The organism is Pilosibacter fragilis (assembly GCF_032490495.1).
Taxonomy (GTDB): domain Bacteria; phylum Bacillota; class Clostridia; order Lachnospirales; family Lachnospiraceae; genus Pilosibacter; species Pilosibacter fragilis.
This window is the reverse complement of the sequence record NZ_JAVYJB010000006.1, coordinates 57,672-173,014: the sequence shown is the minus strand read 5'-3', so window position 1 is coordinate 173,014 and position 115,343 is coordinate 57,672. Positions and strand designations below refer to the sequence as shown.

At 49.2% G+C, this 115,343-nt stretch carries 101 protein-coding genes, 2 tRNA genes, 1 other RNA gene and 1 pseudogene (1 of these 105 only partly in view); 83 read left to right on the top strand and 22 right to left on the bottom strand.

The window, feature by feature from the left end; genetic code table 11:
- Window positions 1-182: 182 nt before the first annotated feature.
- The gene (locus ABCW45_RS07780; protein WP_021904553.1) at window positions 183-1,097 is read left to right on the top strand and encodes an AEC family transporter; all 915 of its coding nucleotides are present in this window, start codon (window positions 183-185) and stop codon (window positions 1,095-1,097) included.
- Here the strand turns inward: ABCW45_RS07780 and ABCW45_RS07775 are convergent.
- Window positions 1,087-1,761 carry a TetR/AcrR family transcriptional regulator gene (locus tag ABCW45_RS07775; protein WP_021904554.1) on the bottom strand — a complete coding sequence of 225 codons (675 nt, stop codon included), beginning with the start codon at window positions 1,759-1,761 and terminating at the stop codon, window positions 1,087-1,089. The two genes, ABCW45_RS07780 and ABCW45_RS07775, sit on opposite strands and share 11 nt — an antisense overlap.
- A 322-nt stretch (window positions 1,762-2,083) precedes the next feature.
- Between ABCW45_RS07775 and ABCW45_RS07770 the strand changes: the two genes are divergently transcribed.
- Together ABCW45_RS07770 and ABCW45_RS07765 are read left to right on the top strand one after the other, a co-directional pair.
- On the top strand, window positions 2,084-3,193 hold the full coding sequence (locus ABCW45_RS07770) for an aldo/keto reductase (RefSeq protein ID WP_343220597.1): 1,110 nt from the start codon (window positions 2,084-2,086) through the stop codon (window positions 3,191-3,193).
- A gap of 21 nt (window positions 3,194-3,214) precedes the next feature.
- Window positions 3,215-3,745 (top strand): DUF3877 family protein, encoded by a 531-nt coding sequence (locus tag ABCW45_RS07765; protein WP_343220596.1) that lies wholly within the window; start codon window positions 3,215-3,217, stop codon window positions 3,743-3,745.
- A gap of 217 nt (window positions 3,746-3,962) precedes the next feature.
- Here the strand turns inward: ABCW45_RS07765 and ABCW45_RS07760 are convergent, their stop codons facing one another.
- From ABCW45_RS07760 to ABCW45_RS07750, 3 genes are all read right to left on the bottom strand, one after another.
- Window positions 3,963-4,931: an L-lactate dehydrogenase gene (locus ABCW45_RS07760; RefSeq protein ID WP_343220595.1), complete on the bottom strand. Its 969-nt coding sequence runs from the start codon at window positions 4,929-4,931 to the stop codon at window positions 3,963-3,965.
- A 286-nt stretch (window positions 4,932-5,217) separates the two neighbouring features.
- Window positions 5,218-6,732 (bottom strand): hypothetical protein, encoded by a 1,515-nt coding sequence (locus tag ABCW45_RS07755; RefSeq protein WP_343220594.1) that lies wholly within the window; start codon window positions 6,730-6,732, stop codon window positions 5,218-5,220.
- 235 nt (window positions 6,733-6,967) lie between these two features.
- A complete protein-coding gene (locus tag ABCW45_RS07750; RefSeq protein WP_343220593.1) occupies window positions 6,968-7,801 on the bottom strand; it encodes a TrmH family RNA methyltransferase in 834 nt (277 codons plus the stop codon).
- A gap of 182 nt (window positions 7,802-7,983) precedes the next feature.
- Here ABCW45_RS07750 and ABCW45_RS07745 point away from each other — a divergent pair, with 182 nt between their 5' ends.
- Window positions 7,984-9,354: an MATE family efflux transporter gene (locus ABCW45_RS07745; RefSeq protein ID WP_117484674.1), complete on the top strand. Its 1,371-nt coding sequence runs from the start codon at window positions 7,984-7,986 to the stop codon at window positions 9,352-9,354.
- On the opposite strand, the gene ABCW45_RS07740 is transcribed toward ABCW45_RS07745, so the two are convergent.
- From ABCW45_RS07740 to ABCW45_RS07705, 8 genes are all read right to left on the bottom strand, one after another.
- Window positions 9,351-9,707, bottom strand: coding sequence for a cupin domain-containing protein (locus ABCW45_RS07740; RefSeq protein ID WP_117469330.1), 357 nt, complete (start codon window positions 9,705-9,707; stop codon window positions 9,351-9,353). The two genes, ABCW45_RS07745 and ABCW45_RS07740, sit on opposite strands and share 4 nt — an antisense overlap.
- A gap of 129 nt (window positions 9,708-9,836) precedes the next feature.
- Window positions 9,837-10,847: a 3-deoxy-7-phosphoheptulonate synthase gene (aroF, locus tag ABCW45_RS07735; protein ID WP_118600027.1), complete on the bottom strand. Its 1,011-nt coding sequence runs from the start codon at window positions 10,845-10,847 to the stop codon at window positions 9,837-9,839.
- A gap of 475 nt (window positions 10,848-11,322) precedes the next feature.
- Window positions 11,323-11,925, bottom strand: coding sequence for a cytidylate kinase-like family protein (locus ABCW45_RS07730; protein ID WP_021903917.1), 603 nt, complete (start codon window positions 11,923-11,925; stop codon window positions 11,323-11,325).
- 315 nt (window positions 11,926-12,240) lie between these two features.
- Window positions 12,241-12,951 (bottom strand): ABC transporter ATP-binding protein, encoded by a 711-nt coding sequence (locus tag ABCW45_RS07725; protein ID WP_117513918.1) that lies wholly within the window; start codon window positions 12,949-12,951, stop codon window positions 12,241-12,243.
- 13 nt (window positions 12,952-12,964) lie between these two features.
- Window positions 12,965-13,726: an ABC transporter ATP-binding protein gene (locus tag ABCW45_RS07720; protein WP_343220592.1), complete on the bottom strand. Its 762-nt coding sequence runs from the start codon at window positions 13,724-13,726 to the stop codon at window positions 12,965-12,967.
- A gap of 1 nt (window position 13,727) precedes the next feature.
- Window positions 13,728-14,804, bottom strand: a complete 1,077-nt coding sequence (locus ABCW45_RS07715; RefSeq protein ID WP_117484677.1) for a branched-chain amino acid ABC transporter permease — start codon at window positions 14,802-14,804, stop codon at window positions 13,728-13,730.
- A gap of 9 nt (window positions 14,805-14,813) precedes the next feature.
- Window positions 14,814-15,698, bottom strand: coding sequence for a branched-chain amino acid ABC transporter permease (locus ABCW45_RS07710; protein WP_021904194.1), 885 nt, complete (start codon window positions 15,696-15,698; stop codon window positions 14,814-14,816).
- 148 nt (window positions 15,699-15,846) lie between these two features.
- Window positions 15,847-17,064: an ABC transporter substrate-binding protein gene (locus tag ABCW45_RS07705; RefSeq protein WP_117567600.1), complete on the bottom strand. Its 1,218-nt coding sequence runs from the start codon at window positions 17,062-17,064 to the stop codon at window positions 15,847-15,849.
- Between the two features lie 309 nt (window positions 17,065-17,373).
- Between ABCW45_RS07705 and ABCW45_RS07700 the strand changes: the two genes are divergently transcribed.
- From ABCW45_RS07700 to ABCW45_RS07635, 14 genes are all read left to right on the top strand, one after another.
- Window positions 17,374-18,276 carry a LysR family transcriptional regulator gene (locus tag ABCW45_RS07700; protein ID WP_015554102.1) on the top strand — a complete coding sequence of 301 codons (903 nt, stop codon included), beginning with the start codon at window positions 17,374-17,376 and terminating at the stop codon, window positions 18,274-18,276.
- A 211-nt stretch (window positions 18,277-18,487) separates the two neighbouring features.
- Window positions 18,488-19,129 (top strand): vitamin B12 dependent-methionine synthase activation domain-containing protein, encoded by a 642-nt coding sequence (locus ABCW45_RS07695; RefSeq protein WP_117504687.1) that lies wholly within the window; start codon window positions 18,488-18,490, stop codon window positions 19,127-19,129.
- A 23-nt stretch (window positions 19,130-19,152) separates the two neighbouring features.
- Window positions 19,153-21,645: a homocysteine S-methyltransferase family protein gene (locus ABCW45_RS07690; RefSeq protein ID WP_343220590.1), complete on the top strand. Its 2,493-nt coding sequence runs from the start codon at window positions 19,153-19,155 to the stop codon at window positions 21,643-21,645.
- 396 nt (window positions 21,646-22,041) lie between these two features.
- On the top strand, window positions 22,042-23,808 hold the full coding sequence (gene argS, locus ABCW45_RS07685; protein WP_343220589.1) for an arginine--tRNA ligase: 1,767 nt from the start codon (window positions 22,042-22,044) through the stop codon (window positions 23,806-23,808).
- A gap of 199 nt (window positions 23,809-24,007) precedes the next feature.
- A complete protein-coding gene (locus ABCW45_RS07680; protein ID WP_343220588.1) occupies window positions 24,008-27,214 on the top strand; it encodes an SNF2 helicase associated domain-containing protein in 3,207 nt (1,068 codons plus the stop codon).
- A gap of 165 nt (window positions 27,215-27,379) precedes the next feature.
- Complete coding sequence (locus ABCW45_RS07675; protein WP_117504679.1) at window positions 27,380-28,759, top strand: serine hydrolase; 1,380 nt, start codon at window positions 27,380-27,382, stop codon at window positions 28,757-28,759.
- A gap of 21 nt (window positions 28,760-28,780) precedes the next feature.
- Entirely contained in the window at window positions 28,781-28,984 is a 204-nt protein-coding gene (locus ABCW45_RS07670) for a hypothetical protein (RefSeq protein ID WP_015554108.1), read from the top strand.
- A gap of 6 nt (window positions 28,985-28,990) precedes the next feature.
- On the top strand, window positions 28,991-29,878 hold the full coding sequence (locus ABCW45_RS07665; protein WP_343220587.1) for a metallophosphoesterase: 888 nt from the start codon (window positions 28,991-28,993) through the stop codon (window positions 29,876-29,878).
- Window positions 29,879-30,002: 124 nt separating this feature from the next.
- Complete coding sequence (locus ABCW45_RS07660; protein ID WP_343220586.1) at window positions 30,003-30,794, top strand: segregation and condensation protein A; 792 nt, start codon at window positions 30,003-30,005, stop codon at window positions 30,792-30,794.
- 88 nt (window positions 30,795-30,882) lie between these two features.
- Window positions 30,883-31,644, top strand: a complete 762-nt coding sequence (gene scpB, locus ABCW45_RS07655) for an SMC-Scp complex subunit ScpB (RefSeq protein ID WP_343220585.1) — start codon at window positions 30,883-30,885, stop codon at window positions 31,642-31,644.
- Entirely contained in the window at window positions 31,641-33,773 is a 2,133-nt protein-coding gene (nrdD, locus tag ABCW45_RS07650) for an anaerobic ribonucleoside-triphosphate reductase (RefSeq protein ID WP_015554111.1), read from the top strand. Before scpB ends, nrdD begins: the two co-directional genes overlap by 4 nt.
- 580 nt (window positions 33,774-34,353) lie before the next feature.
- Window positions 34,354-34,848 (top strand): anaerobic ribonucleoside-triphosphate reductase activating protein, encoded by a 495-nt coding sequence (gene nrdG / locus ABCW45_RS07645; protein WP_015554112.1) that lies wholly within the window; start codon window positions 34,354-34,356, stop codon window positions 34,846-34,848.
- 26 nt (window positions 34,849-34,874) lie between these two features.
- Window positions 34,875-35,189 carry a hypothetical protein gene (locus ABCW45_RS07640; RefSeq protein ID WP_015554113.1) on the top strand — a complete coding sequence of 105 codons (315 nt, stop codon included), beginning with the start codon at window positions 34,875-34,877 and terminating at the stop codon, window positions 35,187-35,189.
- A 208-nt stretch (window positions 35,190-35,397) separates the two neighbouring features.
- A complete protein-coding gene (locus ABCW45_RS07635) occupies window positions 35,398-36,213 on the top strand; it encodes an Rpn family recombination-promoting nuclease/putative transposase (RefSeq protein WP_343220584.1) in 816 nt (271 codons plus the stop codon).
- Window positions 36,214-36,412: 199 nt separating this feature from the next.
- On the opposite strand, the gene ABCW45_RS07630 is transcribed toward ABCW45_RS07635, so the two are convergent.
- Window positions 36,413-40,819 (bottom strand): acyl-CoA dehydratase activase, encoded by a 4,407-nt coding sequence (locus tag ABCW45_RS07630; protein ID WP_343220583.1) that lies wholly within the window; start codon window positions 40,817-40,819, stop codon window positions 36,413-36,415.
- A gap of 717 nt (window positions 40,820-41,536) precedes the next feature.
- Here ABCW45_RS07630 and ABCW45_RS07625 point away from each other — a divergent pair.
- The 9 genes and pseudogenes from ABCW45_RS07625 (at window position 41,537) to ABCW45_RS07585 (ending at window position 49,528) form a co-directional block, all read left to right on the top strand.
- Complete coding sequence (locus ABCW45_RS07625) at window positions 41,537-42,895, top strand: MATE family efflux transporter (RefSeq protein ID WP_118532905.1); 1,359 nt, start codon at window positions 41,537-41,539, stop codon at window positions 42,893-42,895.
- Between the two features lie 99 nt (window positions 42,896-42,994).
- Window positions 42,995-43,399 (top strand): LptM family lipoprotein, encoded by a 405-nt coding sequence (locus ABCW45_RS07620; protein ID WP_343220582.1) that lies wholly within the window; start codon window positions 42,995-42,997, stop codon window positions 43,397-43,399.
- 31 nt (window positions 43,400-43,430) lie between these two features.
- Window positions 43,431-44,159 carry a class I SAM-dependent methyltransferase gene (locus ABCW45_RS07615; RefSeq protein ID WP_343220580.1) on the top strand — a complete coding sequence of 243 codons (729 nt, stop codon included), beginning with the start codon at window positions 43,431-43,433 and terminating at the stop codon, window positions 44,157-44,159.
- 150 nt (window positions 44,160-44,309) lie between these two features.
- A complete protein-coding gene (locus tag ABCW45_RS07610) occupies window positions 44,310-44,705 on the top strand; it encodes a pyridoxamine 5'-phosphate oxidase family protein (RefSeq protein ID WP_343220579.1) in 396 nt (131 codons plus the stop codon).
- 80 nt (window positions 44,706-44,785) lie between these two features.
- Window positions 44,786-45,169, top strand: a complete 384-nt coding sequence (locus ABCW45_RS07605) for a winged helix-turn-helix transcriptional regulator (protein ID WP_343220578.1) — start codon at window positions 44,786-44,788, stop codon at window positions 45,167-45,169.
- Window positions 45,170-45,181: 12 nt separating this feature from the next.
- The gene (locus tag ABCW45_RS07600; RefSeq protein ID WP_343220577.1) at window positions 45,182-45,586 is read left to right on the top strand and encodes a GNAT family N-acetyltransferase; all 405 of its coding nucleotides are present in this window, start codon (window positions 45,182-45,184) and stop codon (window positions 45,584-45,586) included.
- 13 nt (window positions 45,587-45,599) lie between these two features.
- Window positions 45,600-46,604 (top strand): annotated as a pseudogene (locus ABCW45_RS07595) (ABC transporter ATP-binding protein); the annotation flags it as partial.
- A gap of 126 nt (window positions 46,605-46,730) precedes the next feature.
- Window positions 46,731-49,184 (top strand): FAD-dependent oxidoreductase, encoded by a 2,454-nt coding sequence (locus tag ABCW45_RS07590; protein WP_343220576.1) that lies wholly within the window; start codon window positions 46,731-46,733, stop codon window positions 49,182-49,184.
- On the top strand, window positions 49,181-49,528 hold the full coding sequence (locus tag ABCW45_RS07585) for a NusG domain II-containing protein (protein ID WP_343220575.1): 348 nt from the start codon (window positions 49,181-49,183) through the stop codon (window positions 49,526-49,528). The genes ABCW45_RS07590 and ABCW45_RS07585 overlap by 4 nt, the downstream gene beginning before the upstream one ends.
- 209 nt (window positions 49,529-49,737) lie before the next feature.
- Here the strand turns inward: ABCW45_RS07585 and ABCW45_RS07580 are convergent, their stop codons facing one another.
- Window positions 49,738-50,298, bottom strand: a complete 561-nt coding sequence (locus ABCW45_RS07580; RefSeq protein ID WP_343220574.1) for a TetR/AcrR family transcriptional regulator — start codon at window positions 50,296-50,298, stop codon at window positions 49,738-49,740.
- Between the two features lie 241 nt (window positions 50,299-50,539).
- Here ABCW45_RS07580 and ABCW45_RS07575 point away from each other — a divergent pair, with 241 nt between their 5' ends.
- Window positions 50,540-51,904, top strand: coding sequence for an MATE family efflux transporter (locus ABCW45_RS07575; protein WP_343220636.1), 1,365 nt, complete (start codon window positions 50,540-50,542; stop codon window positions 51,902-51,904).
- A gap of 279 nt (window positions 51,905-52,183) precedes the next feature.
- Here ABCW45_RS07575 and ABCW45_RS07570 read toward each other — a convergent pair whose 3' ends face one another.
- Window positions 52,184-52,690 carry a flavin reductase family protein gene (locus ABCW45_RS07570; protein ID WP_343220573.1) on the bottom strand — a complete coding sequence of 169 codons (507 nt, stop codon included), beginning with the start codon at window positions 52,688-52,690 and terminating at the stop codon, window positions 52,184-52,186.
- A 262-nt stretch (window positions 52,691-52,952) separates the two neighbouring features.
- On the opposite strand from ABCW45_RS07570, the gene ABCW45_RS07565 reads away from it, so the two are divergent.
- The 8 genes from ABCW45_RS07565 (at window position 52,953) to ABCW45_RS07530 (ending at window position 61,318) form a co-directional block, all read left to right on the top strand.
- Entirely contained in the window at window positions 52,953-54,476 is a 1,524-nt protein-coding gene (locus ABCW45_RS07565) for a 4Fe-4S dicluster domain-containing protein (protein WP_117469604.1), read from the top strand.
- A 180-nt stretch (window positions 54,477-54,656) separates the two neighbouring features.
- A complete protein-coding gene (locus tag ABCW45_RS07560; protein WP_343220572.1) occupies window positions 54,657-55,550 on the top strand; it encodes a patatin-like phospholipase family protein in 894 nt (297 codons plus the stop codon).
- A gap of 115 nt (window positions 55,551-55,665) precedes the next feature.
- Entirely contained in the window at window positions 55,666-56,391 is a 726-nt protein-coding gene (gene tsaA / locus ABCW45_RS07555) for a tRNA (N6-threonylcarbamoyladenosine(37)-N6)-methyltransferase TrmO (protein ID WP_015554121.1), read from the top strand.
- Window positions 56,392-56,441: 50 nt separating this feature from the next.
- The gene (locus tag ABCW45_RS07550) at window positions 56,442-56,744 is read left to right on the top strand and encodes a cation:dicarboxylate symporter family transporter (protein WP_242990602.1); all 303 of its coding nucleotides are present in this window, start codon (window positions 56,442-56,444) and stop codon (window positions 56,742-56,744) included.
- Between the two features lie 273 nt (window positions 56,745-57,017).
- The gene (locus tag ABCW45_RS07545; protein ID WP_343220571.1) at window positions 57,018-58,760 is read left to right on the top strand and encodes a SulP family inorganic anion transporter; all 1,743 of its coding nucleotides are present in this window, start codon (window positions 57,018-57,020) and stop codon (window positions 58,758-58,760) included.
- 436 nt (window positions 58,761-59,196) lie between these two features.
- Window positions 59,197-59,343, top strand: coding sequence for a hypothetical protein (locus ABCW45_RS07540; RefSeq protein WP_015554124.1), 147 nt, complete (start codon window positions 59,197-59,199; stop codon window positions 59,341-59,343).
- A 207-nt stretch (window positions 59,344-59,550) separates the two neighbouring features.
- The gene (locus tag ABCW45_RS07535; protein ID WP_117469347.1) at window positions 59,551-60,621 is read left to right on the top strand and encodes a sensor histidine kinase; all 1,071 of its coding nucleotides are present in this window, start codon (window positions 59,551-59,553) and stop codon (window positions 60,619-60,621) included.
- Window positions 60,611-61,318 (top strand): response regulator transcription factor, encoded by a 708-nt coding sequence (locus ABCW45_RS07530; RefSeq protein WP_015554126.1) that lies wholly within the window; start codon window positions 60,611-60,613, stop codon window positions 61,316-61,318. The genes ABCW45_RS07535 and ABCW45_RS07530 overlap by 11 nt, the downstream gene beginning before the upstream one ends.
- A 350-nt stretch (window positions 61,319-61,668) precedes the next feature.
- Here the strand turns inward: ABCW45_RS07530 and ABCW45_RS07525 are convergent, their stop codons facing one another.
- Window positions 61,669-62,538: a polysaccharide deacetylase family protein gene (locus tag ABCW45_RS07525; protein WP_343220570.1), complete on the bottom strand. Its 870-nt coding sequence runs from the start codon at window positions 62,536-62,538 to the stop codon at window positions 61,669-61,671.
- A 165-nt stretch (window positions 62,539-62,703) separates the two neighbouring features.
- On the opposite strand from ABCW45_RS07525, the gene ABCW45_RS07520 reads away from it, so the two are divergent.
- The 6 genes from ABCW45_RS07520 to ABCW45_RS07495 all read left to right on the top strand — a co-directional run bounded on the left by ABCW45_RS07520 (window position 62,704) and on the right by ABCW45_RS07495 (window position 69,601).
- Window positions 62,704-63,321, top strand: a complete 618-nt coding sequence (locus ABCW45_RS07520; protein ID WP_343220569.1) for a CPBP family intramembrane glutamic endopeptidase — start codon at window positions 62,704-62,706, stop codon at window positions 63,319-63,321.
- Between the two features lie 214 nt (window positions 63,322-63,535).
- Window positions 63,536-63,946, top strand: a complete 411-nt coding sequence (gene tnpA / locus ABCW45_RS07515; protein WP_425518596.1) for an IS200/IS605 family transposase — start codon at window positions 63,536-63,538, stop codon at window positions 63,944-63,946.
- 13 nt (window positions 63,947-63,959) lie between these two features.
- Entirely contained in the window at window positions 63,960-65,216 is a 1,257-nt protein-coding gene (locus ABCW45_RS07510) for an RNA-guided endonuclease InsQ/TnpB family protein (RefSeq protein ID WP_343220568.1), read from the top strand.
- A gap of 282 nt (window positions 65,217-65,498) precedes the next feature.
- Window positions 65,499-67,160, top strand: a complete 1,662-nt coding sequence (locus tag ABCW45_RS07505; protein WP_343220567.1) for a DUF5722 domain-containing protein — start codon at window positions 65,499-65,501, stop codon at window positions 67,158-67,160.
- Window positions 67,161-67,375: 215 nt separating this feature from the next.
- Entirely contained in the window at window positions 67,376-67,789 is a 414-nt protein-coding gene (locus ABCW45_RS07500; RefSeq protein ID WP_242998060.1) for a DUF6465 family protein, read from the top strand.
- A gap of 321 nt (window positions 67,790-68,110) precedes the next feature.
- A complete protein-coding gene (locus ABCW45_RS07495) occupies window positions 68,111-69,601 on the top strand; it encodes an RsmB/NOP family class I SAM-dependent RNA methyltransferase (RefSeq protein ID WP_343220566.1) in 1,491 nt (496 codons plus the stop codon).
- A gap of 196 nt (window positions 69,602-69,797) precedes the next feature.
- Here the strand turns inward: ABCW45_RS07495 and ABCW45_RS07490 are convergent, their stop codons facing one another.
- On the bottom strand, window positions 69,798-70,721 hold the full coding sequence (locus ABCW45_RS07490) for an RluA family pseudouridine synthase (protein ID WP_343220565.1): 924 nt from the start codon (window positions 70,719-70,721) through the stop codon (window positions 69,798-69,800).
- Window positions 70,722-70,924: 203 nt separating this feature from the next.
- Here ABCW45_RS07490 and ABCW45_RS07485 point away from each other — a divergent pair, with 203 nt between their 5' ends.
- Complete coding sequence (locus ABCW45_RS07485) at window positions 70,925-72,310, top strand: D-alanyl-D-alanine carboxypeptidase family protein (protein WP_117566350.1); 1,386 nt, start codon at window positions 70,925-70,927, stop codon at window positions 72,308-72,310.
- 175 nt (window positions 72,311-72,485) lie between these two features.
- A complete protein-coding gene (locus ABCW45_RS07480) occupies window positions 72,486-73,088 on the top strand; it encodes a hydrolase (protein ID WP_117469353.1) in 603 nt (200 codons plus the stop codon).
- 182 nt (window positions 73,089-73,270) lie between these two features.
- On the opposite strand, the gene ABCW45_RS07475 is transcribed toward ABCW45_RS07480, so the two are convergent.
- A complete protein-coding gene (locus ABCW45_RS07475; RefSeq protein WP_343220564.1) occupies window positions 73,271-73,645 on the bottom strand; it encodes a NusG domain II-containing protein in 375 nt (124 codons plus the stop codon).
- A gap of 90 nt (window positions 73,646-73,735) precedes the next feature.
- The gene (locus ABCW45_RS07470) at window positions 73,736-74,764 is read right to left on the bottom strand and encodes an FAD:protein FMN transferase (protein ID WP_343220563.1); all 1,029 of its coding nucleotides are present in this window, start codon (window positions 74,762-74,764) and stop codon (window positions 73,736-73,738) included.
- 193 nt (window positions 74,765-74,957) lie between these two features.
- On the opposite strand from ABCW45_RS07470, the gene ABCW45_RS07465 reads away from it, so the two are divergent.
- From ABCW45_RS07465 to ABCW45_RS07370, 20 genes are all read left to right on the top strand, one after another.
- Complete coding sequence (locus tag ABCW45_RS07465; RefSeq protein ID WP_117469355.1) at window positions 74,958-75,476, top strand: Gx transporter family protein; 519 nt, start codon at window positions 74,958-74,960, stop codon at window positions 75,474-75,476.
- 236 nt (window positions 75,477-75,712) lie between these two features.
- Window positions 75,713-77,212 (top strand): UDP-glucose--hexose-1-phosphate uridylyltransferase, encoded by a 1,500-nt coding sequence (gene galT / locus ABCW45_RS07460; RefSeq protein WP_117504635.1) that lies wholly within the window; start codon window positions 75,713-75,715, stop codon window positions 77,210-77,212.
- 268 nt (window positions 77,213-77,480) lie between these two features.
- Complete coding sequence (locus tag ABCW45_RS07455) at window positions 77,481-77,867, top strand: hypothetical protein (RefSeq protein WP_015554136.1); 387 nt, start codon at window positions 77,481-77,483, stop codon at window positions 77,865-77,867.
- Window positions 77,868-77,899: 32 nt separating this feature from the next.
- The gene (locus ABCW45_RS07450) at window positions 77,900-78,862 is read left to right on the top strand and encodes an ABC transporter permease (RefSeq protein WP_343220561.1); all 963 of its coding nucleotides are present in this window, start codon (window positions 77,900-77,902) and stop codon (window positions 78,860-78,862) included.
- Between the two features lie 18 nt (window positions 78,863-78,880).
- Window positions 78,881-79,750 carry a diadenylate cyclase CdaA gene (gene cdaA / locus ABCW45_RS07445; protein WP_117566353.1) on the top strand — a complete coding sequence of 290 codons (870 nt, stop codon included), beginning with the start codon at window positions 78,881-78,883 and terminating at the stop codon, window positions 79,748-79,750.
- Window positions 79,731-81,170, top strand: coding sequence for a CdaR family protein (locus ABCW45_RS07440; RefSeq protein ID WP_117469360.1), 1,440 nt, complete (start codon window positions 79,731-79,733; stop codon window positions 81,168-81,170). Before cdaA ends, ABCW45_RS07440 begins: the two co-directional genes overlap by 20 nt.
- Before the next feature lie 15 nt (window positions 81,171-81,185).
- Complete coding sequence (locus ABCW45_RS07435; protein ID WP_015554140.1) at window positions 81,186-81,449, top strand: HPr family phosphocarrier protein; 264 nt, start codon at window positions 81,186-81,188, stop codon at window positions 81,447-81,449.
- A gap of 6 nt (window positions 81,450-81,455) precedes the next feature.
- On the top strand, window positions 81,456-82,778 hold the full coding sequence (locus ABCW45_RS07430; protein WP_117469361.1) for an O-antigen polymerase: 1,323 nt from the start codon (window positions 81,456-81,458) through the stop codon (window positions 82,776-82,778).
- On the top strand, window positions 82,775-83,971 hold the full coding sequence (locus ABCW45_RS07425) for a pyridoxal phosphate-dependent aminotransferase (RefSeq protein WP_343220560.1): 1,197 nt from the start codon (window positions 82,775-82,777) through the stop codon (window positions 83,969-83,971). Before ABCW45_RS07430 ends, ABCW45_RS07425 begins: the two co-directional genes overlap by 4 nt.
- A 168-nt stretch (window positions 83,972-84,139) precedes the next feature.
- Window positions 84,140-85,249, top strand: coding sequence for a sporulation integral membrane protein YtvI (ytvI, locus tag ABCW45_RS07420; protein ID WP_343220559.1), 1,110 nt, complete (start codon window positions 84,140-84,142; stop codon window positions 85,247-85,249).
- Between the two features lie 296 nt (window positions 85,250-85,545).
- Window positions 85,546-86,784 carry a peptidoglycan-binding protein gene (locus tag ABCW45_RS07415; RefSeq protein ID WP_425518595.1) on the top strand — a complete coding sequence of 413 codons (1,239 nt, stop codon included), beginning with the start codon at window positions 85,546-85,548 and terminating at the stop codon, window positions 86,782-86,784.
- Between the two features lie 275 nt (window positions 86,785-87,059).
- Window positions 87,060-87,130: transfer RNA gene (locus ABCW45_RS07410), tRNA-Gly, on the top strand.
- A gap of 312 nt (window positions 87,131-87,442) precedes the next feature.
- Window positions 87,443-87,522, top strand: a tRNA-OTHER gene (locus tag ABCW45_RS07405).
- Window positions 87,523-87,720: 198 nt separating this feature from the next.
- The gene (locus ABCW45_RS07400; protein WP_117566355.1) at window positions 87,721-87,996 is read left to right on the top strand and encodes a hypothetical protein; all 276 of its coding nucleotides are present in this window, start codon (window positions 87,721-87,723) and stop codon (window positions 87,994-87,996) included.
- A 129-nt stretch (window positions 87,997-88,125) separates the two neighbouring features.
- On the top strand, window positions 88,126-88,674 hold the full coding sequence (locus ABCW45_RS07395) for an RNA-guided endonuclease InsQ/TnpB family protein (RefSeq protein ID WP_181968282.1): 549 nt from the start codon (window positions 88,126-88,128) through the stop codon (window positions 88,672-88,674).
- Between the two features lie 251 nt (window positions 88,675-88,925).
- Window positions 88,926-89,105 carry a hypothetical protein gene (locus ABCW45_RS07390; protein WP_117483275.1) on the top strand — a complete coding sequence of 60 codons (180 nt, stop codon included), beginning with the start codon at window positions 88,926-88,928 and terminating at the stop codon, window positions 89,103-89,105.
- 264 nt (window positions 89,106-89,369) lie between these two features.
- Window positions 89,370-89,591 (top strand): hypothetical protein, encoded by a 222-nt coding sequence (locus tag ABCW45_RS07385; RefSeq protein WP_117566357.1) that lies wholly within the window; start codon window positions 89,370-89,372, stop codon window positions 89,589-89,591.
- An 88-nt stretch (window positions 89,592-89,679) separates the two neighbouring features.
- Complete coding sequence (locus tag ABCW45_RS07380; protein WP_117483273.1) at window positions 89,680-90,279, top strand: DUF3990 domain-containing protein; 600 nt, start codon at window positions 89,680-89,682, stop codon at window positions 90,277-90,279.
- A gap of 21 nt (window positions 90,280-90,300) precedes the next feature.
- Window positions 90,301-90,519 (top strand): hypothetical protein, encoded by a 219-nt coding sequence (locus ABCW45_RS07375; protein ID WP_117483272.1) that lies wholly within the window; start codon window positions 90,301-90,303, stop codon window positions 90,517-90,519.
- Window positions 90,520-90,778: 259 nt separating this feature from the next.
- Window positions 90,779-91,198 carry a zinc ribbon domain-containing protein gene (locus ABCW45_RS07370; RefSeq protein WP_343220558.1) on the top strand — a complete coding sequence of 140 codons (420 nt, stop codon included), beginning with the start codon at window positions 90,779-90,781 and terminating at the stop codon, window positions 91,196-91,198.
- 132 nt (window positions 91,199-91,330) lie between these two features.
- Here the strand turns inward: ABCW45_RS07370 and ABCW45_RS07365 are convergent, their stop codons facing one another.
- Both ABCW45_RS07365 and udp read right to left on the bottom strand, forming a co-directional pair.
- Window positions 91,331-91,765 carry a hypothetical protein gene (locus ABCW45_RS07365; protein ID WP_343220557.1) on the bottom strand — a complete coding sequence of 145 codons (435 nt, stop codon included), beginning with the start codon at window positions 91,763-91,765 and terminating at the stop codon, window positions 91,331-91,333.
- Window positions 91,766-91,868: 103 nt separating this feature from the next.
- Complete coding sequence (gene udp / locus ABCW45_RS07360; protein ID WP_117515238.1) at window positions 91,869-92,660, bottom strand: uridine phosphorylase; 792 nt, start codon at window positions 92,658-92,660, stop codon at window positions 91,869-91,871.
- Window positions 92,661-93,180: 520 nt separating this feature from the next.
- Here udp and ABCW45_RS07355 point away from each other — a divergent pair.
- From ABCW45_RS07355 to ABCW45_RS07275, 17 genes are all read left to right on the top strand, one after another.
- Window positions 93,181-94,254: a carbamoyl phosphate synthase small subunit gene (locus ABCW45_RS07355; RefSeq protein WP_117483268.1), complete on the top strand. Its 1,074-nt coding sequence runs from the start codon at window positions 93,181-93,183 to the stop codon at window positions 94,252-94,254.
- Entirely contained in the window at window positions 94,254-97,454 is a 3,201-nt protein-coding gene (gene carB / locus ABCW45_RS07350) for a carbamoyl-phosphate synthase large subunit (protein ID WP_117483267.1), read from the top strand. Before ABCW45_RS07355 ends, carB begins: the two co-directional genes overlap by 1 nt.
- Window positions 97,455-97,816: 362 nt before the next feature.
- The gene (locus ABCW45_RS07345; RefSeq protein WP_117483266.1) at window positions 97,817-98,788 is read left to right on the top strand and encodes a transporter substrate-binding domain-containing protein; all 972 of its coding nucleotides are present in this window, start codon (window positions 97,817-97,819) and stop codon (window positions 98,786-98,788) included.
- A 160-nt stretch (window positions 98,789-98,948) separates the two neighbouring features.
- Complete coding sequence (locus ABCW45_RS07340) at window positions 98,949-99,638, top strand: amino acid ABC transporter permease (protein WP_015554150.1); 690 nt, start codon at window positions 98,949-98,951, stop codon at window positions 99,636-99,638.
- 10 nt (window positions 99,639-99,648) lie between these two features.
- On the top strand, window positions 99,649-100,374 hold the full coding sequence (locus ABCW45_RS07335; protein ID WP_117483286.1) for an amino acid ABC transporter ATP-binding protein: 726 nt from the start codon (window positions 99,649-99,651) through the stop codon (window positions 100,372-100,374).
- A 100-nt stretch (window positions 100,375-100,474) separates the two neighbouring features.
- The gene (locus tag ABCW45_RS07330) at window positions 100,475-101,938 is read left to right on the top strand and encodes a M20 family metallopeptidase (protein WP_117483265.1); all 1,464 of its coding nucleotides are present in this window, start codon (window positions 100,475-100,477) and stop codon (window positions 101,936-101,938) included.
- Between the two features lie 292 nt (window positions 101,939-102,230).
- Entirely contained in the window at window positions 102,231-103,238 is a 1,008-nt protein-coding gene (locus ABCW45_RS07325) for a deoxyguanosinetriphosphate triphosphohydrolase (RefSeq protein WP_117483264.1), read from the top strand.
- Between the two features lie 87 nt (window positions 103,239-103,325).
- Complete coding sequence (gene dnaG, locus ABCW45_RS07320) at window positions 103,326-105,092, top strand: DNA primase (protein ID WP_117483263.1); 1,767 nt, start codon at window positions 103,326-103,328, stop codon at window positions 105,090-105,092.
- Window positions 105,093-105,151: 59 nt separating this feature from the next.
- Window positions 105,152-106,276, top strand: a complete 1,125-nt coding sequence (rpoD, locus tag ABCW45_RS07315) for an RNA polymerase sigma factor RpoD (protein ID WP_343220556.1) — start codon at window positions 105,152-105,154, stop codon at window positions 106,274-106,276.
- Between the two features lie 154 nt (window positions 106,277-106,430).
- Window positions 106,431-107,177: a tRNA (adenine(22)-N(1))-methyltransferase gene (locus ABCW45_RS07310; RefSeq protein WP_117483261.1), complete on the top strand. Its 747-nt coding sequence runs from the start codon at window positions 106,431-106,433 to the stop codon at window positions 107,175-107,177.
- Entirely contained in the window at window positions 107,155-107,955 is an 801-nt protein-coding gene (locus ABCW45_RS07305) for a Nif3-like dinuclear metal center hexameric protein (RefSeq protein ID WP_117483260.1), read from the top strand. Before ABCW45_RS07310 ends, ABCW45_RS07305 begins: the two co-directional genes overlap by 23 nt.
- Window positions 107,956-108,251: 296 nt before the next feature.
- Complete coding sequence (locus ABCW45_RS07300; RefSeq protein WP_117483259.1) at window positions 108,252-109,907, top strand: nucleoside kinase; 1,656 nt, start codon at window positions 108,252-108,254, stop codon at window positions 109,905-109,907.
- 275 nt (window positions 109,908-110,182) lie between these two features.
- Window positions 110,183-110,527: RNase P RNA component class A (gene rnpB, locus ABCW45_RS07295), an RNA gene on the top strand.
- A 198-nt stretch (window positions 110,528-110,725) separates the two neighbouring features.
- Window positions 110,726-111,070 carry a COG3415 family protein gene (locus ABCW45_RS07290; protein WP_242990604.1) on the top strand — a complete coding sequence of 115 codons (345 nt, stop codon included), beginning with the start codon at window positions 110,726-110,728 and terminating at the stop codon, window positions 111,068-111,070.
- 6 nt (window positions 111,071-111,076) lie between these two features.
- Window positions 111,077-111,574 (top strand): hypothetical protein, encoded by a 498-nt coding sequence (locus ABCW45_RS07285; protein ID WP_343220555.1) that lies wholly within the window; start codon window positions 111,077-111,079, stop codon window positions 111,572-111,574.
- 311 nt (window positions 111,575-111,885) lie between these two features.
- Window positions 111,886-112,461 (top strand): hypothetical protein, encoded by a 576-nt coding sequence (locus tag ABCW45_RS07280; RefSeq protein ID WP_117469377.1) that lies wholly within the window; start codon window positions 111,886-111,888, stop codon window positions 112,459-112,461.
- Window positions 112,462-112,993: 532 nt separating this feature from the next.
- Window positions 112,994-113,188, top strand: a complete 195-nt coding sequence (locus ABCW45_RS07275; RefSeq protein WP_117469378.1) for a hypothetical protein — start codon at window positions 112,994-112,996, stop codon at window positions 113,186-113,188.
- 64 nt (window positions 113,189-113,252) lie between these two features.
- Here the strand turns inward: ABCW45_RS07275 and ABCW45_RS07270 are convergent, their stop codons facing one another.
- Window positions 113,253-114,173, bottom strand: a complete 921-nt coding sequence (locus ABCW45_RS07270; RefSeq protein ID WP_117566365.1) for a LysR family transcriptional regulator — start codon at window positions 114,171-114,173, stop codon at window positions 113,253-113,255.
- Between the two features lie 225 nt (window positions 114,174-114,398).
- Here ABCW45_RS07270 and ABCW45_RS07265 point away from each other — a divergent pair, with 225 nt between their 5' ends.
- Both ABCW45_RS07265 and ABCW45_RS07260 read left to right on the top strand, forming a co-directional pair.
- The gene (locus tag ABCW45_RS07265) at window positions 114,399-115,256 is read left to right on the top strand and encodes a DUF6282 family protein (RefSeq protein WP_117483256.1); all 858 of its coding nucleotides are present in this window, start codon (window positions 114,399-114,401) and stop codon (window positions 115,254-115,256) included.
- Window positions 115,257-115,276: 20 nt separating this feature from the next.
- On the top strand, window positions 115,277-115,343 hold the beginning of the coding sequence (locus tag ABCW45_RS07260) for an isocitrate/isopropylmalate dehydrogenase family protein (RefSeq protein ID WP_015554165.1). Its footprint extends 932 nt past the window's final position; 67 of the gene's 999 nt are visible here — the first part of the coding sequence; the start codon lies at window positions 115,277-115,279; the stop codon falls past the right edge of the window.

The window sequence follows — 115,343 nt, the reverse complement described above, 5'->3', positions numbered from 1 at the left end:
AAAATTCCGTACAATACAGTGGTAGTAGTGGATTTTGCCGATTTGGAATGCGAAGCATCGGCAAAATCAGTTACTGTTTGCGCAAGGCGTGAACAGTAACATGGGTTGATGAAAGTGAGGAGATTGACAAGATCAGAGGGGGAGAGGTACAATAACGTCAGTCTGTAATAAAGGAGTACGTGATGGATTTTACAAGTTTATTTAATATGCAGGGAATGATGTTCTGCATCCTTGCGCTGGGATGGTACCTCAGGAAGAGCGGGATGATCGATAAGAGCGGAAAGGCGCTGCTCAGCAGTCTCGTGATGAATGTGACGCTTCCCGCGAGCATTGTGAAATCGTTCCAGATGGAGTTCAGTATGAATATTCTGAAGCTGACGCTGGAAGTGATCGTGATCTCGTTTCTGATCCAGATCTTTTCGAATCTTTTAAGCCGTGTGCTGTATCCAGGCTGGAGCGAGGAGAGCAAAAAGGTTTTGCAGTACGCGACGATCGTCTCAAATGCCGGTATCCTCGGAAACGCCATCGCTGAGGGAATCTTCGGAGATCTGGGAATCATGTATGCGGCGGTCTACACGATCCCGACGAGAATCTTTATGTGGTCGGTGGGACTCACTTATTTTACGGAGGCGCCGACGAAGAAAGAGCTTTTAAAGAAGGTTGTGACACATCCATGTATCATCGGAATCTTTACCGGCATGGTACTTCTGGTATCCCAGTTCCAACTTCCCGGATTTGTAAACCAGACAGTCCGGACGGTCGCCGGGGCGAACACGTTCTGCGCGATGCTTCTGATCGGGTGTACGCTCGCGGAAATCCCGTTTAAAGAGGTGTTCACGAGAGAAGTTTATTACTACACGTTTATCAGGCTGTTCCTGATTCCTGTCATCGTTCTGGCGGGCTGCCGCCTGTTTCACATTGATCAGCTGATCACAGCGGTCTGTGTGATCCTGTCCGCGATGCCGGCAGCGAGCACGAGCGTTGTTCTCGCAGTCAAATATGGAAAAGACGACCGCCTTGCAACGAAGATCGTTGTCTTTTCGACGGTCGTCTCACTGATCACACTTCCGGTCTGGTGCTATATTCTTACGGTGTGACGCAGGAATTTTCTCCGGCAGGACCGGAGAGATAGTACCAGAGGTTCATTCGGATAAATTCATACATGTTGAGCCGGAAATCACGTTTTTTATATGGGATTCCGGCTATTTTCATAGCCTCCAGCATAACCGGATTGGAGTGGCAGCTTCCACATAGACCGGCAGCGTGGTACAGGACGGAGAGGAAGACTTCGCTGGCATCATGGGAGCTAAGGCCGAGGCGGACTTCCATGAGCCTGACAAAGGCATCACGGTGTGCATGGTAGCTTGTTTTGAAGCTGGCAAGGCGGCATGCTGTGACATGGACCTCGATGATCGTACAGAGGATATCGCTGTAGCGGAGATAGTCACGGTGCGCGTTCAGGACATCTGCCCAGGCAGCAGCCCATTGATCCGGGGTAAATGGTTTCTCATCGGGAAATGCTGCGAACAGATCGTCAAAATAGGACTGCATTTTATCGGAACAGATCTCAAGGTAGATCTCTTCCTTCGTTGTTACATATTTATAGAGGTTTGCCCGCGTCCAGGACAGCTTTCCGGCAATGGTGGAGAGTGTGATCTCCTGGTAGGGGACAGAGCAGAAGAGCTCGTCCGCCGCGGCCTTGATTTCTGCCATTCTGGCCTGTTTCTGTTCTTCACTTCGCGCTCGTACGAAATCTGTCATGGAATTCACCTCCTGAAGGTCTGATGTAGTTCCCGGCGATCAATAGGATCCGGTCGGTCGGTAGAAATCTGAAAGTTAGTTTAAACTGACCGCAGATAGTATGCTATCATCATTATAATTGATTTTCATTCGCTTGACAAGGGAGTGGGCGTATGCTATCATCAAAATAAGTTACAAGATGTTACTTAATGCAGCAGCGGCCGTTGCCGGACCGTGAAAAGTGGACGACGGATCAGCCGGAGAGAACGCGGGAGTATGATCGGGATGCAACGGTGAAGACGTTCACCGCCCGTGCCGGATCTATTCAGAAAAGGAGAGCAGCATGGATAAGATTAAAAAGAATTTTGGTTTCGGATGTATGCGTTTCCCTATGATTGGGGAAGAAATCGATGAGGCGCAGGTTTCCCAGATGGTGGATTATTTTCTGGATCAGGGATTCAACTACTTTGATACGGCTCACGGCTACATCGGTGAGAGAAGTGAGCTTGCGGTCAAAAACTGCCTGACGAGCCGTTATCCGAGGGAGAGCTACATTCTTACAAATAAGCTGACGGCCGCTTATTTTGAGAAGGAAGAGGACATCCGCCCGTTTTTTGAGTCACAGCTGGAGCGCTGCGGTGTAGACTATTTTGATTTCTATCTGATGCATGCCCAGGGAATGGGAAACTATCCGAAGTTTAAGGAATGCCATGCGTATGAGACGGCTTTAACCTTTAAGGAAGAGGGGAAGATCCGCCACTTTGGAATTTCTTTCCATGACCGCGCGGAGGTCCTTGAGCAGATCTTAACGGAGTATCCGCAGATCGAAGTCGTCCAGATCCAGTTTAACTATGCAGATTTCGATGATCCGGCAGTTCAGGCCGGGAAATGCTATGAGATCTGCAGAAAGCATGGAAAACAGGTGATCGTTATGGAACCGGTCCGCGGCGGAAGTCTTGCAAATCTTCCGGATGATGCGAAGGCAGTCTTTGAGGAGCTTCACGGCGGCAGTCCGGCTACCTACGCGATCCGTTACGCGGCGGGATTCCCGGGTATCATGATGGTCCTTTCCGGAATGAGCAGTCTGGAGCAGATGAAGGAAAATGTGAGTTTCATGAAAGACTTCAGGCCCCTTGACGAGAGGGAGATGAAGGCGGTCGAGAAGGTGCGCGAGATCTTCCGCGGAAAGAACCTGATCCCGTGTACCGGATGCCGCTATTGTGTCGACGGATGTCCGAAGAAGATCTCGATCCCGGATCTGTTTGCGTGCATGAACGCGAAGAAGACCTACCAGAATACGAATTCCAATTTTTATTATGGAATCCACACACGGAACAACGGAAAAGCGTCGGATTGTATCAAGTGCGGAAAGTGCGAGAAGGTATGTCCGCAGCATCTTGAGATCCGCAAGCTGCTCTGTGATGTTGCTGATGTATTTGATGTGAAGGCGTAAAAAGAAGGAGAATTTGGCAGGATGGGATTTCGAAGACTGGAAGAGAATCTGATCGATCTGGTGAAGGAGCAGCAGGCGAAGCTGGGATTCCGGCCGGAAGTGATACGACTTTATTATCCGGTGTCCACGCTGAACCATTTTTTCGGGAGTGAGGACACAGCGGAGGAGATGAAGGTGCGTCTGAACGGTCTTGGGGCGCATATGAAAGAGACATTGGGAGAAGTCCGCGTGACGGCGAAGGGAGACCGGTTCTGCTTTCTGATTCCGGAGACCGGAAGTGTCTATGTGCATGAGCAGGTGAAAGGGCGGGAATTTATTCAGGATCTGGTGGATCTCGTTGGAACACATGGATGCACTATGGAGAAGATCAGAGAACTTTTCTGTCAGTGGTCCGCAAAGCCGGTGTTTGAGAAGATCGAAGATGGAGATTTCGAATGGGTCTTCCACTTTGCGGATGGGATTCCGGACCGGTATTATTACTGCTTTAAGGATGAGGGCTGTCATCTGATCTACCACCGGTTTTTGCCGGAGGATTACGCGGAATTACAGTAGATGTAAAAAAGCTCGCGACAACCTGCATTTTCGCGCGTGTGCATATCATTGGCGCCGGAGACCTCTCCGGCGCTTTGTTTACGCGAACAACGAGCCAAAGTCCGCGCTTGCGCGAGACCTTGGCGACTGTCGCGATAACAAGGGGAAACTCGCGAAGCGTGTTTCCCCTTGTTAGGTTAAAAATCTGCCGTTGCTGCGTTCGGCTGATGATATAAGGTTAGTTGGTGGCTGCGGAGAGATCAAGCTCTGCAGCTATTTTTTTCAGGGTCTCGGCGGATTCCCGGAGTTTTTCTGCCTCCTCCGCGTCCAGTGAGATCGGAACGTGGGTTTCGATCCCATTGAGTCCTACGATCGCCGGCATGCTGAGGGAGATGTCGCTGATCCCGTATTCTCCATGCATCATGGAGGAGATTGGGAGAATGGAGCGTTCGTTTCGGATGATGCATTCGCAGATCCGTTTGACACTCATGGCGATTCCGTAGTAGGTGGCCTGTTTTTTGGAGATAATGTCGTAGGCGCTGTTTTTTACCTCTTCAGCGATGCGGTCCATGGCGGCATCATGGTTATAGTGGCCGCGCATCTCACAGAAGGTGTTTAACGGGATTCCGGATACGTTGGTACTGCTCCACGCGGCGATCTCGCTGTCACCATGTTCACCGATGATGAAGGAGTGGACGCTGCGGCTGTCGACACCTAAATGTTCACTTAAGGCATATTTTAAGCGGGCAGTGTCTAAGACCGTGCCGGAACCGATGACACGGTTTTCAGGGAAGCCGGAGAGCTTCAGGGCCGTGTAGGTCAGGATGTCTACCGGGTTGGAGACGATGAGGAGAATGCCCTGAAAGTCCCGTCTGGAGATCTCCGGAATGATGCTTTTATAGATGGCTACGTTTTTATGGACGAGATCCAATCTTGTTTCGCCTGGTTTCTGATTGGCACCGGCGGTGATGATAATGATGGCGGAGTCGGCGATGTCATCGTAGGTTCCGGCATAGATCTTCATCTGACCGGCGAAGGGGATCCCGTGGGCGATATCCTTTGCCTCGCCGTCGGCTTTTGCTTCGTTGGCGTCTAAAAGGACGAGCTCGGAGAAAAGGCGGCTCTGCATAAGAGTGAAGGCAGTGGCGGAGCCAACGAAGCCGCAGCCGATGATCGCTGCTTTTCTTGGGTTGATGGTCTGAGTCATATGGGGTACCTCCTGTATTTGCAAAATGGTGTTGGTTTGGTAGCTGTTCAGTAGGTCTGCGCACTCGCTGCGCTGACCGTAATAAAACACAGGCTTGAAGGCAAAAATCCCATCGGCGAAGCCGATTTGGAATGGATTTTTGCATGTAACTGTGAGGCACTGAACAGTTACTTGGTTTGCTATGCGATGGGCTTAGTATAGCATAACCAAAATATAATGTATGTTGTGTATACAACGAAAATGGAAGAAATTGTTAAAAAAATAACAGAAGGTCAAAGTTTAAAATTTACTCGTTGTAGGAACCGGTCGTGATCGTATATTTGCTGGTGCCCTGCACAAATACAGTGCCGTCTGTGCCGGCGATCGTCACGCTTTTGCCGTCATCGCCTGTGATGGAGCCGTTACAGGTGAGGGAGGTGACGGTGCTGTTTCCGGTTACGGTCCAGGCGGAGAGGGCGTCTATGGTGACGTCGCAGGTTCCGTCTCCGCCGTCACCGGCGTTTGTCTCATCCTGAAGGATGGCGCCTGTTAAGATGGTGCCGCTTGTGAGCTTCAGATCGAGATTGCTGATGCTGTCCCAGAGGATATCGCCGCTCATTTCCTGGGAATCTGCGGTAAAGGTGCAGTCAGCACCATTTTTTCCGGACTGGCCCCAGCCGCGTTTGTTGGCATTTCCGGTGCATTTTAAGAAAAAGTCATTGGACTGGGAGTAGGTGATATCCACGTCTTTCAGGTAGAAGGCGCTCTCCGTATTCGTCGTGTAGAAGAGGCCGCCGTTTAAGGAGGTCAGGCTGCTGCCGTCCATGGAAAATTTGCTTTCGCCGACTTCTGAGTCACCGGACATGCTCTGATAGAGGATGACGGTCCAGTCGCAGTCATTCTGTTCATTTTCCGGAATGTTTCCGGAGAGAGAACAGTTTGTGAGAGAAAGGGAGTTCAGACCCTCTATGCAGACAGCCTCAGAGTTTTCAGCAGTGAGCGCCGCGTTATTGACGGTAATGTCGGCGGTACAGTAGACTGCCGGGGAGCCGGTTCCCCGGGAGGTGTAGGTTCCGCCATCGACGGTCATGGTACCGCCGCCGCGGTCGCTCCGGATCGCCGCGGAGGATTCACCGTTTGTCTCAACGGTGAGGTTGGAGGCAGTGAGTGTGCCGCCGCCTGCCACATGGATACCGCCGGAGGTATCCTGTTTTGTGGTGATGGTGGTGTCGGATACGGTGACTTTGCCGTCTCCGTAGCTGAAGACACCTGCACCGCCTTTTGCATCGGTGGTGATGGTGCCGCCGGTCAGTGTCAGGCTGCCGTTGGCGGCAAGTGCCGCGGCACCGGTTCCGTAAAAGCTGGAGTTATCGCCTCCGGTGCTGTCAGCGGAGTTGCGGTCCATCGTGAAATTTTTTAAGGTGACCTTCGCGCCGTCGGTGATGAGAACTGCGCTCTCATCAGCTCCTGTGGAAGTGTAGGTCTTCCCATCCTCCTCAGTATCGGTGGAGTAGCTTGAGACTGCCTTGTAGGATGTCGGAGCAGCACTCTGTCCCCCCGGGCCTCCGGGACCTCCCGGACCTCCGTTCCCGCCGTCCGGCGGTGCCTGCTTTCCGTCCATGCTTCCCGGAGCCCCGTCCGGCGGATTTCCGGGTTTATCGGAGTTATCGCCCGGAGCGCCGTCCGGTTTGTCAGCCGGAGCGGAGTCGGACGTTTCGGTCACCTGCGCGGTGCCAGCGGTGGAGTCAGCAGCTTTTTGACCGCATCCACCGACCATAAGAGTACCTGCAAGAACCATGCAGAATAATGCCTGTTTTTTCATGATACCAGATCCTTTCTGTTTTTTCGCCTGCGCCCGGGTATTTCCTTTTGACACGTGGCTGTGTATTAGCCGTCATGTATTCGGGAGAAGCTGCCGTTGACAGGTTCTGTAGGGGAGAACTGTAAAGGATTGAAGTGCTCTGCCCCGTGAAATATTGTTATGGATAGGAGTATACGAGCAAAATTTGATGAAAGTGTGAAATACACAAATTATTCATAAAGGGACGTAAACACAGTTAAATCCTGCGAAATTTCGCCAGCTCCCAGAATGCCACCGCGCTGGCTGCCGCAACATTCAGCGAATCTACCCCATGGGCCATCGGGATCATGACCGTATGATCACACCCGCCGATGGTTGCGGAGGCGAGGCCGTCCCCTTCTGTGCCTAAGATCACGGCGAGTTTTTCGGCACCAAGAAGCTTCGGCTCATCAATGGAAACGGAATCTTCTTTCAGCGCCATGGCAGCCGTCTGAAATCCCAAAGATCGGAGTGTTTCAAGTCCGCCGCAGGAGAGATCCGCGTTTTTCGGAAAACAGGTCCACGGAATCTGGAAGACAGTTCCCATACTGACTCTGGCGGCTCTCCGGTAGAGGGGATCGCTGCAGCCGGAGGTCAGGAGCACCGCGTCCATTCCAAGGGCCGCGGCGGAGCGGAAGATCGCCCCGATATTTGTGGGGTTCATGACATTCTCAAGGACAGCGATCCGGTGTTTTCCCTCACAGATTTCCGCCACAGACGGCAGGATCTTTCGCTTCATGGCGCAGAGCAGGCCGCGGGTTAAGGCAAAGCCGGTGAGATTTGTCAGTAGATCGAATTTTGCGGTGTACACAGGAAGCTCCGGGTAAGCAAAAAAGAGCTTCGGGATCAGGCCGTCGGCCTGTTTTTCTTCGATGAGGACAGCGAGCGGTTCATACCCGGCATTGAGGGCGCGCTCGATCACATTCGGGCTTTCTGCGATGAAGATCCCCGGTTTCGGTTCGTTGATATGGAAAAGCTGGGACTCGGAATATCTGGAAAAAAGATCGAGTTCCGGCGCTGTGAGATCAGTGATTTTTTTGATCTGCGGCATAAGAAAAATCTCCTTTGGTTTTCATAAGATCAGGGACCGTTCCGTCACTTGACATCCCTGGTCATACATGATACGATTATTTTAGTTACAATGTGTCACTTAAACGACAAAAGTCCGTACTATGCGGACAATACCTGAAGCATATGAAGGACGAATGGTCTGATACGGAGGGAGGAAATGGCATGGGATTAGTCCGGAAAAGGGCAGGAGCCGGTAGTGGGAAGAAGGATGGGAATCTGACAGAAGGTCCGATCGGACGAGGACTTTTCAGGTTTATGATCCCGATCTTTTTAGGACAGCTTTTACAGCAGCTTTACAATATGGCGGATGCCTGGGTCGTCGGAAATTTCGCGAGCAATGATGCCTTCGCGGCGGTGAGCTTATCATCGAATGTGAATATGTCGGTGATCACGTTTTTTGCCGGGATCGCTGTGGGCGGCGGTGTCGTGATCTCGAAATATTTCGGGGCACAGGATGAGGAAAAATTACGGTGCGCGGTACACACAAACTTTCTTCTGGGAATTGTGTTCTCGGTTTTCGCGACGCTCATCGGTTTGTTTTTTGTTCCGATCCTTCTCGGCTGGCTCAACACGCCGGACAGCGTGATGGTGGAGGCGAGACTGTACTTCGGAATCTATTTTGCCGGTGTCTCCACCGTCATCATGTACAATATCTGCATGAACATCATGAGGGCAGTGGGGGACAGTGTCCATCCCCTGTATTATCTGATCTTTTCTTCTGTAGTGAATATGATCCTGGATCTGATCTTTGTGGCGGGATTTCAGTGGAGTGCCGCAGGCGCTGCTGTTGCCACGGTGATCGCCCAGGGATTGAGTGTTTTATTATGCATGATCCGCATGGTGAAGGATGGAGGAGCTGCGACGATCCATTTTAAGGAGCTTCGCTTCAACGGCTCCATGATCCGTCAGGTGATCACACAGGGACTTCCGACGGGACTCCAGAACTCCGTGATCAGTGTCGGAAATCTTGTGGTCCAGTCAAACATCAATACCTTCGGAGCTTTTGCAATCTCCGGACAGGGGGCCTTCGCGAAGCTTGAGGGGATTGCCTTTCTTCCGATCATGAGCATGTCCATGGCGCTGACAACCTTTGTGAGCCAGAATCTCGGTGCCGGGAAAGCGGACCGCGCGAAGAAAGGTTCCGTGATGGGTGTGGCGTTCGGAATGGCGATGGCGGAGCTTGTAGGAATCTGTCTTTTTATCTGGGTTCCGATCCTGCTTCGGATCTTTGTGGATGTGCCGGAAGCGATCGAATTCGGAACGATCCACGGAAGAACGGTTGCCTTGTTTTTCTTTCTGCTGGCGTTTTCCAACTGCGCGACGGGAGTACTCCGCGGCGTGGGAAAATCCATTGTCCCGATGTTCACGATGCTGATCTGCTGGTGCGGTATCCGCGTGCTCTACGTGACGATCGCGATCCGGATCATTCCCGTCTTCCGGACGATCTCCTCAGCGTACCCGCTGACGTGGACGCTGAGTTCGATCATCTTTATCGTGTTCCTGCTTCGGATGGACTGGGACGCGCGGGTTTAGATCTCTTTTCCACGCTCATTGATCACAAGTGCCATGATCTCAAGCGGCTCATCAAAAGGATTTTTGATCGCGTGGCTCTGGCCAACCTCGATGACACAGACATCGCCCGGGTGGATCTCGGTCTCGGTGTGATCGTTGTCCTCGAAGATTCCCTTTCCCTTGAGAACGTAGTACGGCTCGGTGTTTTCCACATGCTGGTGGAATCCGATGCTGGCGTGGGCCGGGATGATCACGTGGGCGTACATGGACGCGTGTCCCATGAGCTCATCCTTGTTTAAGATATGACGGATCTCGATCGTTCCGTCGCCTCCGCGCAGATTTGGAACAAAAGCAGTTTCAGTGTTTCTGACCATCGTGTGAACCTCCATGAATCTTAATAGTCTGCAACCGTCCGGCAGGCCGGCGCATTTTCAGCGCCGACCTGCCGTTTCATTGCGGTGTGATTTAAATATTATACTGCATATTCAGGAAAAGAACAACGATTAACCGAGAGAGTGGAAGAAATCCGCAGCTTTATCGACTTTTTTCATCAGATGGTCGAACATTTCCGGTGTCAGGGACTGGGCACCGTCGCAGAGGGCTTTCTCAGGGTTATTGTGGACCTCGATCATGAGACCATCGGCTCCGGCTGCGATAGCTGCCATGGCAAGGGGCTCCACCATGAAGCGGATGCCTGCCGCATGGCTCGGGTCGACGATGACCGGAAGATGGGTCTTTTTCTTTAACATCGGGATCGCGGAGATATCCAGCGTATTTCTGTAGGAAGTCTCAAAGGTGCGGATGCCGCGCTCGCAGAGGATCACCTTCTCATTTCCACCTGCCATGATGTACTCCGCACTCATCAGAAGCTCGTCTAAGGTGTTTGCAAGACCGCGTTTTAAGAGGATCGGCTTGTCGATCTTTCCAAGGACCTTTAAGAGCTCGAAGTTCTGCATGTTTCTTGCGCCGACCTGTATGATGTCAACGTCGTCAAAGAGCGGAAGATGCTCCGCGCTCATGATCTCTGTGACTACCGGGAGACCGGTGGCTTTCTTTGCCTCTAAGAGAAGGTCAAGACCCTGCTCGTGAAGACCCTGAAACGCGTACGGGGAAGTTCTCGGCTTGAAGGCACCGCCGCGGAGGAAGGCTGCGCCGGAACGCTTTACGTCCGAAGCGACCTCTGTGATCTGTTCCTTTGTCTCGATGGAGCAGGGACCTGCGATGACCTGAAAGCTGCCGCCGCCGATCTTTCTGCCGCAGACATCAATGACCGTGTCCTCTGGGTGCATGGAGCGGTTTGCCTTCTTATACGGCTCACGGATCCTGCGGACGTCCTCAACGACATCGTTGGCTTTTAACCAGTCTTCATGGATCTGGCTTGTGTCACCGATGAGACCGATGAGGGAGGCCTCGGTTCCTTCGGAGAGATGGAGCTTAAATCCCTGATTTACAAGCTCTGTCTTTAAGTTCTCTACTTTCTCTTTGTTGGCATTTCTTTTTAAAATAATGATCATAATCTTATTCTCCTTTATATGACAAGTTTCGGTTTGGTCTGCTTATAAAAACGCTCTGGAAAACGGATATTCCTGTATTCAGCTGGTACCGTAGCCGAAAAAAAGGAACTGCTTCATGCATACGTTTGTGGGTATCCGGAAACAAAAAAGCCGGTGTTTGCTGCAATCGCAAACACCGGCTCCGCATTTTCCTTTACGTTTCCTGAAGTCCTAAAGACCTTCGGTCGGAGAGGGTTGTTTTTTGCAGCAGAAACAGTCCGCGCAGTAATAATAGCCCGGAAAATAATAAAAAGAATAGGATGCAAAAAGATTCATCATCTGGTTCTTCATATCTGCTGTTCTCCTCTCTGAAGATTACCGCCGGATCCATTCTCTCCGGCTGCTGAAGCTATCATAGCGCTGTCGGGCGGATTTGTCAACAGAAAAATTCAATAAGTTGAAGTTTTACGCTTTTATGCAATAAAGAAAATTCCTGCTATTCCAAAGTGACTGAATTCGCAATGATCTCCACACACCGCTCGATCCCGAGCGTGCCGCTGTTTAAGCAGAGGTCATAGTTCTTCGGTTTGCCCCACTCATTTCCGCTGTAATACTGGTAGTAATCCCGGCGCTTCGCATCCACAGCGCGGATGCGGCTTTCAAGCTTTTTAAGATCCTCCGGCTCCTTCTCAAGCCCCTGGATCCGCTCCACACGCTTTTTGAAGCTGGAGCAGATAAAGATGCGGAAAGCGTCCTCGACGATCACATCGGAGCATCTGCCAATGATCACGCAGGGACCGTTTGCGGCAAGCCGCTGGATGATCTTCGACTGGATCACGAAGAGCTGGTCGGAGACCGGGACTTCGTATACAGGTGAGAAAGGATCCACAGTGGCATAATCATCGTAGTTGATCCGTTTCTGACCGGCGATCACTTCATCGTTCGCATGAAAAAGATCTTCCGAGATATTGCTGTCCTCGGCCGCCATGGCGATGAGTTCTTTATCGTAAAAAGGAATGCCGAGTTTTTTTGCGAGACGAAGACCGACCTCGCGGCCTCCGCTGCCGAGCTCGCGGCTGACTGTAATGACTTTGCTCATAATATCTTCCTCCCCTGTACATGATTTTTCTTCTTTATTCTGCACAGTTTCAGTGCTGTCTGCTAAGAGTATACCATAAAATTCGTCAAAACGTTACATAATTTTCATGGATTCGCATATTTGTAAAAAAAATGTTACTTTTCATGGGTAGGAATTTTCTGAACTGAAAATTCCGTATGATACCGTTATGACCGCGGATTTTGCCGATTCGGAATGCGAAGCATCGGCAAAATCCTGTTACAGTGCGCGGGCATGGAGTGCCCGTGTACTGTAACAAAAATACGGTCCGTGCCAGGCACAGACCGTAACTTCTGATTATTCACTCAAATAAGCCTTCTTAACCTTATTATCATTCATGAGCTGCTTCGCGTCGCCGCTCAAAACGATCTTACCGGTCTCCAGTACATACGCCTGATTTGCGATGGAGAGAGCTTTTTTCGCGTTCTGCTCGACTAAGAGAACCGTCACGCCGTCGCGGTTGATGCTCTGGATGATGTCGAAGACTTCATTTACATAGATCGGGGACAGACCCATGGACGGCTCGTCGAGAACGATGAGCTTCGGATGGCTCATGAGGGCGCGTCCCATGGCGAGCATCTGCTGCTCACCGCCGGAGAGGGTACCGGCCGGCTGGTTCACACGCTCCTTTAAACGCGGGAAACGCTGATAGATCATATTGAGCGTCGCATCCATCTCTGCCTTATCTTTTCTTGTGTAGGCACCGAGCTTCAGATTCTGGAGAACGGTGAGGGTGGAGAATACACGGCGTCCCTCCGGAACATGGGCAATTCCCATGCTGACGAGCTTGTAGCCGGGGATCTTTGTGATATCGGTTCCTTCGTACATGATATGTCCGGAACGGGCGCTCAAAAGACCCGTCACGGTGTGCAGTGTTGTCGTCTTTCCGGCACCGTTGGCACCGATCAGAGCGACGATCTCTCCCTGATTTACATCGAAGGAGATTCCTTTCAACGCCTGGATCACGCCGTAGTAGACTTCCAGATCTCTTACTTCTAACATTGCCATGATTGTTCTCCTCCTATTCACCGAGATAAGCTTTGATAACTTCCGGATTGCTTAAGACTTCCTGAGTAGGACCTGTGCAGAGGACCTGACCAAAGTTTAAGACGGTAAGACGCTCACAGATACCGCTGACGAGCTTCATGTCGTGCTCGATTAAGAGGATCGTCATTCCGAAATGGTCGCGGACGAAGCGGATCGTCTCCATCAGCTCCGCGGTCTCGTTGGGGTTCATGCCGGCAGCCGGCTCATCGAGAAGAAGAAGCTTCGGCTCCGTCGCAAGGGCGCGGGCGATCTCAAGCTTTCTCTGTTTTCCGTAAGGAAGGTTGGAGGCCTTGAAATCACATTCTCCGTCAAGTCCGAATACCTTTAAGAGTTCCATGGCCTCCTCGTCCATCTCTTTTTCCACCTTGTAGTACCTCGGAAGGCGGAGAATTCCCTCAAGAGTGGAGTAGGTGTGGTGGTTGTGGAGTCCGGCCTTTACGTTGTCGAGAACGGAGAGGTCCTTAAAAAGGCGGATGTTCTGGAACGTACGGGCGATACCGGCTTTGTTGATGTCGGTAGTGGACTTTCCTGTAAGGTTCTGGCCATCTAGGAGGATCGTTCCTGTATCCGGCTTGTAAACGCCTGTCAGGAGGTTAAAGATCGTGGTCTTGCCGGCACCGTTCGGTCCGATGAGACCGTAGAGCTGGCCTTTTTCAATGTTGATGGCAAAATTATTGACAGCCTTTAAGCCTCCGAAGGAGATGCTTAATCCTTTTACACTTAACATGTCTGACATTTTAAGCTTCCTCCTTTCCGGAATGGGCAGCATGCTGCGGTTTTAAGCCGCCAAAAATCCGCTTGCGGAGCGTGATGAACTGCGGCGCAGAGTTGAAGAGCATCGCGAGGATCAGGACGATGGCGTAGATCAGCATACGGTAGTTGTTTAAACCTCTTAAAAGCTCCGGAAGCAGGTAGAGGATGACGGTTGAGATCACAGATCCACGGATGCTTCCGATTCCGCCGAGAACCACGTATACAAGGATCATGATGGACATGTTGTAGCCGAAGTTCTTCGGGAGAGCAGTAAGTGTCGTAAGGTTGTGGGCATAGAGAACGCCTGCAACGCCTGCCAGAGCAGCGGAGATGCTGAACGCCAGCAGCTTGTATTTTGTGATGTTGATTCCGATGGACTCAGCGGCGATGCGGTTGTCACGGATGGACATGATCGCGCGGCCGGTTCTGGAATTTACAAGGTTCATGACAATGATCAGTGTGATCAGGACCAGAATGATGCCGATCGTGAAGGTGGCTGCCTGCGGGGTCCCTGTGATCCCCTGAGGACCCTTGATGAGGACTTCGCCGCCATCCTTTAAGCCTAAGGACATGGAGTCCTTGAAGGAGATGTGGAAGCCGTCAGCGTCGCGTCCGAGGAATACGGCGTTTACAAGGTTCTTGATGATCTCGCCGAAGGCAAGAGTCACGATGGCGAGATAGTCACCGCGCAGACGCAGGACCGGGATGCCGATCAGAATGCCGAAAACGGCAGCAACGGCAGCGCCGACAAAGATGGCGATCACAAGGCTTACGGTCGGATCGATCGCGCCCTTCATGCATTTGGAGAAGAGGGCGCCGGAGAAGGCGCCGACACACATGAAGCCTGCGTGTCCGAGGCTCAGCTCACCGAGGATTCCGACGGTCAGGTTTAAGGAAACCGCCATGATCACGTAGATACAGAAAGGAACGAGGAGTCCCTTTAAAAGGCTGGATACATGTCCGGTGCCCATGAGCACTTCCATGATGATCCAGGCAGCAACGACCATGCCGAGCGTGATCATATTGTTGATAAAGAGTTTCTTTTTTGCTGTACTTTTCATGGGAATCACCTACACTTTCTCGTTCAGTTTTTTGCCCAGGATTCCGGTCGGACGTACTAAGAGGACGATGATCAGGACGGAGAATACGATCGCGTCGGAGAGCTGGGAAGAAATATATGCTTTTGACAGGATCTCAATGATTCCCAGAAGGATTCCGCCGATCAACGCGCCGGGGATGGAACCGATTCCGCCGAATACGGCTGCCACGAAGGCCTTGATGCCGGGCATGGATCCTGTGTAAGGAGTCAGGGACGGATAGGCGGAGCAGAGTAAGACACCGGCCACGGCAGCGAGGGCGGAGCCGATCGCGAATGTGAGCGCGATGGTTCCGTTTACGTTTACCCCCATCAGGGTGGCGGCACCGCGGTCTTCCGATACGGCGAGCATGGCCTGTCCGGCCTTCGTCTTGTTGATAAAGGTGGTAAGTCCGATCATGATCACGATACAGGAAACGATCGTCACGAGAGTCTCACCGGTCACTGTGATGGCACCGTCCGCGAACTTCAGAGCCGGGATCGTTACGACAGAGGTAAAGGACTTTGTGTCGGCTCCGAATAAGAGGAGAGCGACGTTCTGTAATAAGTAGCTGACGCCGATAGCCGTGATCAGGACGGACAGCGGAGAAGCGTCACGCAGCGGTTTGTAGGCGACACGCTCAATGACGATACCGAGCACGGTACACACGATGACAGAAAGGAGAACGCTTAAGAAGACCGGCATTCCCATACTGTGTGTCGTGATAAAGACCACGTAGCTTCCGACCATGATGATATCGCCATGGGCGAAGTTTAACATTTTCGCGATTCCATAGACCATGGTGTATCCAAGCGCGATGATCGCGTAGACACTGCCAAGGCTGATTCCATTGATTAAGTAGTTGATAAAACCCGTCATAAATTTTACACCTCGGTATGCTTTCATTAGCTGTGGGCCAGTTTTTCGGGGAACAGTTCAGGCACATCACAACGCAGGGCCGTGAAAGAAACAAGAGGATTGCCGAAGCGACAATCCTCTTAACATGATGCCATTCTTAAATGATCGATTACATCGCCTGATATGCGCCGTCTACGACTTTGACAGCCTTCGGTGCCTTGTGCGGTTCGCCATCCTCTGTCCATGTCATGTCTTCACCGGTAAGACCATTGACTTTGATCTTTAACATAGCCTCTTTCATCTTATCGCAGGTATCGCTTACAGATGTATCCGGTGTGATGTCAGCCTCTTCCATGGCAGCTTTGATCGCGTAGATCGCGTCATATGCGTCAGCAGCGAACTGGATCGGAGTCTCGCCATAGTTCTCTTTGTAAGAAGTTACAAATTTCTGGGTAAGCTCATCCTGAGCGTCAGCAGCAAACGGAGTTAAGAGCATTAAACCTTCAGCAAGCTTTGTATCAAAGTTTTCAACCTGAAGGATACCGTCCATACCGTCGCAGCCGAAGAATTTCGGAGCGTAGCCCATGGTGTCAGCCTGCTTGAGGATCAGGGATGCCTCTGTGTAGTAGATCGGAAGGAATACGAGGTCAGCGCCTGCGTCCTTTGCCTTCTGGAGCTGTGTGGAGAAGTCCTTGTTGGAATCTGCAGTGAATGCCTCGGCGTCCACGATCTCAAGACCCTGGTTTGCAGCCTCAGCAGCGAATTTCTCGTAGATACCGCTGGAGTATACATCGGAGCTGTCGTAGATCACTGCGATCTTTTCCGCAAGCTTGTTCTCAGCAATGTAAGTTGCGGATGCAGCACCCTGATCCGGATCGGAGAAGCATACACGGAACACGTTCGGGTTCTGCGCACACTCAACAGAGGAGCCGGACGGTGTGATCTGGAACATATTGTCAGCATTCGTCTTATCTGCAACAGCTACACACGGAGCGGAGGTTACAGTTCCCATGAGGACCTGCATGCCCCAGTCTTTTAATGTGTTGTAGGCATTGACGGATTTCTCGGCGTCGTGCTCGTCATCCTGGAAATTAAACTCGATCTGGTATCCGTTGATACCGCCGTCAGCGTTGATCTCATCAACAGCGATCTGTGCGCCGTTCTTAACTGCGAGACCATATACAGCAGCCGCGCCTGTGACCGGGCCGATACCGCCGATCTTGAATACTTTGCCGGAAGATGCTTCACTGGAAGCGCCAGCAGCGGCTGTTGTTGCGTCAGCTGCTGCAGCGGCAGTTGTCTCGGTTGTGGAAGATGAGCTTCCGCAGGCAGTTAAAGAAGCCGCCATTGCAAGTGCAAGGCTTAAACTTAAAACTCTTTTTTTCATAATTGATTCCTCCTCTGGAACTTGTTATCATGATAACCGTTCAACGCTCTGTCGAGTTGCAGTGAAGCGGTTAAAGATTATTTTGAATTATAGGGAGTTTGTTTCAAAATGTCAAGCAAATTTATTTTTTAACGAAAAAATTGTTGCAGTTTGGCTCTGCAGCGCACGGACCGCAACGACCAGAGCCGGTGTGCCTTTGCGGAATGGCGGTTCGGATTGACAAAATGACTCACAGTGGATAAAATTTGACATATCAGGAGCCGGGAAGGGAAAACAACAGGCCCGGATCCACCCGAAAGGAGACGTGTTATGACGCTGACGCAGTTAAAGTATGTGATCACCATCGCGGACACCGGTTCCATGAATGAAGCGGCGAAGCTTCTTTTCATATCCCAGCCCAGCCTTTCGTTGGCGCTCAAGGAGCTGGAAAATGAGATCGGGACAGAGCTTTTTAAGAGAAGCAACCGCGGCGTTGTCCTGACACCGGAAGGACAGGAGTTCTTAGGCTACGCGAGACAGGTAACGGAACAGTATAAGCTGATGGAATCCAGATATATTGAGAAAAAGAACGTGAAGAAGAAATTCGGCGTTTCCATGCAGCATTACACCTTCGCGGTAAACGCGTTTATCGAGATGGTAAAGCAGTTCGGTATGGATGAGTACGAGTTCGCGGTCCGGGAAGAGAAGACCTATGAGGTCATTGAGGATGTGAAGACGTTCAGGAGTGAGATCGGGATTCTGTATCTGAACGATTTCAACCGGAAAGTGCTCACAAAGCTTTTCGATGAGTCCGACCTGGAATTCTGCCCGCTTATGGACTGCGGGATCTATGTATATCTCTGGAAAGGCCATCCGTTAGCGAACCAGAAGGAGATCACCATCGAGGAGCTTCAGGAGTATCCGTGTCTTTCCTTTGAACAGGGAAATTACAACTCCTTCTATTTTGCGGAGGAGGTGCTGAGCACCTACAGCTATAAACAGCTGATCAAGGCCAATGACCGGGCAACCTTGTTAAATCTGATGGTAGGCCTTAACGGATATACCCTCTGTTCCGGCATCCTCTGTGATAATTTAAACGGTTCCGATTACTGGGCGGTGAAATTAAAGTCCGACGAGGTCATGACTATCGGATACTTAAAGAGAAAAGGGATCGCCCTGAGCCCGTTGGGACAGAAATATCTGGAGGAGATCCGGAAATTTGAAGGCATGTAGCATGCTGAATGGCAATAAGAAAAAACTATAACCAGACACATGGCGGATATATTGGACGATGGCGGATCGGACGTGATATGCTGATAAAGATCTGTCAGGGAAAGAATATGCGGACAGATCATAGGAAGAGAAATAGTTTAACCTCTGGTTATGGGAAGCTTAACTGCCGGTTATACGATCTATTATAATAAGGAAGGAACTCGTTCAAATCATGCAGACGGACAGAAAAGAAGCGCTCCGATATCTGGGGCTTGGAAAACATGAACCGGATCCGGAGACGGAACGGCTTTTGGAGGAATGCATCCGGGAAGCAGAACGCGCGGCGGAGTTCAGACACCTCGTGCGGGAGTATCCGCTCTCTGTGGAAGAGGACGGAACCATCGATGGCGGCTGCTTCCGGGTAAAGAGCGCAAACTTAAAAAAGAACCTGTCCGGCTGTGAGTCTGTGCTTGTGATGGCGGCCACCGTGGGGGCGGAGGTAGACAGACTTCTCGCCCGGTACGGAAAGCTTTCGGTCGCAAAAGCAGTGGTCATGCAGGCAGCGGCGGCAGCGATGGTGGAGGCTTACTGCAATGAGCTGAATGCCGGGTGGAAAAAGGAATATCTGGAAAAAGGTCTTTATCTGAGACCAAGATTTTCACCGGGTTACGGGGATTTCCCATTATCGGTCCAGAAACAGATCCTTGACGGACTGGAGGCAGGAAAGAGGATCGGGATCACACTGACAGAGGGATTTCTGATGCTGCCCTCGAAATCGGTGACAGCGGTGATCGGGGTGAGCCGGACACCGGCAGCCTGTGTGATCGAGGGGTGCGAGGCGTGCGGAAAGAAAGACTGCGCCTTCAGAAGATAAGTTGAAGAAGATAGGAGAGAGCCATGGGAATTCTGGAACTGATGAGGGAGAGACGGATTTATTTTGACGGAGGTATGGGAAGTCTTTTACAGGCCCGGGGTCTGAAGCCGGGCGAACTCCCGGAGACATGGAATCTTTCCAGACCGGAGATCATTACTGAGATCCACAGGGAGTACCTCGATGCGGGATCTGACGTGGTGACGACGAATACCTTCGGCGCAAACCATTTTAAATTTAAAGCGGAGGATGGATATTCCGTAAAAGAGATCGTGACGGCGGCGGTTCGAAATGCAAAAAACGCCATCGCGGCGGCCGGACATGGTTACGCGGCTCTGGACATGGGACCGACGGGAAAACTCTTAAAGCCATACGGTGATCTGGAGTTTGAGGACGCCTATGAGGCATATAAAGAGGTAGTCCTCATCGGAAAAGCGGCTGGCGCGGATCTTGTGATCATCGAGACCATGGGCGACGGATATGAGCTTAAAGCAGCAGTCCTGGCGGCGAAGGAGAACAGTGATCTGCCGGTATTTGCGACCGTCACGCTGGATGAAAAGGGAAAAATGCTGACCGGGGGCAACGTGGAGTCTGTGACGGCACTCTTAGAGGGACTGGGAGCCGATGTGATCGGTTTAAACTGTGGTCTCGGGCCGATCCAGCTGCTGCCGTTTATGAGAGATATGGCGAAGGTGTCCTCCATCCCGATCCTCGTCAACCCAAATGCGGGACTGCCGAGAAGCGAGGGTGGAAAGACCGTTTACGATATCGATGCCGATGAGTTTGCCACGGCGATGCAGGAGATGGCGAGAAACGGGGCGACGGTACTCGGCGGCTGCTGCGGAACGACACCGGAACACATCCATAAGACAAAGCTTGCCTGCGATGATATTCCTGTCTGTGAAATTACGGACAAAAACCGCACGGTGATCTCCTCCTACTCCCACGCGGTGACATTCGGCGGCAGACCGATCCTGATCGGGGAGCGGATCAACCCGACGGGAAAGCCGAAATTCAAGCAGGCGTTGAAGGATAAGGATCTGACCTATATTTTATCCATGGGTGTTGCCCAGCAGGAGAGCCGCGCCGATGTTCTGGATGTCAACGTGGGACTTCCGGGGATCGATGAACCCCAGATGATGGTGGATGTGGTGAAGGAACTTCAGGGTGTTCTGGATCTGCCTCTTCAGATCGACACCTCCGACCCGGTGGCCATGGAGCGGGCGCTCAGGATCTACAACGGAAAACCGCTGATCAACTCGGTAAACGGAAAGAAAGAGGTCATGGAGCAGATCTTCCCGCTGGTAAAGCATTATGGCGGCGTGGTGGTTGCCCTGGCTCTCGATGAGGATGGAATTCCGGAGACCGCGGACGGAAGGATCGCTGTTGCAAAGAAAATCTACGAGACTGCGGCATCCTACGGGATCCCGAAAAAGGATATTCTCGTGGACTGTCTCTGCATGGCGGTGAGCTCCGATAAGAACGGGGCGCTCACAACGCTGGAGACCGTGAGAAGAGTGCGGGACGAGCTTGGAGGAAAGACAGTCCTCGGTGTTTCCAACGTGTCCTTCGGCCTTCCGATGCGTGAGAATATCAATGCCTCCTTCTTCCTTCTCGCGATGCAGAACGGACTTTCCGCGGGGATCGTGAATCCGAATCTGGAAGCTATGATGCAGGCCTATGACAGCTTCCTTGTGCTGTCAGCTCAGGATGAGAACTGCGCGGGATATGTGGGAATCTATGGTCCGAAGGAAGCGGAGAAGAAGAGACAGAAAGAGATCTTAAAGGCGGCGGCGGTGAACCAGGCAGCCGGGGTGAGTGGAGCGGCAGGCGCAGGAAACAGCAATGGAGCCGGAAATACGTCCGGCACAGGCACAGGAGCGGCAGATACCGGATCTGCGTTAAAAAAGAGCATTGTAAAGGGAATGTCTCAGGCGGCAGCCGATGCAGCGAAACTCGCCTTGAAGGACACGGATGCCTTAGAGCTCATCAATACGGATATGATCCCGGCCCTCGACGAGGTAGGAAAAGGCTTTGAAGCCGGAACCGTGTTCCTCCCGCAGCTTTTGATGAGTGCGGAGGCGGCGAAGGCAGCGTTCGCCGTCGTGAAAGAGTCCATGGAGGCCAGCGGTGAGGTTCAGGAGAAAAAGGGAAAAGTGATCCTCGCCACAGTTAAAGGCGATATTCACGATATCGGAAAGAATATCGTGAAGGTTCTTCTGGAGAACTACAGTTTTGACGTGATGGATCTCGGACGCGATGTGCCGCCAGAGACCATCGTGGAAGCGGCGGTGAAGGAGCACGTGCCGGTGGTGGGACTCAGTGCCCTCATGACGACAACGGTTCCGGCAATGGAGGACACCATCAAGGCGCTCCGGAAGGATACACCATGGGTGAAGGTCATGGTTGGCGGTGCAGTCCTGACACAGGAGTATGCAGATGCCATCGGGGCGGATGCCTATTGTAAGGACGCTATGGCTTCGGTGAATTTCGCGACGAGCGTGATCGGGGAAGCGTAAAAGATAAGATGATATTTTCAACTGCCAGGTCTTTCCTTGAAACCTGGCAGTTCGCTGTTCCTCCCCAATATGCCTGCCCATGACGTGTTCAGACCATAACCGAAAACAGCTCCTATTTCTTTCTGCACACGGGCAGGAGGTTTCTGGAGTGAAAATGCCGTACAATCCAGTGACAGTCGTGGGTTTTGTCGCGTTGAAATTCGAACTATCGGCAGGATCGGTTCCTGTTTATGTCATGCGTGGACGATAACAAAAATATCAACAGAACTATGGATTTTTCTACCGCGATACGGTATAATGATAGTTACTGTATAAGTCTGTGTCTGCAATTGCCATGTTTTTGGTATGGCGCGGGAAAATGATGCAGACTGGCACGCTAAAAAAGGAGAAAATCAGATGAAAAAAATTCTGGATATCATCACGGATGAGATGAAAAAAGCTTTTGCGGCGAACGGTTACGATGAGAACTTTGCAAAAGTGACTCTGTCCAACCGCCCGGATCTCTGCGAATACCAGTGCAACGGCGCGATGGCAGCCGCAAAGACATATAAAAAGAAACCGATCGATATCGCGAACGGTGTAGTAGAACAGTTAAAAGACAGCGAAGTATTTGAAGAAGTGAATGCCGTTATGCCGGGATTCATCAACTTGAAATTAGACCCGGCTTTCCTTTCCGGCTACATGAACGGAATGAAGGGTGCAAAGAAGCTCGGAATGGACGAGGTCGAGAAGCCGGAGACAATCGTTATCGACTACGGCGGAGCAAACGTCGCAAAGCCGCTCCACGTCGGACATCTCCGTTCCGCGGTGATCGGTGAGGCGTTAAAGCGCATGGGACGCTTTGTGGGCCACAAGGTCATCGGAGACGTTCATCTCGGTGACTGGGGACTCCAGATGGGCCTTATCATCGAGGAATTAAAGGACAGAAAGCCGGAACTTCCGTACTTTGACGAGAGCTTTACCGGAGAGTATCCGGAGGAAGCGCCGTTTACGATCTCTGAGCTTGAGGAAATCTACCCGGCAGCCAGCGGAAAATCCAAGGTTGACGAGGCATTCAAGGAGCGCGCCCAGGAGGCGACCTTCAAGCTTCAGAGCGGATACGCGCCGTACCGCGCGATCTGGAAGCATATCATGAATGTTTCCTTAAAAGATTTAAAGAGAAACTACGCAAACCTTGACGTGGATTTCGACCTGTGGAAAGGTGAGAGCGACGCGCAGCCGTATATCCCGGGCCTGATCAAGGACCTCCAGGATAAAGGACTTGCATATGAGAGCCAGGGGGCCCTCGTTGTAGATATCGCAGAGCCGACTGATACAAAGGAACTTCCGCCGTGTATCGTAAGAAAATCCGATGGTGCGGCCCTCTACGCGACTTCCGACCTTGCGACCATCGTTGAGAGAGAAGAAGATTTCAAGCCGGATCACTATATCTACGTAGTGGACAAGCGTCAGGAACTCCACTTTACACAGGTCTTCCGTGTCGCAAAGAAGGCAGGGATCGTTCCGGCAGACCGGAAGATGGATTTTGTCGGCTTCGGTACTATGAATGGAAAGGACGGAAAGCCGTTTAAGACGAGAGAAGGCGGCGTTATGCGTCTTGAGAACCTGATCGCGGATATCGATGAGGCGGCTTACAACCGTATCATGGAGAACCGTACCGTTTCTGAGGATGAGGCAAAGAAGACAGCAGAGATCGTAGGCCTCGCCGCCTTAAAATACGGTGATCTTTCAAACCAGGCCACAAAGGACTATGTCTTCGATATCGACAGATTTACTTCCTTCGAGGGAAATACAGGTCCGTATGTTCTCTACACGATCGCGAGGATCAACTCCATCTTAAAGAAATACAGCGACACCTGTGAAAATACAGAGAATGGCGATGTTCTTCCACCGTCCGCAGAGCCGGAGAAGACCTTAATGCTCGCCCTCTCCCGGTACAGCGATGTGATGCTTACCTGCTTCGAGGAGCTTGCGCCGCATAAGATCTGTGCTTACATTTACGAGCTCTCCAACGCGTTAAACCACTTCTACCATGAGACGAAGATCATCGCTGAGGAAGACAAGAAGAAACAGGCGGGTTACATCAGCCTTGTTACGTTAACACGTGATGTGTTAATGACATGCATTAACGTTCTGGGATTCAGCGCACCGGAACGGATGTGATGAAACAGCCTGTCATGCGGCTATGCAGAAGGGCAGGCTTGCCTGCACAGATGCATAGACATATGACAGGCAAAACTTCATGAGCAAGTAAGCCGACAGGCTGGATTGCGAATGAAGTCAGGATCGTGGGAGCACGAAGTGCGGAACGATCCGTTTCAGGGCTGGAAAGCAATAAAACAAACCGGGGGGACGGAATGATATGGAAGTAACGGAACTTACTGCCGAAACCTTCTGGAAAGGCGAGACAGAGATCAGGGGAACCGTCATGGACGGGGAAGATGAATACCGTGTCCGTATCCTGCGCAAGGGTAGTCAGAATTTTGACTACTCTTGTTCGCATATCAGTAAAACGGGAAGAAATCTCGGCTTTTGCGGAGTATCCTGCACACAGGGACCCGACGGGATCCCCATGTGCCCGCATGCCCATGCCCTGCTTGCGGAATGGCTCCGGAGAGAGAGCAGGGAGTCGAAACATCCGGTCTCCACATCCCAGAAAGTCCGGTTTATGGTCCGGGAGTACACGAACCGCGAGGTGAGCCGGATCATGGGGGCCTCCGAGGAGGGACATTACCGTCTGATCCCTATCGTTACGATCTCAAGAGACCAGGTGCGGGTCCGCTTCACGGTGGGCCGTGAAAAACAGTACCCGGTGAAGGATCTGACAGCCTTCGCGAAGGCGATGGAAACCATGAGCCTTGTCCAGTACGGAAAAGGGCTGGCGTTCCATCACAGTCTTCAGGCTTTCGATGAGGAGAGCCGGGCGCTGGCGCTTCTCATCATGGAACGTGTCGGCTTTTTTAGGGAACAATACCGCGGAAACGGCCGGTTTTCCATGGAAGCGGAACCGGCGTTAAAAGAACTGATCCTGGGAAAAGCCGGACGAGAGCGGTTCTTTGCCATCATGGACGGTCAGACCATCGAGTGTGAGGATTACCGGAAGAAAAAGAGAATGCTGACGGTAAAACGGGAAAATCCTACATTTACCGCTGTTGTAAAGAAAGAGGGACGGGACGGGATCAAGGTCACTGTTGATAAGGACATTATGGCCTTTTCCGGCGAAAAGTCCTTATTTATCGCGGACCAGGAATCGATCTGCCGCTGCGATCCAGACTACACGGAGTGCCTGACCGTATTCATTGAATACATGGTCATGGGGCTTGATGCGGAGAATGAAGTCTCCGTCAATGACCGGGACATGCCGCTCTTTTATGAGAGAGTTTTGAGAAAGCTGGAGCCTTTCGGACTGATCCGCTCCGAGGGCGTGGATCTCGAGAGCTACCGCCCGAAGGAATTGAAGGCCTCCTTCTATTTTGACAGCGATGCCGCTGGAACCGTCACCCTGCGTCCGGAGCTCGCCTACGGCGATTTCTCCTTTCACCCGCTGGCGGACGAGAATGTCCCGAAAGAGATCTGCCGGGATGTCCCGGGAGAATTCAAGGTGAGCCAGCTGATCACCACCTACTTTAAGTATACGGAAGACGGATCCGGAAACCTCGTGATCAAGAATGACGATGAGGCGGTATATCGTCTGATCTCCGAGGGCATGAAGAAATTCATGGATACCGGGGATGTGTTCGTGTCCGAGTCCTTCAAGAAGATCCGCGTCCTGCCGCCGGTGAGCACATCGGTCCAGGTACGGACGCTGGGAAGATGGCTGGAACTTGAGGTAGACACTGGGGCGCTTCCGCGGGAAGAACTCGCTGCGGTGCTGGCGGCTTACGGAAAGAAAAAGAGCTTTTACCGGATGAAGAACGGCGATTTCCTGACTCTGGGGGATGGCGGACTTCTCACGGTCGCAAAGATCGCGGAACAGCTCGGTGTCGCGAAGGAACTTGTGGGTTCCGACACGATAAAGCTCCCTGCATACCGCGCTATGTTCCTGGACGCGGCGTTAAAAGAGGATAAGAGCGTCAGCGTGTACCGCGACCAGCTGTTCAAGGCTGTGGTCCGTGGCATGAAGGACGTGGAGGACAGCGATTATGAGATACCGAAACGCCTTGCATCGACGCTTCGAAGCTACCAGAAGGTGGGCTACCGGTGGTTAAAGAGCCTGGATGCCTACGGCTTCGGCGGAATCCTTGCGGACGAGATGGGTCTGGGAAAGACGATCCAGGTCATCGCCCTTTTGCTGGATGAAAAGGCAGAGAACGGCGGCACGTCTCTCGTGGTGTGTCCGGCATCCCTGGTATACAACTGGGAGAACGAGTTTGCCCAGTTCGCCCCGGAGCTTAAGATCATGACGGCGGCGGGGAACCAGGCAGAGCGCGAGGAGATGTTCGCAGCTTATGAGAAGGAGCGCCCGGATGTGATCATTACGTCCTACGACCTCTTAAAGCGCGATATTCTCTGGTACCATGAAAAGGAATTCCGCTTCGAGATCATTGACGAGGCCCAGTACATCAAGAATTCCTCCACACAGGCAGCGAAATCCGTGAAGGCTGTTCCGGCAAAGACGAGATTTGCCCTGACAGGAACACCCATCGAGAACCATCTTGGGGAACTCTGGAGTATCTTTGACTTCCTGATGCCGGGATTTTTATTCACGTCACAGAAGTTTAAGCGTGCGTTTGAGATGCCGATCGTGAGGGACCAGGATCCAAATGCCCTGGTTCAGTTAAAAAAGCTTACGGGACCGTTTATTTTGAGGCGTTTAAAGAAAGATGTCTTAAAGGAACTTCCGGATAAATTAGAGACGGTTCTCTACTCCAACATGGAGGGCGAGCAGAAAGACCTCTACACGGCGGCGGCAGCTTCCTTAAAGGAACAGCTCATGGAGGGAACTGACGGAGATTACGGAAAAGAGCGGATGCAGATCCTCGCGGAGCTCATGCGTCTGCGCCAGATCTGCTGCGAGCCGTCTCTATGCTTTGATGGCTACAAAGGTGGATCCGCGAAGCTCGATACCTGTATGGAGCTTCTCTTAAACGGAACATCTGCGGGACATAAGATCCTCCTGTTCTCCCAGTTTACATCGATGCTTGAGATCATCGCGAAGCGCTTAAAGAAGGAGAAGATCCCGTTCTACCTGCTCACCGGCTCCACGCCGAAGCGGGACCGCGTGCAGATGGCGTCTTCGTTCCAGAAGGACGATGTGATGGTGTTCTTAATCTCACTGAAGGCCGGCGGAACCGGATTAAACCTCACTGCGGCGGATGTGGTGATCCACTACGATCCGTGGTGGAACGTGGCGGCACAGAACCAGGCCACAGACCGCGCCCACAGGATCGGGCAGGAGAACCAGGTCTCCGTATTCAAACTCATCACGAAGCACACCATCGAGGAGAATATCCTGAAGCTTCAGGAGATGAAGCGGGATCTGGCGGATACCGTGGTGACGGAAGGAACAGGAGCGCTCAGCAGTATCACGAGAGAAGACCTCATTCGTATGCTGGACGAAGATATATAAGCGATATGCCCGTATCAGACGGACATACGGTTCCTGTCAGCGCGAGACGTAGACGGGAACGCTTGAAGCGACATAAGAAAATCGACAGAAAATTGCAAAGCTTTTTCGGTGGGTCTATGGTAGCATAGAGAAGGAAAATGAGGAAAGAAAAATGAGGAAAGAAAAATGAGAAAAATGAACAGATTTATCCCGGTCGCACTTGCATGTGCCATTTTTGCGGCACAGCCGGTGCAGGCGGCTACGATCATCCGGGACAGCGATAAACAGGCCACCAGCCAGAACAAACAGACGACAAACACGACCCAGAATCCCCAGGCTGGAAACGAGGGCGGTCCGGGATATGAGGACAGCAAGCCCAATACATCAAATAATACAACAAACACAGCCGGTCAGAGCCAGGTGAGCGCAGAGGCAAAAGCGGCAGCGGATGCCATCGCAAAGCCGACGATCTCCGCGGAGGCCGGAATCCTCTACGATGTGACGAACGGAAGAGTTCTCTTCGAGAAGAATGCCGATGAGAAGCTTGCTCCAGCCAGCACCACAAAGCTTATGACAGCGCTTCTCGTGCTGGAAAAAGCAAACCTGGACGACAAGGTGACATTCTCAAAGACAGCAGTCACAAACCTGGAGTCCGGAGCTGTGAAGATCGGACTCGTGGAGGGCGACCAGGTCTCCGTGAAGGACAGCCTCTATGCCCTGCTTTTAAAATCTGCCAATGAGGTCGCAAACGGACTCGCGGAGCATGTCTCCGGCAGTATTTCCGCCTTCGCGGAGCTCATGAACGCGAGAGCGGCGGAGCTCGGCTGCACGAACACACATTTCGTGAATCCAAACGGCTTAAATTCCGATCAGCAGTATACTACATGCCGCGATATGGCGAAGATCGCAGCTGCGGCCTTCGCAAATAAGACGCTCTGCGAGATCGACTCCACACTGAGCTACAAGTTCCCGGCGACAAAGGCAGCTGCGGCAAGAACCATCACTCCGGGCCACAAGATGCTCTACCCGAACGATTCCAGATATTATGCGGGAATCGTCGGCGGAAAGACGGGATATACTTCCAAGGCAGGAAATACTCTTGTGACCTGCGTGGAGAAAAACGGCGTCCGTATGGTTGCGGTGATCTTAAAATCCAAGAGCACCCACTATGAGGATACAAAGAAGATGCTGGACTATGGCTATCAGTATGTCAATACAGAGAAGTCCGGAAGCACATCCGCAGGAAAGCAGACAACTGCCGGACACTGGGTACAGGATAACGGCAGCTGGAGATACGAGTTTGCCGACGGAACAAAGGCAGTAGGAACGATCTACACGATCGATGCCGCTGATTTCGGTTTTGATACGGACGGAAAGATGGTAACCGGATGGAAGATGTTCGGCACCGAGTGGCACTATTTTGAGACAAACGGAAAGATGGTAAAGAGCGCATGGAGACAGGATTCCGGTAAGTGGTTCTATCTCGACGCGGAGGGAAAGATCGCGAAAAATACCACGATCGATAACAAGTATGTAGTCGGCGCAGACGGCGCATGGGTACAGTAAAAATAAAAAGGAGTATTGATCATGAAAGAAAGAGTAAAAGTAATGCAGGACGTGTACGAGAACCGTTCCACAAATAAGAAGGCAGCAGGATGCACCGTCATCATCAGCGGAGAGATGAAGGAAGTTATGGATAAGATCATCGCAAAGCATCCGGAGTACAAGAGCTATGCACAGGCATTCGCAGGCGTTGTTGAGCGCGGGATCCGCGTATTTGAGGAGGAGTAATCCGATTTGGGAACAGCAGTGTTTCTGGCAGCCAGTGTCATGGCTTTTGGGGCCGGCTGCCTGGCACGTTCCCGGTATGAGAGGGACTGCCTTGTAACGGAAAAGTACCGGATCGCCTCGGAGAAGATCCACGGACAGGGAAAGACCATCGTCTTCCTGACTGATCTCCACAATAAAGAATTCGGGGAAGAGAACAGCCGTCTGCTTGAGACCGTGCGGAAGGTGAAACCGGATGCCGTGCTTTTTGGCGGGGACGGAATGGTCGCAAAGAGGGGAAATTCTGATGTCAGGATCCCGCTGGCGCTTCTGACAGAGCTTGCGAAGGAGTTCCCGGTGTACTGCGGAAACGGAAATCATGAGAGCCGGATGGTCTGGAAGACAGATGTTTACGGGGAAACTTATGAACATTACCGGATGGCACTGGAAGATGCGGGAATCCGTTATCTCTCCAACAAGGCGGCGGATCTCGACCGCAATATCAGGATCTATGGACTGGATCTTCCAAAGAGCGCCTATCGGCCACGATCGGGAGAGATTCCTGAGGGCCTTTTGAAGGAGACCCTGGGAGAGCCGGACCCTGAAAAATTTCATCTTCTTCTCGCTCATTCTCCGCTGTTTTTTGAGGAGTATGCGGCATGGGGAGCGGATCTCACACTTTCCGGACATTTTCACGGCGGAACCATCCGGCTTCCGCTTGTAGGCGGAGTCATGACACCCCAGTACCAGTTTTTTTATCCGCGCTGCGCGGGATATTTTGAACTTCCGGGAAGAGGAAGAGAAAAGAGCCGGATGATCGTCGGGCGGGGACTTGGGACCCACTCGATCAATATCAGGCTGAATGATAAACCACAGGTGGTCGTTGTGAGACTCTGCGGGGCTGATACGCAGCAGTAGGGGCAAAAATGTGAACGGCGTGATGAAGAGTGTGCATACGCACATTCTTTTTTGCGGTTATATATCGAATTGTTGGACATGGACTTTCCGAAGGGAAGACTTTGAAAATATACTTGAGGTGCATATGGAATTATCGTACAAACTGGAAAAGTTTGAAGGTCCGCTGGATCTTCTTCTCCATCTGATTGAAAAGAACAAAGTGAATATCTATGATATTCCGATCGCCGAGATCACGGACCAGTATATGGAGTACGTGCGTCAGATGGATGAGGAAAATCTGGATGTGGTCAGCGAATTCCTTGTGATGGCGGCGACGCTTCTCGACATCAAGACGCGGATGCTGCTGCCGAAAGAAGTGAACGAGGAGGGTGGGGAGGAAGATCCGAGAGCGGAGCTTGTGATGCGTCTTCTGGAATATAAGAAATACCGTCTGATGTCGGAGGAACTTAAGGACATGGAGTCCGGGGCAGACCGGGTGTTCTACAAGAATCCGACAATCCCGGCTGAGGTCAAGGAATATGTGGAGCCGGTGGATCTCGATAAGCTCCTGGACGGGGTGACGCTCACGAAGCTTCAGAAGATCTTTGAGTCGGTGATGAAGCGGCAGCAGGATAAGATCGACCCGGTCCGCAGCACCTTCGGAACCATTAAAAAAGATCCGGTGAGTCTGGAGGACAAGATCACCTCTGTTCTGGGATATGCCAGAAAGCACCGGAAATTCAGCTTCCGGCAGATGCTGGAAAAGCAGAACGACAAGACAGAGGTCGTCGTGACGTTCCTGGCACTTTTAGAGCTCATGAAGGTGGGGAAGATCCATCTGACCCAGGAACATCTCTTTGACGACATGTGCATAGAATCTCTTGAGCCGGAAGGCGAAGAAGAGGATATTGCTATCGATGTCACAACTGCTCAGTAGGTTTGCGCATTTACTGCGCGGGACTGTAAAAAATCGGACAGTTCCGTTACCAGTATGAGTAGGAGAATACCACTGTGGAGGAAAATGAATGAGGGTGGAAAATCTGAAAAAGCAGGAGTCCGTTGTGGAGTCCGTGCTGTTTACCATGGGGCAGTCTGTGGAGATCCGACAGCTTGCGGCAGCGTTGGAATCGGATGAGGAGACGGCCATCCAGGCCGTGGAGCGCCTGAAGGAGAAATATGACAAGAGAAAGGCGGGCATGCAGATCGTGCGTCTCGATGACAGCTACCAGATGTGCAGCCGCGCCGACTATTATGAACATCTGATCCGCGTGGCGGCGACACCAAAGAAGCAGGTGCTGTCGGACGTGGTGATGGAGACGCTGGCGATCATCGCCTACAAGCAGCCGGTGACGAAGGCAGATATCGAGAAGATCCGGGGAGTAAAGTCGGATCACGCGGTGAACCGCCTTGTGGAGTATGACCTGGTGTATGAGGCGGGCCGTCTCGATGCGCCTGGAAGACCGGCACTTTTTGCCACGACGGAGGAATTTCTGCGCCGCTTCGGAGTCGGATCTACGGAACAGCTCCCGGAGATGAATGTGGAGCAGCGGGAGGAAATCCGGAGCGAGGTCGAGGAGGAGCTGAACCTTAAAATCGACGAGGAAGGTCATCTGATCGATGAGCCGGAAAAGGATGCGGGGACGGCAGAAGAACCGGTAGATTCGGAAACTGGAATGGAAAAAACAGAAGAGAATGAAAGTGGCGCAATCATAAGCAATACAGAGATAGAGAAAGAAATAGAAAGCGAAGACAACAGCGAAACCGATGAGGAGGATTCCATATCATGAAATGCAGTGAGATCAAAGTGATCAAGAAAGACGGGACAAAAGAAGAATTCAATGTCCAGAAAGTCCTGGCGGCGGTGAACAAGTCCGCAAACCGTGCGATGATAATCTTCTCAAAGGCTGAGAGCAAATTTATCTGTGAGTTCGTGGAGGAGAAGGCGGAGGAACTGGACCAGTCAGAGGTGCCGATCGCCCAGATGCACAATATCGTCGAGGGCGCCCTGGAGCGCGTCAATCCGGTGGTCGCAAAGAGTTACCGCGATTACCGCAACTACAAGCAGGATTTCGTCCAGATGTTGGACGAGGTCTACAAAAAGAGCCAGTCCATCATGTATATTGGCGACAAGGAAAACAGCAACACCGACAGCGCCCTGGTCTCCACGAAGCGGAGCCTGATCTTCAACGAGTTAAATAAATCCTTATACCAGAAGTTCTTTATGACCGTTGAAGAACTTCAGGCATGCCGCGACGGCTATATCTATATCCACGACATGTCCGCGCGCCGTGATACGATGAACTGCTGCCTCTTTGATGTCAATGAGGTCTTAAGCGGCGGATTTGAGATGGGAAATATCTGGTACAACGAGCCGAAGACCCTGGATGTGGCCTTTGACGTTATCGGCGATATTGTCCTGAGTGCCGCAAGCCAGCAGTATGGCGGTTTTACGGTGCCGAACGTGGAGAATATCCTGGCGCCTTACGCGGAGAAATCTTACGGAAAGTATATCACAAAGTATATTGACCTTGGCCTCGATGAGGAGAAGGCAAAAGAAGTGGCATGGAACGACGTTCAGCGCGAGATGGAACAGGGATTCCAGGGATGGGAGTACAAGTTTAACTCTGTTTCCTCCAGCCGCGGTGACTACCCGTTTATCACCATGACAGCGGGAACCGGAACAAGCCGCTTCGCGAAGATGGCCACTATCACGATGCTGAACGTCAGAAAGAAAGGTCAGGGAAAAGAAGGCCACAAGAAGCCGGTACTGTTCCCGAAGCTTGTATTTTTATATGATGAGAACCTCCACGGACCGGGAAAAGAGCTGGAGGACGTCTTCGAGGCAGGAATCGAGTGTTCCTCAAAGACGATGTATCCGGACTGGCTGTCATTGAGCGGTGAGGGATATATCGCCAGCATGTATAAAAAGTATGGAAAGATCATAAGCCCCATGGGATGCCGCGCCTTTCTTTCCCCGTGGTATGAGAGAGGCGGCATGGAACCGGCGGACGAGAATGACGTTCCGGTGTTTGTTGGCCGCTTCAATATCGGCGTTGTGAGCCTGCATCTTCCGATGATCCTCGCGAAGGCGAGACAGGAGAGCAGGGATTTCTATGTGGTCCTCGACTACTACCTGGAGCTGATCCGTAAGATCCATATCCGTACCTACGCGTACCTCGGCGAGATGCGTGCCTCCACGAACCCGCTTGCCTACTGCGAGGGCGGATTCTACGGCGGACATTTGGGGCTTCACGATAAGATCAAGCCGCTCTTAAAGACCGCGACGGCGTCCTTTGGAATCACGGCGTTCAACGAGCTCCAGAGACTTTATAACGGAAAATCCCTGGTGGAGGACGGCGCCTTTGCCATCGAGGTGTTAAAGCATATCAACGAGAAGGTGGAGCAGTTTAAGCATGAGGACGGAAACCTCTATGCGATCTACGCCACACCGGCGGAGAATCTCTGCGGTCTGCAGGTAAAGCAGTTCAGGAAGAAGTACGGAATCATTGAGAATGTCTCTGACCGCGAGTACGTCAGCAACGGCTTCCACTGCCATGTGACTGAGGACATCACCCCAATCCAGAAGCAGAATCTGGAACACCGGTTCTGGGAGCTCTCCAACGGCGGAAAGATCCAGTATGTGAAGTACCCGATCGACTACAACAAAGAGGCGATCCGCTCCCTGGTCCGCCGCGCCATGAAGATGGGATTCTACGAGGGAGTAAACCTGTCCCTGTCCTACTGCGATGACTGCGGGCACGAGGAACTGAATATGGATGTGTGCCCGGTCTGCGGAAGCAAAAACCTCACGAAGATCGACCGGATGAATGGATATCTGAGCTATTCCCGCGTAAAAGGCGATACGAGACTGAATGATGCGAAGATGGCCGAGATCGCTGAGAGAAAGAGCATGTGATAAAACCAGTTTGCAGTGCACGGATTCAGGCATAAAAATGTGTTGCAAGCTTGCTTGCATAAGCATTTTTCTGCCTGAATCCGTATAGGGCGAACGCCCGAGAGATTCTTGTTTTCATGTAAATGAAAACAAGAATATGAGCACTGCAAACGAGCGAGACAGAACTCGGAAAAATGTGTTGCAAGCTTGCTTGCATAAGCATTTTTCTGCCTGAATCCGTATAGGGCGAACGCCCGAGAGATTCTTGTTTTCATGTAAATGAAAACAAGAATATGAGCACTGCAAACGAGCGAGACAGAACTCGGAAAAATGTGTTGCAAGCTTGCTTGCATAAGCATTTTTCTGCCTGAATCCGTATAGGGCGAACGCCCGAGAGATTCTTGCTTTCATGTAAATGAAAACAAGAATATGAGCACTGCAAACGAGCGAGACAGAACTCATAAAAATGTGTTGCAAGCTTGCTTGCATAAGCATTTTTCTGCCTAAAGACGTATAGGGCGGACTTCCGAGAGATTCTTGTTTTTATGCCAATAAAAACAAGAATATGAACACTGAAGAATACAGATAAAGGATAAAGAAAATGCGATACCACAACATAACAAAAGAGGACATGTTAAACGGTGATGGCCTGCGCACAGTCTTATGGCTGGCAGGCTGCAGCCATGCTTGTCCGGGCTGCCAGAATCCGGTGACATGGGATGTGAAGGGCGGACTTCCGTTCGATGAGGCAGCGAAAGAGGAGCTTTTTGAGGCACTTTCCCCAGCCTGGATCTCCGGGGTGACCTTTTCCGGCGGTGACCCGCTCCACTGGCAGAACCGGAAGGAGACAGGAAATCTCATCGAGGAGATCCACAAAAAATTCCCGGAAAAGACCATCTGGCTGTATACAGGATTTCTCTGGGAAGACATCAAAGACCTCCCGTTCTTAAAATATGTGGATGTTCTCGTCGACGGCCCGTTCGTTGAAGCGGAAAAAGATGTGACCCTGCACTGGAAAGGCAGCGCGAACCAGAGAGTGATCGACGTGAAAAAGAGCCTGGCACAGGGAAGTGTAGTTCTTTACGAGTCAAAATAGAATAATGGAGTGAAGGAGGAAAGCACATGTTCACAAAGTATATACTCTGTATTTTAACGATTGAATGGGCCGTGATTGGTACCTGGCTGTTAAAGGGAAAAGGAAAGTCCTACGAGCGGATTCAGAAGAACGATAAGATCCATGAAAAAGACCGTTTCATCCGCTTTCAGGGAATGAACCTTTTGTATCTTGCCCTGACTTCTTTCCTCGCCCTGCTCACAACATTCGCAGGCTCCGACCGCCTCACACTCCTCTTTTTCGCCGCCGTCTGCCTGTGTCTGTTCGGCCGGCTTCTCTACGGAAACTGGAAATTCGGCGGAAAGATCTGGATCCGGTGGTAAAATAGAATAAAAAACTTATTTTTGGGGCTGTCGCATTAGCATATCAGTTAGTACGGCAGTCCCATTATTGATATCAGAGTCGTTTTTACACGAAATTAAAGTTTATATAAACTTTATAATTTTAAACGTTTGATAACTTGAGACTGGTCCGCAGCTGGTTTATAATGAAGAAAATCATACAAAAGGTTCCTGAAAAAGAAAGGAAAACATGAGAAAAACATATCAGGAACTTGAATTTAAGGATGCGTTTATGTTTGCGGCGGTCATGTCCGATGCGGAAAGCTGCAGGGGAGTGCTGGAGCGGATTCTGGGAATCCCGATAAGAAAAGTAATGGTTCATGCGGAACATGTTCTCTTTGTAAATCCGGAAACAAGAGGTGTCCGTCTTGATGTGTATGCGGATGATGAACATGGAACGGTCTATAATGTGGAGATGCAGACAACGGACAATAAAAATCTGCCGAAAAGAAGCAGGTATTATCAAGGACAGATGGATATGGCTGCTTTGAAGACAGGGGAAGATTTTGCAAGGTTGCCGCAGAGTATCGTGATCTTTATCTGCACATTTGATCCATTCGGAAGAGAGCGATACAGGTATACATTTGTGGAAACCTGCAGAGAAGATGGGGAACTTCTGGAGGATGGAACCTGCAAGATTTTTCTGAACACGAAAGGGAAAATTGAGACAGGGATAGGACAGGAACTTGTACATTTCTTAAAGTGGATCGGTGAGCCTGATGCCGGGAAGGAAAAGGAAGAAAATGATCTGCTTATCACGAAACTTCGGACACAGATCACAGATTTAAAGAAAAATCGGGGAATGGAGGAAAATTATATGTTGTTTGGTGAAATGTTGGATGAAGAAAGGCGGCAAGGGCAGAAAGAAGGACTGCAGCAGGGGAAAATGGATATACTTTTAAAACTGCTGCAGGAGCATAAGATCGACGTCAAGACAGCAGCATCAATTATGGGAATGAATGAGGATGAGTTTGCAAAAGCGGTAAAAGAATGCCAGGAAGTCTAAAACAATATTTAAACAAGTCATAAAATCTAGAGACAAATCTAACTATTTTTAATCTATCGTATCTGAAAACAAATCGATAAAGAATCAAAGAATGAATATCAGGAATCTATGTATGATTTAAAACAGGGCAGGATTCCAGAGGAATCCTACCCTAAATGTGATTGTAAACGATATTTAAATGAAAAAGAAAGCTCATATTTTACGCGTTCTTCTCCGCACTCTGTTCCTTCGCATTCATGATCAGCATCTGGAGACGGTTCTCGATGTTCGCGAAGCTGACATCCGGATCGTAGTCGAGGGGAAGGATCTGGACATCGGGGTAGAGCTCCTTTAAGCGCTTGGAGATTCCGCGGCCTACCACATGATTTGGCAGGCAGCCGAATGGCTGCAGAATCACGAAAGCGCGGCAGCCATGAGCGGCATGGTGCAGGATCTCACCAGGGATCAGGACGCCTTCTCCGGCATCGAAGGTGTGGTGGATGATCGAATCGCTCTTCTTTACGAGTTCCGGAAGCCGGACAGCCGGTTCGGTGTAAAGAGGATGGGCTTTCGCGATCTTGTCAGCCGCGTCATGGGCGAGATCGAAGAACATGTCTGCCATCCGGTACCAGAGTTTTTCCTGGAACGGCTTATTTAAATGATACTCCCGGACCTGCATATCCCGGTAGAAGTAGGACTTCTGGATGACATCGGACATGCGGGCTTCGATGATCTCGAAACCATTCTGCTCTAAAAACGCCTCAATATCGTGGTTTGCTCCCGGATGAAAGTTTAAGAGGTACTCGCCGACGATCAGCACGGTAGGTCTCGGATGGGAGCGGTCATAAGGAACCTGCTTCATGATCTCAATGGCCTTTGAGAATCCATGCTTCGCACCGGCGACTCCATGGGCGGCGAGCCCATCGATCACAGCGTCCAGCGCCTGGTCGAAGGCGGCGTCGGCGCTTCCCTTTGTGAGCTCGTACGGGCGGATCTTTCTGAGAAGTTCTTCCAGAATATCGATCATCGGAAGCGCGTAGGCGATCCGGAGAGCCGATGGGAGACTTAAGCGAAAACCAGGATGAAGGTTGTGGAAGTCCGTGTCATCATTCGTGAGGATCGGCACATCGGAAAATCCCGCGTCATCAAGTGCTTTCCGAAGCAGAGCGCTGTAATGGGTCAGGCGGCAGTCACCGATGTACTTTCCGGTGGCGATGGCAACTTCTTTTCCGTTATATTTTCCACTCTCCAAAGCGGCAAGTGCCTCGCCGATGACGATCTGGGCCGGGAAGCAGATGTCGTTGTGGACATACTTCTTTCCGAGGCGGATCGCCTCGTCACGGCCGACAGGCAGCGGCTCCGCGCGGAGTCCCTGCTTAGCCATGGCTGCCGACATGACGCGGCAGAAGGCATGGGAGGTGTTCGGAACCAGGACGATGCGCTGTTTCCGGTTGCTCTTTTTGTATTTTACCGGGTACGGATCGGGGAGGGCGTGAACCTCCACGTCCTCATGTTTCTCCCTCTGCATGCGGATCGTTTCAATAAAGGAGCGGACACGGATCCGCAGAGGTCCCTGGATCTCACTCTCGTCGAGCTTTAAGATAAGCGGGATCTTTCCGGAGACCTGTTTCATGAGTCTTATGATCTCGTCGGAAAGGTACGCGTCATGTCCGCAGCCGAAGCTTACGATCTGGACATATTCCAGATGCGGATTCTCGGCGGCGATGACGGCGGAGCCCAGCATTCGCGCGTGATAGTTGTTTACCACATCCAGGCGGCTGTTCGTGAGGTCCACGTCGTTGACGCCCGGGACCGCGTCGGCGGTGAGCACCGGGATGCCGAGACTCGTGAACATCTCCGGCAGGCTGTGGTTGACCAGTGGATCGTTCTGGTAGGGTCTCGATGCCAGGATCACAGCGTAGCGGTTCTCCTCCGTCACCTGATCTAAGATCGCCTTGCCGGCGGCGGAAAGCTCCTGATGAAAGGAATTCTCTGCCATGTCGGCAAATCGGATCGCATTCCTGATCTCCTCGTCCGGAATATTGTAAGTGTCTTTTATGTATTTTGTCAGCTGTTCGTCCCGGTCCTTGTTTGTGTACCAGTGGAACAGAGGATCGTCAAATGGAATTCCGAAAACATGTTCCGGGTTATCGGAGTTCTTGATGACGAGAGGATAGCCCTTTACGATGGCGCACATCCACTCGCTGGTCTTCTCCTTATTTTCCGACTGCACGGAGGTGATGGATGGCATAAAGATCCGGTCCACATGCATTTTCGCGAGGCTGCGGATATGGCCGTGGACAAGCTTTGCCGGGAAGCACACCGTGTCAGAGGCCACCGCGTAGAGACCTTCCTCGTAGAGCTTGTGGTTGCTGGTGGCGGATACGCGGACTGTGAAGCCTAAGGAGCGGAAAAATGTGGACCAGAAGGGCATGGTCTCCCAGAAGGAGAGTACCCGCGGGATTCCGATCGTGATATTCCGGTCAGTCACATGTTCCGGTACCGGGTAGTCTTTCCAGAGTAAGGACTCGCGGATCTTATAGCAGTTCGGGACCTTTGCCTGCGCCTCCTCCCGTTCCCGCTGGAGCTTCCGGACTGCCGGGTCCTTCGGGTCGCCTAAGACCTCGCCGCGCTCGCATCGGTTGTTTGTGACCCAGGACTGGCCATTGGAGAAACGGACGATGGTACGCTTGCAGTGGTTCGTGCAGAACGGACACGGCATGTTGGCTTCCTGGGTGTAGGAGAAGGAATTCATGGCATCAAGGCCGATGAACGTCCTCTTTTTCTTTCCGTCCGCCATTGCCTCCTTTGTGAGGATCGCGGCGCCGATGGCACCCATCATGCCCGGGTACGGGGCGCGGATGATCTTTCTGCCAGTGTACTGCTCAAAAGCCCTTAAAACGGCGTCGTTCCGGAACGTTCCGCCCTGGACCATGATCCTGTCGCCAAGGGAATCCAGATTCGAGATGCGGATGACCTTCGTGAAGACGTTCTCGATGATGGAACGGCAGAGTCCCGCCATGATGTCCTCCGGCTTTTTGCCGTTTCTCTGCTCGGTGACGATACTGCTGTTCATGAAGACAGTGCAGCGGCTGCCGAGGACTGCCGGAGCTTCCGACCGGAAGGCGGCGGAGGCGATCTCCGTCACCGGGATCTTTAAGGTGGAGGCGAAGTTTTCAAGGAAGGAACCGCATCCCGAGGAACATGCCTCGTTTACAAGAATGTTCGTGATGATCCCGTGGTCCAGCCAGATGGCCTTCATGTCCTGGCCGCCGATATCGAGAAGAAACGTGATGTCCGGCATGTACTGGAACGCGGCTCTCGCATGGGCAACCGTCTCGACGACATGGTATTCGGTGGAAAATGCCCTGGAGAATAAAAGTTCACCGTATCCGGTGGAGCCGCAGCCTAAGATCTCCAGAGTTACGCCCGCATCGCGGTAACGGTTCCGCATGGTGATCAGGGCATTTTTTGCGACGGTCAGCGGATCGCCCTGGTTGGAGGCGTAGAAGAAGTCGAGAAGCTTTCCGTCATCGCCCATCAGGACAAATTTTGTCGTGGTACTGCCGGAGTCGATGCCGAGCCATGCGCGGATGGTCGTTCCTGGTGTGAGTGCTGCCGGAGTGAAGTCTCCCTTCGGATGTTCTTTTAAGAAGGTGTCATGTTCCTCTTTGGAGGAGAAGAAAAGCGGAGCCGCATGTTCCTGACCGGAATGCTGCTTTTTCTTCGCGTCCTCCTGGACCTGTTCCAGGCGGGAGACCCACTCGGTGAGCGGAAGGAAGGTGACCGGAGCGTCCGAGGCTTCCGGATCTGCCTCTTTGAACATGCCGTTTAAGGAGAGGGCTGCACCGTAGGCGACCATGATCTCCGGGTGTTCCGGGACGAGGCGCTCGTTTTCTTTCAGGTTCAGACGTTCCGAAAAGACATCGATCAGCTTCGGGTTGAAGGTCAGCGGACCGCCTTCAAAGACAACTGGAGGTTTGATATCGAGTCCCTGTGCAAGTCCGCCGATCGTCTGTTTGGCGATCGCGTGGAAGGAGGAGAGGGCGATATCAGCTTTTGCGACTCCCTGGTTTAAGAGCGGCTGGATATCGGTTTTTGCGTAGACGCCGCAGCGCCCGGAGATATCGTAGACGCAGGTTCCCTTGCAGGCAAGTTCGTTCATTTTTTCCGGCGGGGTCTGGAGAATGGAAGCAACTTCGTCGATGAAGGCGCCGGTTCCTCCGGCACAGCTTCCGTTCATGCGCATGTCGGCGACGTTTAACGCGCCGGTTTTTGAATCCGTCTTGAAGAAGATGATCTTTGCATCTTGGCCGCCGAGTTCGATGGCGGTGCCGACGGTCTCGTATGTCTTCTTTAAAGCGATGGAGTTTGCGACAACTTCCTGGATATAAGGGGTATCGGCTGCCTCCGCGACCGGTTTTGCCCCGGAGCCGGTGAGTATGATCCTGGCTTTTGTGTCAGGAAATTTTTCTGCCGCCTGCCGGATCGCGAAGAGGACGCTTGCAAGCTGATCTGCGTGGTGGCGGCGGTAGTCAGAGTATAAGAGTGATTCGGTCGTCTTGTCGAGGACCGTGATTTTTGTAGTGGTGGAACCGACATCGATTCCGATGAGTAATTGTTTCATATATTTGATCTTTCGTGATATTGATTTATCGGGTCTGCATCGACAAAAAGAAAAAGGGCATAAACCCGTTTCGTACCTGGATTTACGCCGATTTCTACACGATGCTGGTGATATTTTAGCGCTGGATTTTTTAAAAGTCAAGGAAATCGGTGCGAGGGAAGTGTTAAAAACGCGTTAAGAAGTGAGTGGCTTCGGGCGGGGCGGTGAGCTTCCGCTCGGGAGTGAAGAGGGAGCTGATTGGCTTCGGGCGGGGCCGGTGAGTTTCCGCTCAGGAGTGCAAGGTGATCGCGGGAAGGTTCCTCTAGGCTTGCAGGAGACTGCTAAGGGCGAATGCCAGGTGACACAACTCGCTGCGCTCAAACAAGTGTCACCTGGCATTCAACGCATTCTCCCGCGAGCCAAGAGGAAGCCAGATCCCTCGATCAAGGCACTCCTGATTGGAAGCTCACCGGCTGCGGGCGCATTGACTGCAGGTTAAGGTTTAGCTGTGGTGCAGGGGATGGAACGTTGTGGGAAGCGGCTATGGGCGCTCATAGGAGCGAGAAATCTATACACTATGATTGAAGTTTTTGCGGAAATTCAGTATAATTTACGCGAACGACGAGCCAAAGTCCGCGCTTGCACGAGACCTTGGCGACTGTCGCGATAACAAGGGAAAACTCGCGAAGAGTGTTTTCGCTTGTTTGGGGAGATTATGTTACTTTTGGGGGGATTTTTATGAGCCGGACAAGTATGGATATGACGCGGGGATCTTTGAAGAAACAGATCCTGTTTTTCAGTATTCCGCTGATGCTTTCGAATTTGCTGCAGGTTTTGTTCAACATGTCGGATATTGCGGTGATCGGGCAGTTTGCGGGGGCGATGTCTCTGGGGGCGGTTGGTTCTACGACGACGTTGATCTCGATGTATACGGGATTTCTGATCGGACTTTCCGGTGGGATCAATGTGCTGACGGCGCTTTATATCGGGGCGAGGAACCGGAAGTCGGTTTCGGAGACGGTACATTCGGCTTTTCTTGTCAGCCTGGTGGTCGGATTGATCCTGCTGATTTTGGGAGTTTCTACATCGCGCGGTGTGCTGGTGCTTTTAAATACGAAGGAGGAGCTGATCGACAAGGCCGCTCTGTACATCCGGATCTATTTCCTGGGGATTCCGGCGCTTGCGCTTTATAATTTCGGAAACGCGGTGTTCAGTGCGGCCGGGGATACAGGGCGTCCGCTGAGATATCTGTTTTTGTCGGGGATCGTGAATGTGATCCTGAATCTGTTTTTTGTGATCGTCTGTAAGCTTGATGTAGTTGGAGTGGCGCTTGCGAGTGCGTTGTCTCAGTGCCTTTCGGCGTTTCTGATCGTGATGGCATTGTTCCGGAGTCATGAAGATTTCGGACTGCATCTTGCAAAGCTCCGGCTTTCGAAGGATAAGGCGCAGGCGATCCTGCGGCTCGGGATCCCGTCCGGTTTTCAGAATGCGATCTTCGGAATCGCAAATCTGTTTGTCCAGCTCGGCGTCAATTCTTTCAGTGCCGTGATGGTAGCGGGAAATTCCGCGGCGGCGAATGCGGATGCGCTGATCTACGATGTGATGGCGGCGTTCTATACGGCCTGCGCGAGCTTTATGGGGCAGAACTACGGCTCCGGAAACAAAAAGCGTGTGCGGGACAGTTATTTTGTGAGTCTTGCATATTCATTCGGGATCGGACTTGCGATGGGACTTCTTCTCGTCGTGTTCGGAAAGCAGTTCCTGTCCTTATTTACGAATGACCCGGAAGTCATGGCAGCGGGAATGAAGCGCCTGACGATCATGGGATTTTCCTATGGGATCTCCGCGTTCATGGACTGCACGATCGCGGCATCCCGGGCACTCGGAAAGAGTCTGGCACCGATGGTCATCGTGATCTTGGGTTCCTGCGTATTCCGGATCGCGTGGGTCTATACGGTCTTTGCGTATTTTCAGACGATCCCGTCCCTGTATCTGCTCTACAGCTGTTCCTGGTCGCTCACGGCGATCGCGGAGATCCTGTATTTTGTACATGCGTACCGGAGGGCGATGGAGAAGATCGCGGAAACGCGGAGCTGACAGGGGGTGTTGAGCGGGAGATGATTCTTGTTTGGATGGCTGGAAGATGGGTGATAGAAAGAGCGTAATAACTCGGAATTGATGGAGGTAGTGTGAATTATGAAAAAAATTGTATGTGCAATGCTATGTATTCTGCTTGTATTTAGTTTGAGTGCTTGTGGCGGAAATGTTAATGAAGTAAATACACATAATGTAGAATCTGAAATATATTCTGAAGAGGACATTGCAGCCGCTATTGACACCATAAAAAAAGAGTTTAAGAGCAACTGGAATGGATGTACTCTTACAGAAATTTATTATGCAGGGGATGACAGCTCTAAAGACCATCAAGATTGGGCAGATAGGAACAATGCAGATGAAGTCATTGTTTTGCTATCTTCATTCGATGTTGATTCATCTGGAGGAGAGGGTTCTCTGAATCCAAATAGTACATACAATGATTGGAAGTGGATTTTAGTTAGAACAAACGGCGGACAATGGCAACATGTTGACCATGGATATTAAAATAAATTCTAAGTTGTGGAGGTAATTATCAATGGGAAATATTTACGATAATAGTGAATTTTTTGCCGCATATGCGGAAATGGGAAGAAGCAAAGATGGTCTGAAAGCTGCTGGAGAGTGGCATCAGTTGCAACCGTTATTCCCTAAATTACAGGGAAAAAAAGTTTTGGATTTAGGATGTGGTTACGGTTGGCATTGCAAATATGCCGCACAAATGGGAGCTACTGAAATTCTTGGTATTGATAGTAGTCAAAAAATGATTGCAAAAGCAGTAGCTGATAACGCTGATGACAAAATCAAGTATAAAGTTTGCGGTGTTGAAGAATACATTTATCCTGAAAATACTTATGACCTAGTTGTTTCTAACCTGGTACTGCACTATATCGAAAATTTAGCTAATGTTTATCAAAAGGTGTATTGCACATTAAAAGTAGGTGGGTATTTCCTATTCAATATTGAACATCCGACTTTCACCGCAGGTGTTAATGAGGATTGGATTTATGATGAAAATGGGAAACCTAAATATTGGCCAATCGACAATTACTATTACACAGGCGAAAGAGAAACCAATTTTCTTGGTCAACGAGTAATTAAACAGCACCACACATTAACGCAGATATTGAATCCACTTATAAAATGTGGTTTTCAAATTGAGGCTATTGAGGAAGCAATGCCTCCGGCAGATATGATGGGTATGCCGGGAATGTGTAATGAAATGCGTAGACCTATGATGTTGTTGGTTAAGGTTAAAAAGGTTTAATAAACAACTTTCAGTTTGTCGGATAGAAGTCTGTGTAAAGAGGTAATACTATTAAATTTAATAGTTACTTATAAATTTACCAATATCTTCAAAAAGATAAGTAAATTGATTAACATTGATATATCAACAGAACAAACGGAGGTGTATACAATGTTGAATGAATCAGTAATCAAAGTATTAAAAAATGGTATGTGGGATCTTGCTACTTGTGCAAATGGTGAGCCCAATGTAGTTCCGGTTGCATTTAAGGATGTAACAGATGACGGAAAACTTGTTGTAGGAGATGTTTTTCTTGAGACAACCTTAAATAATATCAAAGGAAACAATGGCAGAATTGCAATATCAGCTTATGACACACAGAATCTTGAGGGATACCAGATTAAGGGAACAGCTGAGTATGCGACAGAGGGCGCAATTGTGGATAACTTTAAAGCTATGGTAGAAAAAATGTTCAATGGTGCTGCAACTGCAAAGGGAGCACTTATTATTACACCGGAGAAAGTCATTGTGACAACACCGGGAGCTGATAATAAGAAAGAAATCTAATATACTTATAAATTTCATAGTTACTTCAAAAAAGATCACCTTCACGCTATAATGAGAAAAAAGCTTGAAGGTGATTTTATATGGCAAAATATAAGAAAAAATTAGATGATGATATACGCTGTCCATTGGAATACGGACTGACATTGTTTGGCGGTAAGTGGAAATCACGTATCATATGTGTATTGTCTGCAAACAAGAAAATGCGTTATAGTGAAATCCGCAAGGAAATGTATAATATAACAGATGCAGTTCTGGCTGCAACTTTAAAAGAACTGATAGAAGCAGGAATTATTGAGCGCAAATCTTATGATGAGATTCCACCAAGGGTAGAATATTATTTGACGGAAAAGGGAAAGTCGGTAGTTCCGATTTTACAAAGTATATGTCAGTGGTCAGGTATTTTTTACAAAGAGGACAGTAAAAACGAGATGACACAGTGCCAGAAATGTGATCATCACAGGTAAAAGGAGAAAATTATGCTTATATACACAGAAGAAAAGAAATTTACTAAGGAACAGGTTGAGCAGTTATTTTTAGCTGTGAACTGGGTTTCGGGAAAATATCCGGAGCGTTTGTACAAAGCACTTATGAATTCATCAACGGTGCTTACAGTATGGGATGATGAAAAATTAGTAGGGCTTACCAGAGTTTTGGATGACACGGAGATGTTGGCTCAGATTCATTATGTACTTGTTCATCCTGATTATCAGGGGAAGGGCATTGCCGGTAGCATGATAGAACGTATCAAAGAAAAGTATAGGGATTTCTTATATATTGAGGGAATGCCGGAGGATAAAGCTAATGTGCCATTTTATGAGAAGCATGGATTTTCTATTATGGAAAATGGTGCAGCAATACAGATTTGCAATTATAGGGATTAAGTGAAATTTCAGTTTGATGGTGCCGCTTTTATCCTTTATTGGAAATCTTGCCTATGTTGCAGTCTGTGTCACAGGGGCGGTTCTTACTATGAAAGGCAGTATTTCTTTCGGAACAGTTGTGGCATTTATGTTATATATTCGTCTCTTTACGCAGCCGCTGCAGAATATTTCGCAAGCATTAAACAGCGTTCAGAGCATGGCGGCTGCCTGCGAGAGAGTGTTTGAATTTCTGGGTGAAGAAGAAATGGAGGACGAGAGCTGGAAAAAGGCAAATCCGGTTTCTGTGAAGGGGGATATCACCTTTGAACATGTAAAATTTGGTTATCATCAGGAAAAGCTCATTATTCATGATTTTACCAGAACGGTACAGGCCGGCCAGAAAATCGCTATTGTGGGACCAACCGGAGCAGGGAAAACCACGCTTGTCAATCTTTTGATGCACTTTTATGAACTGAACGGTGGAAAAATTACTATTGATGGAATCCCTATCGCTGCGATGAAACGGGAAACGGTTCATAGCCTGTTCGGTATGGTGCTGCAGGATACATGGCTGTTTGAAGGAACGGTGCGGGAGAATCTGGTTTACGGGAAAGAAAATGTTACGGATGAAGAATTAGACAAAATCTGTGATGCGGCAGGAATTTCTGAATTGATCCGTATTCTTCCAGAAGGGTACGATACAATGCTGGGGGATCAGGATAATCTTTCCGCCGGACAGAAACAGCTTTTTACCATTGCCCGTGCCATGGTAAAGGATGCACCGTTTTTAATTCTTGATGAGGCCACCAGCAGTGTGGATACCAGAACGGAACAGCAGGTACAGAAGGCAATGGAAACTTTGATGAAGGGACGCACTAGTTTTGTGATCGCGCACAGATTGTCCACCATTAAGAACGCAGATTGTATTCTCGTGTTAAAAAATGGAGATGTGATTGAAAGCGGTACCCATGAGGAGCTGCTAAAGCAGGGTGGGTTTTATGCGGATTTGTATTACAGCCAGTTTGAGCAGGCATCATAGAAATAATAATGGACAATTATTTCATACTGTCTGATAACGTACATTCTGGAAGAACTGCAGATTGTTGAAAATGCCTTTTACCTGATACGATAGGAATATAGAAGTTATTAACAGGAGGAACAAAGGATGGATAGGAAGCAGGCGAAAGGAGCGGTTCTGTTCTTGGGAATTGCTGCAGTTATCATGGTTTCGGCAGTCTGGTGTTATGAGACATATTTTGTACATAGGATTGAAGACACGCCCAGAACGGTGGATGCAGATGGCTCTGTTTCAGGTACATTTTATGGAACTGGAACAGGCTTTGGTGGGTCAATTCAGGTGACGCTGGCTGTTGAACATAATCAGATCGTTGACTGTATCATCGAGGCGTCCCAGGAAACGCCGGATGTGGGAGGAAAATACATTGACGGTTTTCAGAAAGAAATTGTAGAACAAAACGGTGAGATAGATGCGGTATCGGGAGCGACGTTCACCAGCAATGGCGTGAAGGCCGCATTACAGGATGCCTTAGAATCGGCAGGCCTGGTAGTTGTATCGGACTGTACCATGAAACCGGGAACATATATAGGAAAGGCTCATGGATTCTCCAGCATGGATTATGTGACGGTCAGTGTAAATGTGACCGAGGATACGATTGTTGATCTGAAGCTATTGGACACGTTTCAGGAAAATTCCTCTATGGAAAACCGCTATATGTGTGAAGGGGCGTTTGAAACTTTAGGTTCTGGGATTGTGGCAGAACAGAATGTGAATTTAGACGCAGTCAGCGGAGCTACGGGCAGTTCCAATGGTATGAAAGGAGCTGTGCGCGATGCTTTAAAACAGGCATATGTAGCAGGCGGTGCGGACGAGGAAGAAGCAGAGCAGGCAGTCAACCGGAGTTTTGCGAAGACAGAGACAGGAGAAAAGACAGATAAGGATCAGGTTGTCCGTCTGGATTATGATGTGGTCGTTGTGGGTGCAGGGGCAGCAGGAACAACAGCGTCTCTTACGGCTCTGGATCAGGGAGCGAGTGTATTGAACATCGAGAAAACGTTCCGGTGGGGCGGGCAGTCCATGTTTACCGGAGGACCGAAGGCCTATAACCCTGGCATAACCGATGAAGAAACACAAGCGATTTATGAAAAATATGCAGATACCATTGAAGCGAGCCGTTTTGGTGAAGAAGACAGAAAATGGAACGATGAAGAGTACCGGCAGGAACATAGTGAAGAATATACCCCTGTCAATGAGGAGGCATATAAGGCGGTGGTTCCTGCTTCCGGAAAAGGAGTTGAAACTCTGGTTGCCCATGGAATGAAATTCTCTGTTTCTGAGTTAAATCTGGGAGATATCGATTTTTCAGAGGGAATGCCTGAAATGACAGGCGGTAATGACATTAAGGCGGCAGGAACAGCGTTAGAGGAAGGAGATGCAGAAGCGATTCAGGCGGAGGATGTAGATGGGTTTGGAACATCTGGTTCTGGAACTACATTAAGTTATCTGACCGCACAGAAATATTATGAAAAGGTGTTTGAAGATTTCGTACAGGGCGGCGGAGATTACCTGCTTAATACCACTGCAAAGGAATTAATTTATTCAGATGAGACAAAGAATGAGATTGTCGGAGTGAGAGCCTATTCTGACAACGGAATCACTTACGAGGTTTATGCGAAGGCGGTCGTGCTGGCAACCGGCGGCTACGGTGGAAATGAGGAGTTGATGGAACAGTGGGCTGCCGGAGGCGATGGTTGGATTTATTACGGCTGGCAGGGAAATGATGGAGACGGGATTCAGATGGCGCTGGATGCAGGTGCAAATCCGTATAATCTGGAGGCTTACCCAATGAGTCACCAGCGAATGGGTGCTCAGTTTATCACCTCCTTTGAAGTACAGCAGACAACGGATGGAAGAAGCTGGAGTCCCAATGATTTGACGAATGTCCTCTGTGTAAATCCGGATGGCGTTTATCTCACTACGGATGGGGAAAATTTTATTTCTGAGGATGTGAGCGGATCGATGGGAGGATTTTCCGGAGCGATGGGAACATATTATCTGGGAGCCAGCTTTTACGTGGCATATTCTTCTGAGCAGTTAAAGGAATATAGCGAGAATGGAATTTCTGATCCGGTTATGGGATTCCAGAATACTGGAATGGGAATACCGAAGGATTATCCCCTGGGAGATTGGGTCGAACGGGTGTTGGATACTGCTGTGAGTCAGGGCTGGGCCTGGAAGGTAGATGATCTGGCAGAAGGAAATAAGGTCCTGGGACTTCCAGAGGGAAGTCTGGAGGCGGCTTATGCAGCAGATAATAATGGGCTCAACTGTGCTGATGGTGAATACTTTTATCTGATTAAAGGCGGAAGCCTTGCGATCAGTTCCTGCGGCGGAGTGGAGGTAAACGATCAGATGAAGGCAGTAAGAACAGATGGAACAGTAATAGAGAATCTGTTTATTGCCGGAAATGACGGGCTTGGAAACATTATGGCTACGGGAGCAGAATATCCGATCGGCGGAGATGCGGGCATGTTTGTCATTGGCAGCGGTTCGATTGCAGGGGAAGAAGCGGCAAAACTTTCAAAGGAATTTGAAAGATGATTGGAAGAAAACTGATTTATAAAAGAGATGTGTTTTTGGTTTTGATAATCCTGACAGCAGCATTTTCTCTGATTGTCTGGCGGTATCATACCGCCGGACAGGGGAAAATGGCAGTATTGTCTTATGGCGGAACGGAGACTCTTTCCGTTCCGCTGTGGAAGGATGGAATTTATGAGGCAGAGAGCAACGGAATGAATCTTCATATAGAAGTAAAGGACGGGAAAGCAGCTTTTATAAACAGTCCCTGTCCGGATCACACCTGCGAACATTTTGGCTGGCTTGAGAAGGAAGGAGATATCGCTGTCTGTCTGCCGGGAGCCGCCATCCTTGAAATTTCTAAATAAACGGACATGCCTGCTGACGCAGGCATCACCATTCATGAAAGCCGATTGCTCCGCACCTTTGGTGCTCCCGCAATCGTCGCCAGCATTCGCAATCCGCGCTATCGCGCTCCTTGCTCATACCGGCTTGCCTGTCCGATACCCATGAATTCGCTCATGCAAGCATGGCTCATTCGCGGCTGCCGTCCGGGACTTTCATAGTAAATGGTAAGCTACAATTCATCCGGAAACAGGGCAGTCATCAGATGGTTCTGACAATTGATAATTTCCTGTGCTGAAACAGGGAAATTGTTGGTGATCCACCAGTTTAACATGGAGGAAATACCGCCTGCATAAAAGGCGGCCATGGCTTCCGGCGGGTCCGGAAACTGATGTCCGGCATTTGTTTGCATTTCAATGATTGCGAGAAGATCTTTGTGGCAGTGATTGAAAAAAATTGTCTGGAGTTCTTCTGTTTTGCCATTGATAAAAATGTTTCGGAACAGACGTGCGTCTGCTTCAATCGCAGTGATCATCGCATTGTGCCGGGAACGCGGATCTGCAGATTCTATATCATGCAGAAGCTCCTGTCCGATTTGTTGCATGCATGCGTCTAAAAGAGCAAATTTGTCTTCAAAATGTGTATAGAAGGTAGAACGGCTTATCATGGCTTCTTCACAGATATCACTGACAGATATTTTAGAAAAACTGTTTTTTCGCAGCAATTCCAAAGTGGTCTGTATCATATGCATGCGCGTTTTTGCTACGCGGCGGTCTATTTTTTTATCTTCCATAAGGACCTCACTTTATCTTATCCGTAAAAGCAGATGATTTATCATCAAGATTATACAGAATTTTCATAATGGCAGCAAGAGATTTAAAAAAAATATATAAATGTACAGTTTTGAAAATATGTTCGATAAACTACAATCCACATTCTTTGCTGATTGTTTCTTGTTTTTCTGCCATTTATGATAAAAGAAAAACAGAAGTTCCCGGAAAAGAGGGAATCTGTATCGAATCATGTGATTGGAGATGTTTGGAATGACTAAAAGAAATGTAAAAATGGCGTCATATGATGAGCAGCCGGTTTTAAAAGCAGTCCTGCAAAATGCAGTGCCGGCGATCGCGGCAATGATTATGGTTTTGATTTACAATCTGGCGGATACTTTTTTCATCGCACAGACGAAAAATGACTATATGATTGCAGCAGTATCTCTGGCAACACCGGCTTTCCTGATTTTTATGTCTTTGGGAACCTTGTTCGGTATGGGAGGAACTTCGGTAATCTCCCGAGCCATGGGAGAGGGACGAACAGAGTACGCGAAGAAGGTTTGCTCATTCTGCATGTGGGCATGTGTAGCGGTTGGAGTTGGCTGCACACTCTTTTTCTGGAGTTTTATGGATGAAATCCTTGTGTTTCTGGGAACAAGCCCTGAGACAGAACATTATACCAGAAGCTATCTGATGATAGTGGCTGGGTGCGGAGTGTTTTCTCTGATTTCTAATTGCTATACCAATATCATCCGGGCAGAGGGGGAGTCCACGATTGCTATGGGCGGAACCTTGTTGGGAAATCTGGCAAATGTAGTTTTAGACCCGATTATGATAACCGGTTTTGGCTGGGGCGTGGAAGGAGCTGCCATTGCTACGGTTATTGGAAATGTGATAGGAGCCCTGTTTTATTTGATTTATTTTTGGAGAGGAAAATCAAAACTAAGTATCCGTATGAAGGACTTTTCGGTTAAGGACGGTATCTTAACCGGTGTGCTGGCGATTGGCATTCCAGCCTCTCTGGCAAATCTGTTAATGAGTGTTTCACAGATTATCATAAATAGCATGATGGCACAATATGGTGATATGGAAGTGGCAGCTTATGGCGTTTCAGCAAAGGTGTTAATGGTAGTATCACTGATTGGAATTGGTCTGGGACAAGGAATACAGCCCTTATTAGGTTTTTGCTACGGCGCAAGAAACGGCAAACGATTTTATTCTATTTTAAAGACAGCGGCTGTGTTCGGACTTTGTATCTGTTTTGCGGTAACGGCAGTTTGTCTGGTATTTATCCGGCCAATCGTAACGGCATTCCTTACAGATAAAAACGCATTGGAGTACGGAATCGAGTTTTCACGCATCCTGCTTTCTACCGGATGGCTGTTTGGACTCTTTTATGTACTTGTTAATGCTCTTCAGGCGATGGGACAAGCAAAGCCCTCCCTGATTGTGTCAGTGAGTCGCCAGGGATTGATTTACATTCCGGCAGTATATCTTATGGGAACGATGTTCGGAAGAACTGGACTGGTATGGGCGCAGCCGGTGGCCGATGTACTTTCACTGATTATGGTTGTATGGCTTTTGGCCAGGACTATAAAAAAGTGTTCGCTGCTTTCTGTAGGATAAGTTTCGAGGATAGAATAGTGGAAGAAGATAAAAAAAGAGGGGATGTGTATTGACAGATAAGAGCGTGGTTGCTTTTGCGTGTGAAGGACTTTATGTTAATTATTTAGAGCAGGTTGTAAGTTATAAAGGAAATGATAAATGCATAAAACGAAAAAGACCTGCAGAAATGTATGAAATCTGCAGGTCTTTTTATGTTGATATAGATTATCGGAATCTACCGGCTTGTGCCGACCGGAATTATGCGCCAAGTCTCACACACGTCCGGCTGGAAACGCAGAATTATTCTCTCACAAGAACTTTTGTGATCTCTGCGATATAAACGGTGTGGTAATCTTTCTCCGGATACCATTTTTCATCGTTTTCTTTTGCGATGAAGTTCTCCGGGCGGATCTCATCCTCGTAGAGCTTTTTGCAGACGAAGACCATGTCTGCTTCCTCGAAAGCTGCTGTACCGTCAACAAAGTACGGGGTCAGACCGGCTTCTTTGACCTTATCGCAGTCACGGCCGGATTTGGAACCGCAGATGGAGAGTGCCTGTTTGTGCTCCGGTCCGTAGAAGGACAGGGTAAAGATATCGTTCGCGTCGACGAATTTCTTTGTGTAGCGCTGCGGGCGGATATAGCAGGTGGCAACATTTTTGCCCCAGAGGACGCCGAGACCGCCCCAGCTTGCTGTCATGGTGTTACAGCCGGATTCGTCGCCAGCGGTGATGAGCATCCACTCAGAACCGATCTTTGTGAAGGGATTAAAATTCAGACTTTTGATATCAGCTTCTTTGAATGCCATGGAAAAATCTCCTTTCAATGATAAAACTGCAGTAACTGTTCCGTAGATCTTCGCAGTTACAAACTACTTTTATTATAGAATGAGATAAAATAAAATGCAAATGCTTTGTATCCTGAGGGCTGGTTTATGAAAAAAACTGTGCAGGGTGCGGAAAAATTCATGAATGAAAAAGAAAATTATGCTTGAATGAACGTAATATAAGTGTTATATTTTTAACAAGACAGAGAAATCCATGAGGACGATCATGATTGGAGGAAAGCATATGAGAGGTGTAGAGACAAGGATCCAGGAGATCCGTCACCGGATCTTCCGGGAAGTAGCAAGAATGGCGTACCATACGGAATGGCCGGTGGACAAACGAATCGAGGAACTTCCTTATAAGATCATTCCGGGAGAAGTTGGAAATTTCAGGAACGATGTTTTTTTGGAGAGGGCGATCGTGAGCGAGCGGCTCCGTCTTGCCATGGGACTTACATACCGCGGGGCATCGGACCCGGCACCGGTATCCCAGGGGATCGAGGAGGCGGATAAGCCGGAGACATACTACACGCCGCCGCTCATCAATGTGATCAAATTCGCCTGTAACGCGTGTCCGGAAAAGCGGGTCTATGTGACAGACGGCTGTCAGGGCTGCCTTGCCCACCCATGTGTGGAGGTGTGTCCGAAGGACGCAGTGAGTCTGGACCGCACAAACGGAAGATCCAGGATCGACCCGGATAAGTGCATCAAGTGCGGACAGTGCGCGAATGTCTGTGCCTACCATGCCATCATCATCCAGGAGCGCCCCTGCGCGGCGGCCTGCGGCATGGATGCTATCCACTCGGACGAGAACGGAAAGGCGGATATCAACTACGACAAATGCGTCTCATGCGGACAGTGCCTCGTGAACTGCCCGTTCGGAGCCATTGCGGACAAATCCCAGATCTTCCAGGTCATCCGCGCGATCCAGACAGGTGAGAGAGTGTACGCCGCTGTGGCACCGGCATTTGTCGGTCAGTTTGGCCCGAAGGTAACACCTGGAAAGCTGAGGGCGGCCATGAAAGCCCTGGGCTTTGCGGACGTCTTTGAGGTCGCCATCGGCGCGGATCTCTGTGCGGTGCAGGAGGCGGAGGACTTTGTGAAGGAAGTTCCGGAACAGCTGCCGTTTATGGCGACATCCTGCTGCCCGGCATGGTCCATGATGGCGAAAAAACTGTTCCCGGACTACGCGAACTGTATCTCCATGGCGCTGACGCCGATGACGCTCACCGCGCGACTCATCAAGAAGAAGCATGAGAAGGCGAAGGTGGTCTTTATCGGACCCTGCGCGGCGAAAAAACTGGAAGCTATGAGAAAAACTGTGCGGAGTGAGGTGGATTTCGTCCTGACCTTCGAGGAGATGGCGGGAATCTTTGACGCGAAGCATGTGGATATCGAGAATATCGCGGAGGATGAGGGCGGAGTCAGCGCGGCATCCAGGGACGGAAGAAACTTCGCGGTTGCCGGCGGCGTCGCGAAATCCGTGGTGGACGTGATCGCCCAGATGTACCCGGACAAGGAGATCAAGGTGGCGAACGCCGAGGGCTTAAAGGAGTGCAAGAAGCTGTTACAGCTCGCCAAGGCAGGAAAGTACAACGGATACCTGTTGGAAGGAATGGCATGCCCGGGCGGGTGTGTGGCAGGCGCCGGAACGATGCAGCCGGTGAAGAAATCCCAGACGGCGGTCTCCTTATATGCCGCGAAAGCCGGTCATGTGACCAGCGACAGGACGGAATATGTAAGCGAGCTGGAGAAACTGGTGGACTAAGTGCGTGGCAGCTTGTTCTGCCGGTTCAGAATGCAAAGCAACAGATTAAAGAGTTATCAAATAAAAGCGGCTTCCTTGACGGAAAGCCGCTTTCATTGTAAAATACGTACTTGACGCGTCTTTTCGTGGAAAGATCCAGCAAAGACATGTCACAGTGAGCAGGAAAGGAGGAACTTTAAGATGAATCAGAAGATGGGAAGAAATAAGAACAAAACAGGACTTGTGCTGGAAGGGGGCGGTATGCGCGGCATATACACGGCGGGAGTTCTGGACGTATTTCTGGATGAGGGCCTTACCTTTGACGGGGTGATCGGCGTTTCGGCGGGAGCGGTTCATGGGTGCAGTTTCCTTTCGGGACAGAAGGGAAGAAGTATCCGGTATTATAAAAAATACTGTGCGGACAAGCGGTTTATGAGCACCGAAAATCTGATCAGGACAGGAAATTTTGTGGATACTGATTTCTGCTACCACGAACTTCCAGAGATCTTGGATGTTTATGATTATGACATGTTTAATAAAAATAAAGAACACACCGATTTCTACGCGGTCTGCAGCGATGTTGAGAAGGGAAAACCGGTCTACGCGAAGCTTCACGATATGAAACGTGATATCGACTATATCCGTGCATCAGCGTCGCTTCCATATGTGTCAAAGTTTGTGGAGCTTGACGGCAGAAAACTGCTTGACGGCGGATGTACGGACAGTGTACCGGTGGAAACATTCCGGAAACTGGGATATAAGCGCAATGTTGTGGTCCTCACGAGAGATTCAGGGTACCGGAAAAAGCCGGAAAATACCTGGATGGCGGATATTGTGTACCATAAATACCCGAAGTTCGCAGAGGCGCTTAAGAACCGGGCTGTCGAGTACAACATGAGTATCCGTAATATCGAAAAGCTGGAAAGGGCGGGCGAAGTTTTCGTGATCCGTCCGAGCGTTCCTCTTACGATCCCGAGGATCTGCAAGAGCGCCGAGGAGATCGAAAAGACATATCAGATCGGTGTCATGGACGCGAAGAAGATGATGGCGGATCTGAGAAAATGGCTGGAAACGTCAGATGGATCAGAAGGGTGACGGAGCAGTCATGAAATGGTGAAGCCACCAGAGAAAAATAATTATGCGGGAGCGCCCGGTCTGCTTTATGGGCAGATGACAGAGTGGAAAACAGACTGATAAGGGGGAGAAAGATATGGCAGCAGGAAAAAAAGAAAATCAGAACGCGGACCATATGATCCGACCGGTGGCGTATATCCACACGGATTTCCCGACAAAATTCGGAATTCCGAGACAGAGCGGCCTGACGGGTGATCTGGAGGCGAAGATCGTCTTTGAGCCGGAATTTTCCAATCCTGAGGCCATCCGGGGAATCGAAGAGTTCTCCCATCTCTGGCTGATCTGGGAGTTTTCGGAGAACGTCAGAAAGCCGGGAAACTGGTCAGCGACGGTGCGTCCGCCGAGACTCGGGGGAAACATGAGAGTCGGTGTGTTTGCCACGAGATCCCCGTTCCGTCCGAATCCCCTGGGACTTTCCGTCGTGAAGCTTAAAAGAGTGGAATACCTGGAAAACGGCGCTCCGGTCTTAGTTGTCACGGGGGCGGACATGATGGATGGGACGCCTGTCTTTGACATCAAGCCCTACGTCCCCTTTGCGGACAGCCACCCGGAAGCGAAGGGCGGCTTCACGGACCAGACGAAAGAGTACGGGCTTGCGGTGGAGATCCCGGAAAAACTTCTGGAGTTCCTGCCGGAAGAAAAGCGGGATCCGCTCCGCGCAGTTCTGGCCCAGGATCCCCGCCCGTCCTACCAGGAGGATCCGGACCGGGTTTATGGCATGGAATTTGCCGGATATGAGGTGAAGTTTACCGTGTCGGAGAAGGTTCTCCATGTGAAAAGTGTGGAGAAATGTACTGTTTGAGCAGTGCAGAAAAATGATTTAGAAGAAAAAAGTTATGGACAATGATCGTGATGACGATCTTTGTTGTCGCCATCGGTTCCCTTGGAATCGCAGGTATCCCTGGAACAGCGACCATGGCTGCTTCCGTCGGACTTTCCGGTGTCGGCATGGGCGCCCAGTTCGGTATGGTCAGTCCGATCTTAGCCATAGACCCGATCATCGACATGCCGAGAACCATGATCAACGTCACCGGTTCCCTGACGAATGCACTTGTTGTAGATAAGATGATGGGAAATCTGAATCTGGATGACTACAATGATATGAGTTTAAATACTCTGGACAGCAAAGCAAACAAGGAAAGCGCAGAGAAATAAAATAGCTGCAAAGAAGCGTAAATTCCCCGTGTGTATCTGTAAGGCAGGTATGCGCGGGGGATTTTTTGCGGAAAAACAGTGGTGATTTCCGTAAAATGGGCATTTAAGTATGAATTTAACATGCAAAAATGTTAAATTCATAACTATATCCGCTAAAAATTCGAAAAAACTGGACAGTCTCATATTTTCCTGTATAATAAATACTCGTGGTCTTTTTTCGGGACCAGACAGTTACTTTTACACACACAGGTAAGAAAAAGGAGAATATTGAGTATGGAAAAAATACGTCCAATGTTGTTCACAACATTGAAGAAGTATTCCGGTGCCCAGCTGATGTCTGATGTGGTAGCAGGTATCATCGTAGCCATCATTGCCCTTCCGTTGTCCATCGCGCTGGCACTGGCGTCCGGCGTAGGTCCGGAGCAGGGAATCTACACGGCCATCGCGGCAGGCTTCGTGATCTCATTCTTAGGCGGCAGCCAGGTACAGATCGCAGGTCCGACAGCAGCCTTTGCTACGATCGTAGCCGGCATCGTGGCGAGAAGCGGCGTGGAAGGTCTGGCAGTCGCAACGATCCTGGCAGGTATCATCCTTGTTATCATGGGATTCTGTCAGCTTGGTTCCTTGATCAAATTTATCCCGTTTACGATCACCACCGGATTCACCTCCGGTATCGCGGTGACCATCGTGATCGGACAGTTAAAGGATTTCTTCGGTGTCACATACCCGGCAGGCATGGAGACCATCGAGACCATGCAGAAGTTAAAAGCTTTCGCCGCAGGTTTCGGAACCATGAATGTTCATGCGGTGATCGTAGGTCTTGTCTGCCTTGCGATCCTCATCGTGATGCCGATGATCACGGAGAAGATCCCGGGATCCTTAGTGGCAGTCATCGCAGGTATCGTGATGGTAAAATTCCTTCCATTACAGGTTAACACCATCGGCAACCTCTACAGCGTCAGCAACGCGCTCCCGGCGTTCCATATGCCGGCGTTCAGCTATGACGTGATTCAGGGCTCTTTATCGGATGCCTTCACCATCGCAATCCTGGCAGCCATCGAGTCCCTGCTTTCCTGCGTCGTTGCAGACGGCATGATCGGCGGAAAGCACCGCTCCAACACAGAGCTTGTGGCCCAGGGTGCAGGAAATATTGTTTCTGCTTTATTTGGCGGAATCCCGGCAACCGGTGCGATCGCACGTACAGCGGCAAACATCAAGAACGGCGGACGCACTCCGGTAGCCGGAATGGTCCATGCTGGCGTCCTTCTTCTGATCCTTGTGATCCTGATGCCGTACGCAAGCTGGATCCCGATGCCGACCATCGCGGCGATCCTGTTTATGGTTGCCTACAACATGTGCCAGTGGAGAACATTCGCAAGACTCGCAAAGACGGCACCGAAGAGCGATATCGCAGTTCTTGTGATCACATTCTTCTTAACGGTAGTCTTCGACCTTGTCGTAGCCATCGAGGTGGGCATGGTGCTTTCCTGTCTGCTGTTCATGAAGCGTATGAGCGACGAGATGGGAGTCAGAAGCTGGCTCCATGTGGAGGAACTTGAGGAGCAGAAGCGCGAGGAAGAGGAAGCTGCCAAAGGCGCGAAAAAGGCAAATGCGATTCCTTCTGTAGAGGAAGCGCAGCTGAAGGCGGCGGCAGAGGAGATCAACCCGGCAGAGCTTCGCCAGATCCCGATGGAGCTTGCGGTCTACGAGCTCACAGGACCGTTATTCTTCGGCGCGGCTGACCGCATCAACCAGATCACAGTGGGGGAAGGCACAAGATGCCTGATCCTGCGCATGCGTGCGGTTCCGGCAGCCGACAGCACAGCCATGAACTCCATGACAGCCCTCTACGAGCGCTGCAAAAAGAACGGAGTCACCCTGATCCTGTCCCATGTCAACGAGCAGCCGATGCGCGCGATGGAGAAAGCCGGATTCGTGGATCTCGTGGGAAGAGAAAATTTCTGCAGGAATATTGAGGAAGCCCTTGACCATGCGGACAAGATGCTTGAGAAGTAAATAAAACGCGGAGACAGATTTTCTGCGCAAGGCTGAAAAGAGCTGTGTGACTATATGGGGGTCAGCAGCTCTTTTTAGCGTTTGTAGGGAAGACCAGACTGCAAAAATTAAATGATATTTTTGAAAAAGTCTGTTAAGATGACGCAAAACGCGAAAAATACATACAAAAGTTACAAAAATCCTGACGAAATATATTGTACATGTTATTTGCAAAATTCGTGTTAAGGAGAAAAAATAAGCGATTAAGCGGCGGCTAAAAAGCAGGTAAAAAGGTAGCGGGGATAAAAATTCTGTGATATATATGGTTCGACTTAAAAACAGGAGAGAAATTTCATCCTGTCAGATTAAAAACATCCCGAAAAAGAAATTTGGCAAAGATTCTTTGCAGGAAACAAAAGCGGGGTGGATTAAAAGAAGAGTTTGGGAGGTCTATATCATGGCTAATTTATTTTCGATCCTTTTCATCATCCTTGTTGCAATTGTAGGCGGTATTCCAACCATCGTGATCACGGGTTATATTCCGGTCATGATCGCGCAGAAGATTTACAGAAAAGTGAAGTACGGATATTCTTTATATCGTTAAAATAAAAGGATGGCTGACTGGATGCTCGAAAAACCGGCAGTGTAATCTGAACAAATATCATCAAGACGGGTGACTTTTCGGAAAATTATCTGCAATCTTAACACGATTTTAGCAGAAATTATGTTATAATGAATCCAAAAGAAGAACAAGTGATAAGAATGGCAGCAGTTGTTCTTCATGGATCATAAAAAAACCGGAGGTTCCCCTATGAGCACAAAAGTCAGATCAGTGTTAAAGAACAGCGGGATCGCGTTCGGGATCCTGGGAATCGCGACGGCATTTTGTTTTCTTGTCCAGCGGATCTCAGAATCAGACACGCACGTCCCGCTGTTGTTCGTTTTGGCGGTGCTGTTTGTGTCCCGCTTTACGGATGGATATGTTTATGGGATCGTCGCATCGATCATCGCTGTGTTCGGCGTGAACTATGTATTTACGTTCCCGTATTTCAAACTGAACTTTGCGATCACAGGATACCCGCTGACCTTCGTTGCCATGCTGGCTGTGGCCTGCAGCGTCAGCGCCCTGACGACCCAGATCAAGAAACAGGAGCAGATGCGGCTGGAGGTTGAGCGGGAAAAGATGCGGGCAAACCTCCTGCGAGCGGTCTCCCACGATATCCGCACCCCGTTGACGTCGATCGTCGGCTCTGCGTCCGGGATCATCGACAACTATGACGCACTCTCTAAGGAAAATATCCTGGAACTCCTTGAGGACATGAAATCCGAGGGTCAGTGGCTCGTCCGGATGGTGGAAAACCTTCTTTCCATCACGAGGATCGGGGATGGAACCGCCAGGATCGATAAGGAAGATGAACTGGTGGAGGACGTGATCAGCGGAGCGATCACGAAATTCAGAAAACGATTCCCGGATATCGAGGTAGTCCCGAAAGTGCCGGAGGATGTCCTGTTTGTGCCTATGGACGCGATCCTGATCGAGCAGGTGATCGTAAATCTCCTGGAAAACTGCGTGCTCCACGCGGACGGTATGACAAAGATCTGGTTGATCGTGACGGAGGACGGGGACCAGGTGAAATTCTCTGTTGAGGATGACGGTGCCGGAATCAAGGAGTCCGCTCTTCCGAGAATGTTCGACGGAAGTTTCCAGTCGGAGGACGGAAAAGAGAGCGATTCCAAGCGAAATATGGGAATCGGACTTTCGGTCTGCATGACCATCGTAAGAGCCCACGACGGAATCATGAAAGCAGAAAACAGAAAAGAAGGCGGTGCCAGAGTGATGTTCTGGCTGCCGAAAGGAGTGGACACGGAATATGGAGATTAAAGACAGAGTGCTGGTCGTGGAAGACGACAAGAGGATCAGCAATTTCATCAAGACAGTGCTGGAAGCGAACAATTACGATGTGATCGTCGCGCAGACGGGAGCGGAGGCATACAGCATGGTGACCTCCCAGTGTCCGGACGTGGTGATCTTAGACCTCGGTCTGCCGGACATGGACGGCATGAAGATCTTACAGGGCGTGCGGGAATGGTCCGCGATGCCGGTGATCGTTGTGTCGGCGAGAACCCATGAGAGGGATAAGGTGGAGGCGCTGGATCTCGGAGCTGACGATTACATCACGAAGCCTTTTGGAACATCCGAGCTTCTCGCAAGGATCCGCACCGCGATCCGTCACACAAGGTCTGGGATCCCGAATCAGCCGGGCGGACAGACGGGAGTTTTTAAATCCGGCGGATTGACCATCGATTATGACAAGCACCGCGTGTTTATCGACGGTGTGGACGCGGGACTGACCCAGAACGAGTATAAGATCGTGAGTCTTCTCGGAAAATATGCTGGAAAGGTCATGACCTATGACTATATCATCAAGGAGATCTGGGGACCGAACATGAAGAACGACAACCGGATCCTGCGCGTCAATATGGCAAATATCAGAAGAAAGATCGAGAAGAATCCGGCGGAGCCGCAGTATATTTTTACAGAGGTCGGCGTCGGATACCGGATCGTGGAGCCGGATTAGGACAGGATGGCGTGTTGCAGCGGAAAGTGAATAAGCTATGGTAAAACACCTGCTGTGTCCTCTGTAAATTTAGAGGGCAGCAGGTGCTTTTTGTGTAATAGGAAATTCCGAGGAATTCCCTATTACACAAAAGGCACTAACGTGCCAATGATGCGCACTCGCGCGAAGATGTAGATTGTCGCAAGCGACCGCGCGAGGCGCGAGAATATGCCAAGGCACATTCTTTTTATATTATATGTTCGAATAAAAGTTACGTTTACAGGTGCTGTCAGTATGCGTGAAAATGTCAGTTTTCGCTGTATGAAGCTGGTGAACGCTGCAAATCGGGGGGATTGTAGAACCTGTTGAAATCATTGTGTGGCAGCAGCCTTCTGGACAAGTTCATCCAATGTCCCGAACCGGTAGCTCATCTCCTCCCACTTCGTCAGCAGCTCATCGAGGATCGCCGCGTTTGTGGAGGAAGTACTGTGCAGAAGCACGATGGCACCAGGATGGATGCGCCCGAGAAGCTTTTTGAATGCTTCCTCCTTTGTGGGCTGTTTGTCCTGATACCAGTCCACATAGGCGAGACTCCAGAAGAAGGTCTGATAGCCGAGAGCTTTTGCCATCTGAAGATTCGCTTTGCTGTACTTTCCCTGGGGCGGCCGGTAGTATTTCCGCATGTTCTCTCCTGTGATCTCTGTGTAGCTTGTTTCGAGGCTTGAGAGCTCTTTCGCGAAGCTTTCCGGATCGCTGATCTTCGACATGTCCGGGTGGTGGTATGTATGGTTTGCGACAATATGCCCCTCGGAGACCATGCGTTTTACGAGGTCCGGGCTGGTCTCCAGGTAGTTTCCGACGACGAAAAACGCGGCGGGAACCTGATGCTTTTTCAAGGTGTCCAGGATCATGGGGGTATTGCCGTTCTCGTATCCGGCGTCGAAGGTCAGGTAGATGACTTTCTCGCCGGAAAGATCGGCGTACCAGGCATTGTACTGCTTTAATTCATCTGCCGTGGCGTTAGCGACAGGCGGTTTTCCATCCTGCTGGAATGAGAGTCCCCAGTTTCCGTCCGCAGATGCCGGGACTGACGGAATGACGGTGGCGGCGAAAGCGCCGAGGACGTAGGAGAGGGGGAGTAAGATGAGAGCCAGAAGAAGTGTGGCTGGACGGCTTCCTGCGAAAGCCTGGTCATGATCGCGCGGGAATTCTTTTAAAAGACAGAAAAATGGAAATTTCATGAAATGATATCCTTTTCATGTGATTCCAGAGACGTGCAGATGTCTCATGGAATTGCTTTTTATAATATATTCCACCCCAGATATTTGTATTCCATCGCAAAATGTGGTAAGATGTGTTGGTGCGCGTAAAGCTGCCGGTTCGGCAGTATGAAAGGAGAGAAAAAATTGAAGATCAGGATCCGGAGGATTCTTTTTCCAATACTGTTCTGTCTGGCGGTAGCATGTGTCATTGAACTTCCGCTTGCGCAGACAACGATTTTCGGGGACGACGTGATCTTATGGGATACCTTGTTCCGCTCAGTCATCGCGGTTCCGATGCTGGTACATCTTTATAGAGAGGATTCGGTGTTCAGGGGAAAAGAACACTGGAACGGAAAAATCGCGGCTGCGGCATTTTTCAGTGGCGCAGGAATATCTCTGGCGTTCGGCCTTGCGGTGAGAGCGTTTCAGATCTCTGGCGCGGCCCTGGCAGATGAGAGCCTGTTCACAGGAAATCTGTGGCTGGAGACTGTGGTGCTTTTGGCGGCATCCCCGATCCTTGAGGAATATTTTTTCCGCGGCGTTCTCTATGGAAGATGCAAGGAGCTTGTATCCGCCCCGGCGGCAGCATTTATGACCGCGGCGTTTTTCGGTGTGTTCCACTGGGAACTTGTGCAGGGAATCTACAGCTTCTTTATGGGGCTGATCCTGGCATATCTTATGGAAAAAACGAACACTGTGAAGGCACCGGTGGTGTTCCATTTCGCGGCGAATCTGGCGGCACTTGTTCTGGAGGTTTTTTAGGACAATAAGCGGGAATCCTCGGCAATTCAATTACCGAGATGAAAGCGCAGGATTGTGCATATCTGCACATCATAAATAGTATAATAAGATTTTTTACTATTCGCATTTAAGTCATTTAAGTTTATGACATCAGTGCTGGAATATACAATAAATAATTCGAACATACTTTCGGCTTCTTGTTGCATGCTTTTGCTTGGCATGATATACTATATGCATGAAAGAAAATCTAATACATTACAGAACCTGTGTGTGTAATATTAACTACCATATGGTATGGTCAGTGAAATACAGACGGAAGATATTAAGCCCAGAAGTTGAGGAATATCTGCAGGAACTAGTGCAGCAGATAGCTGACGATAAAGGCTTTACCGTTCATTTGCTTGAATGTGGTGAAGGAGATCATGTCCATTGCTTTGTATCAGCTCCACCAAAGCTGTCAATAACAGCAATTGTCAAGTATCTGAAGGGGATCACCGGCAGAAAATTATTCGAACTTTTTCCGGAAATAAGAAACCAGTTGTGGAAGGGAGAACTGTGGAACCATTTCTATTATGTGGAAACGATCGGAGCGGTATCTGAGGAAAATATTCGCCGTTATATTGAGCACCAGAGTAAATCATACTAGAAAGGAGGTAAATATGCTGTTAACACATGAAACAAGCATTGTATTAAACAAAAATGATGCCAATATTGTAGGGCACATGTGTTATGCGGCTTACAAACTTTGGAATGTCTGTAATTATGAGAGAAACAACTACAAAATCCTGGGACTGGAAAAATATCCGGACTGGTATTATCAAAAGTCAAAACATAAAGATGATCTGTGGTTCAAATCACTCCCATCACAGACCGCACAGGAAATCTGCAAACTTTTGGATAAGTCATGGAAATCCTTTTACCGGCTTAAAGAAAGTGGTGGTATCGAGAATCCGGGATCGCCAAGATACAAGAAAGATAAAATGCCAATTACCTATATGCAAAATGGCATTCAACATGAAAGAAATTCTTCCCATGTAAGACTTTCTTTACCGAAAAAGCTGAAGGAATATATGGCCGATATCTATGATATTCATGCTGCATACCTTTATTTGAAAAATCCTGTTTTTTCAAACATGGATACCATAAAACAGATAAAAATATACCCTCCGGCAAATGATGGAACCAGCAGAATTCTTGTTATCTATGAGGTGGAAGATGTTTTGCCTGAAGAAAACAATGGGCGTTATCTGTCGATAGATCTTGGTTTGCATAATCTTATGACCTGTTATGATAATGCAGGAAAAACTTTTATTCTTGGGAGAAAATATCTTTCACTTTCTTATTTTTATAACAAGGAAATTGCAAGAGTCCAGTCACAATGGGACAGGATCCGGTCCGCACGGGAAAAGGAGTGCTCGAAAACATCTAAACATCTGCTGAAGCTCTATCGGAAGAAAAATAACCGTATCAAAGATTATATACATAAGATGACCCGGTATATTACGAACTATTGCGTGAAGAATAATATTCATACGGTTGTAATCGGAGATATAAAGGGGATTCGCGAAGAAAAAAATCTGGGAAGGAAAACGAACCAGAAGCTTCACAGCCTGCCATATGCCCGTATCTATATGCAGTTAGAATATAAGCTTAAAATGCAAGGGATTCGCCTGATAAGACAAGAAGAAAGTTATTCTAGTCAATGTCCGCCACAGTCAGAAGAAGTATCGCGCATTTATGCAGAGAAAAAGAATCGGAAGAAGCGCGGCATCTACATTGTAGATACCGTGATCTACAATGCAGATGCAGTAGGTGCTTATAACATCTTAAGAAAATATCATGCCGTATCCGGCGAAGAAATTGATATGCCCGTAACCGGGCTGAAGAATCCAGAAATAATAAAAGTAGCTGTGTAACCCATTCGGGTAGCAGTAAGGGTGTTATGGACGCACCTCTGAAACTATGAAGTTATGCTTCGTAATCAGATGCTCGGTAATTCAATTGCCGATGTAGTTCACCATGACGGAAAGAATGTGCTTATATTTTGTATCAAAATCGGTCGGTTCCGGCGGTCCTGATGCCGCAAAGATGGCGAAAAAGGCGGCAGATTGCCGTAAAATCGTAAGGGAATCGTAATTGAATCATCAAAACCCAGATGATAAAATAGTTTAGGCAAAAAAGAAAGGCGGGAAAACGACATGAAAAAAAGAACATTATTCCGCAGCGGTGCGGCGTTTCTTATGGGACTTCTGATGACCGCGGCGGTGGGATGTTTCACAAGCTTTGCTTATGACAGCGCAAGGCTGAAGGCTTGTTCAGTAGAGAACGGAAACAGCATTTCCGTCACAGGAACAGCCACGGCCGGCGCTTTAAATGAGGGGGAAACTCCGGATGATGGCTATTATTATCTGTTCGAGCTTCACCCATATGAGTCTGAGATAGGCTCCAGAACGGACTACATCGCATGGAGCAACAAATCCGACAAGTTAAAATTCACCTTAAAATACAGCGGTGATTCCACGGATACGATGCTCTATTCCAGATTCGTGGTTGCGTTAAAGACCGGCAGCACCTACACCCCGATCAGCAATGCGATCTATGTGACGAACCCGGGCGATGTGGCAAAATATCGCGAGGATTACCCGGAGCCGATGAGCAAAAAAGGACTTCTGATCCAGCTCGATATGCTCGGCGACGCGCTGAACCTGGGCGTAAAGCACACGACGGTCAATATCCCGTATCACCAGCTTGTGGGCGGTAATTTAAAATACAAATACAACGGAAAGACCTACAACTTCAACGGTGATCTCATCAAGGATTATGATAAGATGATCAGTGCGTTCTCCGCGAAAGGAATCGTTGTGACGGCGATCCTTTTAAATGGCTGGAACGACAACTACCCGGAGCTTCACGAAGCCGGGCTTGCGAAGAGAAAGGAAGCTTTCTACTACGGTTTTAATGTCTCCACGGAGCAGGGATATGAGACGACCCGCGCGCTGCTCTCCTTTATGGCAGAGCGCTATTCCGGTGCCCACGATGACTATGGCCGTGTCAGCAACTGGATCGTCGGAAATGAGATCAACAACAACTTAAACTGGAACTACACCGGTCCGATGGACATTGATTCCTATACAAAGCTCTACTCAAAGGTATTCCGTGTGGCCTACACAGCAATCAAGAGCCAGAGCCGCAACGCGAGAGTATTCTTCTCCACAGACTATGAGTGGAAGCGCGCAAACTCCAACCTGATGTATGGCGCAAAGGACTTTATTGACCGCTTCAACGCCGATATCCGTGACGAGGGGAATATCGAGTGGGGACTTGCCTACCACCCGTACCCGCATCCGATGACGGAGCCGGAGTTCTGGGATGATGATCAGACGGGAGCTGTCAATAATACCGAAGATTCACCGGTCGTAAACTTCAAAAACCTCAACGTCCTGACGGATTACTTCCAGAAGGATATCATGCGCGATGCAGGCGGAAATGTCCGTCATATCATTCTCTCTGAGGAGGGATTTACATCAAAGAGCGCGACCCGGGGAGATGTCTATGATATCCAGGCGGCGGCATTTGCCTACGCGTACTATCTTGTGGACAACAACCCGTATATCGACGCGTTTATCTTAAACCGTCAGGTCGATGCGGTGATCGAGGTAGAGCAGTCCTGCTCGTTTGGTCTCTGGACAGTTGACATGTCAAGCCCGAACAGGGTCATCGCCGTTATGCCGAAGAATATTTACAACGTATTCAAATATATTGATACAAATAAATCTCTGAAGTATACGGAATTTGCGAAGAAGATCATCGGAATCAACAAGTGGAGCGATGTGATCCCGGGATTTAAGCTGCAGGAATAATTCAAAAAATAAAGCTGGTATTTTGATCCGGCAGGATACTTTCGGATATGTGTTCTGCCGGATCTTTTTTGCTTACAAATACCAGTTTTACGGGATTTTATTGACAAAATCCTAACGAGGGCTTATAATGCGCTATGACGATTATTTAGTACGACAACTCAGGAAATGACAGGAAAACAGTTTTGTGTGTCAACATTTTTCAGGAGGATATCATTATGGCAAAGAAGAATCCAATCGCAGCCGCAGCAAAGAAAATGGCTGCAGCACCGGTTAGCAATAGCACTGTAGAAGTAAAGGCAGCAGAGACAAAGACAGTAAAGGCAGAAGCAAAGGCAGAGGCTCCGAAGGCAGAAGCTAAGAAAGCAGAAGAGCCGAAGAAAGAGACAGCAAAGAAAGCTCCGGCAAAGAGAACAACAGCAAAGGACATCAAGACATCCGTAGTTGTACAGTTCGCCGGCAGGGAAGTTACAGAGAAAGACCTCATTGCAGCTGTTAAGAAAGCCTACACAAAGAAAGGCAACAAAGTCGGCGATATCAAGACCATCGAGATCTATGTAAAGCCGGAAGAGAGCGCTGCTTACTATGTAGTAAACGGTATCGGCGCAGACGATTACAAGATCGAGCTGTAAGTTGAGATGATAGTTTAGCTATGTCCGGATGGACATATGGCTGGGCAAATGTGTTTAGACACAGTCTTGCAGATGGATATATCCTGGATGTGCCGCCTGCAAAAGAACAGAAACTGTAACTGTTCAGTAGGTCTGCGCCCTTGCTGCGCTGACCGTAAGAAAACATAGGCTGGAGGGCAAAAATCCCATCAGCGAAGCTGATCTGGAATGGATTTTTGCGTGTAACTATGAAGGTACTGAATAGTTACCAGAAACTAGGACTTTAGGACTTGAGCGCCCGCTGGGATCATCCCCGGCGGGCGTTTTTGAGATCAGGAGATTATGGAAAAAGAAACGAAGAGAGAGCTGCCGGAAGCGTTCGTGGAGAAGATGAAAAAGCTTCTCGGCAGTGATGCGGAATCATTTTTTAAAAGCTACGACGCGGAGCGGAAATTCGGTCTGCGGGTCAACCCATTAAAGCAGAAGAGCGGGGAGATGCCGGAGGAAGGAGAACCCCTTGGAGATTACCTGAAGGGACTCGCAAGAGTTCCCTGGGCAGAAGAGGGATTTTACTACGAGGCAGACATGCGCCCGGGACGCCACCCGTTCCACGAGGCTGGGGCATACTATATCCAGGAACCAAGCGCCATGTCTGTGGCAGAAGCACTGTCTCCAAAGCCCGGAGAGCAGATCCTGGACCTCTGTGCGGCGCCGGGAGGGAAATCCACTCATCTTGCCGGAAAAATGGGAGGACATGGGCTTTTAGTCTGCAATGAGATCCATCCTGCCCGCGCAAAGATCCTGTCCCAGAATATTGAGCGCCTCGGTGTGGAGAATGCCGTGGTGACGAACATGGATCCGTTCCGGCTTGCCCCGGAGTTTCCGGAATTTTTTGACGGGATCGTGGTGGATGCCCCGTGTTCCGGCGAAGGAATGTTCCGAAAGGATGAGAATGCCAGAAATGAGTGGAGCCCAGATCATGTAAAACAGTGCGCGGGGCTGCAGGACGGGATCTTGGACTGTGCGGCGGCGATGTTAAAGGGTGGCGGGCGGATCGTTTACTCCACCTGCACATTTTCGCCCGAGGAGAACGAGCAGAGCATAGCAAGATTCCTTGAGCGCCATCCGGAGTTTTCAGTGGTGCAGCCGGAGCTTGCAAAATATTTTTCCGCCGGTCACCCGGAATGGGCAGATGGGAACGAGGAGCTGAAAAAGACCGTGAGGATCTGGCCGCATCTTGCGGACGGAGAGGGGCATTTCATGGCGCTGCTTGTGAAAGGTGAGAGATCCTGGGATGCTGTGGAACGTACAGAGAACGCAGACGGAAAGAAAAACAGCAAAAAGGGCGGACGTAAAAACGGACGTGCGAAAGAGGATGCGGCGCTCACGGAAGCGGTCGCTGCGTTCCGGGCATTTGAAAAAGAGAATTTGAAAGACATGGAACATCTGGAAAATGGAAAGAAATTTCTGATGTTTGGAGAGAACCTGTATCTCGTCCCGGAGGTGATGCCGGGTCTTATGGGGCTTAAGGTATTGAGACCGGGCCTGCACCTTGGAAGCGCGAAAAAAGACAGATTTGAGCCGTCCCATGCGTTGGCTCTGGCACTGAAAAAAAGTGATGTGAGACAGAGTGTGGAGGTCGGATCGGAGGATCTTGCGCTGCGGTATCTCCGTGGAGAGACATTGCGGGCGGAGGATCTTGAAGAACCGAACATCCCGGCAAAAGGCTGGGTTCTTGTGACTACCGGCGGCATGTCACTGGGGTTTGCGAAGGCGGCTGGCGGGATGCTGAAGAATCACTATCCGAAAGGACTTAGGATTCAGGGTGGTTGATGATACGCATTAAGAGATAAGTTTTTGCTTTTACATTACTGTAAAAAGGATATAGAGCCAGAAAAGAACCGGACATGGAAACAAGCGAAAACACGCTTCGCGAGTTTCCCCTTGTTATCGCGACAGTCGCCAAGGTCCCGCGCATGCGCGGACTTTGGCTCGTTGTTCGCGTAAATAAGATCCGCCGGGATCTGCCTTAATAAAAGACAGGACCTGACGGATCTTTTATGTTTGGAAACAGTTTCCTCATGTCCCCCGGCAGCGGGGCGGAGAACTCAAGCTTTTCTCCGGTCACCGGATGGGAAAAGCTTAAATATGTGGAATGGAGCGGCTGACGGTCGATAAAACGGTAGTCCGGGCAGTAGAGAAAATCCCCTGGCAGCGGATGCCCGATGGCTTTCATATGGACGCGGATCTGGTGTGTCCTTCCTGTCTCCAGGAGGAGGCGGATGAAGGAGAGGTCAGCGTTCTTGTTGTAGGCAAATGTCCGGTAATGGGTTATAGCGGTCTCACCCCGCTCTGGATCCAAGACCCGCTCGATGGTGGAGCCGTCCTTTCTTGCGATCGGAAGATCGATGGTGCCGGATGCGTCCGTCTTCCCGGAGACGATGGCGGCGTACTCCCTGTGAATCGTGTGGTCCTTCACGGCATCAGAGAGAACGCAGGAACTGTAGGGATTCTTTGCGAGAAGCACAAGCCCTGATGTGTCCCGGTCCAGCCGGTTTACGGCCCGGAACACGAAAGGAGACTCCTCATTCCTGTAATACCATGCAATCCCGTTTGCCAGGGTATTCTCATAGTGTCCCTGGGACGGGTGGACCGGCATTCCGGCAGGTTTATCGATCACGAGAACATGTTCGTCTTCAAAAACGACGGAGAGGTCCATGGGAACAGGGACAATCTGGTCGGAAGTTTTTTTCTCCGTGACATGGACGCGCAACTGATCTTTCGGCTGAAGGACTGTGTTGGAAAAAACAGTTTTTCCGTTTAGGAGAAAACTGCCCTCGGTGTTTCGAAGATGAACCACCAGGCGGGAAGAATAGCCGGAATCCATGAGAAAGGCGGCGATGGAACGACCGCTGTCGGCTTCTTTAATTGTGTAAATCAAAACGATATTCATGATAAATCCCTTTTTATTTAAAAATATAATAATTCAACACACCAGATGTCCGCAGATATTTCGGCTGCATAACATCACGGACACGTAGAAATGATCTCAAAGTTATTTCAGCGTATTTCATTGTATCATAGGAAAAATTGTCCGGCAAGTCTCAGAAAACATCCGCATATGCTGTTACAAATATGCGGCGGAAGTTCTGAAAAATGTGGAAAAATAAAAATATAGCAGGAATGGTGCTGGCGCGGCTCAGTGAATGGACCTTGGGGAAAGAAAAGGAAAAACGCAGACCCGGACCATCCCCGATTCTGCAGTTGTGCCTGGGGGGACTCCTGCTTTTGGCAGCGGCAGTTCCCGGAGATCATTTATACAGGGAAAGCAGCGGGCTGCAGGCTGCACAGGATCCGGTCGTATCGGTGATCCGGTCCGAGAATGGGGAGACGCTGGAATCAGCGGTGGTGCGATCGAAGGTGAAGACCGATCCGCTGAACCTGAATTCTCACTCCGCTGTCCTGCTTGACGGCGATACAGGGCGGATTCTGTACGGAAAAAACGAGATGGAAGTCCTTCCCATGGCCAGCACCACGAAGATCATGACCTGCATCCTTGCCCTGGAGAATGCCGGGCTGGACACGGAAGTCGGGATCTCAGACCGGGCGGCGACCATGCCGGAGGTGAAGCTGCATGTGAGAGAAGGGGAGAAATACCGACTGGAAGACCTTCTTTACTCCCTGATGCTGGAATCCCACAATGACACCGCAGTGGCCATCGCGGAAGCGGTCGGGGGCAGCGTGGAAGATTTCGCGGACATGATGAACAGGAAGGCAGCGGAACTTGGCTGTGATGATACATATTTTCTGACGCCCAACGGGTTGGATGCGGAGGATAAGGAGAGTGGGAAGATTCATTCCACCACTGCGGCAGACCTGGCGCGGATCCTCAGATACTGCATCGTGCTCTCCCCGGCAAAAGAAGAGTTCCTTGCCATCACAAGAGCACCGTCCCACGCCTTTTCCGACCTTTCCGGGATACGGAGTTTCTCCTGCGTCAATCATAATGCTCTCCTGACATCCATGGAAGGTGCGGTCAGTGGAAAGACCGGATTCACGGGAAAGGCTGGATACTGTTATGTTGGTGCAGTGAAAAAGGGGAAGAAGCTGTTCATAGCGGCGCTTCTGGGCTGCGGGTGGCCGCCCCACAAGACCTATAAGTGGCAGGATGTGCGGAAACTTGTGACATACGGGGATAAAAACTTTGAGTATAAGGAGATAGAGAAAAAGGGACTCGGGGAGGAAACTGCAGTTCCGGTGGAAAATGGCGTGGGGTACAGGGTTAAGGTAGAGATCGGGACTGAAAACGCGGATAAGACCCCTCTCCGTGTTCTGCTGGGAAACGATGAGAAGGTCCAGGTAAGGACAAAGATCGCAAAATCGCTCCATGCTCCGGTCCGGGAAGGAACGCCGGTGGGACAGCGGGATTACATGGTCGACGGGATCGTCATCGACAGTGATCCGGTGGTGACAGCCGGGAATGTTGAACTTTGGGACTTTGAGTATGCGGAGAAGATCGTGATGGAAAAATTCTGGATGTAGAGGTCTATTTTTCCAGACATGAATCGATGAATGGGCCTGTTTTAAAATGTTATAAAAATCCTACTATCATACTTGAATTATAGGAATATTCTGTTATACTGATAAGAAAGATAATTGGTAACTATGAAGGTACATATCAGTTACAGAAAATTTATAAGTACGGAGGCATAAAATCATGCAGACAAAACTGACGAGAGAGGACGCCATCGCGCTCCTCAGAAAATACAACAAAGAGCCATTCCATATTCTCCATGGCCTGACTGTCGGGGGCGTTTTAAAATGGTACGCGAATGAACTCGGATACGGAGATGAGGCCGGATTCTGGGAGATCTGCGGAATCCTTCATGATATCGATTTCGAGGAGTATCCGGAGGAGCACTGCCTGATCGCGCCGCGTCTTTTAAAAGAGGGCGGAGCCGAGGATGAGGTGATCCATGCGGTCTGCAGCCACGGATACGGAATCCACGAGTGGATCGACGCGAAGCCGGAGCACGAGATGGAAAAAGTCCTCTTCGCGGCAGATGAGCTGACCGGTCTGATCTGGGCGGCAGCGAAGATGCGCCCATCAAAGAGTACGAAGGACATGGAAGTGTCCAGCTTAAAGAAGAAATTTAAAGATAAGAAATTTGCTGCAGGATGTTCCAGGGACGTCATCACAAAAGGTGCCGGGAATCTCGGCTGGGAACTGCCGAAGTTAATGGAAATGACGATCCTCGCCATGAGATCCTGCGAGGATTCCGTTGCGGAAGAGATGAAGAAGATGGGGTTGGCGGAGTAAGAGCGTATTGCTGACCAGTATAATAAAAACCTGAGGAGCTGTGTTGAGACCTCTCAGGTTTTTTGCCTTCCGGCTTATGTTTTCTTACAGTCAGCGCAGTAAGTGCGCAGACCTGCAGAACAGTCACAATTTCAGACTAATTGTTCAGCAATTTTGCACGCTTACCGCACTGACTGCACTGTCTATTTTCTGCTCTTGATCTGTGCCGTCATCTTATTGGGCAGGCAGACGATGATCTCGCCGTCCAGATGGATCTTTCCCTGGTGGACACAGATCTTGTCGGGGCATGTGGCCTCGGAGACCCACGCCTCCCTATCTTTGATGATCAGGTGGTTTGTGCCGCCGGACACGCTGTCTATAGTGAGTTCCTGATCTTTTGCGAGATCGAGGATTTCGACTACTTTTCCATCGACGGAAACTTCAACGATCTCCGCAGGGCTTTTATGCATCAATTTTGCCCCGAGAAAAAGAAGAACGGCTGCCGCAAGTATTACGGCGATCAGGATCATATCCTGTTTTTTTAAAAGTTTCTGTTTCGTATCTTTGCTTTCTGTCATAAAAAATCCCTGAAAATAGTGTAATGGTAACTGTTTCGTGTTTTGCATCAGCGCCGGGCAAAAAATCCGGGAGACTGTCTGATCTAAATATTACTGTTTGATAATAAAGTCTTCCATTCCATCCGAATAGTAAACATTGTAATCCTCATCGATAAAGCATGCGTAGATTCCATCCAGGGAATTCGCAAGCTCCAGTCCTTTTTCCAGGCCAAGGGAAAAGCAGGTGGTGGAGAGACCATCCCCGTCAACGGACTCCTCGGAGAGGATCGTCACGGAGATCAGTCCATTATCGTAAGGATACCCGGTTGCCGGGTTTAAAATGTGATGGTAATTCTTTCCGTCGATCTCAAAATGCCGCTCGTAGACACCGGATGTCACGACGGAGAGATCCTTGATCCCAAGCACCTCAAATGTCTCATCCCTGTCCGCAAAAGGTTTCTGCAGCCCGATGTTGAATTTGCTTCCGTCCGGCTTTTCGCCCATGCAGAGGACGTTTCCGCCGAGATTGATAATGGCGCTCTCCACACCGGCATCCAGGAGCTGTTCCTTGATCCGGTCGGCGATATAGCCCTTCGCGATGGAACCCAGGTCGATGGTGGTATCCGGGGAGAGGAATGTCAGCGTATTTCCGGAGAGGACGAGGTTGTGGTAATCCACCTTCGGAATATCTGCTTCGATGTCTGCTTCATCCGGGATCACGGCCTCGCCGCTTGTGAAATTCCAGAGGGAACTCAACGGCTCGATCGTAATGTCAAAGGCACCGTCAGATTTCTCGCAGTATTCCAGACCTTTTGCCAGAAGCGCTGCCATGTCGTCGGAGACCGTGACAGTGTCGGAGGTCCGATGGTTGATCTTGTAGAGCTCGCTGGTCTCTAAGGTCTTGCTGAAAATATTCTCATACTCTTTACAAAGTGCCATCGAATCGTCTAAGATAGAGGAGTCGTCGGAATCGTAGAGCGTGATGGTGACGAAGGTGTTGAGCAGAAAATCGGAACGGCTGAGAGGAGTCTCCTGTGTGAGAAGTCCCGGTCCGCTGCTTGTTCCACATCCGCTCAATGTCATGCCGGAAACAAAGAGGAGACCGGCGGCACAGAGGCCAAATATTGTTTTTTTATTCATGTGTTATATACTTCCTGTACGATAAATATTATAAGCTCATTCGACAGCGGAAATTTTGTATATTAATACGAAAACGCAGACCGCAGCAGGCACTCGTGCCTGTCGTACAAAATATCAGAAGCTGCACTGCCGGATATCCGGTTTATTCTAACAAATGAACTTTTGAAAGTCAAGAAAGAGGAGAATAGATCCGATGAATCGAGAAAAAAAGGCAATAACTGTGGCATTGTATGGGCTCCTGATTGCCCTTGCCATGGTGCTGAGTTTTGTTGAGACAATGATTCCCATCCCGATCCCAGTCCCAGGCATAAAGCTGGGACTGGCGAACCTTGTAACGGTGGTGGGGCTCTATTTAATTGGAATCCCCGGAACTATCGCCGTGACCCTGATCCGCATCGTTCTTGTGGGACTGTCATTTGGAAATCCCTACAGCATGATCTATGGGCTGTCTGGAAGCTTTTTAAGCTTGTTTGTGATGGCGGTATTGAAGGAGACCGGAAAACTCTCCCAGGTCAGCATCAGCGTTCTTGGCGGTATTGCCCACAATATCGGCCAGATCACCTTTGCGGCAGTTATCGTCCAGACACCAGGGGTATTTTATTATCTGCCATTTCTTCTGGCAGCCGGATGCATCGCGGGAACACTGATCGGAATCGTCGGCGGAATCATTACGGAGCGGCTTCAGCGTGCGATGCGGGGGATAAAAAAATAAAATAGCGATTGTATTAGGGTGGTAAATTTATTATAATAAAATGTAACAGGTTGCAGGTGCGGCAATTTGTTCTGCAAAAAACGCGCTGCAAGTTTACTTGTATAAGTGTTTTTGCAGAGCAGATTGATATAGGGCGGCCGCCCTGTGCTTCTTGTTTTTGTGCAGCGAAAACAAGAAGATACGCACGTTATACTTAAATCTGTCAATATACCGTAAAAAAACGGAGGAATTCGATCATGATTGAAATGTCAATAAAGAAACTGGTTCAGTACGGCAGAACGACCGGACTTATCGAAGCCGAAGATGAGATCTACGCAAGAAACCAGATCCTGGAAGTACTGAAAATGTCCGAATACGAGGAGCCTGGCGAGATTACAGACGAGATCAGCCTGGAAGATACGTTAAACGCGCTCACCGACTACGCTGCAGAGCAGGGGATCCTTGAAAACAACAGCGTCGTATACCGGGATCTTTTTGACACGAGACTCATGAACTGCCTGATGCCGCGCCCAAGCGAGGTTGTAAAGAAATTCCGCGGGGAGTATGAAAAATCCCCGGAGGACGCAACGGCTTATTTCTACAAACTGAGCCAGGACTCCGACTATATCCGCCGCTACCGTGTCTGCAAGGACTTGAAGTGGATCACGAAGACGGAGTACGGCGACCTGGACATCACGGTAAACCTCTCAAAGCCTGAGAAAGACCCGAAAGCTATCGCCGCTGCAAAAACCATGAAGCAGAGCGGATATCCGAAATGCCTGCTCTGTATGGAAAACGTGGGCTACGCGGGCCGAATCAACCATCCGGCGAGAAACAACCACCGGATCATTCCGCTGACCTTAAACGGCGAGTCCTGGGGCTTCCAGTATTCCCCGTACGTCTACTATAATGAGCACTGCATCGTCTTCAACGGAAAACACACCCCGATGAAGATCGACCGGAATACGTTCAAAAAGTTATTTGATTTTGTGACCATGTTCCCGCATTATTTCCTGGGATCCAACGCGGATCTCCCGATCGTCGGCGGTTCCATCCTGACCCACGACCATTTCCAGGGCGGAAGATACACCTTCGCGATGGCGAAAGCACCGGTGGAGAAAAGTTTTACAGTGAGCGGTTACGAGGATGTGGAAGCAGGAATCGTAAAATGGCCGATGTCCGTGATCAGGATCCGCAGTGAGAAGAAAGAACGCCTTGTGGATCTTGCGGATAAGATCTTAACTGCATGGCGCGGATATACAGACGCGGACGCGGATATCTACGCGGAGACAGACGGGGAGCCACATAACACGATCACCCCGATCGCGAGATTCCGTGGCGGAAAGTTTGAGCTGGATCTGGTACTGAGAAATAACCGCACCACGGAGGAACGTCCGTTAGGTCTGTTCCATCCGAACCCGAAGCTCCACCACATCAAGAAAGAGAACATCGGACTCATCGAAGTCATGGGCCTGGCAGTTCTTCCGTCGAGATTGAAGGATGAGCTTGCCCTGCTTGCCGACTATATCGTGGAAGGAAAGGACATCCGCAGCGAGGAATCCATCGCAAAACATGCAGACTGGGTAGAAGAGTTCCTTCCGAAATATGCGAAGATCACAAAGGATAATGTGATGGAGATCTTACAGGATGAGGTCGGCCATGTGTTCGCGAATGTCCTTGAGGATGCGGGCGTTTATAAGCGCACAGAGGCGGGGCGTGAGGCATTTGGAAAATTTATCGAGACATTAAACAGGTAACAAAATTGTTGCCGGAACCGTTACATTTTCCTTAAAATTTTCATAAATGTAGGGACTTCGTCTCGCCAAGCGCGGGAAAGTGTGTTATATTGGTATTTGTTTCATAACTGCTAAGATTCTTCGCAGTTACAAGCAAAAATCCATTCCGGATCGGTTTTGTCGATGGGATTTTTGCTTTCCAGCCCATACTTTTTTACGGTCAGCGCAGCAAGTGTGCAGATCTATTGTGCAGCTGCTGGGCTTTAAATGATGGAAAAAGGAGACTGCCATGTTAAATGAGGAGAAGATCCGGCTGATGACGGGTATCGCCATGTTTGAAAAGAAAATGATGAAGGAATCCATCCCGGCAAACCGGTATTTCAAGAGCGACTACGTTGGAAGCCATCTGATCCGGTCTTTTATCGCGTACTCGCTGACCGTGTGCCTGTGCCTGGTGCTGTGGGTCCTTTACCGGTTCGATGATCTGCTCAACGTCATGGCGGTGGATGACCTGATCTCTCTCGGGGTGCGCCTTGTATTCTACTATGCTGCGGGACTTCTCGCATATCTTGTTGTGACCTGGAAGATCTATTCGAGACGTTATGACGAAGCAGCCGGAAGACTGAAGATCTATCAGGCAAAGCTGCGGCGCCTTGATAAAAAATATGACCAGTAGCCTGCAAAGGAAAACGGGGAGGAAAAGAGTAAGTGATCGGACTTTTAGTATTCAAGGAAAAACTGAAACAATTTTATGGAAAGTATAATATTTACATCGTACCGGTCGTAAAATTCCTGGTGGGATTCCTTACGTTCTGGCTGATTAACGCGAATGTAGGTTTTATGTCGAAACTTAAGAATCCGCTGATCCCGGTGGTGATGGGACTGGTTGCCTCCTTTATTCCATATGGAGTGACAGCGTTTCTGGCCAGTGTTTTTATCCTGATCCATGTTGCCCAGGTGTCTCTGGAGATCGCTCTGGTCATCTTTGTGTTCGTGCTGGCGGTGACCGTCCTTTACTACGGATTCCGGCCGGGTGACGGATATCTGCTTCTCCTGACACCGTTACTGTTCTTCCTGCGGATTCCGTATGTGGTGCCGCTTGTGGTAGGACTTTCTGGAAGCCTTGTGTCCATCGTTCCTGTGTGCAGCGGTGTCTGCATCTACTATATTCTGATGTATTTAAAGCAAAATGCGGGAACACTGACGGGAAGTTCGATGGCGGAGATGGCAGACCGGTTTATCCAGATCGTAAAGAATGTATTTGGAAATGAGCTGATGTGGGTCATGGTGGCTGCATTTGCCGCTGCGATCCTTGTGGTCTTCATCCTTAAAAATCTTTCAGTAGACTACTCCTGGTCCATCGCCATCGTTGCGGGAGTGATCACACAGCTTGCAGTGATCTTTATCGGTGATTTCAATTTCAACCTTCCGGTATCCGCAGGTTCCATGATCTTTGGAATCGTCGCATCGGTGGTGATCGCCCTGATCTACCAGTTCTTTGTGTTCGCGGTGGATTATACGAGAACAGAGTATCTGCAGTATGAAGACGATGACTACTATTACTATGTGAAAGCTGTCCCGAAGCTCACGGTGTCTGCACCGGATGTGAAGGTACAGCGGATTTATTCGAGAAAAAATGTGAGACATGAGAAGAACGAAACTCGTGAATAATTGTACGGAGGTAACAAAATGACAGAATTTCTTGGGAATATGTATTCCTGGTTTACATTTATTCCGAAGATCACATTGTCGAATCTTTTTGAAATTCTGATCCTCACAGTTCTGATCTATGAAGTCCTTTTATGGGTGAAGTCGACGAGAGCGGGAGTGCTTCTCCGCGGTGGTATGATCATTGTTGGTTTTTACCTGCTGGCGGCGATGCTCCATTTAAATACGATCACCTGGATCATCAACCATATGGGCCAGCTCGTATTGACAGCCCTCATCATTATCTTCCAGCCGGAGCTTCGAAAAGCGCTGGAGCAGCTCGGAAGCAAAAATATCATCACAGACCTTTTTATTTCTGAGAATTCCAGACAGCAGGAAGGATATACAGAGAAGACCGTAAATGAGATTACCCGTGCGGCCTTTGAAATGGGAAAAGTAAAGACAGGAGCCCTGATCGTCATCGAGCGCGACACTCCGCTTCCGGAGATCGAACGCACGGGAATCCCGGTGGACGGAATCGTCACGAGCCAGCTTCTGATCAATATTTTTGAACACAATACGCCTCTTCACGACGGCGCGATCATTATCCGTGGAAACCGCGTGACCTCTGCGACCTGTTATCTGCCGCTTTCTGATAACCTGAGCATCAGCAAAGACCTGGGAACAAGACACCGTGCGGCTCTTGGAATCAGTGAGAACACGGACAGCCTGACCGTTGTAGTCTCCGAGGAGACTGGACGGGTATCCCTGGCGGAGGGCGGAAGTCTCAGAAGGATCAACAGTCCGGAAGAGTTAAAGCTTGCGATCGCTGCAAAGCCGGAGGAGGAGACGGTATCCGGCCCGTTCAAACTCTTGAAGGGATGGCATAAAAATGAAAGAAAAGCAGAATAGACGATGGGGACTTTTGCTGATTTCCTTCCTGTGTGCCTTTTTAGTCTGGCTGGGGGTCGTCAATGTGGCGGATCCGGTCATGACGGATACTGTGGAGGTGCCAGTAGAGATCATTAACAGCGACGTCCTCACGAAGAACAACCTGACATATGCGGTTGTCGGAAAATCGACAACCACAGTTCAGTATGAGGTAAAGACGACAAATGCGTATCGGATCCGTTCCTCAGATTTCCGGGCGTACGCGGATATGACAGACATGTGGTCCGTGACAGGCGCGATCCCGATCAAGGTCGAGGTCCTAAACCACTCCGAATACCTGGTCTCCATGCCGGTGAGCCGGACGGGAACGATCAAGATCGAGACGGAACCGCTTCAGAGGAAGACATTTACCATCGGCGTCATGACGACGGGAATGCTTGAGGACGGCTACCAGACTGGCAAGGTGACACTGTCACCGGAGACACTTACGGTTGAAGGTCCGGAATCCCTGATCGGACAGATTAGCAGCGTCGGAATCGAGATCAACTTAGACGGAAAGAACGCGGATTGGAGCGATTCGGAGGAACCGAAGTTCTATGACGCGAACAAAAACAGCATTACGATCAGCGATCGTCTGATCAGTAACTGCAAGAGTGTCGATTATACCATGGAGATCCTGAAAGTGAAGAATCTGAGCCTGGATTTCGATGTCACCGGTGAGGTGGCGGGCGGTTATCGCTACACAGGTGTGGAGTGCGGACTTAAGAGTGTCCCGGTGGTCGGATTAAAGAGCGCTCTGGCATCCTTAAATACGATCACGATCCCGAAGGAAGAGCTTGATGTTTCCGGCGCGAGGGCAAATATCGTGAAGACTATTGATCTGAATGATTATCTGCCGGAGGGAGTTTCCCTGGCTGGGAAGGACAGTTCCGAGATCACGGTGACACTTACGGTGGAGCAGTTGAAGGAACGGGAATATACGGTCCGCATCAGCGCTGCCAGTTATGTTGGGGCGGACAGCTCCTACAGCTATCGGGCAGACCCGGGAACGGTCACAGTCCGGATCCGTGCGCTTCAGGAAGAACTTGACAGCCTGCAGCTTACGGCTGAGGACCTGAGTCTGAATGTCTCTGGAATGGGAGAGGGAAGCCACCAGGTTCAGCCGACGCTTAACAGGGAGCTTGATTCTGCCTATGATTTGCTGGGAATTTCCAGCTGTACGGTAACTGTCGCAAAGGAACAGGAGTCTGCGACGGAGACAGAGCCTGAGACAACTGAGAAAGAGACAACAAAAGCGTCGGAAACTGCCCCTGAGAGCAGCAGCGAGGCGGAGACAGAGGGGGAGACCGCTGCGTCTGCGACAAGACACGCGGTGATCGTCCCGCCGGAGACGACGGAAGCACGTCAGGCGACAGGTCTTCAGACCATATTTCGAAATTAGGAGTTAAAAATACTTATGGTAAAGCAAAAAGTTACGATCGAAAACCCAACCGGTCTTCATCTGAGACCGGCAGGGCTTCTGTGCAAGGAGGCACTGCGGTTTCAGAGTTCGATCAAATTTGAATATGGAAACACAACAGCTAATGCAAAAAGTGTACTGAGCGTGCTGGGGGCATGTGTAAAGTGCGGAGATGAGATCGAATTGATCTGTGAGGGAGCGGACGAAAAGGAAGCTCTGGAAACGATCACGGAACTGATCAATGGCGGTCTCGGAGAGTAGGCTGATATGCTGGTTTATGTGATTTGTTACGGCGCTGCCATGCTTTTTGCATTCAGCGCCCATTTTACCTTATCAGGAATGTCACTGATGTTTGCAGCACTATATCTTTATCTGTGGGAATATGGGAAAAGCGGCAATCCGCTTCATCTCCGCGGACTGTTTTCCTTGTTTTATGTGGGAGGAGAAGGAATCTCCTGCCTGAAGCTGTCAAACCTTCAGAAGGACTGGAGTTTAGAGACCTGGGCGTGCTTTTTTGTAGCTTTTGCGGCATTCTGGAATGTGTACGCACTGGCAGAAAAGAAATTTGGATATGAGAAGGAAAAAAAGACAATAGATGGATTTTCCCTGAAGTTTACGGGGGAGACCCCGGAGAGATACGGGACAAGAATTTTCATTGCACTTACCGGGCTGACAATCCTGTCCCTGACTGCCTTTCTGTTTGAGGCATTCCGGTTGGGATATGTGCCGTTTCTCCTTCGGGGAGTGCCGCATGCCTACTCATATTTCCATATTTCCGGGGTCCATTATGTGACGGTGTCATGTGTACTGGTCCCGTCCATGGAAGTGCTGTTATGGTTCTATGACAGGGAGATGGGGAAGGCGAAAAGAATCGTTTCCCTCATTATGACAGGGATCGCGCTCCTGATCCCGGTGCTTTGTGTATCGAGATTTCAGCTGATCTTTGCGGTGATTCTCGCAGTGCTGACATTTATGATCGTCAGCGGATACAGGAAAATCAGGTATCTTTTCATGGCAGCGGCGGGACTTGTTCCACTCTATGTGATCTTAACGATTGCCAGAAGCCATGATGTGACGTATCTGAATGGAATCTTTGAGATGAAGAATGCGGCTACGCCGATCTTTATCACGCAGCCTTACATGTATATTGCAAACAATTACGACAATTTTGACTGTCTGGTACGGGAGCTTCCGGCCCATTCTATGGGACTAAAGGGAATGTTTCCGCTCTGGGCATTATCGGGGCTTAAGTTTATAAAGCCTGCATTAGTGGACTGGCCGATCTACGTGAATAAGGAGGAGCTGACTACGGTTACACTCTTCTATGACGCGTATTATGATTTTGGAATTGCCGGTGTATTTCTGTTTTCATCAGTATTGGGAGCGGCTGCCGCATGGCTTTCTGCAAGGACATACCCGGGAAGAAATCCGGCGTGGTACCTATTCTATTCTCAGGGAGCGCTCTATTTTATGCTCTCTTTTTTTACAACCTGGTATTCCAATCCTACGACCTGGTTTTACTTTGTGGTGACCGGTGCCTTTGGAATTTTTTTAGAGATTAAACACAACAGACGGAGGAGACAGCTATGATATCAGAAAAAATGAAACCATTTATGGCTAATAATTCCGCGATCCGCGCAATGTTCGAGGAAGGGAAAAGAATGGCTGCTGTTTACGGCAGGGAGAATGTATATGACTTCAGCCTTGGAAACCCGAATGTTCCGGTTCCGCAGGTGACAGAGGCGATCCTCGACGTGGTGAAGAATGAGGATTTCATGACACTCCATGGATATATGAGCAATGCAGGCTATGAAGATGTCCGTCAGACCATCGCAGAGTCCTTAAATAAACGGTTCGGAACGAATTTTTCCTTTAAGAACCTGATCATGACAGTGGGTGCGGCGAGCGGATTAAATATCATTTTAAAGAGCATTTTAAATCCGGGCGATGAGGTTATCGTGTTTGCACCGTATTTTGTGGAATATAATGCGTATGTGAGAAACTATGACGGAAATGTTGTGGTCATTTCTCCGGATACTGAGACGTTTATGCCGAAGCTTGATGAGTTTGAGGCGAAGATCACTGCTAAGACGAAGGCTGTTATCATCAACAACCCGAACAACCCGACGGGTGTTGTGTATGATGAGGCGACGATCAAGGCTATGGCTGCGATCCTGGAGAAGAAGGAAAAGAAGTTTGGCACATCGATCGTGCTGATCTCTGATGAGCCGTACCGTGAGCTGGCTTACGGCGGGATTGAGGTTCCGTTTGTGACGAAGTATTATCACAATGCGGTTGTGGGATATTCTTACAGTAAGTCCCTCTCTGTTCCGGGTGAGCGTATCGGCTATGTCGTGATTCCGGATGAGGTGGATGATTCTGCGGCCCTGATCGGAGCGGCTACGATCGCGAATAGGGTGATCGGATGTGTGAATGCGCCGTCACTGGTTCAGAAGGTGATCAAGTATTGCATTGAGCATGAGGTTACGGTGGATCTGGAGACTTATGAGAAAAACAGGAATCTGATCTATGGCGCTCTGACGGAGTATGGATTTACTTGTGCGAAGCCGGATGGAGCGTTTTACTTGTTTGTGAAGTCTCCGGTGGAGAACGAGAAGGAATTTTGCGAGGTGGCGAAGAAACATCACGTGCTGGTAGTTCCGGGCAGTTCGTTTGCTTGTCCGGGGTACGTGAGACTGGCTTACTGTGTGTCCTATGAGCAGATCGAGAGGTCTCTGCCGGCATTTAAGAAGATTGCAGAGGAGTACGGGCTTTGTAAGTAGTGATGGCGGGAAAACCGGTGAAAGGAGTACAGATCATTAGCCGGACTTTGTTTGAAAGCATGTAAAGCCGTATGAGATCATGTGGAGTACTGAAAAAGGGGGATCGACTGAGTAAAATACTGCGGATGGAATGCAGCAGGATTTTTACAGGATTAGGAGGTCCATGGAATGAATTTTAGAAAGTATGCAGGGATTATTTTAAATATTCTGGTTCCTTTGCTCACAGTTTATCTGGTCTGTGTCTGGGGACTGAGGCTGGTGATGTTTTTTCTTCCGTTTGTGATCGGATGGATCGTGGCAGCGATCGCAAATCCGGTGGTGCGCTTTTTTGAAAAGCGGCTGAAGATCGTCCGCAGGCACGGCTCGATGGTTCTGATCGCAGGTGTGCTGGCCCTGGTGATCTTTGGCATATATGCGCTGTTTTCCTGGGTGTTCCGGGAAATGACGGAGTTTGGTCAGGCACTGCCAGGAATTTATGCGTCGATCCGGGAGGAGGTCGATCTGGCCTGCGAGCGGATCGGGGGACTTTTGAAGTATCTTCCTGCAGACACAGAGATGACGATCGTTTCCGAGCTGGAGAATGTGGGCGGATATATCGGCGATTTTGTTCAGAAGATCGCGGCTTCCGCAGGCAGCCGCGTAGTGCGGACGCTGCCGGAGGTCTTTGTGAATACGATCATTGTATTTCTTTCTTCTTACCTGTTTCTCGCAGATCATGATAAGCTTGTGGAGACGGTGGGGAAGGTTATGCCGGAACCTGTGATCAAGTATGGACGGATGATGAAGAGCGATATCCGGACGTTGATCGGCGGGTATTTTCTGGCGCAGTTTAAGATCATGTTCGTGGTCGCAGTGGTGTTGGTGATCGGAATGTTATTCCTCAGAGTTCCATATGGAATTTTTCTTGGAATCGCGATCGCGATCCTGGATTTCCTGCCGATGTTCGGTACAGGAACGGCATTGATTCCCTGGGCAGTGGTAAAGCTCTTTACCGGGGAGTACGGTTATGCGCTCAGCCTTATCGTTCTCTATGTTTTAACACAGGGCATCCGTCAGGTGATCCAGCCGAAGATCGTCGGTGACAGCATGGGACTTCCGCCGCTTGCAACACTATTCTTCCTCTATCTTGGTTTCAAGTTCCGCGGTATTGCAGGAATGATCATCGCTGTACCGGTCGGCATCCTGTTTATCCGGTTTTACAGATATGGGGCATTTGACGGCCTGATCAGGAATGTGAAGCTTCTTGCAGAGGAGATCAGGAAGCTGATGGAAGGATAGAAAATAAGAAAAAGAGACAGGCATTTGGAAGCTTATCTAAGTTTCCGGATGCCTGTTTTGGTATAAGAAAACAAAATTTATTCAGCAGATGAGCCATCGGCGGGGACAATAACGATATTGACGTCCGAGATATTACAGGACGCCGTGATGCTGGCATTGGATATCCGGAGGAAGATCTTCTGAAAAACTTTGCTGGTTTTAAACTCTGCATTTAAAGGTCGAAAATAAGTGTAGGAATGTATCAGGTGTGCATCCGCTGCATAAAATAGAACGATATTCAATCGAGCGAGGAAATTATGGCACAGGGATATTTGCAGGTGGATGTTGTGTCGGATGCGAACAGTTTTCCGATCCAGGATGCGGATATTGTGATTGCAAGGACGGAGGAACCAGATGAAATTATTGAGGAGACGAGAACGAACAGTTCCGGACAGACGGAGAATCTTCCATTAGATGCACCACCGTTAGAGCTTTCATTGTTACCGGAGGAGACGGAGCGTCCATATGCAGAATACACGATCCGAATCACAGCACCGGGATTTGAGCCATTTGTCGTTTCAGGAACGGAGGTTCTGGCGGACGTGACGGCGATCCAGGGGATTCGTTTGCGGCCTCTTTCGAATGCCCCGGCCGGAGAGCAGATAGAGACCGTGACGATTCCGGATCACACACTTTATGGTGATTACCTTCCAAAAATCGCGGAGAGCGAGATCAAGCCAGTTATAGAGACAGGTGAGATCGTTCTGTCCAGAGTGGTCGTCCCCCAGACGGTCGTGGTACATGACGGAGTGCCAACGAACGCGTCCGCAGCCAACTATTATGTCCCATATCGGGATTATATCAAAAACGTAGCCTCCAGTGAGATATACGCGACCTGGCCCCGCTCCACGATCGTCGCGAATGTGCTGGCGATCATGTCCTTTACGTTAAATCGTGTCTATACGGAATGGTATCGCAATCAGGGATATGATTTTACGATCACATCATCAACCGCGTATGATCATAAATGGATTTATGGGCGGAATATTTTTGAGCCCATCTCTGTCGTGGTGGATGATATTTTTGATAATTATCTTTCGCGCCCGGGAGTGAAACAGCCGATCCTGACACAATACTGCGACGGGCGGAAGGTTCGGTGTCCGGGGTGGATGACGCAATGGGGCAGCTGTGAGCTCGGAGAAGCGGGGTACAGTCCCATCGAGATCCTGCGGAATTTTTATGGAGATGATATGTATATCAATACGGCAGAACAGATCTCCGGCATCCCGGCATCGTGGCCGGGATATGATCTGAAGATTGGTGCCACCGGTGATAAGGTGCGGCAGCTGCAGGAGCAGTTAGATGCAATCTCCAGCGTGTATACCGCAATTCCGGATATTTCCCCTGATGGGATCTATGGTCCGGCTACCGCGGAAGCTGTTCGGAAATTCCAGTCGATTTTTGGACTTCCCCAGACCGGAGTGGTAGATTTTGCTACATGGTATAAGATTTCCCACATATATGTGGGGATTACAAGGATTGCGGAATTATCGTAAATGAAATATGGATAGAAAGTGATATGTTGCCGGACATGGTGACAGGAGATACCTGCCGATCCTGTCACCATGAATTCAGGAGCAGGCTATCGCAGGACGGAGAAGTGAGGATTAACTGATACTATGAATAAAATGCAGTCAGAAGTCAAGAGACGGATATAGATATGTTGAAACGGTTGTCGGAAAAAAGAGAACGATTTCCTCGGATTTACCAGAAAAATCCTTGTAGAATCCACAGAAATGTGCTATGATATGAGTGTCAGAAAAATACATGCGCAGATATGGTTCATCGGTAGAACGCTAGCTTCCCAAGCTGGAAAGGCGGGTTCGATTCCCGTTATCTGCTTCCATCGGGGGATCCTTAGAAATTAAGGATTCCCTTATTTTATGCGGTTTTGCGGGATTTCCGGAATAAGCTTATCCTTTCGAATAAGAGGGGAGAAGTGGCGATTAAGATGGGGAGACGGGCAACGGCGGACAGCGTGAGGAAGGAATATGAGAACTTTATGAAGGCGACATAAGTTTTTCCGTTTTTTCCTGTTTTCCGTTTTCAAAATGTTATAGTGTAACCTGAAGCCAAGGGCATACAGCCGGCGGCTTCCTACACCTTCCCAAAATGCGTGTGACGTCTGGTACCCCCCTGCTGGGCGTCAGTTATCGGAATGTAGCTTAATGGGTAAAGCAGCGCAGTTAATGACTCTTTGCGGAGCGATCGAGGTTCGAATCCTCCCATTCCGATTTGCCTGGTTTAGGGATCTCCATCCAGACATTCCAGGTAGCATGAGGCATCCTTGAAAAAAGGGGTGCCTTTTTAAATTCTTAAGATTTTCAAAAAATAGCACTCACCAATTGACAGTGCTAGCAAAAGGCGCTATGGTTATGTAAAACAGCATTAGGACGTGGCAAAAATAAAAAATGTCAAAGGAGAACAATTATATGCCTAAAGTAGAGTATGTAGAGAAAACAATTTTTAGCTTAGAGGGAGTAAATGTAGATTTTATAAAAGATGGAAAAAATGTAAGAGATGATGCGTCTCTTCCGAAAAATTATAAAATTGGAAAAGCAACTAAAAATTCAGCGAATGTCACTTTTTTAATTAACAAGTTACAAATGCAATTCCCTGGATATGATTTTATCGTATATGACGGAGAAGGGAATCGGGTTAGAGGAAATATGCTACTTGGAAATGTTCGAGATACATATTTGGAATAAAAAATATTTAGTTTTTAACAAGAATCAGCAAGAATTTTCCCACCTCTATAGGTGGTGAGATGAATTGCTATCTCTTGCATAGTGCCATAGTTGGCATGTAAATATCAGATTATTGCACATAGCTGTGCTGTGTATTGTAAACATGCAGGTTATCCGCACTATTTCAGAAACAGCGGGGAAAAACTGGCGAAAGCGCAGAGAAAACTGAGTCATTGCCGGAAGGGGAGCAATCGTTACAAAAAACAACAGAAAAAAGTGGCGCGGATCCATACGCATATCGCTCACCAGAGAAAAGATTATTTGCATAAGGAATCAAGAAAGATAACCAATTTCTATGATATCGTATGCATCGAAGATCTGGATCTGAAGACGATGAGTGGGGAACATCATTTTGGAAAAAGTGTCCATGATAACGGCTGGAGAATGTTCACAGATTTTTTGCAGTATAAACTGGAACGGGAAGGGAAGAAACTTGTCCGCATCGACCGCTGGTATCCCAGTTCCAGAACATGCAGTTGTTGTGGAAAAATAAAACATGATCTGAAACTGGAAGAGCGGGTATATCTTTGTAACTGCGGAAACCGGATGGACCGTGATGAAAATGCGGCGATTAATATCTGCCGGGAAGGCCTGAGAATATCCGGGATCATATTAGAAAAAAGCGAAAAAGCATCATAAAAAAATATCAGCCAAAAAGAACCGTGGGACACACGGGGATCGCTCGTGAATGCTTTGCCCAACGGGGCAATCGAACGAGAAGCCCCCACTTCAAGCGTGAGCTAAGTGGTGGGAGTATGTCACTGTCTAAAATTACAACTTATAATGTTGCATGAGAGATGTGAAAACCTTCCTGTGGGGCGCACAGAAGCTCAGAGCGGTATTCTACACGCAACACATCTCAGGCCAGACCATTATAACAGTATTATACTATGCGGCGTTATTATAATCAGACAGGAGATGACTCCGAAGAAGCGATTCTTCAGATCGTGAACGACATCGACTACATGCCGGATGATTGGAGCATTAAAGGAATGAAGCCAACGATGTATGGAATCGGATTCGCTGGCATGGATAAGGTTGATAGAAAGGCTGTGGAGTATGTAAAATAGCATAATATGATGAGCCGCTGTTACGCTGATTCGGTGCGTAAAAATCAACCACAGTATATTGGATGTACAGTGTGTGAAGAATGGCATAACTTCCAGAACTTTAAAGCATGGTTCGACAAGTGGAATGTGGAAGGTTACGAACTGGATAAAGACATCCTATTTAAGGGTAACACGGTATACAGTCCAGAGACATGCTGCTTCGTTCCAGCAGTGATTAACTCATTGTTCATAAATGCGAAAAATCACCGTGGAGATTGTCCTGTAGTGGTATATAAGGATTCCAAGAACGGTAAGTACAGAGGATGCTTTTCTGCAGGCGGCAAGCGGGTAAAGCTGAAATACTGGAACACACCGGAAGAAGCGTTTACAGAGTATAAAACGGTCAAGGAGAAGATCATAAAGGAATACGCAGAGCGGTACAGAGGACAAATTGATGAGAAGGTCTACAACGCCATGATGGAATGGGAAATTGAGATCACAGATTAGTGAGATAATATCAATTTTGGCGATAATTGTAGAAAAACAAAAATAACTGTGCTATACTATCGAAATCACATGATCCGAGGTAGAAATAGTGAAGTTATATCATGGAACGAATTATAGTTCAGCCGTTAGTATATGCAGTAATGGGATAGATTTAAGGTACAGCAAACCGTATTTGGATTTTGGACCGGGATTCTATGCGACACCAAGCTATCATCATGCTGCATTGACTGCTGTTAGAAGGACAGATAAAATCAACCAATGGAATAGAAGAAAACAGAAAGATTATAAATTTGAAGAACCATATATAGTACAATTCGAATATATACCTTTACCAGAACTGGAATTAAAGCTGATTGCATTTCCACGGCATGGAGCTGAATGGGGAGCATTTGTTCTTAATAACAGACTAACTTCAGAAATTTTATCACAATATGGCATAGAGAATCATAATCAAGATTGTAGATATGATATTTGCATTGGCGAAATTGCAGATGGTACAATAGTCAATATAGCGTATCAGGTCAATAGTGGAATACTGCTTCCGAAAAACGTAAACTATGAGAAATTTTTGAAGAAAAATGATGAATCATATGGACAGCAATATTCATTTCATTCGAAAAAATCTATTAGTTGCATTATTGGCTTGAGCTGTGATATAATAAAAAATAAGGAAAGATATATAAAATAATGATGGAAAGAGGTGAAAGATATGAACAATACTGAAATTAAAGAATTTAAGAAGTATGTACGAGAGACATTAGTGAAAAAATATAATATGACTGAAGTGGAAGCTCATCGAGCGGTGAGAGATTCGTATCTTTCTTCAGCATTGCAACGCGACAAAGATTATGTAGAGCATGATACAGTAGAAGAATGGGCGGATTTTATCTATGATGAAGTTCATGGAGAACATTTAATGCAGATGTAATTAAGAAGCTATAAATTTGAGGGCATATCAGATGGGAATAATTCCTGTCCGGTATGCCCTTTTTTTACGATTTTGATTTTCAGCAAAGTCAGTTCCTTTTCATGGCTTTTATCAGATTCAGCAGTGCGTCAACTTCTGGCTGTGTAAGTCCAGAAAGGTCGAGTTCCTGCTTACGTTCAATTCCGAGTAGAAAATCCGTAAAGCTCAGAGCGGTATTCTACACGCAACACATCTCAGGCCAGACGAAGAAAGGAGCTCTATGTTTGGAACAGTGACAAGATATTATGAAGATAAAGGATATGGATTCGGAGATATAAAGGGGATTCGCGAAGAAAAAAATCTGGGAAGGAAAACGAACCAGCAGCTTCACAGCCTGCCATATGCCCGTATCTATATGCAGTTAGAATATAAGCTTAAAATGCAAGGGATTCGCCTGATAAGACAAGAAGAAAGTTATTCTAGTCAATGTCCGCCACAGTCAGAAGAAGTATCGCGCATTTATGCAGAGAAAAAGAATCGGAAGAAGCGCTGCATCTACATTGTAGATACCGTGATCTACAATGCAGACGCAGTAGGTGCTTATAACATCTTAAGAAAATATCATGCCGTATCCGGCGAAGAAATTGATATGCCCGTAACCGGGCTGAAGAATCCAGAAATAATAAAAGTAGCTGTGTAACCCATTCGGGTAGCAGTAAGGGTGTTATGGACGCACCTCTGAAACTACGAAGTTATGCTTCGTAATCAGATGCTCGGTAATTCAATTGCCGATGTAGTTCACATAGTGTCACAAAGGACGATAGAAAATCCCTTATCGCACGTCGACAAGACTTCCACAAGCCGTTCCTGAAATTATGGAAACATTCCCGGATGTCAGGCAGTTTCCGCTGCCACAGTTATTTGTACTGCAGTTCCCGCCAGCGCAGAAATTTGTACCGCAGTTTGTTCCGAAAGAGCAGCTGCTTCCCTTGGATTCGGCTGTACAGCCGCTGCTGCAGTTATTTCCGGCTGCCCCATTAGGGTATCCTTTTCCCAACAGCGTATAGAGATCGATGGCATTTCTGTTGGAGATCACGCAGCCGCCCTGCATCTGGATCACGGAAACGGCGTTGGTGCCGGTGTATCCGCAGTTGTTTTCCGGACGGAAGCCGGTCTGACAGGAGCGGGCTGCGGCGAAGGATGCGAAAGGCATTGCGAGTGTCATCATGGTGGAAACTGCGAAAGCAGTCATAATCTGTTTTTTCATGGTAAAACCTCCTGTTATGTAAAAATGTTACAAAAATATTACAAAAAGGATTCTACCATAAAATTCCGCACATAGAACTGGGAATGACTGGTAATGCGAGCCCCTACTTTTCAGCCGCCGACGTCCGGTCTTTTTTAATCAGCTTCCTCATTGCCTCCACCGCTGTAACAACAGCGGCTTCCGTATCATAGACCTGCGGATCCTCAAGTCCCAGCTCCCGTCTTGTCTGGTTCGCGATCACGAGCATCACGGAACCGGTGCGGACTCTGCGGACGCTGCCGACGATGAAGAGGGCAGCAGACTCCATCTCGGAGGCGAGGGCACCGCATGCAATCCAGGCCTTCCATTTGGAGTTTAATTCATCTGCCACAGGCATGGAATCCGGGGAGTGCTGTCCGTAGAAGTTGTCCTTGCACTGGACGACGCCGAGGTGATGGCGGTAGCCGAGTTCCTCAGAAGCTTCCTTTAACGCAGTAGTGACATCGAAATCCGGAACCGCCGGATACTCGATGGGTGCATATTCTTTTGTGGTCCCCTCAAAGCGGATCGCACCGGTGGCGATCACGAGATCTCCGCCGAGCACTTCTTTCTGCATGCCGCCGGATGTCCCAACACGGATGAAGGTGTCCGCACCGCAGTGGATAAGCTCTTCGACCGCAATGGAGGCGGACGGTCCGCCGATCCCGGTGGAGACGACACTGACTTTTTCTCCATCGAGATAGCCGGTGTAGGTGGTGTATTCCCGGTTCTGGGCGATCTTTACCGGGTTATCGAAATGTTTCGCAATCTTCTCACAGCGCCCTGGATCGCCCGGCAGGATCACATAGCGTCCCACATCCCCGGCGCCGACGCCGATGTGATATTCTTTTCCTTTTGTATAGACAAGTTTACTCATAAGCTGCCTCCTCGCATAAGAAGTTTATAAGCAGGAAAAAGCATTTACAGCCGATTTTCGGAATAAGAAAGGTACCTTCCGTCTGTATTAGGGCTGTTTTCAAATCTTTCCTTTATTAATATTCATTTTACCATTTTTCCGCAATAGAGACAACTCTTTATAATATCTGAACAGATACTTCCAACAAAAAATAAATCCAATATCAGAAGTCAGAAAAGTACGAGATACCGGTTGCTGATACTTATCTGGAAGAAAGACATCACGAAAAAATACAGAATATATTTTTGCTTCGCAGCAAGAAATATACCCATCAGTCGAGTTAACATAATTCAAAATTTCACTCCCGGACAACGCTGGTTAGCCTGTCATAACTTTCACAAACAATTTCTTGAAAAATTTCAAAAAACCAGTTGAAAAATCTCTCACCGCATGATAGAATAGTGAAAATTTGGGCTGAAATAATTTTTTAAAATTCCCCAGATCAGGAAATGAACACGAACACAGAAGAAAGGGTGGCGTCATGAAAGCATATTTAATACTGGAAGACGGAACCGTGTTTGAAGGAACAAGCATCGGCTCTACCAGGGAAGTAATCAGTGAAATTGTTTTTAACACATCCATGACCGGTTATTTAGAAGTCCTTACCGATCCGTCCTATGCGGGGCAGGCAGTGGTAATGACTTATCCGTTAATTGGTAATTACGGTATTTGTAAAGAAGATATGGAATCCGGAAGAGCATGGCCGGATGGTTATATTGTCAGAGAATTATCTAGGATCCCCAGTAATTTCAGAAGTGGGGACACGATTCAGCATTTCTTAGAAGAACAGGATATTCCAGGTATCAGTGGTATCGATACAAGAGCCCTCACAAAGATTTTAAGAGAAAAAGGAACCATGAACGGCATGATCACAACGAACGGATCTTTTGATCTGGAAGAAGTGAAAGAGCGGATCAGTGCTTATAAGGTAACAGGCGTTGTATTAAAGACAACCACAAAAGAGAAATACGTTCTCCCGGGGGAAGGAAAGAAAGTTGCACTCATGGACTTTGGCGCAAAGAAGAATATCGCCAGAGAGTTAAATAAGAGAGGCTGCGAAGTGACCGTATATCCGGCAGATACTCCGGCTGAGGAAGTCTTAAAGACAAACCCGGATGGAATCATGCTTTCCAACGGCCCTGGAGATCCGGCAGAGAACACGGAGATCATCAAAGAAGTCAGAAAGTTTTATGAATCCGATGTTCCTGTTTTTGCCATCTGTCTCGGACATCAGCTCATGGCTCTTGCCACAGGCGCAAATACATATAAGCTGAAATATGGCCACCGCGGCGGAAACCACCCGGTAAAAGACCTTGAGACAGGTCGCGTCTACATTTCCTCCCAGAACCACGGATACGCGGTAGACGAACACAGCATGAATCCGGAGGTTGCCGTTCCGGCGTTCGTGAACGTGAACGATAAGACGAACGAGGGATTAAAGTACGTGGGCAAGAATATCTTCACCGTCCAGTACCACCCGGAAGCATGCCCGGGACCGCAGGATTCCGGATATCTGTTTGACCGCTTTTTACGCATGATGGAGGAGGAAAGATAATGCCTAAGAATCCAGAGATCAAAAAAGTACTTGTAATCGGTTCCGGTCCGATCGTTATCGGCCAGGCCGCAGAATTTGACTATGCGGGAACGCAGGCCTGCCGCTCCTTAAAGGAAGAGGGCATTGAAGTCGTTCTCTTAAACTCCAACCCGGCAACGATCATGACAGACAAGGATATCGCGGACCGGGTATATATCGAGCCGCTGACGACTGAGGTTGTTGAGCAGTTAATTAAGAAAGAAAAACCGGACAGTGTCCTCCCGACCCTTGGCGGCCAGGCCGGCTTAAACCTTGCGATGGAACTGGAGGAGGCCGGTATCTTAAAGGCAAACAACGTGCGCCTTATCGGTACAACAGCCCTCACGATCAAAAAAGCCGAAGACCGTGAAATGTTCAAGGAGACAATGGAAAAGATCGGCGAACCGGTGGCTCCGTCTGAGATCGTTGAGGATGTGAACACAGGTCTTGCTGTTGCAAAGGAGATCGGTTATCCGGTCGTTCTCCGTCCGGCTTATACCCTTGGCGGCTCCGGCGGCGGTATTGCTTATAATGAAGAGCAGTGCGCAGAGATCCTGGAGAACGGACTCCGTTTATCCCGTGTGGGCCAGGTCCTTGTAGAGCGCTGTATCGCAGGCTGGAAAGAGATCGAGTACGAAGTTATGCGTGACGGCGCAGGCAATGTGATCACCGTCTGCAACATGGAGAATATCGACCCTGTGGGCGTACATACCGGTGACAGTATCGTTGTCGCCCCGTCCCAGACCCTTGGAGATAAAGAGTACCAGATGCTCCGTACCTCCGCGTTAAAGATCATCACAGAACTCGGTATCACCGGTGGCTGCAATGTACAGTACGCGCTTCACCCGGAGAGCTTTGAGTACTGTGTAATTGAGGTAAACCCGCGTGTAAGCCGTTCCTCCGCCCTTGCGTCCAAGGCGACAGGATATCCGATCGCGAAGGTTGCCGCGAAGATCGCCCTCGGCTACACACTGGATGAGATCAAGAACGCTGTTACAAAGAAGACCTACGCAAGCTTCGAGCCGATGCTTGACTATGTGGTAGTCAAGATGCCGAGACTTCCCTTCGATAAATTCATCAGTGCGAGTCATAAGTTAGGAACCCAGATGAAAGCAACCGGTGAGGTCATGAGTATCTGCACAAGCTTTGAGGGTGGCTTAATGAAAGCGATCCGCTCTCTGGAGCAGCACGTGGACTCCTTAATGTCTTACGACTACAGCGGACTCACAGATGAACAGTTAAAAGAGCAGCTTTACAACGTGGATGACCGCCGGATCTGGGTCATTGCAGAGGCACTCCGCCGCGGCTTCGATTACGAGCTGATCCATGATATCACGAAGATCGATATCTGGTTCATCGATAAATTAATGATCCTCGTTGAGATGGAGAATGCCTTAAAGAAAGCCGGGAAGAACCTCGACGCGGATCTTTTAAAGGAAGCAAAGCGCATTGAATTCCCGGATCATGTGATCGCGAGACTCACTGGTCTCACGGAAAACGAGATCAAGGAGATGCGTCATGCAAACGGCATCCGTGCTGCCTTCAAGATGGTAGATACCTGTGCGGCTGAGTTTGCAGCTGAAACTCCATACTATTACTCCTGCTTTGGAAGTGAGAATGAGGCAGAAGGAGAGACTGAGAAGAAGAAGGTTCTCGTTCTCGGTTCCGGTCCGATCCGTATCGGTCAGGGTATCGAGTTCGACTTCTGTTCTGTTCACAGCACCTGGGCCTTCGAAAAAGAGGGCTTTGAGACCGTCATCATCAACAATAACCCGGAGACCGTCAGCACAGACTTCGACATCGCGAATAAGCTGTATTTCGAACCGCTGACTCCGGAGGATGTGGAGAGCATCGTTGATATCGAGAAACCGGACGGAGCAGTTGTCCAGTTCGGTGGGCAGACAGCCATCAAGCTCACAGAGGCTCTGATGAAGATGGGAGTCCCGATCCTGGGAACCGCTGCCGAGGATGTCGATGCCGCTGAGGACAGAGAACTCTTCGATGAGATCCTTGAGCAGTGCCAGATTCCGAGAGCAAAGGGACAGACTGTATTTACAGCGGAAGAAGCGAAAAAGGCAGCAAACGAGTTAGGCTATCCGGTACTCGTTCGTCCGTCCTACGTTCTTGGCGGACAGGGCATGCAGATCGCGATCTGCGATGAGGATATCGACGAGTTTATCGGCATCATCAACCGGATCACTCAGGAGCATCCGATCTTAGTTGATAAGTATATCATGGGTAAGGAGATCGAGGTCGATGCGATCTGCGACGGTACCGATATTCTGATCCCGGGTATCATGGAGCATATCGAGCGTACCGGTATCCATTCCGGCGACAGTATCTCCGTATATCCGGCGAAGAGCATCACCGAGGACAACAAGAAGACGATCGTGGAATACACAGAGAAGCTCGCAAGGGCGCTCCATGTCAAGGGAATGATCAACATCCAGTTTATTGTAAATGATGAAGGTGTATTTATCATCGAGGTCAACCCGCGTTCCTCCAGAACCGTCCCATATATCAGCAAGGTAACCGGAATCCCGATCGTACCGCTGGCAACCCAGATCATCTGTGGTCACACGATCCGGGAACTCGGCTACACACCGGGACTCCAGAAAGAGGCAGATTACTACGCAGTGAAGATGCCGGTATTCTCCTTCGAGAAGATCCGCGGGGCTGATATCAGCCTTGGACCGGAGATGAAATCCACAGGTGAATGCCTCGGTATTGCAAAGACCTTCAACGAGGCTCTTTACAAGGCTTTCCAGGGTGCAGGTATCAAGCTTCCGAAGTATAAGAACATGGTCATGACTGTCCGTGATTCCGATAAGGAAGAGATGCTCGACATTGCTGCGAGATTCAAGGCACAGGGTTACCGTATCTTCTGTACCGCAGGAACCGCAAAGTATTTCAATGAGCACGGCGTAAAGGTCATTCCGGTAAGAAAGATCGAGCAGGAGTCTCCGAACCTTCTTGACCTGATCCTTGGACATGAGATCGACCTTGTCATCGATATCCCTGCACAGGGCGCAGAGAGAAGCCATGACGGCTTTATCATCCGCCGGAATGCCATCGAGACAGGCGTTACCGTTCTCACAGCAGTCGATACTGCGAGAGCGCTTGTGACAAGTATGGAAAATCGTGCAAAAGAACTTACACTGATCGATATTGCTGAAATCTGATATTGGTAAAAAATAGAAGAGCAGCCCGTTTCACGATGGAGTGAGATGGGCTGCTTTTTGCGTTGTCCCCTGGCAGCGTATGCCGGAAATGTATGCTGGAAAAGTGAAAGAGGTGCCGCGCTACACAAAAAAAGAAATATTAACGCTTTACCAAGATAAATATATGCATTGATAATGTATAAAACATTGGAAAAACTGCATGAAACGATATAAATATACACTAAAAGTTGTATATAATGCATAATTTGTAAAAAAAACATAAAAAAGTGCTTTACAAAAGAATAATTATACATTATAATGCGTATCAACATCACACATGTGAGACATAGAAAAAGATAGAAACGAAGAGGAGAGGATCGATTATGAAGAAGAACATTGTTTTAGCTATGACAACAGCAGCGGTCATTGCTGCCCTTACAGGATGCGGAAGCTCCAAGACCACTGAGACAACGGCAGCAGCAACAACGGCAGCCGAGACAACAACAGCCGACGCGACAACAGCGGCTGAATCAAAGGAAACAGATAAGACAGAGGCAGCAGCCGCAGCGGGAGGTTCCTTAAAGGCACTTGAGAATGTAGATCCGAATGGTCATCTCGGAAAAGTTCTTGCATCAGGAAAGCTCACAATGGGAACATCTCCGGATTTCGCTCCGTGGGAATTCAAGGATGTCAGCAGCGGAACAACCGAGTATGTCGGTGCCGATGTAGAGCTTGCAAAATACATCGCTGAGAAGCTTGGTGTAGAGCTTGAGATCAAGCCGATGGAGTTCTCTGCGATCCAGCAGGCAGTTATTTCCGGAAACATTGATATGGGTATCTCCGGCTTCGCTTACACAGATGAGCGTGCAGAGGCTATGGGACTTTCTGAGCGTTACAATGTAAACACGAAGAAAGGTCAGGGCCTTTTAGTTAAGAAGGAACTTGCTTCCCAGTACAATACAGCAGAATCCTTCGCAGGCAAGAAGGTTGCTACCCAGAACGCAACCTTACAGAACAAGCTTGCTACAGAGCAGCTTCCGTCTGACGTTCAGATCCAGTTAGTGACAAATATAACAGACGGTGTTATGATGTTAACAACAGGCAAGGTTGACGCACTCGCTGTATCCGGTGATAACGGTGAATCCCTTGCAAAGACATATGATGATATCGCAATGGCAGATTTCATGTTTGACTATTCAAGTGAAGGTAACGTTATCGCGGTCAAGAAAGGCGATGATGATCTTTTAAATGCGATCAACGAAGTGATCGTTGAAGTTAACGAGAAAGGTCTCTATGAGCAGTGGAGGGAAGAGGCGGTTGCCCTTGCTGAGAAGCTCGGTATCGAGACGAACTAATTTCGGAGCAGATCGTTTCGTTCCGTGATGGAAGATCTGCGAAGGCCGGAATTGGTTTTCACTTCAGGTTACAGAAAATACAGAGCTCGGTCTTTCCGGTGAAAATGCCGGAAAGACCGTTGTCTGTTTCCAAGTTTTATCTACGAAAGGAGTTTTCCAGATGGAGTTTCTTAACGTCATGTTAAAAGTCTGGATGAAGTACTGGAACTTATTCTTACAGGGTCTTGGAATGACACTGTTTATGGGTCTCCTCACCGTCCTCATCAGTACCGTTTTCGGTTCTCTGATGGCACTGATGCGCCGCAGCAACGTGGGCATCGGAAAATTTAAGCCGCTCCGGCTGATCGCTACCGTTTATGTCGAAATTATCCGCGGTACGCCGATCCTGCTGCAGTTATATTTCTTCTACTTTATGCTGCCGACCTGGCTCCCGTTCTTCAACTTGAGCGAGTTTACATGCGTTATGACTGCCTGCTGTGTAAACTCTACCGCCTATGTCTGTGAGATCGTCCGCGCAGGTATTCAGGCTGTCGATGTCGGACAGACTGAAGCAGCACGTTCCCTGGGCTTAAACGCGCGTCAGACCATGATCCATATCGTTCTCCCGCAGGCAGTCAAGAATATTCTTCCGGCACTCTGCAACGAGTTTGTAGCGATCGTCAAGGAGACATCTCTGGCGTCCACGTTCTTTATCGGAGAACTTATGACCCAGTTTAAGACCATCAACGGTCTTACATTCCGTGTACTTGAGCCGTTAACCATCGTTGGTATCATTTACTTCGGCGTGACATTTATCATGTCCAAGCTGATTGCTTTACTGGAGAGGAGGATGAACGCAAGTGAGCGCTAGTGAAAAAGAACTGATTCGTGTAGAAGATCTGCATAAATCCTTCGGCAGTCTTCAGGTATTAAAGGGTGTTACCGAGCATGTCAATCATGGCGAGGTCGTTTCTGTTATCGGACCGTCCGGCGGCGGTAAAAGTACATTTTTACGCTGCTTAAACCTTCTTGAGACACCGACATCCGGAAAGATCTATTTCGAGGGAACCGATATTACCGACAAGAATGTGGATATCAACCTGCATCGCCAGAAGATGGGAATGGTATTCCAGCACTTTAATGTATTCAATAATCTTACAGTTGGAAAGAACGTAACGCTCGCCCCGGTCCTTCTCGGAAAGAAAACACAGAAGGAAGCCGACGAGATGATGCGGGAGCTTTTAAACCGCGTTGGTCTTGCGGATAAGGAGAACCAGTTCCCAAAGAAGCTTTCCGGCGGACAGAAACAGCGCCTTGCGATCGTGCGCGCACTGGCGATGGAACCGGATGTTATGCTTTTTGATGAGCCGACTTCCGCCCTTGATCCGGAGATGGTAGGAGAGGTTCTTCATGTTATCAAGGACCTTGTAAAGACAGGAATGACTACTGTGATCGTAACCCATGAGATGGGATTTGCGAGGGAGATTTCCGACCGCGTATTCTTTATGGATGGCGGCGTGATCGCGGAGAAAGGCACTCCGGATGAGGTCTTCAATCATCCGCAGAACCCGAGGACACAGGAATTTTTAAGCAAGGTATTATACTGATGAAAGAACAGCGGGAAAAGCTGTTTTAACAGGAGCCATATCCCGCTCAGGCAGACTTTTGAAGTCTTGCCTGGCGGGATTTTTGAAAGGAGAACATGACATGTCAGCATCCAAACAGACAGCATTCGATTATATCGACGAGAAATCCGGCGTGATCACCGACGTATCCGATAAGATCTGGGATTATGCGGAGCTTTCCCTGAGAGAGTACAAATCCGGTGAACTTTACGCAAAGGTATTAAAAGAAGAAGGATTTACAGTCGAACATCCCTTTGACAACATTGAGACTGCATTCCGTGCTTCCTACGGTTCCGGAAAGCCGGTGATCGGAATTCTCGCCGAGTATGATGCTCTGACAGGCCTTTCCCAGATCGCCGGATCAGAGACCAGAAAAGAGCTTGTCACAGACGGAAACGGCCACGGCTGCGGCCACAACCTTTTAGGCGCGGGTTCCATGGCTGCGGCTTTTGCTATAAAAAAATATCTGGAAGAAAAAGGTGAGGGAAGCGGTAAAGTGATCCTTTACGGCTGCCCTGGTGAGGAAGGTGCCGCTACAAAAGCATTTATGGCAAGAGACGGCGTGTTCGCGGAGTGCGACGCGGCTCTCACCTGGCATCCGGGGAATGTGAATCAGGTTACTTCCGGTACCTGCAACACCTGTATCCAGACAGAGTATAAGTTTACCGGTGTTGCCTCCCATGCGGCGGGCGCGCCGGACAAGGGACGTTCTGCCCTCGACGCGGTGGAGCTTATGAACATTGGCGTCCAGTTCTTAAGAGAGCATATGCCGGACAGCGCGAGGATCCATTACTCCATCACAGATGCCGGTGGAGATTCTCCGAACGTGGTACAGCCAAAGGCGCAGGTCCTCTATATGGTCCGCTCCATCTGGGTAAAGGACGCGCTGGAGCTTCAGGAGAGAGTTGACCGGATTGCTCTTGCGGCATCCATGATGACAGATACAAAGATGGAGAAGAAGTTTATCGACGGCTGCTCCAATACCGTTCCGAACAAGGTCCTGGAGTCCCTTATGTGGGACAACTTCAATGATCTCGGTGTCTGCCATTACACGGAAGAAGAATTAAAGTACGCGAAAGCCCTCTACGATTCCGTTGAGATGAAGTCTGATAAGCTCCCGGGAGATGCGACGGAGGACAGCAGCGATATCTACGAATATGTTGATGAGAAGTCCAAACACGGCACAACACCGATGAATGAGTTCCTTGTCCCGTATCTCTACTATGAGAAACCGAGAATGGGATCCACGGATGTCGGTGATGTGAGCTGGTGCATTCCGACGGCGCAGATCAACACATCCACATTCCCGGCGCAGGCACCGGGACATTCCTGGCAGAATGTTTCCTGTGGACGGACATCCATTGCCCACAAGAATATGCTGTTAGCGGGAAAGGTCATCGCGGCTACCGCGATCGACCTTATGGAGAAGCCGGATGTTTTACAGGCAGCGAAGGACGAGTTCAATAAAAAGATGAAACGCTATGGCGGCTACACCTGCCCGGTTCCGCAGGGCGCGGTTCCGGTCATCCCGGGTGAGAAGATGTAAGAGACGGCATGACGGAGTCTTTGAAAAAAAGGAATAGAATGGCCGTAAGTCCGGCAGGACAGGGAAAGGCGGAGATACTCTGCAAAAGACCTGGCCTGCCGGGCTGTTTTATCTCAGTGGGAGCTGAACGAAAAAATTTCAGTAATTTTACATATTTTTCAGTAAAAGGACAGGAATCGTGGTTCTAAAATGCCTTAAAATATGATATACTATAAAAGTATATTCTTAGGACGGAGAACAAATGTACGCCCGTGGGAATGACGGGCTGCGCCGGAAAAGGAGGCGGTCAGGTATGAATATCAGGGAAACGATGGAACAGTGGGAACGCCAGAATCTGAGTCCTTATGCGTCGTTAAGCAGTGAGACGCTGGGGCGTGACCGGGAGGAACCGCTCTGCGATATCCGCCCTGCCTATCAGCGTGATCGTGACCGGATCCTGCACAGCAAGTCATTCCGGCGCCTGAAAGACAAGACCCAGGTTTTCCTCGCTCCGGAAGGGGACCACTACCGGACGAGACTGACCCATACGTTAGAGGTATCCCAGATCGCGAGAACGATCGCAAAGGCACTCCGGATGAATGAGTCCCTGACTGAGGCAATCGCCTTGGGGCATGATCTCGGCCACACACCTTTCGGACATGCGGGGGAATACATATTGAATGAGATCTGCGAGGACGGCTTCGCCCACTATAAGCAGAGCGTCCGGGTGGTGGAGATCCTGGAAAAAAAGGGACAGGGGTTAAACCTCACAAAGGAAGTCCGCGACGGAATGTTAAACCACAGAACGTCCGGAAATCCGGCGACCATGGAGGGAAAGATCGTGCGGTTCTCCGATAAAATCGCATACATCAATCATGATATCGACGACGCGATCCGCGGAAAAATCATTACCGAGCGGGATATTCCGAGAGAATACGCGGATGTACTTGGGGATACCGTAAAGGACCGCCTGAATATCATGATCCATGATATTATCAATAACAGTATGGACAGGCCGTCGATCTTTATGTCCCCGGACGTAGAGCGGGCCATGCGGGGCTTGAGGGAATGGATGTTTGAACATGTGTACCGCAATCCTGCCGCAAAGGGCGAGGAGGGAAGAGCCCAGCAGCTGATCGTGACACTTTACGAATACTACCTGAAGCATGTGGACGAGCTGCCGGAAGAGTACCTGGCGATGATGGAGCTTCGCGGGGAGAGGAGAGAGCGGGTCGTCTGTGATTATATTGCCGGGATGAGCGACGGATATGCCATCGACCGGTTTGAAGAATTATTTGTACCGAAAGGCTGGAATGTCTGAGAGGCGGATCCGGCGGATCTGCGAGGTTTCTGAGAGGAAAGTGCAGAGCGGTTTTGCGGAAAATACATATCGCGGGAGGGATGAAGCGTGTATTACCCGGAAGAAGTGATCGAGGAAGTACGAACAAGAAATGACATCGTGGACATCGTGTCCCAGTATGTGAATTTAAAGAAAAAGGGCGCAAACTATTTCGGATTGTGCCCGTTTCATAATGAGAAATCCCCGTCCTTTTCCGTTTCACCGGGAAAGCAGATGTATTACTGCTTCGGATGCGGAGCAGGCGGAAATGTCATCACCTTTGTGATGGAATATGAAAATTATACCTTCGTGGAAGCGGTGAAGATGCTGGCGGACCGGGCGGGGATCGCCCTGCCGGAGGTGGAATACTCAAAGGAGGCGAGAGCTCAGGCGGACCTGAAAAATACGCTCCTTGAGATCAACCGTCTTGCGGCGAACTTCTTTTATTATCAGTTAAAGCAGCCGTCAGGAAAGGTCGGATATGACTATTTTAAGGAGAAACGCCGTCTGACGGACGATACGATCCGCCACTTCGGTCTTGGGTATTCCAGTAAGGTGCCGGATGACCTTTACCGGTATATGAGGTCGAAGGGATACAACGACGATATTTTAAAAGAGACAGGTCTTTTCTTTATCGATGAGAGGGGAGCCAGAGATAAATTCTGGAACCGTGTCATGTTCCCGATCTTAGACGTCAATAACCGTGTCATCGGTTTCGGCGGCCGTGTAATGGGGGACGGGGAGCCGAAATATTTAAACTCCCCGGAGACGAAGATCTTTGATAAGAGCCGGAATCTCTACGGACTTAATTTCGCGAGAACGTCCAGGGCGAAATATATGCTGATCTGTGAAGGCTATGTGGACGTGATCGCCATGCATCAGGCCGGATTTACGAACGCGGTGGCATCTCTGGGGACCGCGTTTACGTCCCAGCACGCGATGCTTTTAAAGCGCTACACGGATCAGGTAGTCCTGACCTACGACAGCGATGGGGCGGGAGTGAAGGCGGCGCTCCGCGCGATTCCGATCTTAAAAGAGGTTGGAATGTCCATCAAGGTTTTAAATATGAAGCCCTATAAGGACCCGGACGAGTTTATCAAGAATCTTGGGAAAGAGGAATTCCAGAAGCGGATCGACAATGCCGTCGGAAGCTTTATGTTCGAAATCTCCGTGATCCGGAGCCAGTACAACATGCAGGACCCGGAGTCGAAGACAGGGTTTTATAACGCCATCGCGAAGAAGCTTCTGGAATTTCCGGAAAAGCTGGAGCGTGATAATTACACGGAAGCCGTTGCAAGGGAGTATATGATCCCGGAGACGGATCTCAAAAACCTCGTGAACTCCATGGGCGGACTCATCGGAGTGACCACAAGGGAGCGGGAGTACGATAAGGAGCGGACCCGCCAGAAAAAGGAGAAGGAGGACGGGATCCGGAAGTCCCAGAGACTGCTTCTCACCTGGCTCATCGAGCGTCCGCAGCTTTTTGAAAAGATCCGCGGCATTATCACGCCGGAGGATTTTGACGACGAGCTTTACAGAGAAGCGGCATCCATGGTCTTCGATGAATATGAAAAAACAGGTAGCGTGAACCCTGCGCAGATCCTGAATCATTTCATCGAGGGCGAGGAACAATACAGGGAAGTGGCGGCCTTATTCCACGCGAGTCTCAGCGAGTCCTTAAATAATGAGGAACAGAGGAGAGCGCTCTCGGAAACCGTCAAAAAGATAAAGAAACACAGTCTGGAGGTAAAGGGAAAAACAGCAGATATCAGAGAGTTGCAGGAAATCATCAGGCAGCAGTCAGCACTGGCTGCCCTGAATATCACACTTGACTGAGAGAAGCAGAAGCAAAAAGGCAGACACGAGGAACGTCAGGTGCCGGGAAGGATGGAATTATGGAGGAAAAGACACTTACATTTGAAGAGAAGTTATCAAAACTTCTGGAACTCGCAAAAAGTAAAAAGAACGTCCTTGATGAAAAGGAAGTTCTGGATGCCTTTGCGGGGGATGAACTGACACCCGAGAAGCTGGACCGCATATACGACTTCCTGGATAAAAAACATGTCGACGTCTTAAAAATGTCGAACGATGATGATATGGATCCGGATCTGTTTTCGGAGGATGAAGATGCAGATCCGGAGGATGATATTGATGTGGAACATATCGATCTATCCGTACCGGAGGGGATCGGTGTAGATGATCCGGTCCGGATGTACTTAAAAGAGATCGGAAAAGTACCGCTGCTTTCCCCGGACGAGGAGATCGAACTGGCAAAGAAGATTGAGCTCGGTGACGAGGAGGCAAAGAAGAAACTTGCAGAGTCGAACCTGCGTCTTGTGGTGAGTATCGCAAAACGGTATGCCGGACGGGGCATGCAGCTGCTCGACCTGATCCAGGAGGGAAATCTTGGACTCATCAAGGCAGTCGAGAAGTTTGATTACCGAAAAGGATATAAATTCAGCACCTACGCAACCTGGTGGATCCGTCAGGCGATCACCCGCGCCATTGCGGATCAAGCGAGAACGATTCGGATTCCGGTCCACATGGTGGAGACCATCAATCGCCTTGTGCGGACCCAGAGACAGTTAGTCCAGAAGCTTGGCCGTGAGGCCACGCCGGAGGAGCTTGCAAAGGAGCTCGATATGCCGGTGGAGCGTGTCCGTGAGATCATGAAGATCTCTCAGGATCCGGTGTCCTTAGAGACTCCGATCGGCGAGGAGGAGGACAGCCACCTCGGGGACTTTATCCAGGATAATAATGTGGAAGTCCCGGCGGATGCCGCGACCTACACGCTGCTCCACGAACAGCTGATGGATGTGTTGTCAACGCTCACTGAGAGGGAACAGAAAGTGCTGCGCCTGAGATTTGGCCTGGATGACGGAAGACCGAGGACATTGGAAGAGGTCGGACGGCAGTTCAACGTGACGAGGGAGCGGATCCGCCAGATCGAGGCGAAGGCCCTTAGAAAACTGCGCCATCCGAGCAGGAGTAAGATCTTGAAAGATTATCTGGATGAGTAAAAAGATATGGGAAGCAGGAAAAGATCTGTGCAGGAAAAGGCAGTCAGGGATGGCCTGTCTGTGTGCTCCTGGATGGAGTTAAACTGCCGGAAATACAAAAAGGCGGCTGCGAAATCGAAAAGCAGTCGTGTGAAAGAGAAATGGAGAAATTGATATGAAATTATCAGAACGCCTGGAGCTGGTGCTCTCATTTGTGGAACCCGGGGAGTCCGCGGCAGACGTTGGGACGGACCACGGACATGTTCCGGTGGAGCTTGTCAGGAGAATGATCGTAAAGAAGGCTGTGGCTATGGATGTGCGGAAAGGCCCGTTATCCAGGGCGACGGAAAATATTGACCTTGCTGGACTTACGGATAAGATCGAGACGAGACTTTCTGACGGTGTCGCAAAGCTTCTGCCGGGAGAGGCAGATTCTGTCGTGATCGCCGGGATGGGCGGCGAGCTGATCATTAAGATCCTGGAGAACGGAAGACATATGTGGGATTCAGTGAAACAGTGGGTCTTATCGCCGCAGTCGGAGATCTTTAAGGTCAGAAGATGGCTTTTTGAGAACGGTTTTGTGATCCGGAAGGAAGAGATGGTCCTTGAGGACGGGAAGTTTTATACGGTGATGGATGTGCGGAGAGAGAAAGACGCAGATTCTGAGGGGAAAACAGTGGATCCGGATGTTTTAAGCCTTTCTGAGGACAGCCGCATGCTCTACGGCGATTATCTGATCCGGACGAAGAACCCGGTTCTTCTTACATATCTGAAGGAAGAAGAGGCGAAGCTTCTGCGGTTCATCGAGGATCTTTCCGCGAAGGCGGGGGATTCCGAACGGGCGGCAGAGCGGCTTTCCGAGTTGAAATTACAGTTAAAAGAAAATCAGGAGGTACAGCATGAAATGCAGGGAGATCATTGAAATCTTAGAGACGCTTGCGCCGAAGTCCTGTGCCTGTGACTGGGATAATCCGGGACTTTTAGCAGGGCGGATCGACAAGAACGTGAAGAAGATCCTTCTGACGCTGGACGCGGATGACGCGGCGGTGGATCGGGCGAAGGAGATCGGGGCAGATATGCTGTTAAGCCATCATCCGCTGATCTTTAAGCCGATGAAACATGTTTCGGACGAGGATTTTATTGGAAGACGGCTTGTGTCTCTGATCCAGTCGGATGTGTCATACTATGCGATGCATACAAATTTTGATTCGGCGCCGGGGTGCATGGCGGATATTGTGGCGGACCGGTTGAATTTTACCGATCAGAAGCCACTGGAGGCCATGGGAGAGATTTCCGGGACGGAGTACGGAATCGGTAAGACAGGATCGCTGAAAGTGCCTATGAAGGGCTTGGAGCTTGCGAGAGAGGTTAAGAACCGGTTTGGACTTCCGTTTGTGACCGTTTATGGAAGTGAGCTTTATGAGGATACTCCAATTGTGAAGGCAGCTACCTGCCCGGGGGCCGGTGGAAGTGAGCTTAATGAGGCGATTAAGGCAGGCGCTCAGGCATTTATCACCGGGGATATCAGTCACCATGAGGGAATCGACGCGGCAGCTCAGGGGATGATGATCATTGATGCGGGTCATTATGGGCTGGAGCATATTTTCATGGATTTCATGGAAGGATTTTTGAAGGAGAAGTTACCTGATGATATCGAGATCATGAAGATGGCGGTGAAGTTTCCGGCGGTCGTGGTGTAGGTAATTGGCTTCGGGGACGCACCGGTCAGCCTCCGCCCCCGGGCTGAGATGATTTTCGGGGAGGTTTCTCTAAGCTTGCATGCGAATGCTAAGGGCGGAGAAAAGGTGACACAACTCGCTTTGCTCAGACAAGTGTCACCTTTCCTCCAACGCATTCACCTGCGAGCTAAGAGGAAGCCAATCCCCGAAAAACAGGCGCCCGGGATCGGAGGCTGACCGGTGCTATAGATCGAAGTGAAATGGCTGTTGCTGATGTTGTGAATGTCATCAGCGGAGAGGTTGTGTGAGGTGGTTTTATGGCAGTTGTAAAGGTGAATGGAATCGAAAAAACGTATCCGGAGGGAACAACCTATCTGGAGATCGCGAGAGATTTTCAGGATCAGTATGAGAATGATATCCTGCTTGTGCGGGTCAATGGAAAGCTCAGGGAGCTTGAAAAGACTCTGGCGGGAGATTCTGAGATTTCTTTTATCACAGCGAAGGAAAATGCAGGTTATAAGACGTATGAGCGCAGTGCGATCTTTCTGATGCTGAAGGCGTTTTATGAGGTAATTCCGCGAGAGAAGATCAAGAAGATCCAGATCGACTTTGCTCTGGGAAACGGGATCTACGGGGAGCTCGTCGGGAATGTTACGGTGGACGAGAAGTTGCTTTCTGAAGTGAAGGCGCATATGGAGAAGCTTCGGGACGCGGCGATTCCGGTGAAGAAGCGGAGTGTGAATACGGACGACGCGGTGGAGCTCTTTGGAAAGCATGGGATGCATGATAAGGAGCAGCTGTTCCAGTATCGTCGTGCATCGCGGGTGAATATTTACAGTATCGGAGAGTTTGAGGACTATTTTTATGGATATATGGTTCCGGACACAAGTTATGTGAAGTATTTTGACCTTGTTCCGTGTCATGCGGGATTTTTGCTCCTGCTTCCGGTGAAAACGGATCCGAAACATGTGGAGCATCCGGCGATCCGGGAGAAGCTGTTCTCAATCCTGCATTCTTCCTACCGCTGGAGTGACAGTCTTGAGGTACCGAATGTCGGCGCATTAAATAAGATGATCGTGGACGGCAGAGGGCAGGATCTGATCCTGATGCAGGAGGCGCTGCAGGAGAAAAATATCGGTCAGGTTGCTGAGAAGGCAGTGAAGGATCCGGACCGCAGGATCGTGATGATCGCGGGACCGTCTTCGTCCGGTAAGACAACCTTCAGCCACAGGCTTTCAACTCAGTTTGCGGCGCTGGGATACAATCCGCATCCGATCTCCGTGGACAACTATTTCCGCAACCGGGAAGAGTATCCGCTTGACGAGAACGGGCAGCCGGATTTTGAGGCGCTTGGGTGCGTAGATATTCCGCAGTTTAATGAGGATATGAACGCTCTGCTCTCCGGTAAGACCATCGAACTTCCACGGTTTAACTTTAAGACCGGTAAGAGGGAATACAAAGGCGAAATGCTGAAGCTTGGAAAGAAGGATATTCTCGTCATCGAGGGCATCCACTGCCTGAATGACGCGATGTCCTCAGAACTTCCGAAGGACAGTAAATTTAAGATCTACATCAGCGCCCTGACCCAGTTGAATGTGGATGAGCACAACCGGATCCCGACAACTGACGGACGACTGATCCGCCGGATGGTGCGGGACGCGAGAACAAGAGGAACCTCCGCGTTAGAGACCATCGAGCGCTGGCCGTCGGTGCGCCGCGGTGAGGATAAGAATATCTTCCCGTACCAGGAGAGCGCCGATGTGATGTTCAACTCCGCGCTTGTGTATGAGCTTGCGGTATTGAAGCTCTATGCGGAACCGCTGCTCTTCAATATCCCGAGAGACCGGGAAGAGTATGATGAGGCGAAACGGCTTCTCAAATTCCTGGACTATTTCCTTGCCATCGACAGTGATGTGATCCCGAAGACTTCGATTCTCAGGGAGTTTATCGGGGGAAGCTGCCTGAATGTGTAGTTGTATCCGTTTTTTTCTGCGGCATTTTCATAGGAGTGTGCATCCATATGGACATGATCTGTAAAGTTACTGTTCACGCCTTGCGCAAACAGTAACTGATTTTGCCGATGCTTCGCATTCCAAATCGGCAAAATCCACTACCGCCACTGTATTGTACGGAATTTTCAGTTCAGAAAATTCCTACCCGTGTACAGTAACTCTGTAAAAGCCGTAACGAAAAAATATAAACACACGTCTGGACATCAAAATAAATATATGCTAAAATAAACAAGTTCTGAGTAAGACAGATGGTCGCTGCTGCAGTTCTAAGGGATGCAGGAGAGGAAAGTCCGGGCTTCAAAGGGCAGGGTGCCGGATAACGTCCGGCGAAGGCGACTTCAGAGACAGTGCAACAGAAATAAACCGCATGGAAACATGTAAGGGTGGAAAGGCAGTGTAAGAGACTACCGCCTCACTGGTAACAGGGAGGGCACATGCAAACCTCACTCGAAGCAAGGCCAAACAGGAAGCATAAGGCGGCCCGTCTGCTTCCGGGTAGGCCGCTTGAGCCGTCCGGTGACGGACGGTCTAGATAGATGACCATCCAACGACATAACCCGGCTTATCGTCTTGCTCAGAATATTGAATATGGAAAATGATGAAGACTGCTTTTTAGGATCGAATGATAAGGTTTTGAAAAGCGGTCTTTTTAGAATATCGAATCAATTTTGGGGTACTATTATGATGACGCTTTATCTAGTACAATCCACTTTAAATAACAAACTATTTTAATTCACATTCCTATTTATGGTACAATTGAACCATCGGAGGTGTCAATTATGCCTAATACAATTAAAACTATTTCTTTAACAGATGATGATAAATCTTACTTAAATAAACTGCTGACTCAGAGCACTTTGGAAATTCGCGTTTATCAATGTGCCAGAATCCTTCTGCTCAAATCTGAGGGTGCATCTAACGAAGCAATTGCTGACAAACTGGATATTGGAATCGGTGTGGTAAAACGTTGTCTTAATAAATTTAAAGAGAACAGTGTTGAAGCTTCTTTACATGATAACAACGGCCGTGGAAGAAAAGCGGAAATCACCGATGACGATATCACCTGGGTAATCAGTAAAGCTTGCCAAAAACCGAAGGATTACGGCTATTCTGCTGAATTCTGATATCCCATGAGTTTCAGGAAATTCATCAACTCTATAGCAGAAGCGGAAGGACATCTTCGTAGGGCAACAGTAGCTGAAACAACGCTTCGGAAAATTCTGAGCAATGCAAGGATCAAACCATTTCAGGTGTCTTATTACTGCGAAAGACGGGATCCTGAGTTTGATGCAAAAATGCATGATGTCCTTGTTATCCACAAGCAGGTTGAAATGCAGTTTGACAAGGATGGAAAACTGATTCCCTTTGAGAAAGATGCCGTACATACCCTGTCTTATGATGAAAAGCCAGGAATTCAGGCAATTGCTACCACAGGTGAAGACCGTCCACCGATTCCGAATACAGATAAAAGCAGTGGCTATCAGCGAGATTATGAGTATGTCAGGTTGGAGACCCTCTCTCTGCTTGCAGCGATTGATTTGCTCTCAGGAGAAGCAATTCCATTAGTAAGTGAAACTCATAAAAGTTCTGACTTTATGACCTTTCTAAAGAAGAGATTGATTTCATAGTGTATGAGCTGCTTCAGCAGAAAACAAAAACAAAAAAGCACCAAAACCAATTTCACGAAAGAGAAAGTCTATCCAGAATTAGCATAAAACGATAGTTTGAAATAGGCTTCTAATTTGCGTGAATCATACTAGTATGGAGGATTTAAAAACTTTTAAGGGAAAGATATTTTGGAAACTGGTTTATCCCGTCAAAGTAAATGTCGATGGAGTTGTTTATGAATTGAACTATTATGTTGATATAGATGCAATTTCTGGCAATATCTTGGAAATTGCACATGATGTATATTAAGGAATTCTTAGGAGGTAAGTATATGAAAAAGTATTTTATTGCCCTATCTATTATGATGTTGATGTTATCTGCATGTGGGCACAGTAATGATAGAATTGATTTTCCACAAGCAGTATTATCGACACCAACAAGCATTAAAGTAAATAATGGTATTTCGGAAATATATTTAACACCGGAGCAGTTGGAGTTCTCAGAAGTGGTTGCTTTAATTGAAAGGAATTGGTGGAAGACTATTAAAGATATCAATGAGCCTCTTACTGATGCCAATTTAAAAGATATGGATGCGCCAATAAAAATATTAAATACTTTCTCAGAAAAAGAACTTTCAAATCAAGATATTTTAATAAGCTTTTATTATAAGGAACCAATAAAGTGGAAAAATGTAATTAACAGTAGCAATGAAGGAGATTTATTTAAGATTATATCTTACGTATTTATTCTTGATACAACATTTTCAGAAGAAAATAACAAAGGAATTATGCTTATTTCAGAAGATGAAAATGTATTTAATAAGTCGAATATGTATGAATATTATTATAATAAATCTCTGATCCCTTTAATAAAAGGACTTTTTGAGAGCAATTACAGTAATGAGTAAGCCATTATTTCGGTGGATAATATAGATAGCGTTTGATTGTATTAATACGTAAAAAAGTTGGTAGAAAAATCTTTCTATCAGCTTTTTTTCTGGTGCGCCTGGCGGCGCACGTTTCTAACGGGTCAAAGTCCCGAATCCGCCCGGTAGTGGGAAGGATATAGCCGAAGGCAAGGGTGTCCATCGTGAGATGGAATCTGGAGGAAGCTGGATGTGAGGAACATACTAACTCACGGGCAAATCTCTGGTCTGACGAACAGAAATCTCATATGAGGTCATGCATGAGGGTAAGACTGCCAGACACGTTGAAGCCCAATAACTACACGGAATCATGCATGATAGATGAGGCAGATGGATGGAGAGGAAGAAACGTGTGGTACCTAGGGAGGTCTGTGCGGTACGCCTTGAAAGAGGTAACCATTGCATAAAGCAATGCTGAACGCACAGAAGTCAGCAGAGGTCATAGTAGCCGAGAGGTGAAGGACCGAATCAGTAGGAGTCTTGAGTATGACCGAGAAAGGAGGAATGACCATCTATGGCAGAAGACATTGAAAACAATGGCTGTTCGCAAAGAGATAATGTGGAACATAAAGGGTATGTGAAAGCGTCTAGGTCATTCAATCGGATATGGAAAGAAAGAGACAGTGCACAGCCGAGACTTTTGGAAGCGATATTGTATAAAGTGTTGTGGTCAAGCTTTTTTAGCCACAAGTGTTACAAAAAAGCTTGACCACAACACTCCACGGTAACAGCTTTTCTATACCTGCGGGCTCATTTTTGTAGTCCGGCATCCATCACCTTTGCAGCAGCTCCGGTGCCATCTCCTGAAACAGTTCCGCCAGTGCTGACGCTGCTCTGGAGCGGTACTTTCCGGCGGGCCATGCAAGGGCGAGGTCAAGGAAGATTCCTTCTTTTCCTACTCGGAGATAGCGGAAATGATCTCCTGGGACACGGCAGGAACGGTAGGTGAAGGCGAGACCGGCGCCTTCTCTTGCCATAGCGGCGGCGAAGGAGGCGGAGAGATCGGTGCCCTGCCCAATGGGCTCGATTCCGGCATCCCGCAGCGCCTGACGGCCAACACGGCCGAGTACAGTGTTTGGCGGTCCGAAAATATATTCGAAGGCGGCAGTGTCTTTGAGATCGATCCAGGAAAGCTCCGGAGCGGAATCACATGTTCTGGCAAAGTCCATGACCGGATGATCCGCGGTGGTGACGATCATGATCTCATCGCGCATGAATGGCGAAACGCTGTGTCTGATCCGGACCGGCGGGGCGGCGATCAGGGCGAGGTCCAGAAGACCTTCTAAGAGCTGATCTTCGAGGTCAATGCTGTCCATCTCACAGATCTCAACATGGACCTTCGGATAGAGGGTGCGGAACCGCTTTAAGACCGGCGGCAGAAGATACGTGCCGCGGTAGGTGCTGATCCCGAAGATCATGGTACCGCCGTTGAGATTTTCGATGTCTGCGGCTTCACTGCATGCAGTGCGGTACTGCTGCAGGATCTGCTTTGCGTGGGAAATAAAAGCATCCCCGGCGGCAGTTGGCCGGACTCCGCGGGTAGTGCGGACGAAGACAGAGGTCCCGAGATCCTGCTCCAGGACACGGATCGCCTGGCTTAAGCTGGACTGGCTCATAAAAAGTTTCTCCGCGGCGCGGGAGATACTTCCCTCGTTGGCGACGGTCACAACATAGTTTAATTCCTTCAGGTCCATAGGATACATTTTCCTTTCAGCCGTTTGGCAGGTAAGAAGATTATCGGAATAACAGGCGGTATCTCCATTTTGCGGCCTGTAGGGTACCGGATCACGTTCAAAACAGCCATCGGAAATATCGATACCGGGTATATGATTTTAGTACTTTTTTTAATAACAAATTTAGTATAAAATGAATCCCGTAAGAAAGCAACAGCAAAAATGATCAGAGGGGAACAACAGCTGATGAAAATGGATCTTATGAAGGGTGTTATTGACATGCATGTTCATACAAATCCGGATCTGCGCCTTCGTGCCTATGATGATTTCGAATTGATGGAAGCTGCGATCCGTGTGGGTGCGCGGGCCATCGTGATCAAGACTCATCAGGGATCGACGGTGGACCGGGCATATCTCTGTAACCGCCACAACGAGATCGTACATGGAAAGACGAACGACTTCACGATGTTCGGCGGGATCACGCTGAACCGGGCGGTCGGCGGAATAAATCCGAAGGCCGTTGACGTGGCACTCCGCATGGGCGCAAAGGTCGTCTGGCTTCCGACCCAGTCGGCAAAGAACCATCTGGAGAAGATGAAGCAGGACACGAGCCAGTGCGTGGAGGTCGTAAAAGACGGGATGATCGTTCCGGAGCTGAAAACGATTCTGGAGCTTGTCCGTGACTATGACGCGGTTCTCGGCACGGCGCACATCTCACCGGAGGAATCCTTCACGGTGGTGGAGGCGGCCAGAAACCTTGGGGTGAAGAAGATCGTAATCACCCATCCGGAATGGTGGGTCGTGGGAATGACCATGGAGGATCAGATCCGCATGGTAAAGGACTACGATGTGATCCTGGAGCGCTGTTATGCCCAGAACATGGGCGGCGGAACGTATAAGAGCAATCTGCCGGATAACCTTGAGATCATCAAAGAAGCCGGATACAAAAATGTCATGGTTGACACAGACGGCGGCCAGACAGAAAACCCGCACTGGGAAATTGAAATGGCAGAATATATGCAGTACCTGCTGGATCATGGGATCCCCGAAGAGCAGGTATACCATATGACACATACGATACCGGCAGATCTGCTGGGAATTTAAAAATCAGGAGGAGTTTTAACATGAAACACACAGTAACAGTATTTCGCGGCGATGGAATTGGTCCGGAGTTAGTGGACAATGTCTTAA

Excerpts from the sequence above, each read along its gene's own strand:
- tnpA (WP_425518596.1), top strand. The coding sequence starts at position 63,536 with ATGAAAGAAAATCTAATACATTACAGAACCTGTGTGTGTAATATTAAC.
- ytvI (WP_343220559.1), top strand. The coding sequence starts at position 84,140 with ATGAATTTTAGAAAGTATGCAGGGATTATTTTAAATATTCTGGTTCCT.
- ABCW45_RS07365 (WP_343220557.1), bottom strand. The coding sequence starts at position 91,765 with ATGAAAAAACAGATTATGACTGCTTTCGCAGTTTCCACCATGATGACA.
- ABCW45_RS07525 (WP_343220570.1), bottom strand. The coding sequence starts at position 62,538 with ATGAAATTTCCATTTTTCTGTCTTTTAAAAGAATTCCCGCGCGATCAT.
- ABCW45_RS07495 (WP_343220566.1), top strand. The coding sequence starts at position 68,111 with ATGGAAAAAGAAACGAAGAGAGAGCTGCCGGAAGCGTTCGTGGAGAAG.
- ABCW45_RS07265 (WP_117483256.1), top strand. The coding sequence starts at position 114,399 with ATGAAAATGGATCTTATGAAGGGTGTTATTGACATGCATGTTCATACA.
- ABCW45_RS07690 (WP_343220590.1), top strand. The coding sequence starts at position 19,153 with ATGGGAATTCTGGAACTGATGAGGGAGAGACGGATTTATTTTGACGGA.
- ABCW45_RS07715 (WP_117484677.1), bottom strand. The coding sequence starts at position 14,804 with ATGAAAAGTACAGCAAAAAAGAAACTCTTTATCAACAATATGATCACG.
- ABCW45_RS07695 (WP_117504687.1), top strand. The coding sequence starts at position 18,488 with ATGCAGACGGACAGAAAAGAAGCGCTCCGATATCTGGGGCTTGGAAAA.
- ABCW45_RS07510 (WP_343220568.1), top strand. The coding sequence starts at position 63,960 with ATGCTGTTAACACATGAAACAAGCATTGTATTAAACAAAAATGATGCC.
- ABCW45_RS07610 (WP_343220579.1), top strand. The coding sequence starts at position 44,310 with ATGTTGAATGAATCAGTAATCAAAGTATTAAAAAATGGTATGTGGGAT.
- ABCW45_RS07680 (WP_343220588.1), top strand. The coding sequence starts at position 24,008 with ATGGAAGTAACGGAACTTACTGCCGAAACCTTCTGGAAAGGCGAGACA.
- ABCW45_RS07400 (WP_117566355.1), top strand. The coding sequence starts at position 87,721 with ATGCCTAAAGTAGAGTATGTAGAGAAAACAATTTTTAGCTTAGAGGGA.
- cdaA (WP_117566353.1), top strand. The coding sequence starts at position 78,881 with ATGACAGAATTTCTTGGGAATATGTATTCCTGGTTTACATTTATTCCG.
- ABCW45_RS07540 (WP_015554124.1), top strand. The coding sequence starts at position 59,197 with ATGGCTAATTTATTTTCGATCCTTTTCATCATCCTTGTTGCAATTGTA.
- ABCW45_RS07285 (WP_343220555.1), top strand. The coding sequence starts at position 111,077 with ATGAGTTTCAGGAAATTCATCAACTCTATAGCAGAAGCGGAAGGACAT.
- ABCW45_RS07325 (WP_117483264.1), top strand. The coding sequence starts at position 102,231 with ATGAATATCAGGGAAACGATGGAACAGTGGGAACGCCAGAATCTGAGT.
- ABCW45_RS07275 (WP_117469378.1), top strand. The coding sequence starts at position 112,994 with ATGGCAGAAGACATTGAAAACAATGGCTGTTCGCAAAGAGATAATGTG.
- ABCW45_RS07435 (WP_015554140.1), top strand. The coding sequence starts at position 81,186 with ATGGTAAAGCAAAAAGTTACGATCGAAAACCCAACCGGTCTTCATCTG.
- ABCW45_RS07575 (WP_343220636.1), top strand. The coding sequence starts at position 50,540 with ATGTTTGGAATGACTAAAAGAAATGTAAAAATGGCGTCATATGATGAG.
- nrdD (WP_015554111.1), top strand. The coding sequence starts at position 31,641 with ATGAAATGCAGTGAGATCAAAGTGATCAAGAAAGACGGGACAAAAGAA.
- ABCW45_RS07615 (WP_343220580.1), top strand. The coding sequence starts at position 43,431 with ATGGGAAATATTTACGATAATAGTGAATTTTTTGCCGCATATGCGGAA.
- ABCW45_RS07535 (WP_117469347.1), top strand. The coding sequence starts at position 59,551 with ATGAGCACAAAAGTCAGATCAGTGTTAAAGAACAGCGGGATCGCGTTC.
- argS (WP_343220589.1), top strand. The coding sequence starts at position 22,042 with ATGAAAAAAATTCTGGATATCATCACGGATGAGATGAAAAAAGCTTTT.
- aroF (WP_118600027.1), bottom strand. The coding sequence starts at position 10,847 with ATGATCATTATTTTAAAAAGAAATGCCAACAAAGAGAAAGTAGAGAAC.
- ABCW45_RS07470 (WP_343220563.1), bottom strand. The coding sequence starts at position 74,764 with ATGAATAAAAAAACAATATTTGGCCTCTGTGCCGCCGGTCTCCTCTTT.
- ABCW45_RS07760 (WP_343220595.1), bottom strand. The coding sequence starts at position 4,931 with ATGACTCAGACCATCAACCCAAGAAAAGCAGCGATCATCGGCTGCGGC.
- ABCW45_RS07455 (WP_015554136.1), top strand. The coding sequence starts at position 77,481 with ATGTTAAATGAGGAGAAGATCCGGCTGATGACGGGTATCGCCATGTTT.
- ABCW45_RS07600 (WP_343220577.1), top strand. The coding sequence starts at position 45,182 with ATGCTTATATACACAGAAGAAAAGAAATTTACTAAGGAACAGGTTGAG.
- galT (WP_117504635.1), top strand. The coding sequence starts at position 75,713 with ATGATTGAAATGTCAATAAAGAAACTGGTTCAGTACGGCAGAACGACC.
- ABCW45_RS07620 (WP_343220582.1), top strand. The coding sequence starts at position 42,995 with ATGAAAAAAATTGTATGTGCAATGCTATGTATTCTGCTTGTATTTAGT.
- ABCW45_RS07580 (WP_343220574.1), bottom strand. The coding sequence starts at position 50,298 with ATGGAAGATAAAAAAATAGACCGCCGCGTAGCAAAAACGCGCATGCAT.
- ABCW45_RS07300 (WP_117483259.1), top strand. The coding sequence starts at position 108,252 with ATGGCAGTTGTAAAGGTGAATGGAATCGAAAAAACGTATCCGGAGGGA.
- ABCW45_RS07755 (WP_343220594.1), bottom strand. The coding sequence starts at position 6,732 with ATGAAAAAACAGGCATTATTCTGCATGGTTCTTGCAGGTACTCTTATG.
- ABCW45_RS07570 (WP_343220573.1), bottom strand. The coding sequence starts at position 52,690 with ATGGCATTCAAAGAAGCTGATATCAAAAGTCTGAATTTTAATCCCTTC.
- ABCW45_RS07560 (WP_343220572.1), top strand. The coding sequence starts at position 54,657 with ATGAATCAGAAGATGGGAAGAAATAAGAACAAAACAGGACTTGTGCTG.
- scpB (WP_343220585.1), top strand. The coding sequence starts at position 30,883 with ATGAGGGTGGAAAATCTGAAAAAGCAGGAGTCCGTTGTGGAGTCCGTG.
- ABCW45_RS07465 (WP_117469355.1), top strand. The coding sequence starts at position 74,958 with ATGAATCGAGAAAAAAAGGCAATAACTGTGGCATTGTATGGGCTCCTG.
- ABCW45_RS07640 (WP_015554113.1), top strand. The coding sequence starts at position 34,875 with ATGTTCACAAAGTATATACTCTGTATTTTAACGATTGAATGGGCCGTG.
- ABCW45_RS07710 (WP_021904194.1), bottom strand. The coding sequence starts at position 15,698 with ATGACGGGTTTTATCAACTACTTAATCAATGGAATCAGCCTTGGCAGT.
- ABCW45_RS07700 (WP_015554102.1), top strand. The coding sequence starts at position 17,374 with ATGACGCTGACGCAGTTAAAGTATGTGATCACCATCGCGGACACCGGT.
- ABCW45_RS07280 (WP_117469377.1), top strand. The coding sequence starts at position 111,886 with ATGAAAAAGTATTTTATTGCCCTATCTATTATGATGTTGATGTTATCT.
- ABCW45_RS07585 (WP_343220575.1), top strand. The coding sequence starts at position 49,181 with ATGATTGGAAGAAAACTGATTTATAAAAGAGATGTGTTTTTGGTTTTG.
- ABCW45_RS07775 (WP_021904554.1), bottom strand. The coding sequence starts at position 1,761 with ATGACAGATTTCGTACGAGCGCGAAGTGAAGAACAGAAACAGGCCAGA.
- ABCW45_RS07430 (WP_117469361.1), top strand. The coding sequence starts at position 81,456 with ATGCTGGTTTATGTGATTTGTTACGGCGCTGCCATGCTTTTTGCATTC.
- ABCW45_RS07425 (WP_343220560.1), top strand. The coding sequence starts at position 82,775 with ATGATATCAGAAAAAATGAAACCATTTATGGCTAATAATTCCGCGATC.
- ABCW45_RS07770 (WP_343220597.1), top strand. The coding sequence starts at position 2,084 with ATGGATAAGATTAAAAAGAATTTTGGTTTCGGATGTATGCGTTTCCCT.
- ABCW45_RS07390 (WP_117483275.1), top strand. The coding sequence starts at position 88,926 with ATGCGGCGTTATTATAATCAGACAGGAGATGACTCCGAAGAAGCGATT.
- nrdG (WP_015554112.1), top strand. The coding sequence starts at position 34,354 with ATGCGATACCACAACATAACAAAAGAGGACATGTTAAACGGTGATGGC.
- ABCW45_RS07290 (WP_242990604.1), top strand. The coding sequence starts at position 110,726 with ATGCCTAATACAATTAAAACTATTTCTTTAACAGATGATGATAAATCT.
- rpoD (WP_343220556.1), top strand. The coding sequence starts at position 105,152 with ATGGAGGAAAAGACACTTACATTTGAAGAGAAGTTATCAAAACTTCTG.
- ABCW45_RS07750 (WP_343220593.1), bottom strand. The coding sequence starts at position 7,801 with ATGCCGCAGATCAAAAAAATCACTGATCTCACAGCGCCGGAACTCGAT.
- ABCW45_RS07725 (WP_117513918.1), bottom strand. The coding sequence starts at position 12,951 with ATGGCAATGTTAGAAGTAAGAGATCTGGAAGTCTACTACGGCGTGATC.
- ABCW45_RS07505 (WP_343220567.1), top strand. The coding sequence starts at position 65,499 with ATGAAAAAAAGAACATTATTCCGCAGCGGTGCGGCGTTTCTTATGGGA.
- ABCW45_RS07720 (WP_343220592.1), bottom strand. The coding sequence starts at position 13,726 with ATGTCAGACATGTTAAGTGTAAAAGGATTAAGCATCTCCTTCGGAGGC.
- ABCW45_RS07550 (WP_242990602.1), top strand. The coding sequence starts at position 56,442 with ATGACGATCTTTGTTGTCGCCATCGGTTCCCTTGGAATCGCAGGTATC.
- ABCW45_RS07625 (WP_118532905.1), top strand. The coding sequence starts at position 41,537 with ATGAGCCGGACAAGTATGGATATGACGCGGGGATCTTTGAAGAAACAG.
- ABCW45_RS07440 (WP_117469360.1), top strand. The coding sequence starts at position 79,731 with ATGAAAGAAAAGCAGAATAGACGATGGGGACTTTTGCTGATTTCCTTC.
- ABCW45_RS07660 (WP_343220586.1), top strand. The coding sequence starts at position 30,003 with ATGGAATTATCGTACAAACTGGAAAAGTTTGAAGGTCCGCTGGATCTT.
- ABCW45_RS07340 (WP_015554150.1), top strand. The coding sequence starts at position 98,949 with ATGGAGTTTCTTAACGTCATGTTAAAAGTCTGGATGAAGTACTGGAAC.
- ABCW45_RS07375 (WP_117483272.1), top strand. The coding sequence starts at position 90,301 with ATGAACAATACTGAAATTAAAGAATTTAAGAAGTATGTACGAGAGACA.
- ABCW45_RS07590 (WP_343220576.1), top strand. The coding sequence starts at position 46,731 with ATGGATAGGAAGCAGGCGAAAGGAGCGGTTCTGTTCTTGGGAATTGCT.
- tsaA (WP_015554121.1), top strand. The coding sequence starts at position 55,666 with ATGGCAGCAGGAAAAAAAGAAAATCAGAACGCGGACCATATGATCCGA.
- ABCW45_RS07415 (WP_425518595.1), top strand. The coding sequence starts at position 85,546 with ATGGCACAGGGATATTTGCAGGTGGATGTTGTGTCGGATGCGAACAGT.
- ABCW45_RS07630 (WP_343220583.1), bottom strand. The coding sequence starts at position 40,819 with ATGAAACAATTACTCATCGGAATCGATGTCGGTTCCACCACTACAAAA.
- ABCW45_RS07675 (WP_117504679.1), top strand. The coding sequence starts at position 27,380 with ATGAGAAAAATGAACAGATTTATCCCGGTCGCACTTGCATGTGCCATT.
- ABCW45_RS07730 (WP_021903917.1), bottom strand. The coding sequence starts at position 11,925 with ATGAGCAAAGTCATTACAGTCAGCCGCGAGCTCGGCAGCGGAGGCCGC.
- ABCW45_RS07635 (WP_343220584.1), top strand. The coding sequence starts at position 35,398 with ATGAGAAAAACATATCAGGAACTTGAATTTAAGGATGCGTTTATGTTT.
- ABCW45_RS07605 (WP_343220578.1), top strand. The coding sequence starts at position 44,786 with ATGGCAAAATATAAGAAAAAATTAGATGATGATATACGCTGTCCATTG.
- ABCW45_RS07310 (WP_117483261.1), top strand. The coding sequence starts at position 106,431 with ATGAAATTATCAGAACGCCTGGAGCTGGTGCTCTCATTTGTGGAACCC.
- ABCW45_RS07780 (WP_021904553.1), top strand. The coding sequence starts at position 183 with ATGGATTTTACAAGTTTATTTAATATGCAGGGAATGATGTTCTGCATC.
- udp (WP_117515238.1), bottom strand. The coding sequence starts at position 92,660 with ATGAGTAAACTTGTCTATACAAAAGGAAAAGAATATCACATCGGCGTC.
- ABCW45_RS07490 (WP_343220565.1), bottom strand. The coding sequence starts at position 70,721 with ATGAATATCGTTTTGATTTACACAATTAAAGAAGCCGACAGCGGTCGT.
- ABCW45_RS07670 (WP_015554108.1), top strand. The coding sequence starts at position 28,781 with ATGAAAGAAAGAGTAAAAGTAATGCAGGACGTGTACGAGAACCGTTCC.
- ABCW45_RS07485 (WP_117566350.1), top strand. The coding sequence starts at position 70,925 with ATGTGGAAAAATAAAAATATAGCAGGAATGGTGCTGGCGCGGCTCAGT.
- ABCW45_RS07480 (WP_117469353.1), top strand. The coding sequence starts at position 72,486 with ATGCAGACAAAACTGACGAGAGAGGACGCCATCGCGCTCCTCAGAAAA.
- ABCW45_RS07475 (WP_343220564.1), bottom strand. The coding sequence starts at position 73,645 with ATGACAGAAAGCAAAGATACGAAACAGAAACTTTTAAAAAAACAGGAT.
- ABCW45_RS07740 (WP_117469330.1), bottom strand. The coding sequence starts at position 9,707 with ATGGTCAGAAACACTGAAACTGCTTTTGTTCCAAATCTGCGCGGAGGC.
- ABCW45_RS07745 (WP_117484674.1), top strand. The coding sequence starts at position 7,984 with ATGGGATTAGTCCGGAAAAGGGCAGGAGCCGGTAGTGGGAAGAAGGAT.
- ABCW45_RS07330 (WP_117483265.1), top strand. The coding sequence starts at position 100,475 with ATGTCAGCATCCAAACAGACAGCATTCGATTATATCGACGAGAAATCC.
- ABCW45_RS07355 (WP_117483268.1), top strand. The coding sequence starts at position 93,181 with ATGAAAGCATATTTAATACTGGAAGACGGAACCGTGTTTGAAGGAACA.
- carB (WP_117483267.1), top strand. The coding sequence starts at position 94,254 with ATGCCTAAGAATCCAGAGATCAAAAAAGTACTTGTAATCGGTTCCGGT.
- ABCW45_RS07270 (WP_117566365.1), bottom strand. The coding sequence starts at position 114,173 with ATGGACCTGAAGGAATTAAACTATGTTGTGACCGTCGCCAACGAGGGA.
- ABCW45_RS07545 (WP_343220571.1), top strand. The coding sequence starts at position 57,018 with ATGGAAAAAATACGTCCAATGTTGTTCACAACATTGAAGAAGTATTCC.
- ABCW45_RS07705 (WP_117567600.1), bottom strand. The coding sequence starts at position 17,064 with ATGAAAAAAAGAGTTTTAAGTTTAAGCCTTGCACTTGCAATGGCGGCT.
- ABCW45_RS07345 (WP_117483266.1), top strand. The coding sequence starts at position 97,817 with ATGAAGAAGAACATTGTTTTAGCTATGACAACAGCAGCGGTCATTGCT.
- ABCW45_RS07500 (WP_242998060.1), top strand. The coding sequence starts at position 67,376 with ATGGCAAAGAAGAATCCAATCGCAGCCGCAGCAAAGAAAATGGCTGCA.
- ABCW45_RS07305 (WP_117483260.1), top strand. The coding sequence starts at position 107,155 with ATGAAATGCAGGGAGATCATTGAAATCTTAGAGACGCTTGCGCCGAAG.
- ABCW45_RS07565 (WP_117469604.1), top strand. The coding sequence starts at position 52,953 with ATGAGAGGTGTAGAGACAAGGATCCAGGAGATCCGTCACCGGATCTTC.
- ABCW45_RS07530 (WP_015554126.1), top strand. The coding sequence starts at position 60,611 with ATGGAGATTAAAGACAGAGTGCTGGTCGTGGAAGACGACAAGAGGATC.
- ABCW45_RS07765 (WP_343220596.1), top strand. The coding sequence starts at position 3,215 with ATGGGATTTCGAAGACTGGAAGAGAATCTGATCGATCTGGTGAAGGAG.
- ABCW45_RS07370 (WP_343220558.1), top strand. The coding sequence starts at position 90,779 with ATGTTTGGAACAGTGACAAGATATTATGAAGATAAAGGATATGGATTC.